The organism is Mucilaginibacter sp. MD40 (assembly GCF_002288635.1).
Lineage (GTDB): Bacteria > Bacteroidota > Bacteroidia > Sphingobacteriales > Sphingobacteriaceae > Mucilaginibacter.
In genome coordinates, this window is record NZ_NRSW01000001.1 from 2,009,014 (window position 1) to 2,108,125 (window position 99,112).

A 99,112-nucleotide genomic window follows, 5' to 3' on the forward strand; every position below is an offset into this window, starting at 1 on the left:
CTGCCGATGACCTGATGATATGCAATGCCGATGAACCGATGTGTATTGCCGGTGTATTTGGTGGTGCAAAGTCGGGCGTTACGGAGAGTACAAAAGTCATCTTCCTGGAGAGTGCTTATTTTAATCCGGTATCGGTACGTAAAACAGCCAAGCGCCACGGTTTAAAAACAGACGCTTCTTTCCGTTTTGAGCGCGGTACTGACCCGGACATGACCGTGTTTGCATTGAAACGAGCTGCTTTGTTAATTCAGCAGGTTGCCGGCGGAGAGGTTTCATCAGAGATATTCGACCATTACCCGGCACCGGTTGCACCGTTTAATGTAGAGGTGACCTATAAAAATATCGACCGTTTAATTGGTAAAGCCATTGGTAACGATACCATCAAGAGTATTTTGACCTCACTTGATATCAAGATCGTTAACGAAACAGCCGAAGGCCTGTCGCTGCAAGTGCCGCCTTACCGTGTAGATGTTACCCGCGAGGTTGACGTGATAGAGGAGATATTGCGCCTGTATGGTTACAACAATATTGAGATACCTACGCAGATACGCGCGTCGTTAAACACATCGCAGCGCCCGGAGAAAGATACTGTGCAAAACGCTATCTCAGATATGCTGAGCGCCAACGGTTTCAACGAGATGCTGGCTAACTCACTTACCAAACTGGCATACTCTGATAAACCGGAAAGTGCCGTTAAGATAGTGAATCCGCTCAGCAGTGATCTGGATGCTATGCGCCAAACCTTGCTGTACTCGGGTCTGGAGGCTATTGCCTATAACCAGAACCGCAGAAGCTCCGATCTTAAATTTTATGAGTTCGGTAAGGTTTATGCTACCAAAGAAGATAAGTATGTAGAGAACCAGCGCTTCTCGGTGTTCATCACCGGTAACGATACTGCCGAGCAGTGGAACCATAAGCAAAAGCAGGTTTCGTTCTACAACCTAAAAGCCGTAGTTGATGGTATTTTGCAGCGCCTTAAAATAACCGATTACGTGGTTGAAGATGCCACCTGCAGTAAACTGGCTTACGGCCTGCAATACATGCTCAACGGCAAGCAACTGGTTAAGTTTGGTGCTGTTGCCAAAACTGCTTTAAAGAAAGTTGATCTGGATAAAGAGGTTTTCTATGCCGATTTTAACTTTGACCTGATATTGAACGCAGTACGTAAAAACGTGATCGTTTACCAGGAAGTATCTAAATTTCCGGCCGTGCGCCGCGATTTGAGTATGCTGGTTGATACTGCTGTAACATTTGGTCAGCTTAAACAAATTGCACAGCGTGCCGATAAAAAACTGCTGAAAGAGATAGGCGTATTTGACGTTTACCAGGGCGATAAGCTGCCTGCCGGAAAAAAATCATATGCGCTTAGCTTTATTTTGCAGGACACCGAAAAAACTTTGACCGATAAGGCTATAGACGCCATCATGCAGAAAATTATTTATAATTTAGGCAAAGAAGCAGGAGCGGAGATTAGGAAATAATTATTGAATTACTGATCGATGAAATTATTGATTGGGTGTCTTCCCTTATCATATTTCTAACGATTACTTTAAATCAATAATTCAGTAACTCCATAATTCAACAATTAATAATGTCAGTTGCCGACCAACTAAATAACGTAGTAGAAAAAACCGAAAGGCTGATAGAGCTTTGTACGGCTTTGCAGGAGGAGAATGACCTGTTAAAGCTGGAGAGTGAGGCGTTAAATGTAGCCCTTAAGGCCAGTACTAATAAGACCAAAGAACTGGAAGAGAAGCTTCGTGTATTGAAGTTGGCAAAGTCGTTTTCAGAAACAAATGAAAAAAGTGTTGACATTAAGCAAAAAATTAACGACTTTGTGCAGGAAATAGATAAGTGTATTGTGTTGCTTAAGAAGTAATACAGAAAGTGAAAAGCTCAAATGGGAGAAATCTCAATAAAAATAAATATTGCTGACAGAGTTTACCCGCTAAAGGTGAACATGGAAGAGGAAGAAATTATAAGAAGGGCAGCAAAGCTGATTAACGACCGTATAAAGGAATATCAGGAAAATTATGCGGTAAGAGATAAACAAGACCTGCTATCAATGTGTGTGCTGCACTACGCAACATCATCATTAAAAGCAGATAAAAAGGTAAGCACGGAAGATACCGAGGTTACCGAAAAGGTTTATCAGTTAGATCATTTGCTAAACGACTTTTTTTCTAAACAATAACGTTCTTTAAATAAGCTCAAAGCACAAAGCGGAAAGCCGAAAGCGAAAACCTTTTAGCTTTTACCTTTTACCTTTCAGCTCAAAAATGAGCCATTAAGATTTAACCGCAGTTAAATTTTAAGTTTTCACTATTAAAAACTTAACGCTTCAATATCTCCGGATCAAAAAGGAGGCATGCGTTGATCGTGTATTTTAACGGTAACCCGTGGTCCGATACATCCGACAAGAAGTTTTAACAATACATGAACACTTAGAAGTTTAGTTGCGGTTTTTTTATTTTATAACCTAAAAAAGAGAATGAACAGTGTATTATATGTAATTATAGGGGTGCTTTGCGGCGTTCCTACGGGAATCGTCATAGGGCGTTTCCTGCTGCGTAAATTATTCAAAGACCAGGAAATAGCAGCCCAAAACAAAGTAAAGAAGATATTAAAAGATGCTGAGAACAACGCGGAGATCCTTAAAAAGAACCGTTTGTTAGAGGCAAAAGAGAAATTTTTACAGCTGAAGGCCGAGCACGAGCAGGAAGTAAATGCTAAGAACAATACGCTAAATCAGCGCGAGAACGGCATCAAACAAAAAGAGCAATCTTTTAATCAGAAACTGGAGAACCTTAACCGCAAGGAAAGCGAGCTCGATAATATTCGTAAGAAGCTGGAGCAACAAACCGAGGTAGTTGCTAAAAAACAGGAAGAGGTTGAACACCTTAAAAATCAGCACGTAGCTCAGTTAGAAAACATAGCAGGCTTAAGTGCGGAAGATGCCAAAAACCAGCTGGTTGATAACCTGCGCGAAGAAGCCCGCAGTAAAGCTATGGCGCAGATAAAGGACATTGTGGATGAGGCTAAGCTTACCGCTAATAAGGAGGCTAAAAAGATCGTTATCCAAACCATACAGCGTACCGCTACAGAGGCCGCTATCGAGAATACGGTATCTATCTTCAACATCGAGAACGATGAGATAAAGGGCCGTATCATTGGTCGTGAGGGGCGTAACATTCGCGCGTTGGAGGCTGCTACCGGTATCGAGATCATTGTTGATGATACGCCGGAGGCGATCATCCTTTCAGGCTTTGACCCGGTTCGCCGCGAGATAGCCCGTTTGGCTATGCACCGCCTGGTTACCGACGGCCGTATACATCCTGCCCGTATTGAGGAAGTGGTTGCCAAAACTAAAAAGCAGATAGAAGAAGAAATTGTAGAGATAGGCGAGCGTACCGTTATCGATTTAGGTATCAACGGCCTTCACCCGGAGCTGATCCGCATGGTTGGCCGTATGCGTTACCGCTCATCATACGGGCAAAACCTGCTGCAGCACTCGCGCGAGGTGGCTAACTTCTGCGCTACCATGGCGGCCGAATTGGGCCTAAACGTAAAACTGGCAAAACGCGCAGGGTTACTGCACGATATTGGTAAAGTGCCTGATGATAACCCTGAACTGCCACACGCAATTTTGGGTATGCAATTGGCCGAAAAATACAAAGAGCATCCGGAAGTTTGCAACGCCATAGGCGCCCACCACGATGAAATAGAGATGACCTCGATGTTATCACCCATCATTCAGGTTTGTGACGCTATTTCGGGCGCAAGGCCGGGCGCGCGCCGCGAGGTGGTAGAAAGTTACATCAAGCGCCTGAAAGAGCTTGAGGACTTAGCTTTATCATATCCTGGCGTCGAAAAAACATTTGCCATACAGGCAGGCCGTGAGTTACGTGTAGTGGTAGAGAGCGAAAAGATATCAGACGCGCAATCAGAAGTTTTAGCGGCGGATATCTCTAACCGTATCCAAACCGAAATGACCTATCCTGGCCAGATAAAGGTGACCGTTATCCGCGAAACACGCTCAGTAGCGTTCGCGAAATAATTTATAGCTTTGCACAAGCCCTCTCTGTAAACGGGGAGGGCTTTTTTGTTTTTAGAGATGGGTAAACAACACCACAAATATTCAAGTCCCGCCAAACCAAAGCATGAAGACCTGCGCCCGGTTGAAGTTTTTTTCGCACGTTTAGATGCCAGTCATCAAAACCCTACCAACCGTGTGTTGCATTACATTTGCGTACCACTAATGGTGCTGGGGATATTAGGTATGGCCTGGGCTGTTCCCTTCCCGGAGATTGGCTTTTTAAAGGCCTACAAAGGCTACTTTAACTGGGCCTCTTTTGTAATTGCCATTGCTATTTACTATTACCTCAAATTATCGCCATTGTTGTCGTATTTTATGCTGTTCCTGATGTTTGGCTTTAGCTACCTCATTATGCAGTTTGAAACATGGGAAAAAGCGGGCGGCCCGCAGCTAAGCGCTGTAAGTGTAGGCATATTGCTACTTGCGTTACTTGGCCAGTATATAGGTGGTAAGATAGAAGGCAAAGAGCAATCTTTTAACGACGATACCAAACTGGCACATGTTACGCCACTTTGGGTAATGTTCAGGCTCACACGTAAGCTCAAATTGCGCTACTAAAGCGCATAAAAAATGCCTCCCGGTAGGGAAGCATCTTTAAAGGTGTGTATTTTGGGTATGCTTACAGGTTCTTCCCCAGTTTTTCCAACATATCCTGCGGTACCTTTTGCAGATCGAGTACCAGGAAACCGTCCAGGCAATCGGCAAATTTAGGGTCAATGTTAAAGCTGATGATCTTGGCGTTGAGGCCTATATACTGCCTCAGCAATACCGGTATCTTCATGCTGTGCGTTTCAACTTCAGATATCAGCGCGTCGAGCCCTTTGAACGAGTCGCCGGCTGCCAGCAGTGCGTCGGTATCAATATTTTCAAAGTTTACCTTAAACTTTTTACGGGGTTTAACCAACTGGGCCATGTCATGGTCAAAGTGGTTACGGTTAATGTAATCAACTATTAGCGACTTACTGAACTTGGAAAAATTATTGCTGATGCTCACCGGGCCTATCAGGTAGCGGTAGCGCGGGTTATCCAGCACATATTTTAATATACCTTTCCAAAGCAGGAAAAGCGGCAACGGCTTCTGTTGATATTCCTTGCGTATCCATGAGCGGCCAAGTTCCAGGCTTTTCTTTAATACGGGTGTAAATTGCTCCTTAAGCTTAAACAGTTCGTTGATATAAAAGCCCTTTTTACCAACGCTGTAAAATATCTCGTCGCCCAGGCCTATGCGGTAAGCGCCAACAATGGCTTTACCTTCGGTATCCCAAATAAACAGGTGGTGGTAATAAATATCGTACTCGTCAAGGTCGGTGGCTTTATTGGTGCCTTCGCCAACCTCACGAAAAGTAATTTCGCGCAAACGCCCAATCTCACGGATGATGCAGGGTATTTCAGACGTAGGTACAATAAAAACTTCATAGTTCTTCTCTACCCAAACGCGGTAATTCTCGCGCAGCGGTTCTACTTCTTTTTCCAGTTTATCAGCGGGAGTTTCCGGTACAATAGCCTCAGGCAGTTTTTTTATCTTAAACAGGTTACGCGGACTAAATATCTTTTTCTCTTCATCCAGCCCGGCACCAAGGGCATAGGTTTTGGCACGCAGGTAGTTAAGTATTTTGCCGCTATTATTATTATCGGGGATATCATTAAACTTAATGGGTTTTCCAATGCGCAGCTTAATGGTATGGCCATGTTTATTAAACAATTCCGAAGGTAGCTTAGCAGTGCGCAGGGCAGGGTGTATCATGCTCAGCAGGTTAAACAGCAGCCCGTTGTTACCGTGGAAATAAATGGGTACTACAGGCACTTTAGCTTTAGCGATGATCTTGCCTACAACAGGGTGCCACAAACGATCGGTCACCTCACGTTTTTCAACCTTAAAGGTAGATACCTCACCCGCCGGGAATATACCTATGGGGGTACCGTTAGCCAATAGCTCCAGCGTTGTTTTTAACCCGCTGATGCTCGACGAATGTTCTACATTCTCAAACGGATTTACGGCAATAAAATAATCGGCCAGGTTAGGGATCTTTTTCAGGATAAAGTTGGCCATCAATTTAGCATCTGGGCGGGCCATGGTGAGTATCTTTAACAATACCATTCCCTCTATGCCACCATACGGATGGTTGGCTATGGCTATAAAAGCGCCATCTTTGGGGATGTGCTTCAGCTCATCTTCATCAAAGTCAACCGTAATACCACAGCCCTCTAATATGGCGTCAACAAAGTCAGGGCCTACTTTGGGTTGTGCCTGGGCAAACAATTCGTTTACCTGGTTAATCTTCATTAATTCCATTAAAAGAGCGGCCAGGCCGGGCATTTTAAGCTTATCCAATTTAGTAGCCCTGGCAAACTCTTCGGTGGTAATTATCTTCATGGGTATAAAACGCTGCTAACTCTATAAAAAATTACTAATTTAACCTCTTGCTAAACCATATGCCAATCCAAAATGAAGCCAAAGCTAAAAGAACAGTTTTCCATTACTAAAGCAGAATGGAACGGCTTGGTGGTTATGCTGCTGCTGATGGCGCTGGTAATTGCGGCGCCATATATTTACAGAGGCTTTCGCAAAGATAATACAATAAATGCAAAGGAGTTTGCCGCGGCGGTTGCCCTGTTAGAAAAGCAAAACGCGGGCAGGCAAAATACACGTACAGGACTGGCCGTTCATTTTGATCCCAATAGTGCTTCCTATGCCGATTGGCAACGGCATGGGCTTACTGATGCGCAGGCCCGCACTATAGAAAACTACCTGGCCAAAGGCGGGCGTTTTCGTAAACCTACAGACCTGAAAAAGATATATGGCATAACCGATTCACTTTATACCCGATTAGCTCCGCAGATGAGGATACGGCAGTCGGTAAGCCACACGGCACAGGTGATAGAATTGAACAGCGCGGATTCGGCCCGGTTGGTAACTGTTGAAGGTATAGGACCCTCTTTTGCCAAACGTATCATTTATTATCGTGAACGCTTGGGCGGTTTTGTTAATAAAGAACAACTGAAAGAGGTTTTTGGTATAGACGAGGTAAAGTATGGCGAGATCAAAGGACAAGTAAGGGTAAACCCAAGCCGCATCCATAAAATAAACATCAACACCATTACCTTCGATAAATTGCGCTTATTGCCGTACCTTAACTATAAACAGGTAAACGCTATCATAGAATATCGCACCCAGCACGGCAACTACACGGGTATAAATGATTTGGCAACAATTGCCATTATGGATGAACAAATTTTGCGTAAAATTGAACCTTATTTAATTTATAAATGATAGAACAGCAAATAAAGGAAGCCATACGCGACATTCACGATTTCCCAAAGCCGGGTATAGTTTTTAAGGATGTTACCCCCATACTTAAAGATCCTGAGCTTTGTACCCAAATTAACAACGCTTTTGTAGCCAGGTTAAAGGATACACATATTGATGCCGTTGCGGGAGTGGAAAGCCGGGGGTTCTTATTCGGCCTTTCATTGGCGGTACAGTTAGGGGTTCCTTTTATACCGGTGCGTAAAGCGGGTAAATTACCTTATTCGGTAAATCAAAAAAAATACGACCTGGAATATGGTAACGCTACCATAGAGATACACACCGACGCTTTTAAACCCGGCGATCGCATACTTATACATGATGACCTGCTGGCCACCGGCGGCACTGTTAACGCTACCAGCGAACTGATAAAGGAAATGGGCGGCCAGGTAGCCGGCTTTAGTTTTGTAGTGGGCCTGGGCTTCCTTAACGGGCATGAAAAAATAGCCCCTATTAGTGATAATATCATTGTTCTGGCCGATTATTAAAGTTTTTAGCTTAAATTATCGCTTATATTTTTATAGCTGCAACAGTTGCAAAACCCGCTTATTGATAAGATAAGCGGGTCTTATGTTTATAAAAAAAGTATACAAAGTTTAAATTGATAGCTTAAACGCATCATCTGTTTTAATTTCATCCGCACAAAACCAATTACCCGGAAACCAAAACCCGGCCTACGATCCAATTTTTACAGATGAAACTCAACAGAATTTTAGCTATCGCGCTACTTTTTATTACACCCCTGCAAAAGATATATGCCCAAAGCGGGGTAAAGCAAACCGGTAACGTCACCGCTGTAACCCTTAGCGGGCAGCAGGTAGATATTACTACAGATAATGCCTTTATAAAACTAACGGTATACAGCCCCACTATCGTACGGGTGCGCATGGATAAGCAAAAGCTCGGCGACGATTTTTCTTACGCGGTTATCGGCACACCTGCCAAAACGCGGGTCAGTGTCGACCAAACGGCTGATGAGATCAACATCAATACTGATTCTTTAAAGGTAAATATTAAGAAACAACCCTTTCTGGTAACATTTCTTACCCCAGGCGGCGAAGTGATCAACCAGGACGAACCGGGTTTAACCACATCATGGGTAAACGAATCGGTTACCACCTATAAACATATGCAGGAAAACGAGCATTTTATAGGTTTGGGCGAAAAGACCGGCCCGCTCGACAGAAAAGGAAATGCTTACACTCATTGGAATAGTGATACCTATGCTTATACCACCAACCAGGACCCTATTTATTCAACCATACCGTTTTATATAGGCGTGCACCATCAGGTGAATTATGGGATATTTTTCGATAACACCTGGCAAAGCGATTTTAATTTTGGTGCCAGTAATAACCGGTTCTCGTCTTTTGGCGCTAAAGGCGGGGAGATGAACTACTATTTTATTTACCATACGCACATTGCCGACATCATCAGGTCATACACTTCATTAACGGGCCTGATGAAAATGCCGCCTTTGTGGAGTTTGGGCTACCAGCAAAACCGTTACAGCTATTACCCCGAAACAGAAGTAATGCGTATAGCCGAGACTTTGAGAGAGAAGAAGATACCAGCCGATGGTATTACGCTTGATATTCATTACATGGATAAATACAAAGTATTTACGTGGGATGAAAGCCGTTTCCCAAACCCTACATCCATGACCAAAAAACTGGGTGATATGGGTTTTAAGGTAACGCTTATTGTTGACCCCGGTGTAAAGGTAGAAAAAGGCTATGGCACCTATGAACGGGGTGTAAAGGACGATATTTTTGCCAAATACCCAGATGGAAGTTACTATACCGGGCAGGTTTGGCCGGGCTGGTGCCATTTCCCGGATTTTACCAACCCTAAGGGACGGGCGTTTTGGGCCAATGAATTAAAAAAATATGCATCGGAAGGGATAAGCGGTATCTGGAACGATATGAACGAATTTAGTACCTGGGGCCAAAAAGCGCCTGATAATATCCTGTTTAATTATGAAGGTAAAGGCGCGGCGCATCCGCAGGTACATAACGTATATGGTTTAGAAATGATCCGCTCGAGCTATGAGGGTTACAAGGCAGCAAGAGAGAACAAGCGGCCATTCATCCTCACACGGTCAGGGTATGCGGGCTTGCAGCGTTACGCGGCTATCTGGACGGGTGATAACCGCGCCGAAAACGACCACATGCTGCTGGGTGTACGCCTGCTAAACAGCCTTGGCCTAAGCGGCGTACCGTTCTCTGGTATGGACGTGGGCGGCTTTACGGGTGGGGCGTCGCCGGCTTTGTATGCACGCTGGATGCAAATAGGCGCGTTTAACCCTTACATGCGTAACCACTCGGGCATTAATTCTAAGGCATCTGAGCCCTGGGCCTACGGCGAAGAGGTGCTCGAGATCACCCGTAATTACATTAACCTCCGTTATCGTTTGCTCCCTTACCTGTACTCAAGCTTTTATGAAGCTACTCAAAACGGGAGCCCCATCATGCGTTCGCTCACCATCGATTATACACACGACGAAAATGTTTACAACAGCCTATACGAAAACCAGTACATGTTTGGTAAAGCTTTTCTGGTATTCCCGTTTGATGGTGTTACCAATTACGGTAAACTTTACTTCCCGCAAGGCAAATGGTACAATCTTTACAATGGTCGGGTACAGCAAGGCAATCAAAAGACCGCTATTGACCTCGGCATCTCAAAACTGCCGGCATATGTAAAGGAAAGCAGCATTATCCCTATGCAGTCGCTCGTGCAAAATACCACTCAAACACCAGCGGATACACTTTACCTTCATGTTTACAAAGGCAGCATCAACAATAAATTTGTTTATTATGAAGATGATGGTGCATCATTCAATTACGAGAAAGGGGAGTACTACAAACGCGACATATCCTACAATCCAACCAAAAAGTCGATCAGCTTTAGCAGAGTAGAGGGTTCTGCGAAATCTAAATTCAATAACATAAAGCTGATATTGCATGGCTTTAAAGAGGACAGTGTGCCTGTTAAAATTAATGGCAGAGCCAGCCGCGCCAACAAAGATTTCCAGTCGTTGATGGTGCCAATTTCACGTTTTGACCCTACGGGCTTTTCCAACCCTGTAGAGGGAGAAAATGTGCAGAGCATTGTATTCCGCAATAGTAGTGAAGAACTAACCGTAACCTACCAGGATTAGCAATTTTTAATACCCCTGCATAATTGGCCCGTAACTTATTTTAAGTTACGGGTTTTTTTATTGCGGTTTTCATAAAAACCGTGCACCTGTAATTTAATTCAAAGGATAATTACTATTATTACGCTTAGTAAAAGCGGCTCTACAGACGTTTTTATGCCAGTTATTCATCCTCTCTTGCCAGTTATATGAAATTGTTGTTACGGGTACTGTTGGTATTACTGTTAATTAGCCCTGTCGCTGCTTTTAGCAAGCAGACAGACAGCCTATTGACAGCTTTAAAAACAGCACTGAGTAAAAAGGACGTTTATGACGGTGCCAAGCAAAGCCGTATACAGAAATTAAGGCAGCAGTATCAAAATACGCCTCCCGGCGATCATACCCGGCAGTATGACCTATGCCTGGAGTTATATGAGGAGTATAAATCGTACCAGTACGATTCTGCTTATGTGTATGTGAACAAGCTGAAAGATATCAGCACGGCCATCAATGATATGTCTCGTGCGTATTACAGCCAGATCAAGCTGGGCTTTATTCTGCTGTCGTCGGGCATGTTTAAGGAAACGTTTGATGTAATGCGGGTGATTAACCCCAGGGTACTTAATGATAGCATGCGTAAGGAGTACTATTTTATTATGTATCGCTGCAACAGCGACCTGGCTAAATATAACAGCGATAAATACTTTACACCGCATTATATAAGTGGAGCCAACGCCTATATTGATTCGGCCATTCAATTAACGGCTCCAGGTTCTATAGAGCGTATTTACTATACCGGCTTAAAACATGTAGGCGAAAATGATAATGTGGCAGGAGCCGCAGAGTTAGGTAAGTTGATTGGCCCCAAAACAGATATATCCATGCACTTGCGGGCCATGGTAGCCTGTTCGCTTGGGCAGATGTTCATTAACAACGGGGAAAAGGACAAAGGGATGGATATGCTCATCCGATCGGCCATTGCCGATGTTAAATCTTCTACCAAAGAAACCGTGGCGCTCTTTAGCCTTGCCGAACAATTGTATAAGACCGGTGAAGTGAAAGATGCCTACGAATTTATACAGCTGGCCAAAGCCGATGCCGATTTTTACGGAGCCCGGCAGCGTAAGATACAGATAGGCGCTATTTTGCCCGTAATTGCCGCGGAGGAGCTGAATAATACCGAACAGCAAAAACGTAAAATTCTCGGTTACCTTGCGGCTATCACTGCACTGGCCTCGCTGGTGATCATTTTCCTGGTGATGATATACAAACAATTAGCCAAACTGAAACATAAAGAGAAAGTGATAGAGGAGAAGAACACACTGCTGAAGGATATTAACTATAAGCTGAGTGAAGACGCGCATATCAAGGAGGAATATATAGGCCAGTTCTTTAAAGTGATTTCAGGCTATATCCTTAAGCTCGAAAAACTAAAGATGTCGGTTGATACCAAGCTTTCCATCAAAAAGTATGATGATATCAGGGGTATCATGAATGACATTAACATTAAAAAGGAACGCGAAGTACTTTACCATAGTTTTGATCATATTTTCCTTAAGATATTTCCCAACTTCATTACCGTGTTTAATTCGCAGTTTGAAGAGAAAGATCAGATATGGCCGCATGAGCACGAAGTATTAAATACCGACTTACGCATCTTCGCCCTCATAAGAATGGGGATAAACGATAATGAAACGATTGCCAAGATACTCGAGTACTCTGTTAATACCATTTATGTGTACAAAATGCGGATAAAGGCCAAGGCAAAAAATCCTGAGCAATTTGAGCAATGCATTATGCAAATTAAAGCGGTTGAACCGGTTGATTAGCAAAATCGTTATAAGCATGCTTTAAAAACTATTTAACGTGTTTTACAGCATCAAATGCAGCTCTTTAGCTTAAAATATCGTTATATTTTTAAAGTGTTTTTAATATATAATTGTTTGATATTCAGAATTATATATTTTATAAATCTTATATTTTTTAATTGCCGGGTCAAAATAGTAGGTAATAACGATAAGTACACACATATTTGTATGAGGAAACAAAACTTTTACAAGTTTAGGCTTGTTAAATAATTGATTTCCGAAGCGCGAAAGCGATTATAAACCAATATAACCAAAAGATAATTTTTTAGCGGCTGCAGGCCATGTTGCTTATTCACGTTGCGGGAACGTTAGTTCGTGCTGTTTGGTGATATGCTTGCTCATGCTACAAGAACTTTATATAACCAATTATTAATTAAACCACAAACTATGCAATTTAAACACTTACTCGCTTTTTGTTTTTTTGCTTTAACCTGCCTGTTTGTTCAGCCTGCACTGGCCCAGAACAAAGTAATTACAGGTAAGGTTATCGATAAAAAAGACAACTCGCCATTAATTGGCGTATCAGTAGGCGCTCCCGGCGGTGCAGGTACATTAACCTCTGTTGATGGTACCTTCAGGCTTTCCGTACCGGCATCTGTAACCAGCCTTAATTTCACCTACATTGGTTACAAACCGCAAACCGTGGCATTAAACGGGCAAACTTCATTGTCTGTTAGCCTAGAATCGGCCAGTACCAACCTTAACGAGGTGGTGGTTATTGGTTACGGTACCCAACGCGTTAAAGACGCTACTGGTTCTGTAGCTTCATTAAGCCCCAAAGACTTCAACAAAGGTGTTATTGCTACTCCCGAGCAGTTATTGCAGGGCCGCGTAGCAGGTGTATCGGTAACGCCGGCAAGTGGTGAGCCGGGTGCAGGTGCAACCATTAACATCCGTGGTGCAAGTTCTATCCGTTCAGGCAGCAGTCCGCTTTACGTAGTTGACGGTGTGCCTTTGGATAACGGTGGTACCGCAGGTGGTTATGACAGTGGCGCGGGTAGCGCTTCGGCACGTAACCCATTAGCCTTCATTAACCCAGCCGATATCGAAAACATTTCAGTGTTAAAAGACGCGTCATCTGCGGCTATTTACGGTTCACGTGGTGCCAATGGTGTAATCCTGATCACTACACGTAAAGGTCGTAAAGGCGCGGGTATACAATTTGGTGCCAGCACCAGTATATCTAATGCTGCTAAAACGTATGATCTTTTGGGTCGCGACCAGTTCCTGAAAAGCGTAGCCGCTGTAGGTGCTGATGCAACAGCTGTTGATTACGGCGGTAACACCGATTGGCAAAAGCAAATATTGCGTACAGCTGTTTCACAAAACTATAACTTAGCTTTTGGCGGTGCCAGCAATACCGGTAACTACCGCGCATCAGTTGGTTATGACGACCAGCAAGGTATCGTAAAAAATACTAACCTTAAGCGTTTTACAGGCCGTATCAACGCGTCGCAGTCTTTCTTTAAGGATGTAGTTAAGTTTGACCTTACCTCATTGTATTCAAACGTAAAAAACCAGTATGCGCCAATTACCAATAACGCGGGTTTCAATGGTTCGTTGATCGGTTCAGCTATCCAGCTTAACCCAACCGCGCCGGTATATGATGCAAACGGCCGTTATTTTAACATTAACGGTTATGATGCTAACGGTTTCCCTGTGGGTAACAGCTTCCGTAACCCGGTTTCAATGCTTAACCAGATTGATGACCGCGATAACATTAACCGTTACCTGAATAACTTAACCGCAACTATTAAATTCTTTGATGGTTTTTATTACAAAGGCAACGTAGGTGTTGATATATCTCGCAGCTTGAGGAAAACCTTCTTTGATCCTTACATTGTAGGTTTTACCGATCAAACTAACATTCGTGATTTCAACGTGCCTTCGGCAACAGGTAATGGCCGTGGTATATTACAGTACAACGAGTTAACTAGCGTTACTACTGAGCATACTTTAAATTACGATAAAAAATTCAGCAATAACAGCCAGTTAACAGCATTGGTAGGTTACTCTTACCAAACCTACAAAAATTTCTATCGCAGCCAGTTTGGCTGGGGCAGCGGTGGTAAGTACCTGAAAAATTACGACCAGTTCCAGAATCACCTGGCTTATCCGGTGGGGGATAGTAGCAAATACCAGTTGCAGTCATACTTTGCACGTTTAAACTATTCTTATAAAGATCGTTACATTGTTACCGCTACGGTAAGACGCGATGGTTCATCTCGTTTCGGTGAAAACCACCAGTATGCCAACTTCCCTGCACTTGCCGGTAAATGGCGTATCTCTAACGAGAGCTTTATGCCTAAGGGTGGTTTCTTTGATGATTTAGCACTGAGAGTTAACTGGGGTAAAACCGGTAACCAGGATTACCCATCATACGCTTCTCTGGCTTTAAAACAGCTTAACTACTATGGTACCTCAACCACACCACTTAACGCGGCCAACCCTGATCTTAAATGGGAAACACAAACCGCATATGGTGCAGGTTTAGACTTCACCTTCCTTAAAGGGCGTGTAACCGGTAGTGTTGATTATTTCAATAAATCGCAAAAAGACCTGCTGTTCCTGCAAGATCTTGCACAGCCTGCAGCGGTTAACCGCTATTGGGTAAACTTACCGGGTAACGTACGTAACACCGGTGTGGAGTTAGGCTTAAACGTATCGGCTATCCAGGGTAAAGATTTTAGCTGGGATATCTCTTACAACATGACATTGATCAAGAACCGTGTAGAAAACTTCGGTAACCGTAACGTAATTACCGGTAACATTGATGGTCAGGGTCTGTCTGGCGCTTACTCACAGTTTATTGGTAACGGCTATCCGTTGTATACCTTTAACGTACCTGTGTACAGTGGCCTTGATGCAAATGGTTTCGGTATCTATCCAAACGGTATTGATGCTGCTACACCACAGGGCAGCCCGCTTCCAAAATTCATTGCAGGTTTAACCAACAACTTCAGCTATAAAAACTGGACCCTGAGCTTCTTCCTGAACGCGCAAACCGGTTTCTATATCTACAACAACACAGCTAACGCTTTCTTCTACAAAGGCAACCTGGTTAGTGGTCGTAACGTAACAAAAGCAGTTGCAGCCACTAATGAAAACCCGCTTAACTCAGGTGAGGTGTCAACACGTTTCCTTGAAAAAGGCGATTTCCTGCGCTTACAAAACGCGAGCTTAGGTTACACTTTCCCTATCAAAGGCGGTGCAATCAAATCGTTACGTGTAAACTTTACAGGCCAAAACATATTCCTGATAACAAAATACAGTGGTCTTGATCCTGAAATTAACACAAACAAAGAAAGAAACGGTGTGCCTTCACGCGGTATCGATTACACCGCTTACCCAAGTGCCCGTACTTTCACTTTAGGTTTAAATGCAGGTTTCTAATAAAATATTTAGTATGAAAAGATTAACAGTGAAATTAGCAATTTGCAGCCTGGCACTTATAGCTACTGCAGGTTGTAAGAAGCTAAATGAGACGGTTTACGGCTCAAAATCAGTAGATGATGGTGGCGCGTCGTCTTCATCAGACCTTAACGGTGTTTATTCTCAGCTTTTCGGGCAAACCGACCAGGCTAACACCTATGCCTTGCAGGAACATTCAACAGACGAAATGATGGGCCCGACCCGCGGTACTGACTGGGGCGACTTTGGTACTTGGCGCAAGCTGCATACCCATACCTGGACACCATCACACAACCAGGTTAATGATACCTGGGACCAGTTGAATATCGGTGTTTATCGTGCAACACAGGTTATTGACCGTGCAACAGATAACAGCATTAAAGCACAGGCCCGTTTTTTACGAGCTTACTTTATGTTCCAGATCGTTGACCTTTACGGCCAGGCTCCTTTCCGCGACCCGGCTGCTCCAAACTCGTCAATACCAAAAGTATATGCACGCCCTGAGGCAACCAATTTCATTATTGCAGACCTGAGATTTGCTGACGCTAACTTAACCAACAGTGTAGCAAACATAGGCGTTGCCAGCAAAGCCGCAGCCGATGCCTTATTAGCCAAAGTTTATTTGAACAAGGCGGTATATACAGCCGGTACCGTTGGTGGTCCGTTCACGTTTGCAAAATCGGATATGGACTCGGTTATATATTATGCCAACGCGGTAACCGCGGCCGGTTATACACTTGAACCTGCAGGTAAATATTTCCAGGATTTCGCATGGGATAACTCAGACCAGTCACGCGGAAATATTTTTGGTATATACAACACGCCTGCAGTGGTTAAAGCTTCAGCTAAAAACCGCTGGAAAATGGGCTTGCACTACAACCAAACACCTGACGGTTGGAACGGCTTTACTACCCTGGCCGATTTTTATGATTCATTCCAGGCAAGTGATGAGCGCCGTGGCGTAGCTTATCCAGGCCTTACCGATAAGGTAGGTTTACGCGCCGGTTTTGCAGTTGGACAGCAGTATGGCCCGGGCGGCAAAGTGTTAAAGCAACGCGGTGGCCAGCCACTGGTATTTACTCGTGAGGTAAACCTTAACTTCTCAACAGAAGCACAGGGTATCCGTGTGTTTAAGTACTTCCCGCACCCTAATGCTGATGGAACTGTAAATGATAGCGGTGAAGATAACGACTACGTTATCCTGCGTTATGCTGACGTATTGCTGATGAAGGCAGAGGCGATATTCCGTGGCGGTACAGATCCGCTTGGCCAAACACCGGCCGCGCTTATGAACCTGATCAGTGTTCCGCGTGGTGGTAAAACTTACGCTACTGTTACCGAGGCTGATATCCTTGCAGAGCGTGGCCGTGAGTTATACTGGGAAGGCTGGAGAAGAAATGACCTTATCCGTTTTGGTAAGTTCAATGATCCGGTTGACCAACGCCCTAACCAAACTGATAAAACACGTACTTTATACCCTATTCCTCAGCGTGCGGTTGATACCAACCCTAACCTGAAACAAAATGCGGGTTATTAATTGTAAACCTGTTTCCAATTAATTATATTTGATTTAAACGTAGCGAAGCAATTCGCTACGTTTGTTTTTTCCGAGCTACAGTGATGCTTAAAAAGAGTAGTTTTTTACCCCTGCTATTTATTCTTTTTGGTTTTACCTCCTGCCATAAGTCGGGCGTGGAAAATCCTTTGTTTACCCTTCAGGACAATAGCGCCGTGGGGATTGATTTTGCCAACATGCTTAACGTGCAGGACCGTACCAACGTGTTCTCGTTCCGTAATTATTACAATGGTGGCGGAGTAGCCATAGGCGATGTAAATAACGACGGGTTGAACGACGTGTATCTTACCTCCAACCAGGGTGGTAACCACCTGTATCTTAACCGCGGCAACTGGAAGTTTGATGATGTTACCGACAAAGCCGGTGTTAAAGGTACCAAATACTGGAGCACAGGTGTAACGATGGTTGATATTAACGCCGACGGCTGGCTGGATATTTACGTGTGCCACAGCGGCAATATAATTGACCGTAAAGGAAATGAGCTTTTTATTAACCAGCACGATGGTACTTTTAAAGAGGAAGCCGCGAAGTACGGACTGGTTGACAATGGCCTTTCAACCCAATCCATCTTTTTTGATATGGACAACGATGGCGACCTGGACTGCTTTATCCTAAACAATTCCTTCAGGCCTATCGGTTCTTTTGATTTCAGCAGAAATCTGCGCGCTGTGGTTGACCCGCTTGGCGGCGCCAGGCTTTACCGTAATGATGGCGGGCATTTCACCAATGTTACCCAGCAGGCAGGCATTTACTCCAGCGATATTGGGTTTGGGCTTGGCGTATCTGTAGCTGATGTGAATAATGACGGCTATCCGGATATCTATGTTTCCAATGATTTCTTTGAGCGCGATTACCTGTACATCAACCAGCATAACGGTACTTTTAAAGAGGATATCCAGAACGAGATGGGGCACCTGAGCCTGGCATCAATGGGGTCAGACATTGCCGACATCAACAACGATGGTAACCTGGATATATTTACCACCGAAATGCTGCCAGAAGGGGATAAGCGGCTCAAAAAAATGACCTCGTTTGAATCATACGATGTGATTAAGCTCAAGCAGCATGATGGTTATTTTAATCAGTTTATGCAAAACTGCCTTCAGCTGAACAATGGCGATGGCACTTTCTCGGAGATCGCTTTTAGCGCGGGAGTACCAGCTACAGACTGGAGCTGGGGAGCCTTATTTTTTGATATGGATAATGACGGCTGGAAAGATATTTTTGTATCTAACGGCATCTATAAAGACCTTACCGACCAGGACTACGTGGAGTTTTTAGGCAACCGCGAAAACATGGACAAAATTGCCGAAAAAAAGAAATTCGACTACAAGGACTTTACCAACAAGATGATATCCACGCCGTTGGTAAGTTACGCGTACCATAACAACAAAAACCTCACTTTTACCAACGAGGTAGTTAATTTTGGCTTGGATAAGCCCTCATTCAGCAATGGCGCGGCCTATGGAGATTTGGATAATGATGGCGATAACGACCTGATCGTTAACAACGTCAACATGCCGGTATCTGTATATAAAAGCAATGCCGAGCGTTTACATAATAACCATATACAGCTAAAATTTACCGGCCCGGGGCAAAACCGGTTTGGCGTAGGTACTACGGTAAAGGTTTTTGCCGGCAACCAGCAATTAACCTGTTACCACCAGCCAACACGGGGTTTCCAAAGCAGCACATCGCCTAATCTCATGACTATCGGTTTGGGTAAGATCGGCAAAATTGATTCCATGCAGGTGATCTGGCCGGGTGGCAAATACCAAACCCTTAAAAACGTAGCTGTAAATAAAGTTTACGCCTACAATTTTACTGATGCCGACAGGCAGTACAATTATATAAAACCGGTAGTTAAGCCCCTGTTCACCGAAACAGAGCAAACCCTGTTTGACTCCGTACCCAAACATACCGAAGACGGATTTATTGACTTTGATAACGAGCGGCTGATGCTCCAGATGCTCTCTACCGAGAACCCATACATGGCTAAAGGTGATATCAATAATGATGGCCTCGACGATTTTTATTTCGGTAGTTCAAAGGATAGCCCTGCCGCTATTTATGTGCAGCAAAAGAACGGGCATTTTAAACAATACATTCCGGCCGATCTGGCGAAGCAAACTTATTTGGAAAATGCCGGAGCTGCATTTGGCGATTTTGATGGCGATGGCGATCAGGACCTTGTTATTGGTGTGGGTGGTAATGCCGAAGAGGCGGGCACTAATATTTACTTCCCAAGGTTTTACGAGAATGATGGTAAGGGTAACCTGCACCGTAACCCGCAAAAGATGATTCCGGCGGCGGTGAACGCTTCGGTTATTGTAGCGGCAGACTATGATAAGGACGGGCACCCCGACCTGTTTATTGGTGGAAGAAGCGTTCCGGGTACGTATGGCGAATCGCCTAATTCATACGTGATGCATAATGATGGCACAGGCCGCTTTACTGATGTTACCAAACAAGTTTTAGGTACAAATAAGCCCGGTATGGTTACATCCGCGGTATGGGCCGATATAGACGGCAATGGTTATCCTGACCTTATCATCGCAGGAAACTGGATGGGTATACAGGTATACCGTAACCAGGGCGGTCGCTTTACTCTTGATAAACAACTGGACCAATACAAAGGCTGGTGGAGCAGCCTGGCCGTAGCCGATGTAAATGGCGATGGCAAACCGGATATTATTGCCGGGAATTTAGGGCTTAATAGTAAGTTCAGAGGATCGGATAAGGAACCTATGCGGCTATACGTAAAAGATTTTGATGGTAACGGTACCAAAGAATGTGTAGCATCAATATACCGCGAGCACCAGCCGTACGTTTTTCATATGAAGCCCGACCTGGTAGGCCAGATGCCCATACTAAAAAAGAAATACCTGAAATATGCCGACTACGCCGGGAAAACATTTAACGAGGTGTTTACTGATGATATGTTGCAGGGCGCCGAGGTACACGAAATAAATTATTTTACTTCATCGGTGTTTATGAACAATGGTAACGGTAAATTTACAGCGCAGGTGTTGCCTTATTATGCGCAATTATCAAGCGTAAATACTATTTTATGCGACGATATTGATGGTAGTGGCATCCCTTCAATAATGCTTGGGGGCAATTTTTACGGTTTTAAACCCGAAGTTGGTCGCCTGGATGCCAGTTATGGTCAGTTGTATAAATACACTAAAAACGGATTTGAATATTATCCGCCGGTAAAAAGCGGTATCAGGCTTAACGGTCAGGTACGCTCGTCGTTACTGGTCAGGAATGCGAAAGGCCGGAAATATTATCTGTTTGGGTTTAATGATGATAAGCTGAGGGCGTATACACTACGATAAGCGATATGCCAAAACAAAAAGCGAAAAAGCCAAAAGCGAAACCGCTCATCTATAAAAAATTGCTGATAGTTTGCTGCATCATAGCGGCAGGCATTGCCGTATATACCTCATGCCGCACTAATAAGCAGGGCGCGGCTATATTTACACTCCTGCCTGCGGAGAAAACTAACGTCAATTTTGTAAACAAGAACGTCGTAACCGATTCGGTGAACATCCTGGATTACCTGTATTTCTACAACGGTGCAGGCATGGCCACTGCCGATTTTAATAACGATGGACTGGAAGACATTTATTTTGTATCCAACCAGCAGGGAAATAAGCTGTATCTTAACAAGGGCAATCTCAAGTTTGAAGATATTACCGCTAAGGCCGGCGTTGCCGGTACGGGTAACTGGAAAACAGGCGTAACCATTGTAGATATCAACGGCGATGGCTTAAAGGATATTTATGTGAGCGTAGTATCCAATTATAAAACCTTTAAAGGTAAAAATCAGCTGTACATCAATAACGGCGACCTCACCTTTACCGAATCAGCGGCCAAATATGGGCTCGATTTCTCAGGCTTTTCCACCCAGGCATCCTTTTTTGATTATGATAAGGATGGCGATCTGGATATGTTCTTGCTTACTTCATCGGTACACAGTAATGATACCTATGGCGACTCTACCCAGCGCTTTAAGGTAAGCCACGACGCCGGCGATCACCTTTTCAGGAATGATAATGGCCATTTTACCGATGTTACCACCGGTTCGGGTATCTATTCGGCACCCATAGGCTACGGCCTTGGCGTGAGCGTGGGCGATCTTAACAACGATGGTTGGGACGATATTTACGTGAGTAACGATTTTTTTGAGCAGGATTATTACTATATCAACCAGCATAACGGCACTTTTAAGGAGGAAATGAAAAGTGCCTTCGGGCACACCAGTTTGTTCTCTATGGGCAACACGCTTGCCGATGTAAATAAGGACGGCCACCTCGATGTGATCAGTACGGACATGCTGCCCGGTGAGATGAAAGCGCTGAAATCGACCATTAACGACGAACCGCTTGATATTTACAACCAGGAAGTAAGCGCCGGTTATTATTACCAGTATTCCAAAAACAGTTTGCAACTCAATGTGGGCAACGGAAAGAAGTTTGTAGATATTTCCCTGTATTCGGGTATGTCTGCAACCGACTGGACATGGTCGCCGCTGGTGCAGGATTTTGATATGGATGGCCGCAAGGACATGTTTTTTTCAAACGGTATAAAAAAGCGTTTGAACGATATGGATTACCTTAAATATCTGGGCGACCCAAACGTGATAAAGGATTTTAAGACCAGCCGTTTCTTTGATAAAGAAAAGATCAATCTCATGCCCGACGGTCAGGTACATAACTATTTGTACCAGGGAGCCAATGACCTGAAATTTACCGATATTTCATCCGGTAATGATATGGTAGATCCGTCTATCTCTTCAGGAGCGGTAGCTGTTGATCTGGACAATGATGGCGACCTTGATCTGGTAACCAATAATATGGACCAGCCGGCTTTCATTTACCAGAACATGACCATGGAACATGCGGGCAAAGCAAAGCCATCATATATAAAAATCAGCGCCAAGTATAACAAAGGCAACCCTGATGCTATTGGTGCTAAGTTTTACCTGCGTTCGGTGCAGCAGGTAGACCATCAGGAAATACAAACCAGCACCGCTTATGCCAGTACCCAAAACAGCAACCTGCTGTTTACCTTTTTGCCCGGCGATAAGCCTGTAGATATGCTGGTGATATGGCCTGATAACTCTTATCAGGTGATCAATAAACTCTCTCTGAACAAGAAGTCCGTCATCAGCTATAAAAAAGAAGATACACGCATAACGGCTGATATAAACGGCCTTATAACCGGTTACATTAATGGAAAAAGGCAATTTACCTATACCGATGTAAAAGCGAGTGTATTAGCCAACATCGCCCCTAATGAAACGCCCGATTTTAATTATTACAACTTATTACCGCATACTTACCTTCCGCATATTCCCGCGGTAGCTGTTGCGGATGTAAATAACGACGGGATAGAGGATATCTATGTAGGCGGCGTTGAGAATGAAGACAAATATTTATTGGCAGGTGCCGGGAACGGCAAATTCAACAAAATAGCCGTAGATGCTTTTGCCGTGGATAAGGCGATGGCCGATGTTGACGCGCATTGGCTCGACGTAAATGGCGATGGCCTACAGGATTTGTTGGTGACCACTGCCAGCCATCCGTTTATTGAGGCCGAGAAACGTAAGCAGCCAAGGCTGTACATTAATAAAGGGAACTTCAAGTTTGAGGCTAAGGCGCTGCCTAAAATTACCATGCAGCCCTCGCAAATATTTGTTTATGATTTTAATGGCGATGGACGGCAGGATGTGATGCTGGTGAGCGCGGTGCCTTTCCGCGATTATACCATGGCGGCAGAGTCGGTGGTTATGCTGAATAATGGAAGCGGTAATTTTAGCTTAGCACCAAAAACCAGCTACCCCGAATTAACGTCTATCAAATATATCAGCAGCATTAGTACTGCCGATGTAAACGGCGATGGCAAGCAGGATGTAATTGTGAGCGCCGAATGGCAGCCAATACAGGTCTTTTTAAACAAGGGAAACAAACTGGTTAAGCAAAATATTCCCGCGCTTGATGAGCAGAAAGGTTGGTGGCAATCTGCTCTGGTAACCGATATTGATGGCGATGGCAAACCCGACCTGCTTGCCGGTAACTGGGGGCTTAACAATAAATACAACGTAGCGCCCGGGCAGCCGTTGTATGCTTACAATAACGATATTGACAATGATGGCAAGAACGACCTGATCCTATCTTACTTCTATGAAGGCAAATATTATCCCTTCAGGCCTAAGAATGATCTGGAACAGGAACTGCCGTTCCTGAAAAAGGAGTTCCTGAGCTTTCAGAAAATGGCCGATAAAACTACCGAAGAGATATTTAAGGATAAGATAAAGGATGAGGGCAGGCTGGAGGCCAATCAATTTAATACAATTTTTGCAAACGATGTGCTGAATACAAAGAATGTTACAGCGCTGCCTTTCCTTTTTCAGCAGGCGCCTGTACGCTCGGTGATCGCTTTAAATAATAAGGATAGGGATATCCTGCTTAACGGTAACTTTTGGGGTGTTGTACCTTACGAAGGTAAGTATGATGCGCTGGGCCTGGTAGCCACACATTATGATAAGGCCAGGAAGCAGTTCTCGCAACCAGAATACTGGATAAACAGCCTGTTCAACTCTCAGGAGTTAACTCATATTTATCCTTACAAAACAGCCACAGGTAAAAGCTTTATAGTTACCACGTATGATGGTAAACTGGTGCTGGTTACCCGTTAACTAAAAAATGGGCCACGATAAAGTGGTGTGCCATTGGCTGGTATCGGGCTGTTCGGAGCGGTTGGTAACCAGCAGTTCATAAGGCATGGCTGGCGATATCAGGTGGTGGTCTTTCTGATAACGCTTTAATTGCCTGAATGCGTTTTTTATGTTACCCGGGCCGCCGTTTACACTGGTTTGTAATAAGTTACCGCCCAACACCATTTTTTCCATCTTAATGCTGTTATTGGCGCTAAATGGCTTGTTTACCGGCAGCGCTACAGTTACCTGGTAAGCGTTTTCATCAGTTTGGTGAACGTTAAGCATGGGCGTTGCCACCTGTTGCAGGTGCTGCTTTCCGGCTTCGTTTTTCAATTGATCAATGAGTTTGTAAACCACATCGCTTGCCGGATAAGCGGTTGTTTGAGTGGCGGTAACCATCATGTACTCATAGTCTATCTTCTTAATACCAAAAGTAAAGCCGTAAACATTGCTATCAGCCTGCATGAATTTTTTAAAAATACGGAGTATGTCCTGTAGTTCGCCGCCCAGCTTTTTTATTTCAAAATACTCCTTAACTCTTTGTATAGGATTAAGGCTGGTTTGCATCTCTACGGTCCAGTAAACCATGCATGAGCCTTCTTCTATGCTGTTATAGGTAAGGCTGCTGCCGGCTTTTGTGTTGCCATAGCTTATCAAAGCGGGCATGCTGCCGTTGGTGTTATCGTGCAGGGTAAAAGCCATATTTTTATAAGTATAACGGGAGCTGTCCTGGGTGTTGAATTTGCCCGGCCACCACTTTTGCCATGCCCGCTTATTCACCAGGAACCTGGCCACATTCATATCGCTCGCGTCGATCTGTATGGCGCTGGTAGTTTTTATTTTTTGAGGAATAATAAAATAGATACTGATAAATACAAGCAGCAGTAAAGCTAAAATTATAAGGGCCGGTTTCTTCATAATCCTACAGCAAATTCAAAAAGTACAACCCCTGATGGTGGCGTAATTAAGGCGGTAAAAATAATTATTTAATAGTGTAAAAATCAACCTAAAAAATGTATTCCCCAGTGCGTTAAAACCATTATATTTAGCCTTTAAACAATTAAACCAATACCAGCCGGCCCAAAGCCCGCCGGGTTTTTTGTAAGCCTTTAATTAAACTATGAACCGTTACCTGTTTTTGTTTGCATTTGCAGCGATATGCCTTGCCTCATGCAAAAAAGCTGATTACCAGAAAGTAACTCATAACCCCGAGCTTTACCGCGCTACAGTAAAAAAACTCAATGATATTGTACTGGAAAATAATTTTCCGCCGGTTATCGCGTCGCGTAACTACGTTTATGCCAACATTGCCGCTTATGAGGTAATAGCCGCCGGCGACCCTTCACATTACCGCTCGCTTGCGGGGCAAATTAAACATATGCCCGTCATGCCTAAGCCTGAAAAAGGTAAGGATATCGATTTTCAGTTTGCTTCCCTGTTATCCTTCTGCTATGTAGGTAACGCGGTTACCTTCCCCGAAGGCAGCATGTTTGTTTATGTGGACGAGTTAAAGAAGAAAGCCAAAGATGCCGGTATGCCTTCTGATGTTTTTGAAAACTCTGTGGCTTATTCTGATACCGTAGCCAAGAGCATCATGAAATGGAGTAAAAAGGACAACTACGCCCAAACGCGTTCGGCAAGCAAGTATACCGTTGTGCGTAAAGATGGCCGATGGATACCTACGCCACCAATGTACGCGCAGGCTCTTGAGCCACACTGGGGCGAGATACGCCCGATGGTGCTTGATTCTGCCGCGCAGATACCCGCACCCGAGCCTCCGGCTTACAATATGACCGATAAGAACAGTGTGTTCTATAAAAATGTGATGGATGTGAAAGGCAAGATAGACGGCCTTACCCCCGAACAAAAGCATATGGCCGATTTCTGGGACGATAATGCCTTCAAGCTAAATGTGATAGGCCATGCGTCGTTCGCTACCAAAAAATTTGGCCCGGCAGGGCATTGGATGAATATTGCCGGCATCGGCTCAAAAATGGCCAATGCTGATTTCAATACTACAGTGGCTGCTTACACCAAGGCTTCAATAGCGTTGTTTGACGCGTTTATTAATTGCTGGTATGTTAAATACCAGGCTAACAGCGTACGCCCCGAAACGGTGATCAATAAGTTGATAGACCCCGACTGGAAGCCCTACATCCAAACACCGCCATTCCCCGAGTATATCAGCGGGCACGCGGTTATATCAGCCGCTGCCGCGGAAGCCTTGACAGATAGTTTTGGTGATAATAAAGCGTATACTGATTCTTCTGAATCTGAGTTTGGCATACCGCCGCGTTCTTTTAAATCATTCAGGCAGGCAGCAAAAGAAGCAGCCATCTCACGTGTTTATGGTGGTATCCACTATAAAATTGCCTGTGATGTGGGCAACCAGACAGGTGTTAAAATAGGCGACCTCGTAAACCAGAAGTTACAATTAAAGATCAAGTGAAGTTTATGAAAAGTGTTATTGCTTTGCTCGCCGGTATGGCCATCAGCATAAGTGCAGCCGCCCAAACCATAAATCCATGGGTAATTAAAGCTGATAAGATAGATCCCAATAACTATTACGGTATTACCGTGGCCAATGGAATGATCGGCATTGTGTCATCGCCGGAGCCGTTCAAAGTAAAAAATGTGGTGCTGGCAGGCGCTTATGACCTATACGGCCGTGGCAGGGTAAGCAACTTTTTGAACAGCTTTAATCTCCTCAATATGTACCTGGAGGTAGATGGCCGACGACTCGACGGTAAAATGGTAAGCAATTACCGCCAGGAACTGGATATGCAGCACGCCGCTATGACCACCACATTTGATTACGGCGATAAGGCAACCATTAAATATACTTATTACTCACTACGCCATTTGCCGTTCACTGTGTTAACAGATGTGAGCATCACGGCAAAAAAAGCCATCAACATTACCGCCGCCAGCGTAATGGAAGCGCCTGATGCTTTAAAAGAAGTACAAAACTATTATAATGAGATAGACAGGCCGCATGTAACCATCAGTCTGCTAACATCTACCGCTAAATCACCAACCGGCAAATTACAGCTGTGTGCATCAACATCGTTTTTATTTAATGAGGAGCATGGCAAAGAGCCGCGTGTTATCCACGAGATGTGGGATAATAACATGCACCTAATGAAATTTAGTAAAGCCTTGAGTGCCGGGCAAACTTATAAGTACGGCGTTACCGGATCTTCCATCACATCAGCCCACCATGCCGACCCTTTAAATGAAGCCGAGCGCCTCACTATCTTCGCCAAGCTGGAAGGCAAGGACAGGCTTATCCAGTTCCATAACAAAGCCTGGGACGAGCTATGGAAAAGTGATATCCAGATAGAGGGCGACGCGCAGGCGCAGCAGGATGTGCATAGCATGTTGTACCACTTGTACTCCTTCTCGCGTGCAGGTACGGCATTGTCGCCGTCACCAATGGGATTATCGGGCTTAGGCTATAACGGTCACGTTTTTTGGGACACCGATCTATGGATGTACCCCGCCATGCTGGTATTGCACCCCGAAATAGCCAAATCAATGGTGGAGTACCGTTTTGAACGTTTGGAGAATGCTCGTAAAAATGCTTTTTCACATGGCTACAAAGGGGCAATGTTCCCCTGGGAGAGCGCGGATAGCGGGGTAGAGGAAACACCGGTTTGGGCTTTGAGCGGTCCGTTTGAGCATCATATCAGCGCTGACGTAGGTAACGCCGCCTGGTTGTACTATTGCGTAACGCAAGACAAGCAATGGCTGCGCGAAAAGGGCTGGCCGTTGTTATCCGCCACTGCAGATTTCTGGGCCAGCCGTGTAGAACGTAATGGGCCGGGCCATTACGATATCAAGAACGTAGTAGCTGCCGATGAATGGGCAGAGAATATTGATAATAACGCGTTTACCAATGCCGCGGCAAAGGCCAACCTGATGAATGCTACTGCCGCTGCACAGGTTTTAGGCATACAGGCCGATACCGATTGGGTGAACGTAGCCAACAACATCCCGATCCTGAAAATGAGCAATGGCGTAACCCAGGAACACGCCCAATATAAAGGCGAAGGGATTAAACAGGCTGATGTGAACTTGCTGGCCTACCCGCTTAAAACCATTACTGATCCGGCACAGATCAGGAAAGACCTGGAATATTATGAAACCCGGGTGCCCAATGAAGGTACACCCGCCATGACGCAAGGTGTATTCGCGTTGCTTTATGCACGTTTGGGTAACGGAAAAAAGGCCTACCACTGGTTTAAGGATGCTTATGAGCCTAATCTCAACCCTCCGTTCCGTGTTATCGCGGAAACAAAAGGTGGTACTAACCCGTACTTCGCTACCGGCGCGGGTGGTATCATACAGGCCATGCTGATGGGTTTCGGTGGATTGGATATCACCCCAACAGGTATCACCCAGATCAGAAGCGCCTTGCCGCCAAACTGGAAATCGCTTAAAATAACAGGTGTAGGGGTAGATAAGAAGACTTACACAGTGAAGCAATAGCAGAAGAGGCGCGATAACTCGCGGCTCTTTTTTATGCTCAACAAATTTTATTTTCAACGGTTAAGCAAGCATGAGTAAATCAGCTATCACAACAGGTCTTTCTATAATTGATATCGACCGTATCATAGAAATGGCATGGGAAGACCGGACGCCTTTTGACGCTATTGAAGCGCAATTTGGCCTAAGCGAGAAAAACGTGATAGACCTGATGAGGCGAAAAATGAAGTTAAGCAGCTTTAAAATGTGGCGGGCAAGAGTGCAAGGCAGGCGTACCAAGCATTCAAAGTTACAAGTGGATGGTACCAACAGGTTTAAATGTAACCTGCAAAGGCAAATAACCCTGAACAGGATTAGCAAGCGTTAACATGTAAATTAATTGTTGATGCTTCTGTTTCAGCAATAGTATTTTTAATTTGCTGTCATGAAATATATCTGCTTTTTCATAGCCTCTTTTTTTGCCATTTCTGCATCTGCACAAACCACCGTAAAGCAGGATGCTAATATTGCCAATATGGTGAACGAGGTTTCAGCAAAGAATATAGAGACCATTGTTCGTAAACTGGTAAGTTTTAAAACGCGCCATACCCTAAGTGATACCACCAGTAAAACAGAGGGTATTGGTGCCGCCCGCAACTGGATCAAAGCCGAATACGAGCGTTACGCTAAAGCATCTGGCGGCCGCATAACGGTGATGTTTGATGAGTTTATACAGCCTGTTGGCAGCCGCATTGATAAGCCTACACCTATGAAAAACGTTTTGGCTATTTTAAAAGGGACTGACACAGCCGATAAACGAGTATACATCGTTTCGGGGCATTACGATTCAAGAGCTACCGATGTAATGGATGCAAAATCATTTGCGCCGGGTGCGGTGGACGATGCATCGGGCACGGCGGTTTCTATGGAGTTGGCCAGGGTAATGGCTAAGCAAAAATTTCCGGCTACCATTATTTTTATGGCCGTGGTGGGCGAGGAGCAGGGCTTGTATGGCTCGGCCAATGTGGCTAAACGCGCCAAAGCTGAGGGCTGGCAAATAGATGCTATGCTGAACAACGACATTGTAGGCAATACCTACGGTATGGAAACAGGCCTGAGGGATAACCGCAGCGTTCGTGTTTTTAGCGAGGGGGTACCTGCCGCAGAAACGGAAAAGGAAGCCACGGTACGCAATTCGGTTGGTGGCGAAAATGATAGCCCCTCGCGGGAGTTGGCGCGTTATATAAAAGAAGTGGCAGAGCGTTACGTGGAGCAATTGGATGTAAAGCTTATCTACCGCCGCGACCGGTACCTGCGTGGCGGCGATCACACGCCGTTCTCGCAGCAAGGCTATACAGCGGTACGTATCACAGAGATGAATGAGGATTTTAACCGCCAGCACCAGGATGTCCGCAAGGAAAAAGGTGTTGATTATGGCGACCTGCCCGATTTTGCCGATTATGATTACACGCAGAAAGTAGCAGGGATGAATCTATCTGTATTAGCTAACCTTGCACTTGCCCCCTGTAGGCCGCAAAATGTGGGCATTGTTACCAGCGGCTTAACCAACAAAACGCAATTGAAATGGGAAGTGCCTAAAGGTAGCAAAGCACCCGCAGGTTACTACGTCTTAATGCGTGAAACCACCAGCCCGTATTGGGAGAAAAAGATCTTTGTAAGCGGTACATCTGCTGAGATAGGCTACTCAAAAGATAACTACCTGTTTGCCGTACAGTCTGTTGATGCAGATGGGCACGAGAGTATTCCCGTGTTTCCCAAGCCGGTGAGGTAAGGTTTTAGATCTTCTCCTTCTTCTCCTGTGCTTCCTCCTTATCATCACTGTCCGCCATTAGCGGCTGCTGCTGTGCATATGCATGTTCATCCAGTTGTATTTGCAGGAAGATGGGAAAATGGTCAGAATTGTAGTTGTTTAACCGTTTAAGCTTTTGTAGCTTAAAATGCCGAGAGATAAAAGCATGATCTAAGGGAAAGCGCAAAAAGAAATAATGCGCGTTAAATGAATTGAAGAACCCACGGCCCCGCCGCGGATCAACTAGCCCGCTCATCTTCAGGAAGAGGTCGGTAGTGTGGCTCCAGGCCACATCGTTAAGGTCGCCGGCTACAATAACAGGTAGCTCACTTGCTTTGGCAAGGTCGGCCACTAAAAGCAACTCTTTATCCCTCTCGGTTGATCTTAAGTTTTCACCCGGTGCTGGCGGCGTAGGGTGCACTGCGTAAAATTGCGCCAATTGGCCATTGCGTAGTTTTATCTTTGTGTGTATAGAGGGAATATCTTGCTCTACCAGGTAGTGAACTGCTGTATCAACCAGCTCCAGTTTTGAGTAAAATAGTAAGCCGTACATGTTTTCCAACGGCACCTTCTTAGCGAAGGGGTATTTTTCTGATAAGCTTTTTGTTTCCGCATCCCACCTGTTATTAGCTTCTAATAAAATCACCACATCAGGGTCGGCTTTAGCTATCTCGTTTAAACAGCCTTGCGTATTGTGATTGGTTTGTAATACATTGGCTATCATCAAACTCAGGCTTTTTTCGTTGTCTTTTACCGTTGCTTTTAGCACCTGTTTTTTACCAAGAGGGGTAAAGGGCAGTATGAGCCATAAAAGATAAATGATATTGATGCTTAATAGTAATACTTGCAGATATTTTGAAGTAGCATTGCCACTATAAAATGTAAGCAGTAAAACCACCGCCAGCCCATTCAGAAACAGTTTCTGCAGGCGCGGATAATCAAATACCCTGAATATCCAAAAATCATGGCGGATAAGCGGCAGCAAGGTGAAAGTGAGTAATAAACAGGTAAATAAGCCGAGGGCAATATCCATATGTCCGGTGTAACGTTAGGCTATATGATAGCAATTGCCGGCCAAAAATGTTTTAACCAACTACACCCTTGTTAATTTTACCGGCGCAGTGTGGTTGGCGTTCCATTGGCAAACGTATACGCTTTTATCCTCATCAATACATACATCATGGCCATGCATAAAGGTGGCGTTTTTGGCCTGTAAGGTTTGCTGCAGCGCGCCATTTTTGTAAACAGGAGCCATACCGCCGGGATTAGAGATTACCTTGTTATCCTTATCCAAAATGGTAACAAAGCCCGATCCGTCAAACTGCTTGCCCTCCGCGTTTTTAGACCAGCACACACCCGCGTAAATATTGTCATCGTTAATTACGGCGCGGCAAACATACATCCCGGGCAGGTCTATCCGTTTAATGAACTTGCCATCCATGCTAAACATTTTAAAGCAATTCTCCTCGCGGGAGGTGCATATCAATGTTGGGTTATTTTTATCGCGGGTGTCAACGGTTATACCGTGTGCATTGCGCAGGTTATGGTCGGGGTTAGCGTTATGGTGCCCACCAAAATGGCGTATGTATTGCCCTTTGGCGTTGTATTGGATAATGTAATCAGAACCATAACCATCTGCCACGTAAATATCTCCGTTAGGTGCGACGGCTGTTTCGGTAGGTTTAAATGGCTCATCATCTTTATAGATGCCAATGGTACGGGGATGGCCTATGGCAAATATCAGCCTGCCGTCCGTGGTAGTTTTTAGTACCTGGCCGGCTTGCCCGTAGGTGCCGCCAGTGCGGTCTAAGGCCCAGCCGCAATCAGTTAGCAAAAGGAAATCTTCACCGCCTTCTTTGCTAATGGTTAAGCCATGCCCGCCCGGTAGCGAGGTGCCCCAGTAATCCAATAACTTGCCCGATTTATCAAAGATAAGCACGTTGTTGTGCGTATGATCGCCCAGCATAATCAGGCGGCCTTTGCTATCCTGTACCATCTCGTGGCAATTGGCAAGCGGCGTATTGTTTACGCTTATTTTAGCCCAGCCTTTGTCAACCTTATAGGTAAAGCCGTTATGGCCGATGATCTGCTCATCAGCAGGTTTTTCTTTATGCAATATGGTAAAACCTTTAGCGGTTGATGCGGTAGTGGCTGCAGCAGTTGCAATAGCGGCCGACTTTAAGAAGCCTCTGCGGGAATGGTTCATAAAACAGGTAAAATTGGTATCAACCAAAAATACGTGTATTGGCTGTTTATGCAAGTTAAACCGTAAATAATTGGGCAATTAGTATTCGCTGGCTTTGAGCTGATCAAGTTTCAGGAAGTGGCGCACCAGCCTGAATATCAGGTAAACAAGGATAGGAGCAGCTACCACATCAATAGTATAATGGATATGCTGTACCAGTAAAAGAAACATTACAACGGCCGCGGCTATTATACCCAGTACTTTATCGGTTCTTTTCTCCAGGCAAAGTACAATAAGCACCAGGGTTGAGGTGTGGCCCGAAAAGAACAGGTCGCGGGTAATAATGGTATTGCCGTAAAATACACCGGTAAGCGGGTCGATCAAATGAATGAGGCCCTTAGGAGGGTCCAATGGGAACGACAGGATGGTAACCATGCGGGCGATATTGACAAATATCAGCGTCCAAACATAATTAATGTAAATAATGGGATTGTACAAAGCTCTTAATAAAATAAGCAGGCCCATGCCCCATATCAGCATGAAAATGTAAACGGAAACATCATGCGCAGGCAGGTGCCCCAACACCCAATCGTTTAGTACAACTCCTTTTCTGCTTTGTATGTAGCTGAAAAAGAAAGGCATCCCCAGCAGCATTATGGCGATAATAAACGAACCGATAAGCAGCTTGTCGCGCTTTTTGGGCGATTGCAGTGCCGCCACCCATATTTCTTTTACCGATTTTTTGCTGTTACCGTTCACCACTTAAATTAAAGGAGCGCAAAGTTAAAAAAAGGCATAATATTAAGTAACAGTTACCTCAACATAAATATCGTTTTAAATACCGGCGAATTGGTTTAAGTATAATAACATAATTTACTATGCCGGGCAACCATAGCGGCATTAACAACCGCAATGTATTACAGAATACAAACTCATTAAAAGCATTTGATATGAAAAAGTACATCTTAGGTATTACATTGGGCCTTGCCGTAGTGGTTACAGGCATTACAGCTTGTTCAAAATCAAGCAGCAGCACGCCCCAGCCAAGCAACCCAACTACGCCCACCAACCCAACAACGCCAACTAACGGCAATGCCTCAGTAAGCATCAAAGGTTTCGCGTTTTCCCCGGCATCAGTAAATATAAAGGTGGGCAACAACGTTACCTGGACCAACGAAGATACTGCACCGCATACCGCTACTGATAATGGTACCGAGTTTGACAGCGGCAGCCTGGCTACGTCGGCAACTTTTACCCATACTTTTACCAAAGCCGGCACTTACACTTATATATGCAAGATACACTCAAGTATGGCGGCTGCTACCGTTGTGGTAAGCAATTAACATAGAAGTTAACCATTGTTGTTATGGCCCTGCTTTGCGGGGCTTTTTTGTTAATTATAAGATAATATTTTACTGAAACAACTTTGAGTTGTTAAAACAGTAAACCAATGATGGGAACAAAGCGTATTTTTGCTATTATAGTAAGCCGAAAAACAGGCGTCTTTATAATCTCTAAAAATGCAACAACAGCCAATTCCTAATAATGAAATGGGGCGGATCATAGAACTCTCAGACTATGACCTTGATTACAGCAGCTTTCAGGATGCTTTTAAAGATCTTGCCAAGCTGGCGGCTAAAGTAGCCGGTACATCCATATCGCTGGTTAACTTAATTGACTCGTTTACCCAGTGGAGCATTACCAACCATGGTATTGATCTGCAACAGATGCCGCGCGAAGACTCTGTGTGCCAGTACACCATTGTTGGTGATATGCCCTTTGAGATAAAGGACCTCACCGCGGATGAGCGATTTAAAGACAAATTTTACGTAACGGGCGGGCCAAAAGCCAAATACTACCTGGGCGTTCCGCTTAGGACGGATGACGGCCATAACATTGGCGCTTTATGTGTGCTTGATGATAGCACCAAGACCCTGCCACCCGAAAAAGTAGAGTTGCTAAAGATCATTGCCGACGAGATCGTAAACCGTTTAAAAGCTTATAAAGTAATTAACGGGCTAAAAAATAAACTGCACGAGGCTGATGAATCACGTAAAAAGGTTGCACATGACATACGCGGCCCGCTTGGTGGTATTATTGGGCTGGCACAGGTTATTAGCGAGCAGGGGCACGAGAACGAGATTGAGGAAGTGCTGGAGTTTATTAACCTGATACAACGCAGTGGACGCTCATTGCTCGACCTGGCCGACGAGATACTGTCAACCGAGTTACCGAAGCGCGAGCTTAGAAATGATGAATTTACATTAGATGTACTTAAGGAAAAGCTGGAACATTTATACATGCCTCAGGCGCGCAATAAAAATATAGGCTTTGTGGTAAATACGTCTGTGAGTTCGGCCGGTATACCATTTTCAAAGAATAAGCTTTTGCAGATCATTGGCAACCTGGTATCAAACGCTATGAAGTTTACCCCCGAAGGCGGAAAGGTTAGTGTTGACCTGAGCTTGAAAATTGAGGGGCAAAGCAACGCGCTGCAGATTAACGTGGCGGATACAGGTGAGGGACTTACCGAGCAAGTTATTGAAAATATACTGGGCGGAAAAGCGGAATCAACTAATGGCACCGGCGGCGAACAGGGGTATGGCTTTGGCCTGGCGCTGGTGAAGCACCTGGTTGAAAGCTTAAAAGGTACCATGCGTATCTATTCACAGCCTGGCAAAGGCGCCAATTTTGAGATCGTACTGCCCCAGGTTATTAAGTAACACTGCTGATACACATTTTTCCCGCTTGCAAATTTTGATAACTTTGGTTTATACCAATACATTAACCTCGTTATCATCATGGAAAATAACAATTTAAGCAGGCGCCGCTTTATTGGCGCAGGCGCTGTAGCGGCTACAGGTTTGTTGCTGGCTTCAAAAGCGTCGTTCGCGTTGTCATTAATGAATCGCTGGGGTAAACCAAATTCGATCATTAACGGCGTGCAAATAGGGGCTATTACCTACTCGTTCAGAAGCATGCCCGGCACTGCAGAAGATCTGCTTAAATACTGTATTGACTGTAATATTAATGCCATTGAGCTGATGGGCGATGCCGCTGAAGCTTATGCCGGTGCGCCTAAACGCGAACCTTCGCAAAGCTGGGCCGATTACGCGCCTGTAATAGCCGCCTGGAGGGCATCGGCTAATATGGATAAGTTTAAAGAGCTGCGTAAAATGTATAACGATGCGGGTGTTACCATCTACGCATGGAAACCCAACGCGCTTGGCCCCAAAAATACCGACGCCGAAATTGATTATGCTTTTAACGTGGGTAAGGTTTTGGGATGTACGCACGTAACAGTTGAGCTGCCTGATGCGGCACAAACCCAACGCCTTGGCGACATAGCCGCCAAACATAAAATGATGGTGGGTTACCACGCCCATACCCAGGCAACCCCAACCTTATGGGATACAGCCCTCGCGCAATCTAAATACAACGGTATTAATTTGGATATTGGCCATTATACGGCAGGCACCAGTAGCAGCCCTGTTCCGTTTATTGAGAAATACCACGGCCGTATTACCAGTATGCACATCAAGGACCGTAAATTTCATGATGGGCCCAATGCTCCATGGGGCGAAGGGGATACCCCGATAAAAGAGGTGCTGCAACTCATGAAAAAGAATAAATATAAGTTTCCGGCTACCATTGAGTTGGAGTATAAGATACCTGAAGGGTCTGATGCCGTTGCCGAAGTTAAAAAATGCAGAGCTTATGCCGCTGAGGCATTGAAATAATCAGCCACCAAAGGTCAGTGTCATTGCGGGCGATAGCCCGGCAATCTCAAAGAACAATAACGCCTTTAAATAAAAGCCATGTTGTGCAAACTAACATGGCCTTTTTATTTATATTAGTCTCCATGAAAAAACTCCTATACCTTTTCCTCGTAGTAATTGCAACAAGCGGTTGCCATAAAGCTATTTATGATATGAACCGCGGTGAGCTTAAGATCGCTAAGAAAGATACTTACCAGGTAGAATATATTACTGAAATACCGCCGGGTGTAAAAGCTAAGATGTACTACATTGGTGCTAAGAATGTGCAATATTACGAAGAGGAATATACCGGCAAATTTGATAAAACTTACACCATTAAATCGGGTAAGGAAATAAAGTTCACCATTGATGCCAAACTGCCTAAGACCAAACCTGAAGGTAGCATACATACCATTGTAAAGGTTGACGGTGAGGTGGTTACAGATCAAACCCAATCGGGTACTGATATCAATTTTCGTTTTCAGTTTAAATTGCCCTGATGATATATCAGCAGCTCATCGCTCATATTAACCGGCATGTAACCCTTTCATCTGCGGAAGAAACCTTGTTGTGCGATAACCTGCAATTATTAACGTTTAAAAAGAAGCAATTAATTCTTGAGCCGGGTAAGCATTGTAAAGGTGAGTATTTTGTTTTGGGCGGGCTGATACGCCAATACTATGTTAACGCCAAACTTAATGAACAAATAGTACAGTTTGCACTTGAGAACTGGTGGATAGCCGACCACGATAGCCTGGTAAATAACGTGCCTGCCACCACCTATATCCAGGCGCTCGAACCAACTCAGGTGTTGCTACTACCCTCTAAAGACAAGGATCGCATTTTATCTGAGATACCCCGTTTGGAAACCTATTTCCGTATCATGATGCAGCGCGCTTTTGTGGCTTCACAGCGTCGCATTGGCTTTATATTTAACCAAACTGATGAAGAACGCTACAGGTATTTCATTAGCCTCTTTCCTGATTTTGTGCAACGGGTTCCGCAATATATGCTGGCATCCTATCTTGGTTTCACACCGCAGTTTTTAAGCCGGATAAGGGGGAAGAGGTAGATATAAGATATTAGAGTCAAGAATTAAGATAAAGAAATTATCTCAATTATAGGTATTGTTTAGTTTAATCTTGATTCTTGCATCTTGATTCTTGCATCTTGATTCTCGGATCTTGCTTCAATACACCGTTTCTTAACCTCAGTTCATTTTTTGAGGGATTGTTTGTTCGCAATTTTGGTTTAACAAATCAAAACAAACAACACCATGAAAAGAGTAGATCTATTTAAGACCCTTCCGGAAGCTTACAAAACATTTCTTGTGCTCGAAAATTACGTAAACAGCACAGAGCTAACCCCCATACACAAAGAATTGATAAAAATACGTGCGTCTCAGCTTAACGGATGTGCTTTTTGCCTGGACATGCATAACCGTGATGCACGCAAATTGGGTGAGACCGAGCAACGCCTTTACACCATCAGTGCCTGGAGAGATACGCCATTTTTTGATGAGAAAGAGCAAGCGATACTTGCCTTTGTGGAAGAGGCTACACTGATAAGCAAAGGCGGTGTATCTGAAGCTACCTATGCCAAAGCCGCAGAAGTATTAGGCGAAAAGTACGTAGCACAAGTACTGGTTGCCGTTATCGCCATTAACTGCTGGAACCGCATTGCCATCAGTACCCACATGCAACCTGCCTTGCAACACTGATCGGTGCTGTAAATAGAAGGCCGCATACTTAACTATGCGGACTTTAAATTTTTGTCAGTTTACTGCAAGGTATCGGTTTGATTTCAAACAAGGTGGCTGTATCATGGTTTAAGGTATTAGTTAATCATCAACCCAAATGAATTTAGCTGAATTAAAAAGTACCGCAAGCCGCCTGATGGCACCTGATAAAGGGCTTATTGCTATGGATGAAAGCCTTTCTACTATTAATAAGCGTTTTGAGCCGCTGGGCATCCCGCTAACCGAAGAGTACAGGCGAAAATATCGTGAGCTGATTGTAACCACCCCAAACCTGGGCGAATGTATAAGCGGAGCCATATTATTTGATGAAACCGTACACCAGTCTACCGCTGATGGTAAACCTTTTTTAGATGTGCTGAAAGAGCAGGGAATAGTTGCCGGTATTAAGGTTGATGAAGGTGCTGTGGATATGGAGGGTTTCCCGGGCGAAAAGATCACAGAGGGGCTTGATGGGCTTGCCAGCCGCCTGGCAGATTATTACAGCAAAGGATTGCGTTTTGCCAAATGGCGCGCGGTAATTACTATAAAAGAAAATACACCTACTGCAGCCGCCATAAAAGCAAACGCCTTTAACCTGGCCCGTTACGCTTCACTATGCCAGCAGGCGGGACTGGTGCCTATTGTAGAGCCTGAAGTATTAATGGATGGTAACCACACGCTGCAGCGCTGCCAGGAAGTAACCACAGAGGTTTTGCATGCGGTTTTTAACGCTTTATACGAGCAGCGTGTTGCTTTTGAAGGGATGATATTGAAACCCAACATGGTGCTGCCCGGGGCGGACGCATCGGTACAGGACGATGTTACGAAGGTTGCCGATGCTACCACACAATGCTTTTTACGTTGCGTACCTGCCGCGGTACCGGGCATAGCGTTTTTATCAGGAGGGCAGGAGGCCGAGCTGGCTACCGAGCGGCTTAACGCCATGCATGTGCAGTATGAGCAGGTGTTGCCATGGGCGCTTACCTTCTCGTTCTCGAGGGCACTGCACCAGCCTGCGCTGGAAAAGTGGGCCGGTGATGATGCCAACGTAAAAGAAGCACAGGATATACTCTACAAAAGGGCTTATCTAAATAACCTGGCTCGCCGCGGCGAGTACACTGCTGATCTGGAAAAACACTAAAAAATTGTTAATGACAAAGGCCTGTATATACAGGCCTTTGTTGTTTCATTTCACGGCAAAATGCTATTTAATTAAATTCACAGTAGCTTCATAAGAAGTATACGAGGCTGGTTGTGCAACTAGTCCCTCCCTTTTGTAAGTTAACTGATTGAATCCAAGCTTAACGTCTGTATAGGTAAAATCAACGACATTGCGCCATTTATAGTTACTGCTGAGTCCGGAATATTGTACATTGGTAAAGTTTAACTTGTTGTCAGCAAATACATAGCTAAATTTTGTATTCTCGTCGCCATCGCTTTTGAAAGTTCCGGTTCCATCTGTATTAAAGGTAACTACGGTATTTGTTTTATCTTTTTCGTTATAACTTGTTATCAGATTACCAGCTGCATACATGTCATAATCTGTGTTATCAATTTTCCAGGTACCTTCAAGTTTGGAGTTTTCTTTAACTGGAGTTGGTGGTGTTGCAGCGTCTTTTTTGCAGGAAAAAGTGCTTAAAAACAGTATAAAAATAGCAAAAATGAGTTGGAATTTTCTCATGATAAGGTATGAACTTTAGGTTTTAATTTCAGTAGTAAAAAGAAAATAGTTAGGTAAAACTTCAAAAAAGTTTACCTAACTATCAAATAATTACCGTGCACCCGACGAGATTCGAACTCATATCATCAGAACCGGAATCTGACATTCTATCCATTGAACTACGGGTGCAATAATGCATGCAAATATATAAAAATAGTAGTATCCGCCCACAGGCATTATTTCATAACGTGCTTGAGTGGGCTTATGTTATGCCGAAAGCAACGGTTCGGCCTCGGCGAAGGAGAGCACACCGGCGTCAACCATAAACTGCTCGGCTTTTCTTACCATATTTTCGGAGCCAATAAAAATGGGCGATCGCTGATGCAGTTCGGTAACATCCAGCTCCAGTATTCTTTGGCTGCCGTTGGTTGCCCTGCCACCGGCCTGTTCAATAATAAAGGCCATAGGGTTGCATTCATATACCAGCCGTAGTTTGCCGTTAGGTGCCGATGCCGTTACCGGGTATATAAATATACCACCCTTGATGAGGTTACGGTGCAGGTCGGCCACCATAGAGCCGATGTAGCGCGAAGTATAGGGCCTTTGCGTAAGCTTATCTTCTACCTGGCAATATTTAATGTATTGTTTTACACCTTTCGGGAAATGGATGTAATTACCTTCGTTTATCGAGTAAATGGTACCATCGGCAGGTGTTTTCATGTCGGGGTGGGAGAGGCAGAACTCGCCAATAGAGGGGTCTAAGGTAAAGCCGTTTACGCCTTTTCCTGTGGTGTACACCAGCATGGTTGATGAGCCGTAGATCACATAGCCCGCGGCAACCTGTTGTGTGCCTTTTTGGTAAACATCAGCCAATGATGCCCGGCGGCTGATATCGGTTTTTCGGTAAATAGAAAAAATGGTGCCGATGGCTACATTCACATCAATGTTTGATGATCCGTCCAGCGGGTCAATCGCTACAATGTATTTGGCATTTTTAGCCACCGGTGTATCAATTAAAATAATATCTTCGTTCTCTTCTGAGGCTACTATGCAGCATTCGCCCCCGCTTTTCAGGGCGTTGATGAATTGCTCATTGGCAAAAATATCCAGCTTTTGCTGGTGCTCGCCCTGTATATTGGTGCTGCCGGCCTGGCCCAGTATATCCATCAGTCCGGCCTTGTTTACCTCGCGATTTACAATTTTAGCGGCTATGCCAATATCACGTAATAGGCGCGAAAGTTCGCCCTTGGCATACGGGAAATCTGCCTGTTTTTCAATAATGAACTGCCCCAGTGTTTTTACTTTGCTCATGTTACTTAGTGTATAAAGTACAATTTATAATTAGGGGTTATGATCAAACATAGGGATAATAACTATCTATAAACAAGGTTAAAATGGCGGTTTGTTTTTAAGATATTTTAAGAAGCTGATTTTACTTAGTGTACTGAAAATTTAATCATTTTATGATTTTTATGCTTGGTTGTGCAGATGATTATTCTGTTTTTAACATTTAAGCATGTCGTTTTTAGAAAAATTTTTCAAAAAACCCCTGTAAACCATTTATTCATCCAAAGTTATGCTTATCTGTAGCATGTGTTTCTGCATATCCTGACATTTGGTTTAAACCAAACTATAAAAAATTAACTATTCAGGCAAGGGAATCACGGTGACGCGCATTGCGCTCACCGGTGTATTCCCCGGAAAGGAGTATTACGTATGAGGAACCTGGAAATTACGCAAAACATAACCGACCGCTCATCGCAGGTGGTTGAAAGCTATTTGAAAGACATAGCAAAGGTTGACCTGGTAAGTGTTGATGAAGAAGTGATGCTGGCCCGTAAAATAAAACAGGGCGATAAGGCTGCTATGGAGCGTTTGGTGAAAGCCAATTTGCGTTTTGTGGTGTCGGTAGCGAAAAAATACCAACACCAGGGCTTGCCTCTGGCAGATCTGATCAGCGAGGGTAATACTGGGCTTATTATGGCTGCGCACCGTTTTGACGAGAGTAAAGGCTTTAAATTTATCTCATTCGCGGTTTGGTATATAAGGCAGGCCATTATGGATGCTATATCCTTATATACACGTACGGTAAGGCTTCCGGATAACCATATCAATATCCTCACCAAAATGAAAAAGCATGAGAGCGCCCTGGAGCAGCAGCTACAGCGCGACCCTTTACCTGATGAGCTGGCCGAATCTATGCAGGTGCAGGCCTATAAAGTAAAAGATTCTATCATGTACAGTGGTCGTACGATGAGCATGGATATGCCTATTGGAGGCGAGGATAGTGATTTTACCCTATCAGACCGCTTGCCTGATGCCGGGCAGGAAGACTTTGGTACCATGGAAACCGAATGCCGCAATTACCATGTAGAAAAACTATTAGCGCAGTTAAGCACTAAAGAGCGCGCGGTTATTGAATTAAGTTTTGGTTTAAAGGGCGATTACAGCCTTACGCCTATTGATATCGCCTCCAACTTTGGCATATCATCAGAAAGAGTGAGGCAGCTTAAAAACTCGGGCTTAAATAAACTGATCGAGCTGGCTTCGCGTAAAATGGCTTTGTTTTATTAAAATATAACAAAAAAGGCTGTCGTGATGAACATGACAGCCTTTTTCCTAACTAACTAAACTATTTACTAAACCAACTTAACAAAAAGCTTGGGGGCTTGTTTGTAAGTTACTTAATCAAAGCTCCCATGGGTTAACTACTCCCTCTTTAACTAAGCACTGCAAATGTCGGTAGTAAAGTAATATCATCTGTAAAAATTTGTTTATTTGGTAAATAAATCTTTAATTTAGCAAAATGGTAGTTAAATAATCTTTTAGATAGCTGCCAAACCGTGCTTTTTAGAAAAAAATCATCCTATGTTAAATTCGCTTGATAGTACTGATATACGCATTTTGCAGCTTTTGCAGGAAAATGCCCGCCTTACCAATAAGGAGATAGGCGAAAAGCTGAATAAAACGCCTACACCTATATACGAGCGGATAAAGAAATTGCAGGAGCAGGGATATATAAAAGGCTATGTGGCTATACTGGACCATAAGAAGATCGACCGCGGGCTAATGGCCTTTACCCAGGTACAACTGCGCGACCATTCGGCATCAAACCTTAACCATTTTGTAGAGGAGGTGGTAAAGTTTGAGGAAGTACTGGAATGTTACCAGATGTCGGGCGGGTTCGACTTTTTTCTGCGCGTAGCCGTAAAGGACCTTGATACCTATCACGATTTCCTGATGAAAAAGCTATTCAATGTAGTACCGCTTGGCTCAGTACAAAGCACTTTTGTGTTAAAAGAGGCTAAGCGCGAAACCAGTTTCCCTATATCACTGCCTAAGCATAAATAGGCAGTATTTCAGCAAAGCCAATTTAAGTTAATGAGTTAAAATGTTTGCGTTACCTGTTTGTCGGGCGCATCCAGCCGGGTGCTTTTACGGGTGCCATTAACGGTCATGTGTACAATGTTCAATTGGTCGGCATAAAGGCTTTGCAGCAGGCTCACTTGTGCATCAATAGTTTTAGGCGTGGCTACCTTTGGCGATTCCAGGTAGGCATTAACGGTAGCGTTACTTATCTCATAGCCCAGGTAGTTGAGCGGCAGCGAAGATGAATTAGCCTTTAGCTGCAAACGGCTGCTGATGTAGTTTTTCACCAGAGCATCCATCGCTTTATGCATATCGGCACGGTTCAGGTCAATCTTCGTATGAAATTCCTTTTGCAGGGCCAACTCAAAATCATCCGTAAAAATGGTGCAAACCACTTCCATTTGTTTATCAGCGTTATTGTAGCTGATATCTGTAGTGCTCACATGCAGGGGATGAAAATTTACCGGGGCAGGTTTCCAGGCAACTAAAGGCCCTAAAAGTATGTAACAATATAATATAGATTTACCTAAAAAAGCAGTCATGTTAGCCTGTGGATAGTTTTATAGCTGAAAGCTGCTAAATTTACGCTTTCATTTAAAAAATATTATGTCTGATATTGGTTTTTATTTCGGGCTGGGATGGAAACACATTATCAGTACCGATGCTTTAGACCATCAGTTGTTCATTTTAGCGCTGGCATCGGTTTATACTTTTAAAAATATTAAGCAGGTACTTATACTTGTAACCGCTTTTACCATAGGGCATTCATTAACACTGGCACTCAGCGTGCTTGATGTGATACGCTTACCGGGTAAATGGGTAGAGTTTTTAATACCCTGTACCATTATTATTACAGCTGTTAACAATCTTTGGCGGGCTGGTAAAAGAAACGGCAGCGTAAATGTAAATTACTGGCTGGCACTTTTCTTTGGTTTGATACACGGTATGGGTTTCGCCAACAGCATCCGCATTATGCTGGCTAAAGACGAAACCATAAGCTGGGGGCTTTTTGGTTTTAACCTGGGGCTGGAGGCGGGGCAGATAGTAGTAGTAGCTGTTATACTGATACTGGCCGCGCTGTTTATTGATAAGTTAAGAGTGGCCCGGCGCGACTGGGTGCTTTTTATATCGGCCGGGGTATTTGCATTATCCATACAAATGGCATTTGAAAGGTTGCCATTTTAATTTAAATTTGTTTACCAATCACATAAAACATATGAAGCGAATTTTTACCAGCTTTTTATTTACAGTAAGCCTGGCAACGGCCGCCTTTGCCCAGGACATACAAAATAACCCTGGCAGCAATCATGGCAATAAATTTGAGCAGTTAGGTACTATCTTAAGTACGCCTAATGAGCAGCGCACGGCAAGCGGTGCGCCGGGTGCTAAATACTGGCAGCAGCGGGCCGATTATAACATTAAGTGCGAGCTTGATGAAAAAAACCTTAAGCTTAACGGCACCGAAACTATTACCTATTACAACAACTCGCCCGATCCGCTAACCTATATTTGGTTACAACTGGATGAGAATGAGCATAGCAGCCTGCGCAACTCGGGTTACCAAAGCAGCTCAAGCATGCCGCGTGCTACTACTACACAAAACATTGATAAGAGTGCCGTACGTAACGGCGAAGATGATAACGGTTTGGGCGATGTAATTACCCGCCTTGTTGATGCTACCGGCAAAAAGCTGAGTTATACCATCAACAAAACCATGATGCGTATTGACCTGCCTGCACCTTTAAGGCCCGGCGCTCAGTTTGTATTTACAGTTGACTGGAACTATAAAATAAGCGACCGAATGACAGTTGGCGGCCGTGGTGGTTACGAGTACTTTCCTGAAGATGGCAACTACCTCTTCACCATGACGCAGTGGTACCCGCGCTTGTGCGTTTACAGCGATTTCCAGGGATGGCAAAACCACCAGTTTACCGGCCGCGGCGAGTTCGCGCTTACCTTCGGTAATTTCCGTGTGCAGATGACTGTTCCGGCAGACCACGTGATTGGCGGCACAGGCGAATGTATCAATTACAGCGCTGTGTTAAGCCCTGCTAAACTGGCCCGTTACAACAAAGCTAAAACGTCATCGGTACCGGTAGAGATTGTTACCCTTGCTGAGGCCAAAGCTGCTGAAAAAGCGCCTTCAACTGCTAAAAAGACCTGGGTTTTCCAGGCCAACAATGTGCGCGACTTTGCCTGGGGTTCATCGCGCAAGTTTGTTTGGGACGCTATGGGCGCCAAAGTTGGCGGCCATAATGTAATGTGCATGAGCTACTATGGTAAAGAGGCTTATAACCTGTACAGCAAATACTCAACCCGTTTAGTTGCGCATACTATTAAAACCTATTCTGATTTTTCTATCCCTTATCCTTACCCTGTAGCGCAATCTGTTGAGGCATCAAACGGTATGGAGTATCCGATGATATGCTTTAACTATGGCCGTACAGAAAAGGATGGTACTTACAGTGAAAGCACCAAGAACGGTATGATCGGTGTAATTATCCATGAGGTAGGCCATAACTTCTTCCCGATGATCGTTAATAGCGACGAGCGCCAGTGGACCTGGATGGACGAAGGCCTTAACTCGTTTGTTGAATATCTGGCCGAAGAACTTTGGGATAACAAGTTCCCTACTAAAAAAGGAGCCGCGTATAACATTATTGATTATATGAAGCTGCCTAAGAATGAGCTGGAACCTATCATGACCAACTCTGAAAACATTGTGCGCTTTGGCCCTAACGCTTACAGCAAGCCCGCAACAGCGCTAAACATTCTGCGTGAAACCATTATGGGCCGTAAGCTATTTGACTTCGCCTTTAAAGAATACGCGCGCCGCTGGGCGTTTAAACACCCTACACCTGCTGATTTGTTCCGTACCATGGAAGATGCCAGCGGTGAAGACCTCGACTGGTTCTGGAGAGGCTGGTTCTACGGTACCGACCCTGTAGATATCTCGCTCGATTCGGTTAAATACGCTAAGGCCGACCTGAACGCCAAGCTGCCTGCTATGCGTCCACGCGGTGCACAAAAAGTTGCGCCTCCGGCCGTTAATGATTTTGATGACCTTTCTAAAGTGCGCAACCGTAATGACAAGAACATCAGGTTCCAGACAGACCTGGACACTGCCACGCACGATTTTTACTGGAAGTACGACAGGGGAATGGTAAAAGTAGATACCGCCAAATTTGAGGCCATGGTTAAAGCGCAGCCTGCTCCACAGCCTTTCGCGACCGAGCCATTAAACGATGCGGAAACTGCCAAGTATAACAGTAAGTATTTTTACGAACTTAACTTCAGCAATAAGGGTGGTTTGGTAATGCCGATCATTGTGGAATTTACCTACAAGGACGGCACCAAATGGGTTGACCGTATCGCGGCACAAATATGGCGCCTGAATGAGAAGAACGCTTCTAAATTTTACATACTGGATAAGGAAGTGGCCTCTATAAAGCTTGATCCAATGCGCGAAACCGCTGATATTGATGAAAGCAATAATTACTGGGGTAAAATGCCTGAGCCGTCAAAGCTGCAGCTGTTTAAACAGAAAAACGGCGGGCCGGTTCGTGGCCAGTCGTCAGGGATTAACCCTATGCAGGTAGCTGCCTCAAAATAACACGCAAAAGCAAACGTAAAAAGCCACGCCCAGAGCGTGGCTTTTTACGTTTGTAACGTTTGCTTAACATTATTAAATGTTTGCTTAACATTGAAATAACATATTTAAATGTTTAAATAACTGAAAATTAGTTCTTTAGGTATTTTTTCTAATCTCTTTCTAATGCCATTCTAATCTTTTGGTAACCAACTCTTAACATTGACAGGGGACTTTTGTGGTTAGAAAAATAACCCCAAGAAATGAAAAAGTTTTACCTTATTATCTTAGCACTGTTTTTTGCCGTTGCAGCCAACGCGCAGATCACAACGGCCACAATTAGTGGTAAGGTTGTAGATCAGAAAGGTGTTGCTATGCCTGGTGTAACCGTATCTGTTGTTAATAACAGCACCGGTACCCGCTACGGCTCGCAAACCAATGCCGATGGCCGCTACACCATCCCTAACATTAACCCGGGTGGCCCTTACACCATTAGCGCCACCTTTGTAGGTTCTAACAAAGACGAGCGTACGGATGTTACCCTTAGCCTGGGTAGCGCTACATTCAATTTCAAGCTTACTGATGCTACCACTAACCTTAAAGAGGTGAGGGTAACCGCCAGCGCGGGCGGCACCAAAACCGGCGCCAGCACACGCATCAGCCAAAGCCAGATCCGCAATATGCCTACTATTAACCGTAGCTTACAAGATCTTACCCGTACAACCCCTCAAAGTAACAATAACTCATTCCAGGGTACTAACTTCCGTTACAATAACGTAACTCTTGATGGTGCCATCAACAATGATGCTATCGGCTTTAGCCCTTCATTGGGTGGTCAAAGCAATGCGTCTGGCCAGGTAGGTAGCAGTACACGTACCAGCCCTATATCATTAGACGCGATACAGGATATACAAGTGTTGGTTGCTCCTTATGATATTAAAATTGGTAACGTACTGGGCGGTAGTATTAATGCGGTAACTCGTAGCGGTACAAACGATGTAAGCGGCGCTATTTATGGTTACGGCCGCGGCGCTTTCCTGGTAGGCCCCAATAACGCTTCAGCAGCTGCAGGTGGCGATGGTTCTAAACTGCCAAGCTCTTTCCACGATTATCAAACCGGTATCCGTTTAGGTTTGCCTATCATCAAAAACAAATTATTCTTCTTCACCAATGAGGAGATAGCTCGTAGACAAGATCCTGTAATTCGCGGTGCAGATGGCACAGGCTCAACCCAGATCTTATCTTTAGCTGACGCTCAAGCTATATCAGCGAAATTTGCTGCTGCCGGTTTTGACGCAGGTACTTACCAAAATACCAGCATCTTCTCAAGGTCAAACAAGTTCTTCAATCGTTTAGATTGGAACATTAATGACAATAACCAGTTAACCCTTCGTAACAATACTATCAGCTCAACTGCCACCAACCTGGAGCGCGATCAGCAAAACTTCCGTTTCGGTGGTATTGATTACACCTCGCATAATAACTCAACATCAACCGTTGCCGAGTTAAAATCGAGATTATCAAATTCTGTAAACAATAGTTTAGTGTTAGGTTACTCAAATGTTCATGATTATCGTGACCCTAATTCAAACCCTGCGTTGCCACAAATAGAGATCACCGGCAGAACTCCTGGTACAACTATCTTCCTGGGTACCGACCGTGAGGCAGCTATTTTTGATATGCGCCAGAAAACCGCTGAGTTTACTGATAACCTTACCTGGACTAAAGGTAAACACAATTTTACCTTTGGTACTCACAATGAGTTTTATAACATTACCTATAACTTTGTTAACTCCTGGAACGGTCGTGATGCATTCAAAAGTGTTGCGGATTTCTTAGCTGATAAACCTTCACGTATACGTGCTAACTATAATTACACAAATAATACCCGTGATTATATTTTAGCTAATCCATCTGCACAATTTAAAGTAAACCTGTTAAGCTTATACGGCCAGGACGAAATACAACTAACAGACAACTTTAAATTAACAGCGGCCCTGCGTGTTGATTACGCTAACGTGCCTGACAAACAGCCATTAAGTACTAAAACTACTAACGCTCCGGTTGACCTTAACTACGGTAATACCTTTACTTATACCAAGCCAAGGGATATTAAACAAAACTACCTTAATAACTACGAATTTAACCCGCGTGTATCATTCAACTATGATATAAACGGCGACCAGAGTGTTATTTTACGTGGTGGTAGCGGCTTATTTACCGGTCGTGTTCCGTTTGCATGGTTTGGTTACGCCTTTTACAATAACGGTGTTACCTATGGTGCTTATGATGGTAACCCGCCTGCAGCAGGCCCAACCATTGTTAAGGCTCCGGCCAACGGTGGTGCACAAGCAGCACAAGACAGAGGTGTTAACATTACCAATGCTGCCGGTGCAACTCAGGTTGACCTTATTGACAATAAATTTAAAATGCCTCAGGTATGGAGAAGTAGTTTAGCCGTTGATTACAATACCCAAGATCAGTGGAAATTTACTTTGGAAGGTATCTACACCAAAGTTATTCATGACTTAAAATTCCAGCAGGTAAATACAAAAGATAGCGTAGCTTATTATCCTTACGATACGCAAAAACAACAGCCTATTTTCGTTAACCAGAAGATTAATCCGCTGTATACGAATGCTTACCTGTTATCAAATACCAGTCAGGGCTATCGTTATAGTGTAACAGCACAGGTATCTAAGAACACGCAATTTAATCCTATGAATGCGTTGAGCTTTATGGTTGCCTATACCTATGGCCACTCAAAAGATGTTACCAACGGTATACGTAACTCAATGGAGTCAAACTGGCAGTTGAACCAGGCGCTTAACCCTAATAACCCTGGCCTGGCTAATTCAAACTTTGATATCCGTAACCGTATTGTTTCAACAGTTAACTTTAGGCACGATTGGGATGCCGCCCACAACCTGGTAGCTAACTTCAGCTTCTTCTTTAGTGCACAATCTGGTAACCCGTATACTTACGGTTTCTACCCAAGCGCAATTGATGGTACCGGCCAGCAAGTTAGCTTGGCTTACATACCCAAAAAAGGCGAAACAGTTAATTTCTTCAGCGATATAGCAGCTACCGCTACAGCACCGGCACAAACTGCCGCACAACAGGCAGCTGCCTTTGATGGCTTTATTGATAACAATAAGTATTTGTCATCACGCCGTGGTAACTTTACACAGCGCAATGCGGCTTTCACTCCGTGGAACAACCAATTGGATTTCCGTTTCGCGCAGGACTTTAAATTTGGTAGCGGTAAACACAAACAGGTAATTACCTTTACCTATGACATTGTTAACCTTACCAACTTGTTGAACAAGAAATGGGGCCAGTACTATTTCTCAGCTAATACTTTCAACTCAACCGCAAGTATTGGTTTAACTAAGGCAGCTACGCCAACATTTGGTAATGTTGCCACAACGTATCCTAAATACACATTTGCCGATCCTGGACTACCATATTCAGTTGATCTGTTTGCTTCACGCTGGCAAATGCAGTTTGGTTTAAGATACGCTTTCTAACGGATTTTTTATCACTCGTTCTTTATACTTAATTTAATCAAAACGCCCGTTACGCAAGTAGCGGGCGCTTTTGTTAGTACTCACCAGGTCATCGCAATTGCTCAACCACCCTTTCTTCGCTTTGCGAAAAGAGGGTAATAAGAAGTAGTAAATATCCTCATCCTCTTTGAGCAGCAGAGAGGGCCGACAAGCCGGAGGCGAAGTCGGGGTGAGCCAATAAATAAAGGTCCTCTCCAATCGGAGAGGACCTTTATTATGTAAAACTCTTTCAGCGCAAAAACGATGGAAAATTATTTACTTCCCTAACCCGTCAGGCTCAAAATCAAGGGCTATAGAGTTCATGCAATAGCGTTTACCGGTAGGCTTTGGGCCATCGTCAAAAATATGCCCCAGGTGCGAGTCGCAACGGGCGCAAAGCACCTCAGTGCGGTCCATACCATAGGTATGGTCTTCTTTATATTTTACCGCGTCCTTACGTACCGTTTCAAAAAAGCTTGGCCATCCGCAGTCGCTCGCGAATTTAGCATCCGAGCGGAAAAGTTTGTTACCGCATACTGCGCAGTAGTATGTGCCTTTAGTAGTTGCGTTCCAAAATTTTCCGGTAAACGGGCGTTCGGTAGCGGCCTCACGCGCAGTAGCATAAAGCGCAGGCGGTAGTATCTTTTTCCATTCGGCATTTGAAACATTCAAATGCCGGGTATCGGTATTAGAATAGTAAGGGTTATTTGCATGCCCCTTGTTGCTCTTAAGGTTTTGTGCCGATGCCACGGTGAAGCCCAGGCAAACGGCCAGTATCATGATGGTGCGTTTCATTTAGCTTTTTAATTTGTTTTTAAACACTTTTTTAAATTTCTCCAGCTCGGGTTGTATCACATATTTACAATAAGGCTGGCTACCGTTAAGGTTATAATAGTTTTGGTGGTAGTTTTCGGCCTTGTAAAAAACAGTGTATGGAGCCACCTGGGTAACAATCTTACTTTTGTACACCTTTTCGGCATTAAGCTTACCAATATAGTAGTCGGCCTTTTGTTTTTGGGCGGCGTTATGGTAAAATATAGCCGAACGATACTGCGTACCCACATCATTACCCTGGCGGTTAAGCTGGGTAGGGTCATGCGCTACAAAAAAAGCTTCGAGCAATTCGTCGTAGCTGATAACCGATGGATCGTAAACAATATTACAAGCCTCGGCGTGCCCGGTATTGCCGGTACAAACCTGCTCGTAACTTGGGTGTGGCGTTTTCCCGCCTGTAAAGCCAGATGTTACGCTTTTAACGCCACGTAATTGCTGAAATTTAGCTTCGGTACACCAAAAGCAACCGGTGGCAAATGTGGCGGTGTCGAGCTTTGCAGCAGGGGCTTTAGCAACAGGCTTATTGCCAGCAAATGCCGACGCAGCAAATAATATGGTAAAAATAAATAGAGCAATTTTTTTTATCATGGTTTAATAATATTATGGGTGTTTTATAACTAACGAGATTTATGACCGATTGAATTTCTAAATTAATGGTTTTATCAGGTTTATGATACCCTGCTGACAAAAACAGCGCTATTATATAAAACCCTTAACAGGCGAGATGGGTTTAAATTATAAATATCATCAACCATGGAAAATAGAAATGCACCTGTGTGGTTTATCACCGGTTGTTCCACCGGCTTTGGCCGCGAGCTTGCCAAATTGTTATTAGATAAAGGTTATCATACCGTAATTACAGCACGTGATCCCGAGAAAATAAAAGACCTTGCCAATGGCCATGAAGATAATGCCCTTGTATTAAAACTCGATGTTACCGACAACGCACAGGTGAATGATGCGGTTAAACAAACACTCGATAGATTCGGGAAGATAGATGTGTTGGTGAATAATGCAGGATACGGCTATTTTACCAGTATTGAGGAAGGGGAGGAGGAGAAAATACGCGACCAGTTTGAAACTAATTTTTTTGGACTGGTTAGCATGACGCAAGCTGTATTGCCCCATATGCGCGAAAGGCGCAAAGGCCACATCGTTAATTTCTCATCCATAGGTGGTTTGCGTGCGTTTACATCAACAGGTTTTTATCATGCCACTAAATTTGCTGTTGAGGGCTTGTCAGAATCACTGTCGCAAGAGGTAGCACCGCTGGGTATAAAAGTTTTACTGGTTGAACCCGGGCCTTTCCGTACGGATTGGGCCGGGCGCTCTACGGCACGAACCGAAACGCAGTTGGATGATTATAAAGATACCGTTGGTAAACGCATGGCTACCAGCCTTGAGGGCAGCGGCAAACAAGTGGGCGACCCTGTACGAGGCTCACAAGCCATTATTGATGCTGTTGAAGATGGCGACACCAAGTTGCGTTTATTGTTGGGTAAAATAGCCCTTGATCTGGCTAACGAAAAGCTCGATATGCTCAAACAAAACTTTGAAGCTTATAAGGATCTTACCCTCGGTGCGGATTTTCCTGAAAATGAAAGGTAAAACTCCCGTCGTTTACATAAATTAAAAGCAGTGCTTCGTTTCGATAAACGTGGTACGGTAATAAAAAGAAAAGCCCCAAACTGGGGCTTTTCTTTTTATACTTTTCTGTCATTTCACCTTGCTTTCGCTCGAAATAACACCTTTCTTTATTAATAGAAAAGCCCCAATGAGGACGTTTCTATTTTATTTTGCATCAGGGTTTGATCGCTTACACGTTAAACCTAAAGTGCATAATGTCGCCATCCTGCACAATGTATGTTTTACCCTCAATGCCCATTTTGCCCGCTTCTTTAATAGCGGCCTCAGAGCCATTATATTTTACAAAATCTTCGTATTTAATTACTTCGGCGCGGATAAAGCCTTTCTCAAAATCGGAGTGGATAACGCCCGCAGCTTGTGGCGCGGTAAAGCCCCGGGTGATGGTCCAGGCGCGTACTTCCTGTACCCCTGCAGTAAAGTAGGTAGCCAGGTTAAGCAACTTGTATGCGGCTTTTATCAGCTTGTTCACGCCAGATTCGGCCAGGCCCAGGTCGTCCAAAAACATCTGGCGCTCCTCAAAAGTTTCCAGCTGCGAGATCTCTGATTCTATCTGCGCGGAGATGATCAATACTTCGGCATTTTCGTCTTTAACAGCCTCACGTACTTTTTCTACGTAGGCGTTGCCTGTGTTTACTGCGCTTTCGTCAACATTACAAACGTATAACACTGGTTTGGCAGTGAGCAGGTGCAGGTCTTCAATGTATTCTTTATCCTCATCAGCAACCGGGGCCGTACGTGCAGATTTACCCGAAAGCAAGTGCTCGCGGTACACCAGCGCCACTTCGTAAGCTTTTTTAGCTTCTTTATCGCCGCCGGTTTTAGCCATCTTCTCTACCTTTTGTATCTTCTTTTCGATAGATTCAAGGTCTTTCAATTGCAGTTCGGTATCAATGATCTCTTTATCGCGGATAGGGTCAACAGAACCATCTACGTGTATCACGTTATCGTTATCAAAACAGCGTAAAACGTGGATGATGGCATTGGTAGCACGTATGTTGCCCAGGAACTGGTTTCCCAGACCTTCGCCCTTGCTGGCACCTTTAACAAGGCCGGCAATGTCCACAATTTCGATAACGTTGGGAACAGTGTTTTTTGGATTTACGATCTCAACCAGCTTGGTAAGGCGCTCATCCGGCACGGTGATTACGCCAACATTTGGCTCAATAGTACAAAACGGAAAGTTAGCCGCCTGCGCCTTAGCATTTGATAAACAGTTAAAAAGTGTAGACTTACCCACGTTTGGCAAACCTACTATACCACATTGTAAACCCATTGTTTATTTTTTGAATCAAGATTTCAAGAGTCAGGAATCAAGAAAAGAATCTTGTCTCCTGATTCTTGTTTTCCTGCCTCTTTTAAAAGCGCAAAGATAACAGAAAAAATGCCTTGAAATTTGAAAAAATAAACGACTTTTGCGGGCGGAAAAACCGTAGGTAAACAGGTATTAACATGTAAAATTGATAAGCGTATGGAAGAGATGGTTGAGCAGGTAGAATTGTTACTGGAACAAAGTGATCATAAACAGTTACAGGAATATTTGAACAACTTAAATATCTCCGACGTTGAAAGCCTTATTGATGAATTACCTGAGCACGGCGCCAAGTTTATTGAAACGCTCAATATAAACCGTGCGGTGAATGTTTTCCGTATTCTTGATTTCCCTACGCAGGAGCGTATTATCAAAAAACTTCCGGGTAATAAAATAAGTGAGCTGATAAACGAACTGCCGCCCGATGATCGTACGGCGCTTTTTGCCGAGCTGCATGGCGATGCCGTTAAAACCCTTATTTTGCACCTGTCTCCGGCCGATAGGAAAGAGGCCCTTGTACTTTTAGGTTACGAGGAGGATAGCGTTGGCCGTTTAATGACGCCCGATTATATTGCCGTTAGAAAGAGCTGGGATGTAAGCCGGGTGTTGGCGCACATACGCCGCTACGGTAAAAATTCTGAAACTATCGACGTGATATATGTGATAGGGGATAACGGCGTGTTACTGGACGATATCCGTATCCGTGAGATATTACTGGTTGACCCGGAAACTAAAGTAAGCGAACTGATGGACGGGCGCTCGATATCCCTGCGCGCCAGCGACCCTCAGGAAGAGGCGATCAACGTGTTCAGAATGAATAACCGCACGGCGTTGCCGGTTGTGGATAGTGAGAACATACTTTTAGGTATAGTAACGGTTGACGATATCCTTTGGATAGCCAACGAAGAATATACCGAAGACATCCAGAAAATTGGTGGTACTGAGGCATTGGATGAACCCTACCTGGATATCAACCTATTCAGGCTGGTAAAGAAAAGGGTAGGCTGGCTCATCATATTATTCTTTAGTGAGATGCTTACCACTACTGCCATGGGTTATTTTGGCGATGAAATAGAGAAAGTAGTAGTGCTGGCCTTCTTTGTACCGCTCATCATATCAAGTGGTGGTAACAGCGGTTCGCAGGCATCAACCCTTATAATACAGGCCATGGCTTTAGGCGAAGTAACCATAGCAGATTGGTGGCGGGTAATGCGGCGCGAAATATTGTCGGGCCTTATGCTGGGCGTAACCCTGGGTACCATAGGTTTTTTACGTGTGGCGGTATGGAGCATGTTTAGCCACGTTTACGGCCCTCACTGGCTTCTGGTAGGCTTTACGGTTGGTTTTTCGCTTATAGGTGTGGTGCTTTGGGGGTCATTATCAGGTTCCATGCTACCGTTGTTGCTAAAGAAACTAAAGTTTGACCCTGCAACTTCTTCCGCTCCATTTGTGGCTACACTGGTTGACGTAACCGGGCTGATCATCTATTTCAGCGTAGCTGTTATGTTTATGAAAGGCGTGCTGTTGTAGAACGTAATGAGCCGTATCATTGCTTTTTTAGCATTTTTTGTTGTTCACATTGGCGTAATTTATATCTTTAAAGAAAATAATTTAACACCTGAACACAATGGAAATCAACGAAAACATTCCACCGGCGGTTGCGCCAACGCCTGAGCCGAACATGATCTTAACGGAAACGGCGCAGTTTTATTTACAAAAGGCCGGTAAATGGGCCAGCTTCCTGGGTATCATGGGCTTTATTGGTACCGGCTTCTTAGCTATTGCGGCTTTATTTATGGGTACCATTTTTACCACCATGGCTACTATGAACCCTATGATGGGTGCCGCGGCTGGTATGGGTAGCCTGGTAACAGTTTTTTACCTGTTGCTGGCAGTAGTAAGTTTCTTCTTTGCGCTGTATTTATACCAGTTTGGCAGCCGCGTAAAGGATGCTATCGCTTACAGTAATACCGAGCAGTTAACCAGCGCGTTAAGTAAGCTTAAAGCATTCTTCCAGATGTGGGGCATTATCACCATTATTTATATTGTGTTAATGGTGCTGATATTTATCTTTTCCATATTTGCTGGCATTGGCGCCGCATCTATGATGAACAAGTAATATCGAAAAAGACATTAAAAATAAAACCCCGTCCTTTTCAGGCGGGGTTTATTGTTATTATAGATTTACAGTTAGTTCTTAAAAAGAAAAGTCTTCATCGGCGCCGGCAGTTTCGGTGTTCTCGCTAAACTCGTAGCGTTTCTCAACCACTTCCTGGTGTTGTTTGATGTAATCAACCGTGTCTTTTAAACCTTCGGCAAATTTTTCAAAGTCCTCTTTGTATAAAAATATCTTATGCTTAATAAACACACCATCCTCCAAACGTTTTTTGCTTTCGGTAATGGTTACATAATAATCATTACCCCTGGTGGCTTTAACGTCAAAAAAATAAGTTCTTTTACCGGCTCTTACCTTTTTTGAGTAAACTTCTTCGCGCTCTCTGTTGTCAAAATCTCCCATAAATTTGCTTAGTGTAATAGTTTTGGTGCCCTAAATATATACAAAAGTGTTTCAATTGCAAGGGTGTAATAGCATTTAGTATATATTTATTAAAACTTTTACGCTAATTTTCTGTATAGGTTACATCTTTTCCTCTTCTTCAAGCAGTTGTTTCTCGTATAATTCGAAATAAGCGCCTTTAAAATCCATCAATTCGGCATGGGTACCGCGCTCAATGATCCGGCCTTCGTCAAGAACCAATATCTGGTCGGCATTTTTAATGGTAGATATGCGGTGCGAGATAATAATACTGGTTTTGCCCTGCATAACCCGCCCCAGGTTACTTAATATTTCTTCCTCCGTACGCGTATCAACCGCCGAAAGGCAATCATCAAATATTAATATCTGCGGTTGTTTTACAATGGCCCTGGCTATGCTCACACGCTGTTTTTGCCCGCCTGAGAGGGTTACCCCACGCTCGCCTATAAGGGTATCGAAACCCTGCTCCAATTCCATAATATTGCTGTATACGGCGGCATCGCGGGCCGCCTGTTCAACGGCAGGCATATCCAGCACATCGGCGCTGAAAGCGATGTTATGCGATATCTTATCAGAAAACAGGAAAACTTCCTGCGGTACAAAACCTAACTGCGAGCGATAGTTGTTAAGGTTAAGGGTATCAATACGCTCATCATCAACAGTAATACTGCCCTCGCTTACATCATACATCCGCATAATAAGGTTGGCGATGGTGGATTTCCCAGAACCTGTGCGACCAATAATAGCCAGCATTTCGCCTGCTTTTACGGTAAATGAAACCTCTTTTAGCGCGGTAATGCCTGTATCCGGATAGTTAAAGGTAACATTATTAAACTCCAGCTTACCTTGTACCTGGTGAGTAGCACGGCTGGGAGAGGTGATCTCTGGTTCCTGGTGCAGGAACTCGTTGATACGTTTTTGCGAAGCGGCTGCTCTTTGTATAAGCGAAGTTACCCACCCCAGTGATATTACCGGGAAGGCCAGCATATTAAGGTAAACAATAAACTCGGCTATGTTACCCGGTGTAATATTGCCTTTCATTACTTCAACACCGCCAATGTACATGGTGATCACATTGCTAAGCCCTATCAACAGCAGCATCGATGGAAAAAATACCGCTTGCACCTTAGCTAAAGCCATGCTTTGTGAGCGATAATCTTCGCTTTCATCGGCAAAGCGTTTCCTTACAAAACCTTCGCGCACATACGAGCGGATCACCCTGATGCCCGAAAAATTTTCCTGTACAAAGCTGGACAGGGCCGAGAGGCGCTGCTGTATCTTTTCGCTGCGGTACTCTATAATCGTATTTACATAAAAAATAATCACCGCCAGCACAGGTAAAGGGAGTACCGAAAATATGGCAAGCCTTACATTTACCATCAGCATGGCATATATCACCAGCACAAATAGTATAACGGTGTTAATGGAGTACATGATGCCGGGGCCAAGGTACATGCGTACGCGACTTACATCTTCGGTAACGCGGTTCATGAGGTCACCGGTATTGTGGCGGCGGTAAAAGGCAAGCGACAGCACCTGGTAGTGCGCGTATATCTCGTTCTTAAGATCAAACTCAATATGCCGCGACATCAGGATAATGGTTTGCCGCATAAAGAACAGAAAAAGCCCCCTTAATAAAGCCAGCACCAATACCAGTACGCCAAAAAGCAGCAAGCTGGAGCCGAAGATATCATAGATCATCTCCTGGCGGTTAAAGCCTGAAAATAATTGATAAACGCCTATATTTTCGGTTACGAGGTCAAACGCCACGCGAATAACCTGGGCCGGTAATACAGCAAATATGTTGGAAATAATAACGAACAGGATGCCCGGAACAAGTCGCCAGCGGTATTTGTAGAAAAATTTATTGAGGTAAGCGAGGTCTTTCATGCGCGTATCAAAAGTACGAAATGAAGCAACAACCGTGTGCTGCCAATTGATTTAATTAATTACGCATGACTCACCCCGGCACCGCTTCGCTGGCCGACCTCTCTGCTGCGCAAAGAGGATAAAAGAAAGACACTTAAAGCAAACTCCCCTCTTTGCGCAGTAGAGAGGGGCAGGGGGGAGTTACAAATAACTTGCTGCAACCAAAAAAACCGCTACTTTTACAAAGATTTATCAACACTTGCAGATACGAATGTCCGCTCAGCAAACAAACGATAGTATTTTTAGTCAGCTCGATGCTTATGGGCATAAAAAAGTGGTGTTCTGCAGCGATACAGATACCGGCTTAAAAGGCATCATTGCTATACATGATACTACTTTAGGCCCTGCTTTTGGCAGTACCCGCATGTGGACTTACCGCTCCGAAGCCGAGGCGTTATATGACGTTTTGCGCTTATCAAAAAGCATGACTTACAAATGCGCTATTGCCGGCCTAAACATGGGCGGGGGGTATTCAGTGATCATTGGCGATTCGCGCCGTGATAAGACTGAGGCCATGATGCGCAAGTTTGGGCGCTATATTAAAAACCTAAACGGCGAATTTATTACTTCAGAAGATGTGGGCACCAGCCCACGCGATATGGAATATATCCGTATGGAAACGGAACACGTTACCGGCATCCCCGAAAGTTTGGGTGGTAGCGGTGACCCGGCTCCTGTAGCTGCAAAAGGTGTATTAATGGGTATTAAGGCGGCTGTAAAGGAAATGTACGGTAATGATACCATCACCGGCCGCTCGGTAATTGTGCAGGGCATAGGCCACGTTGGCGAAACCCTGGTAAAACTGCTGCGCGAGGAGAATGCCAAGGTTTACGTAAGTGATATTAATGACGAGCGCACACGCCAGGTATCAAAAAAATATGGTGCGGAAGCGGTATCAAACAATTCGATATTTGATATCGACGCGGATATCTACTCACCCTGCGCCCTGGGAGCAACCATAAACTCGCAAACCATCAGCAAGCTTAAGGTGGGCATTATCGCGGGTTCGGCCAATAACCAGTTGCAGGACGAAGATGAGCATGGGAAAATGCTTTTAGATAAGGGTATACTATTTGCCCCGGATTACGTTATTAACGCGGGCGGTATCATTAACTGTTATTCGGAGTTGCAGGGCTTTAGTAAGCGCCGTACCATGCAGCTTACCGAAAATATTTATGAGGCCACCCGGAATGTTTTAAAACTTTCAAAGGCAGAAAATATTTCTACCATTGAAGCGGCAAACAAAATTGCTGAAAAACGCATTGCAGATATTAGAAAAGTAAAATCAACCTATTAAATATATCATTACGGCCGCAAGACGCAGGCTATAAATCGTTCTTACAAAAATGCTAAACAGAAGGCACCTTAGGGTAAAAGTGTTACAATCGCTTTACGCGTACCACCAGTCGGACACTAAAGACATCAAATTATTCGAAAAAAACCTGTTAAACAGTATCGATCAGGTTTTTGAAATGTACATCTGGATGCTCTCGCTTATTAACGAGACCATTGAGTATGTATCCCGCGATGCGGAAGAAAGGGCCAACAAACACCGCCCAACAGCCGAAGACCTTAACGTTAACCAAAAAATACTGACTAACCGGTTTTACCTTTCGGTATTAGACAATAAGGATTATCTGAATGGTATCCGTAAATATAAGGTTGACTGGTCTTTTGACCCCGAATTAGCCAAATCGCTCTTCACTACACTAAAAAACTCACCGGAATATGCCGAATACCTGGCTAAAACCGATGATACCATCCAAACGGATAAGGATATTATTAAATTCATCTTCAAGAAAGTGATCCTGAAATCATCACTTGCCGAGCAGGTATTTGAAGATAAATTTATTTACTGGCCTACAGATAAAGAGGTACTGCAGGCGCTGATCGCCAAAACCTTCAAAAATTTCGCTTCGGAAAATTTTGCCGAAAACAAACTGGCAGAGATCAGCAGTAATTGGGTTGAAGACCGCGATTTTGTGGTAAACCTATTTGAGCAAACCATACGCCATGATGCCGAGTATCAGGAACTGATAGCTGAAAAAACACAGAACTGGGAACCTGATCGTATTGCCATGATGGATACCTTGCTAATGAAAATGGCTATTGTAGAGTTTATTAACTTTACATCTATCCCGGTAAAGGTTACTATTAACGAGTACCTGGAGATATCAAAAGAGTTTAGTACGCCTAAAAGTAACTCGTTTATTAACGGTATTTTAGATAAGATACTTTTTGAATTAAAAGCACAGAATAAAGTACGTAAATCTGGCAGGGGATTAATTGAATAATATTAACCAAACACGATGAAGAAATTAGTTGTAGTTGCAGCAGTTGCCGGTATGTTATTTACCGCCTGCAACCAGCAAGGAAACGGTACAGCCCCGGCAAACACCGCTACTGCTGATACCAGTAATGTAAGCGCTACCAACGCGCCGGTAATGAAGTTTGAGAATGATACGCACGATTTTGGTAAGATAAAAGAGGGCGAAAAAGTAACTTATGCCTTTAAGTTCATTAATAAAGGCAAATCGCCGCTTATTGTTAAAGACGCGGTGGCCACCTGCGGCTGTACCAAGCCGGAGTGGCCTGCAACACCCATTGCTCCGGGTGCACCGGGCGAAATAAAGGTAACCTTTAACAGCGCTGCCAAAATGGGACTGCAGGATAAACAGATCACTATTACAGCTAATACTAACCCTGCCCAAACCATGGTGCATTTGATTGGCGAAGTTGTTGCTAAGTAAAAGTCTACAGTAAAAATAGGGGCTTGTTATTTGCTTGCAAGCTGCCTAAACTATTAAATACTCAATAATTAATTTAAATGATAAGTACAATTTTATTACAGGCCGGCGGAATGGGAACCCAAAATCTAATCATGTTTGGTTTGATTGCCGTGGTATTTTATTTCTTTATGATCCGCCCGCAGGTTAAAAAACAAAAAGACCAGAAAAAATACGTAGATGAACTTAAAAAAGGCGATCGGGTAATTACCAGCGCCGGTATACATGGCAGGATATATGAAGTTGCCGAAACTACTTTTTTAATTGAAGTAGAGAACGGCGCGCGCATACGTTTTGATAAATCAGCTATATCGCTGGATGCTTCAAAAGCGTTAAATACCCCTGCTAAATAAGCTGTAGGCTTAAAGCGTAAAGCTAAAAGCTTAAATAGGCTTATAGCTTAATTCACTATATTAGAAGCGAAAAGCTGATGCGTTACTGCTTTCAGCTTTTCGCTTTCTGCTTTTATCTCGTAAAGAAAAAATGGCCATCATCAAACTATCGGCAATGGAAAGGAGGCGGTTATCGGTTTTTATAACCTGCCTGGTATTTGCCGCGTGTGCATGGCTGTTTACAGCTTTATCCAATACCTACAAGTTTACGGTAAAGCAGGCTATCAGTTATAAAAACCTACCGCAAAAAAGGGCGTTTTATCCTTTGCAGTCTGATACCGTGACCACCATTGTGCAGGGAACGGGCTGGCAAATGTTATTTGCTAAAGGCTCCTACAACAACAAGCCCGTTAATATTGATCTTCATACACTGGAGAGTAAGAACTACGTTGTACTTAGTCAGCAGCTTAAGCAAATAAACGCCAAAAAAGATCTTAACCACGAGATCATCGCTATTAACCCCGATACCTTGTATTTTGATTTCAGCAACCGCATTATCAAAAAGGTGCCTGTGGCATTGGTGGCCAATATCAGTTACCAGAAACAGTTCGCGCAATCGGGCAATGTGGCCATAAGGCCGCAATATGTAACCATTAGCGGCCCGGCTGAAACCATTGGCAATATCAAGGTATGGAAGACCGATACCGTTAAACTTACTGATGTTAATGAGGATTTTACCCGCCGGGTGGCGCTGCATGAGGTAAAGGAGGGCAACCTGTCCATTATTCCTAAATCGGTATCGGTACATATACCGGTAGACGAGTATACCGAGAAAACGCTTGAAATACCTGTTAAGGTGATCAACAACCATCACTATTATGATGTGAAAATTTTTCCGCAGAAAATTAAGGTGACGTTTACTACCTCGCTTACCGATTACCCAGATATGAACGAGGATGACTTTGAAGCTGTGGTCGATCTTTCGTTATGGGAGCAGTACGGCTATCATAACCTGCCGGTAAAAATAACCCGTATGCCGTCCTTCAGTAAGGTAACCAAGATAGAGCCTCGGGTAATTGATTTTATCATAAAAAAATAAATGTTTAAAGTAGGGATAACCGGTAATATAGGCAGTGGAAAAACCACCGTTTGCAAGGTATTTGAGGTGTTGGGCATACCGGTATTTTATGCCGACGATGCCGCTAAAAAAGTAATGACCGATGACCAATTACTCATAAGCGGTATAAAAGAGGCTTTTGGGAACGAGGCGTATTTTGCCGACGGCTCGCTTAACCGCAAGTATATAGGCAACATTGTTTTTAACGATGAGGATAAGCTTAAACGGCTTAATGAACTGGTGCACCCTGCTGTTTTCAGGGCGTTTGATGCCTGGGTAGAAAAGCAAGAACATGCGCCGTATGTTTTAAAAGAAGCCGCGATTTTGTTTGAAAGCGGTTCATATAAAAAATGCGACCGCAGCCTGTTGGTAACAGCCCCGTTAGAAACACGTATGGAACGGGTAATACAGCGCGACGGGGTAACCGAGCAGGAAGTTCAAAAACGCGAAAGCCGCCAGTACCCGCAGGAGAAAAAAGAGCAACTCGCTGATGATATCATTGTAAATGATGATACCCAACTGGTAATTCCGCAGGTATTGCAACTGCATCAATTATACTTATCGCTCGCTAAAGCTCAATGATTTTAGACGATTTTATAACTCTTACAGCCAATGGCCTGTATTGCCGTTACGCAGATTTTTACCTCGACCCGCAACAGCCGGTGAGCCAGGCCGTAATTTCCCACGCCCATGCCGACCATGCTGTTAGCGGTAATAAAAATGTGTATGCCACCGCTCCAACCCTGGCTTTTATGCAGCTGCGTTATGGGAAGAATGCTTTTAAAGTAAGTTATACGATACCTTATCACGAGCCATTTACCATTGGCGGCGTGCAGCTCACTTTTATTTCCGCGGGGCATATGCCTGGCTCAGCACAGGTGTTAATGGAATATAAAGGCGTCAGATACCTCTACACCGGTGATTATAAACTACAGGCCGATGATACCTGCGAACCCATTGAATTTACGCAGGCCAATGTGCTGATCACCGAAAGTACCTTTGCTGACCCGGCCACGCAGCACCCCGATCCGGTAACCGAGATCAAAAAACTGGCGGATATTAAGGTAAATATCCTGCTGGGGGCTTACGGGCTGGGGAAAAGCCAGCGGCTTATCAGCCTGATTAATAGATACGTACCTCAAAAAATCATTTTAGTGCACCACCGTATAATGCCAATAAATGCGGTTTACAAAAGCCTGGGTTATGATTTGGGTGCGCACCAACTCTATAACCGTAAGCTGATGAAGGAGCAAAAGGAGTATATTTACCTTGTGCCGCCTTTTACTTTTGATAGCTATTTGCGGGCAACAGGCGTAAAGAGGCTGTTTGCATCGGGCTGGAAAAACCTGCAGGCTAATGAGCAGGACACGCTGTTCATATCAGACCATGTAGACTGGAACGATATATTGCAAATGGTAAACCATGTGCAGCCGCAACAGATATGGACCCTGCACGGCGACGGGCGCCAGCTAAAAAAGCATTTTGAAAACGATATTTTTGTGAAGATAATGGCATAATGCTGCAGGAGAATATAGACTATTACATAAATGCCGATGGCAACTTTGTATTCACTAAAGAATACCATTTAAAGCGAGGATATTGCTGTAAAAATAAGTGCCTGCATTGCCCGTGGCATTACGGAAGGCCTAAGCCACAGAGCGATGTAAAAAATAAATAGATTATATTTGTAATTAATTTCTTATACCATGGGAATAGAGGAAGATATAAAAAGCACCAACTTTGAGGATAATTACCATAAAGCGGTAGTTAACCTGGCCTACACCTCAGGCTGGCTCAACAACTATATGCGGCCCGCTTTTGAAAAGCACAACCTCACCCAGCAGCAATTTAATATCCTGCGCATATTGCGCGGCCAATACCCCAAGCCGGCTACTGTAAACCTCTTAAAAGAGCGCATGGTAGATAAAATGTCTGACGCTTCACGCATTGTCGATCGTTTGGTGCAAAAAGGGTTGGTATCGCGCTGCACCAACTCCCGCGATCGCCGCGCCGTAGATATCCGCATCAGCGAAGAGGGGCTGGCTATCCTCAAAAAAATGGATATTGATTTTAAAACAAAAGACCTTTTTAAACAACACCTTACCGAGGAGGAGGCAGGCCTGCTCAGCGATCTGCTGGATAAGATGAGAGGGTAGGTTTTAAGTCAAAAGTCAAAATTTAAAACTCAAAACTTACTTTTCTTCCTGACACCAACTAAAAATCCATGTTATTGCGAGGATGAGCGACAAAGCAATAACATTAGCTTTGTTCTGAGATTATCGGGCTATCGCTCTTAATTACATAGTGTTATATTTTCCACCCTCTTTGCGCATTAAAGAGGGGCAATGAGCCGAAGGCAAAGCCGGGGCGAGTAAATGTTACAATTGCTCCTGCTGAAAGTACTTAGCTGCGGCCACCCTAAATCCATAAGCAAACAGCCACCCCGCCAAACTCCCGTAGATAGCTCCTGCGGTAACATCAACCGGGAAATGAACCCCAACATATACCTGTGCCACCGAGATCAGGGCAGCCCAAAATATCAGTACAGGGAGCACCCATTTATACCTTTTATAAAATACAATCCCTAAGAAAATAGCGATGGCAAAATGGTCGGTAGCATGCGTAGAGGGGAAACTATACCCCGTTCCGCAAGGTACGCGGCTAATAACGGATGCGCTGGTGTGAGGGTCGCGGCAGGGGCGCAAGCGGTGCACCGAGGGTTTTATTATGCTCGCGCTGGTAAAATCGGCAAAGCCAACGGCAAGCGCCAGGAAAAGGATCAGCACGGCCCCACGTTTCTTGTATCGCCACAGGCTAAAACCAATGATGAAAACATATAGCGGTATCCAGAAACGGGCGTTACGCATCACGGGCAGCACCGCGTCAAAAAACGGGTTAGCCCAATCGTGGTTGATCACGTAGAACAGGTGCCGGTCCAGATGTAGCAGAAAATCGGGCATTTAGCTATGAAATATAGGCTGATACAGCGCGTTATACCTTGCCAAATATATATGAATTTTATACTCGCTTAGCGCAAATATTGCTATTTTTGCGCCAAACATCTATATACTTTGACACTCATAAAATCAATCTCAGGCATTAGGGGTACCATCGGCGGAGCCGCTGGCGACGGCCTCACCCCGTTAGACATTGTTAAATTCACATCTGCATACGGCAGTTGGGCGGTTAAACGTACCGGCATTAAAAAAATAGTGGTAGGCCGCGATGCCCGCTTGTCTGGCAGTATGGTGAATAACCTGGTGATAGGTACTTTACAGGGTTTGGGTATTGATGTGGTTGACCTTGGCCTTTCTACTACACCAACCGTTGAAGTAGCCGTGCCCGATGAGCAGGCAGCAGGAGGTATTATCCTTACCGCCAGCCACAACCCCAAGCAGTGGAACGCCCTTAAGCTCCTTAACGAGAAAGGCGAATTCATTAGTGATACCGATGGCAAGGAAGTACTGGACATAGCCGAAAACAGCGATTTTATTTATGCTGATGTAAACGACCTGGGTAAACATACCCATGATGATAGTTACCTGAAAAAACATATTGACAAGGTTTTAGCCCTTCCGCTGGTTGATGTGGAAGCCGTTAAGAAAGCGAACTTTAAAATAGCTATCGATTGCGTTAATTCAACCGGAGGCATTTTTGTACCGGCCCTGTTAAAGGCGCTTGGTGTAGAAACTATACATGAATTATACTGCGAGCCTGACGGTCATTTTCCGCATAATCCGGAGCCACTACCCGAGAACCTGGTAGCATTGTCAAAAGAAGTGCTGAAAACTAAAGCCGACCTGGGTATTGCCGTTGACCCGGATGTGGATCGCCTTTGCTTTGTTTGCGAGGATGGCAGCATGTTCGGCGAAGAATATACGTTGGTAGCCGTAGCAGATTATGTGCTGGCGAATACCAAAGGTAACACGGTATCAAACCTGTCATCAACCCGTGCCCTGCGCGATGTAACTGAAAAGCACGGCGCAGCGTATCACGCGGCTGCTGTAGGGGAGGTAAACGTGGTAAACAAAATGAAAGAGGTGAACGCCATCATAGGCGGCGAAGGCAACGGCGGGGTAATTTATCCCGAACTGCATTACGGCCGCGACGCCTTGGTTGGTATAGCGCTGTTCCTTACCCACCTGGCCAAATATGGCAAGCCGGTATCGGTTTTAAGAAGCTCTTACCCGGGCTATTTTATTTCTAAAAATAAAATTACGTTAACGCCGGAGATGGATATCGACGCATTGCTGGTAAAGGTGAAAGATAAGTACCAGAAACAGCCGCACAGTACTATTGATGGTTTAAAGATCGAGTTTGATAAGGAGTGGGTACACCTGCGCCGCTCAAACACAGAGCCTATTATCCGTATTTATTCTGAAGGGAACTCAGAAACTATTGCGGATAACCTGGCCAACAAGATCATTACTGATATAAAAGAGATATTAAATTTAAACGAATAGCAGGTATAACCGCAGGACCGGAGACCCTGCGGTTACACCGTTTATTTTTACTGACCCCATAATTATTGATAAAATGCGAGTTTATTTCGACAACGCAGCAACAACCGCGCTCGACCCTGAAGTACTAAAAGAAATGTACAAGGTAATGGAAAGCCAGTTTGGCAATCCATCATCTATCCATGCCCACGGGCGCGAGGTGCGTACGTTGATCGAAAGATCGCGCAAAACCATAGCCAACCTGCTGCATACCTCACCCGCCGAAATATTTTTTACCAGCGGCGGTACCGAGGCTGATAATACCGCCATCCGTTGCGGTATCATTGATCATCAGCTTAAACATGCCATCACTACCAAACTGGAGCACCATGCTGTGCTGCATACCCTGCAGGCCATGGAAAAGGCCGGTGCTATTAAACTGAGCTACGTAGATGTTGATGATAAAGGACTGGTTGATTACAACCACCTGGAGCAACTGCTGCAAAACAACGAGCGCAGCTTTGTATCGCTTATGCACGCCAACAACGAATTGGGTACATTAACAGACATTGTACGTGTGGGCGATATTTGCGAGGCTCACAACGCGCTTTTTCATAGCGATACGGTACAAACCGTTGGGCATTTCGTGCATGACCTCAGCAAGCTTAAATTGCACTTTATGGTTTGCGCCGCGCACAAGTTGCATGGCCCAAAAGGGGTAGGCTTTTTACACATCAACCACAAAGTAAAAATTAACCCGATGATCTACGGAGGTTCGCAGGAGCGCAATATGCGTGGCGGTACCGAAAACGTATATGGTATTGCCGGTCTTGCCAAGGCGCTTGAACTGGCTTATGCCGATATGCAAGGTCATCAGGCCTATATTCAGGACATCAAATCGTACATGATGGCCAGGCTCACGCAGGAAATACCCGGTATAAAATTTAATGGCGAAACTGATCCTGAAGGAAGCCTGTATACGGTACTTAACGTATCATTCCCTGAAATGGAAATGGCCGACATGCTGCTCTTTAACCTGGACATTGCCGGTATTTCGGCATCAGGCGGTAGCGCATGCAGTTCGGGCACAGATATAGGCTCACACGTATTATCAGCCATTGGCGCTAACCCAAACAGGCCTTCAGTGCGTTTCTCATTTTCTAAATATAATACTAAAGAAGAGGTTGATTATACTGTTGCCAAGCTTAAAGAGCTGTGTATGGTAAATGCTTAATTAATTTTTTTTCTTTTTTTGAAAGTTGGCAGGCGTATTGCTATACATAGGTACAATCAAAAACAAAACCTATGATGACTAACCAAGAAAACACCTGGAATCATGATACAGATCAGAACCAGGGCTACGCTACCAATTCTTTTGCCGCAAGCAACCAGAATATTGATGAAAGCCGCCTGGACGGTACCGAAGGCGGTGGTAATATCCCCGGCAGCTATTCATCTAATGAAAGCATGAGCGGTGTAAACAGTGTTGGCGATGAGGATGATGACCTGGCAACAGGTGATGATATCCCCGAAGATGACGAGCTTGAAGATGATGAATTAGAGGATGAGGATTATGAGGATGCCGATATGGAAGAAGATACTGACCTGGATGGCGCCTCTGCAGGCTCATATACCGGGACCATCAATTCTTCATTGGATGACCCTAACGAAATGCCGGAAGAAGGCCAGTCGGATAACAAGGGCATCGGTTACTCACAGCAGGAAGAACAAGACCAACCAGGTGAGGGTGCTGATACCTCATTCAGTGAACAAATAGATGTTACCCCACCTGAAAGGCACGAATTTCCTTCGGAAGGTGTGGCTACTAAAACCGATTTCGCCAGCCGCGACCTGGGCCGTACTACAGGTCGTATGTTAGGCCACGAGCCGGGCACAGAGGGAATATAATGATGGAATAGATCATTGCAAGTGATAAATAACACTTGCGTACATTTAAACAAAAGAGGCGTTTGAATATTCAAACGCCTCTTTTGTTATCTGTTCATCAGCAATGGTTAGCTGTTATCTGCTTCTTTTTCTGCAACCGGTTCCTGTACGCCATATGGGGCGAGCATTTTAAGGAATGAGGCTAATTTTTCTTTCATTTCACGGCGGTCTACAATAAAATCGAGGAAACCATGTTCCTGTACAAACTCTGCAGTCTGGAAGCCTTTAGGCAGGTCTTTTTTAATAGTTTCTTTAATTACACGCGGGCCTGCAAAACCAATTAAAGCGCCTGGTTCGGCAATGTTAATGTCGCCCAGCATAGCGTATGATGCGGTAACACCACCAGTGGTAGGGTCGGTAAGTAAAGATATATATGGAATTCTTGCTTGTGCAAGCAGTGCCAGCTTAGCCGATGTTTTAGCCATCTGCATGAGCGAGAAGGCTGCCTCCATCATACGCGCACCGCCCGATTTTGAGATCATCAGGAAAGGTACTTTATGTTTGATGCTGTAATCAATAGAGCGGGCGATTTTTTCACCTACTACAGATCCCATGGAACCACCAATGAAGTTGAAGTCCATGCAGGCGATCACAATATCCTGTCCGTTTATTTTACCAACACCTGCGCGTATAGCATCAGTTAAACCGGTTTTGGTCTTGGTTTCTGTAAGCCTGTCGCTATATTTTTTGGTATCAGTAAAATGCAGCGGGTCGCCTGAGTGCAGGTCTGCAAAAAGTTCGGTAAACTGGTTATCATCAAACAATACCGAAAAATATTCTTTTGAACCTATACGTAAATGGAAACCGCAATAGTGGCAAACATATTGGTTTTCAACCTGTTCTGAATAATGAAGCGGTTTTTTACAATTTGGGCACTTATTCCATATCCCGTCCGGTGCTTCCTTCTTCTCCTGTGTAGTGGTAATAATGCCTTTGTCTTCGCGCTTAAACCAAGCCATATCTTAAAAAGTGGTTAAAAGTAACTGCAAAGAAACAAAAAAAGCTGGTAATTTGATTGCATAAATTTATCAGCACACTATGTGGTTGTATAGCAACGTGTTTTAGCTTGTGTTTCAGTAGGTAAGATATCATCCTTGTTGTATTAAATACACTATAGTATCGCCACTAATTACTATTAAGCAGGTAGGCATATAGGATTTTAAGCTAAATACGCTTATTATTCAGATGCTTAAATCAAAAATAGGTGATAAATATTAGGCAAAACAGTAAATTTTTATAACTTCGAAGCCCAAACAAATGCTCATGGATTTAAAAAATTATAAAGGCGTACTGCATGGCAATCAGGTGCAGGCGTTATTTGAAGCAGCCAAGCAACACCAGTTTGCTTTACCCGCTGTAAACGTAATTGGCACCAATTCTATCAACGCTGTAATGGAAACCGCCAAAGCGGTTAATTCTCCTGTAATTATTCAGTTATCAAACGGCGGCGCCCAGTTCTACGCAGGTAAATCATTAGATAACTCAAAGCTGCAGGCCTGCATATTGGGCGCTGTATCAGCAGCTAAACACGTGCACTTACTGGCCGAGCACTATGGTGTAGCCGTTATTTTACACACCGACCACGCCGCAAAAAAATTATTACCATGGATTGATGGTTTATTAGACCACGGTGAAAAGTTTTTTGCTGAAACCGGCAAACCGCTTTTTTCATCGCACATGCTTGACCTTTCTGAGGAGCCTATCGAAGAAAACATCGAGATATCTGCCAAATACCTGGCGCGCATGGCCAAAATGAACATGACCGTTGAAATTGAGCTGGGTGTTACCGGTGGCGAAGAAGATGGTGTTGATAACTCTGATGTTGACAGCTCTCGCCTGTATACCCAACCGGAAGAAGTTGCCTACGCTTATGAAGAACTGTCAAAAGTAAGCCATCGCTTTACTGTTGCGGCTGCCTTTGGTAACGTACATGGTGTATACAAACCGGGTAATGTTAAACTGATGCCTGTTATCCTGCACAATTCGCAGGAGTTCCTGAAGCAAAAACATAACCTTACTGCCGAGAAACCTATCAACTTTGTGTTCCACGGTGGTTCAGGCTCAAGCCAGGAAGAGATCCGCGAGGCTATTTCATACGGCGCTATCAAAATGAACATTGATACCGACATGCAATGGGCTTTCTGGGAAGGTATTAAAGATTATTACCAATCTAAAGAAGCTTATTTGCAATCTCAGATCGGAAGCCCGGATGGCGATGATTCTCCAAACAAAAAATATTACGACCCACGTGTATGGTTACGCAAAGGCGAAGAAACTTTTGTTAAACGCTTAACAGAAGCTTTTGCAGACCTAAACTGCCTTGACGTGAATAGCAAGCTGTAACATATATAGCTAAAAAGAGTAAAAAGCGCCCGTGTTAAAAACATTGGCGCTTTTTTTTAGTTGTGGATTTATACCTACAAAGTCTATGGCTAAAAGTACACAACGCAAAAAAAACTTGTTTGAGCGGTTCGCAAACTGGGCAACCATTGCTACCGGCAGTTCTGCGGCGTTTATTGCCGCAACGGTTGTCATCATTGTATGGATTGTGACGGGGCCAATATTTAAATATTCTGATACCTGGCAGTTAGTAATTAATACGGGCACCACTATTATTACTTTCCTCATGGTGTTTCTGATCCAAAAGTCGCAGAATAAAGATTCTAAAGCCGTGCACCTGAAACTTAACGAGCTGTTGGCATCGCACCAGGGGGCAAGTAACCGTATGGTGCATATTGAGGACCTTACAGAAGATGAACTTGATAAGTTGGCCAGATTTTATATTAAGTTGTCTAAATTAGCCGAAGAAGAAGATGATATTACCTGTACGCACTCTATTGACGCGGCAGAAGAGAATCATAACGAGAAATTATCCAGTTTAAAGACCAAGAAGCATTATCAAAATGCCCTCATCAGCAGAAGTAAAAAAAGTAAGTGACCCCAGTGACCTGGAAACCGTGTTCGCCATCAGGCGTGAAGTATTTGTTGACGAACAAAACTGCCCTCCGGAACTTGAATGGGAAAATGAAGACATATCTACCCATTTCCTGGCTACGGTAGAAGGCGAGCCGGCAGGTGCGGCACGCTGGCGTAAAACCGATAAAGGCTATAAGTTAGAAAGATTTGCCGTGTTAGCTAAATTCAGAGGTTATGGGGTAGGAGAGGCTTTAGTTAAAGCTGTTCTAAACGATCTCCCATCCGATGCTTCTTATATATACCTGCATGCCCAAGTGCAGGCTCTTGGCTTTTATGAAAAGCTTGGTTTTAAACCCTCAGGCACTATGTTTGAGGAGGCTGGTATACAACATTTTAAAATGGTTATTAGATAGAATTAAGAAACAAGAGCGAGGAGTTAAGAATCAAGAGCCAAGAGTCCAGAAACAAGATCGGTTAGATGCGGTAAACTATATCTTAACTCTTATATCTTTATTTTTCTATGTAAACACCTTTGCCGAATACTCCATAGCTTCGGCAAGTTTATCCAGATCGAGGCTCAGCTGTACGTTTTGATGCAAAAGGAACGCCACAAGGTTTTCTGTCGCGATGTTGCCGGTGAGGTCGTCCTTTGCCATAGGGCAGCCGCCGTAACCTTTAAGGGCCACGTCAAATTTATTGCAGCCGGCTTCATAGGCGGCGGCTATCTTTTCCTGCCAGGTATCGGGGGTAGAGTGCAGGTGTACGCCAAATTCGGTGATCTCTGATAGTTTTTTAAGCGCTGGATATAAGCTACTGATCTGTTCTGGCTGGGCAATGCCAATAGTATCGGAAAGGGCGATGTAGCCAATACCTTCGTCGATGATTTTCTGTGCCCAGTGCAGTACAATGTCGTTGCTCCACGCATCGCCATAAGGGTTACCGAAGCCCATGGAAAGATAAATAAGTAAAGCCTTGTTATTAACGGCGCATAGTTCGTTTATGCGTTTAACATCATCAAAGGCCTTGTCAATGGTGGTATTCGCATTCCGCATCTGGAAGGTTTCTGAAATAGAGAAGGGATAACCCAGATAAGTGATCTCCTGATGTTTTACGGCGTCCTCAGCACCCCTGTAATTGGCAATAATGGCTAATAATTTTGATGAGCTATGGTCCATATCAAGCATACTCAGCACCTCAGCGGTATCGCGCATTTGCGGTATAGCCTTAGGCGATACAAAGCTGCCAAAATCGATGGTATCAAAACCCACTTGTAAGAGCAGGTTAATATAAGCGGCCTTTACATCGGTCGGCACAAAATCATGCAGGCCCTGCATGGCATCGCGCGGGCATTCAGTAATCTTAATATGGTCGGTCATTTAATCGGGTTGTGATACCTGCTGGTCTTTTTCTACAAGTTCTTCACGCTTAAAGTTACGTATAATTAAGCGGCTGCCACCATTATAGGTAAAGTAGCTGGCCACCCAGTTAATAAACACGATCACTTTGTTGCGGCCGCCCATTAATGATATCAGGTGAACGAACATCCATATGAGCCAGGCAAAAAATCCCTGGAATTTGAGTTTGCCCAAATCAGCTATGGCCTTGTTGCGCCCAATAGTAGCCAGCGACCCTTTATCGTTGTATTTGAATGGTTCGGTAGTTTCGCCTTTTATTATACGGTAGATGTTTTTACCGGTGGTTTGCCCCATTTGTATGGCTACCTGCGCCACCCCCGGGTGGCCCTTAGGTGTTTCAGGCGTTATCATGGCGGCTACGTCGCCAATGGCAAAAATATTTTGTGTACCTACTACGCGGCAAATATTATCCACCTTAATGCGGTTGCCGCGCTCTATGCTATCTTTTGAAATACCATCAGGTACTACACCCATTACACCGGCACTCCATATCACATTTTTTGTTGGTATGCTTTTTCCACCCTCAAATTTTATTTCTTCGCCATTATAGCTTTCTACCTTAACGCCAAGTAAAACTTCCACGCCCATGTCTTTTAAATAGCCTTCCGCCGCTTTAGAACCTTCATCAGAGAATGGGCCTAATACTTTAGGCAGAAAATCTACAAGGTAAACCTTCATCTCATCTTTGGCCAGCTCGGGGTAGTCTTTATCCAGGATGTGGTTGCGCAACTCGGCAAGGGCGCCTGCGAGCTCTACACCGGTAGGGCCAGCGCCTACCAATACGAATGACAGGTATGGCGCTCTTTCTTCCTTAGAGGGCTTTAAAATAGCCTCCTCGAGGTTCTGAAGCACCAGGTAACGAAGATTCATGGCTTCGGGGATAGATTTCATGGGCATGGCATAATGCTCTATCTCTTTGTTACCAAAAAAGTTGGTGGTTGAGCCGGTGGCAATAACCAGGTAATCATAAGCGATATTACCTATGGTAGTGTGCACTGTATTAGCGGCTTGGTCAATACCCAATACTTCTGTGTTCCGGAAACGCAGGTTCTTCTGGTTATCAAAGTTTTTACGCAGTGAGAAAGCAATAGACTCAGCCTCCAAGCTACCCGTGGCCACCTGGTACAACAGGGGCTGAAAGGTGTGGTAATTATGCTTATCTATCAGTATCACTTCTACGGGTTTATCTTTAAGCTGTTTAGCTACCTGTAACCCGCCAAAACCACCGCCAATGATGACAACAGTGGGGAACTTTGATGATCCGTTAACATTCATGCCTGTTATTGTTTAAAGTACACTAATGTATAACAAAAAAGGCTCCAAATGTTCTTTGGAGCCTTTGATATTTTTGAGTTAGCTATCGCTGTTTACTTCAGTTCTTTTTTACCGAAATCGATAATTACCGGTGAAGCCACGCATATTGACGAGTAGGTACCAAACAGAACACCGATCAATAAGGCGAATGAGAAACCGCGGATAACATCACCACCGAACGCGAACAATACAACCAATATCAATACTACGGTTAACGCGGTGATAATGGTACGGCTCAGCGTGCTGTTGATAGCTTTGTTGATCACTTCCTCGTTGTTGCCACTTTTTGAATGGTTAAGGTACTCACGTATACGGTCAAATACTACCACGGTATCGTTAATAGAGTAACCGATAACGGTAAGCAACGCGGCAATGAAAGCCTGGTCGATATCCAGCGAGAATGGCAACAAGCCTTTAAACAGCGAGAAGAATGAAAGTACCAGCAATGAATCGTGCGCGGTAGCGATCATGGCGCCAAGGCTGTACTGCCATTTGCGGAAGCGGATAAGGATATAAGCCGAGATAACGATAATGGCAATAATAATGGTCCATTTTGCCGAAGCCTTCACTTCGTTGGCTACAGTTGCCTCTACTTTTTGGTGGCTTAATATCTGGTCCGGCGTGATTTTAGTTGCCGGGTTGCTTGCTAAGGCTTTTATTAAAGCATCCTCTACTTTGGCGTCAGCGCTTTCGGCGTTGTCGTTAATAAGGTAGTTGGTAGTGATGCTTATTTTATCAGTACCATATGTTTTTACCTCGGTACCACGGCCAAGCGTAGCGTCAATAGCATCATGCACCTGTTCTGTTGTAACTGATGGGCCAAACTTAACCAGGTAAGTACGGCCACCACCGAAGTCAACACCGTAGTTAAAGCCGCGGGTAAACATAGATACTAAACCGGCAATGATGAAAATACCAGAGAAAGCATAGTACTTGTAACGGTTTTTAACAAACGCGAAGTTGGCGTTCTTGAAAGTATGAGAGCTCCATGGGCGTGAGAATTTAATATCCCAGCCTTTTTCAAGCATATATTCAAAGATCAACCTTGAGATAAGTAATGAGCAGAACAGGGTAGTCACAATACCGATCATCAGCGTGGTAGCGAAACCCTGGATTGGGCCAGAGCCGAACACGAACAGGATAACACCTGTAAGGAAGGTACTGATGTTGGCATCAAGGATAGACGGCAAAGCGTGCTTGAAGCCATCGGCAATGGCAATGCGTAGTGATTTGCCCAGGTTCAGCTCTTCGCGAACGCGCTCATAAACCAATACGTTAGCATCAACCGCCACACCCAGGATAAGGATGATACCGGCAATACCAGGCAGGGTTAATACGGCACGGATGCTTACTAAAACACCCATCAGGAAGAACACGTTTACCAATACGGCAACTACCGCAACAGTACCCGCACGATTGTAGTAAGCGATCATGAAGATCAGGATCACAACCAAACCAAGTACACAAGACAATAAGCCCGCGCTGATAGCTTCCTGGCCTAATGAAGGGCCTACTACCGCTTCGCCAACAATACGTGCAGGGGCCAGTAACCGGCCTGCCTTTAACACGTTGGCTAAGTCTTTAGTATCTTCCTGGGTAAAGTTACCACCTGAGATAGATGATACACCACCAGAAATTTCGTTCTGCACGTTAGGGGCAGAGTATACGTTGTCATCCAAAACAATGGCAATCGCTTTTTTGCCTGCTCCTGCAGAAGCCTCGGCAGTAATGTTTTTCCATTTTTGGGCACCTTGCGAGTTCATGTACATGGTTACCTCAAAGCCGCCCTGCAATTGGTTAACATCGCTGCGGGCATCGGTAATTACATCGCCATTTAATACCGGGCCGTTTTCGGCGCCAGCCAGTTTAATGGCATACAACTCAAATATTTTAGTGCCTTTTTCAGGTTTTACACCCCAAAGGAATTTAAGGTTTTGCGGCAATACGGCCTTAACATCGGCACTGTGCAGGTAGCTGTTTACTTTAGCGGTATCTTTTTGCTCGGCACGGCCAACAATTGGGCCAGGTGCTAATTGCGGCGAACCATCCTGGCCCTGGTAAACCATTGGCGACAGAACCGCGAACAATGGATTTTGAGCGGCAAGCTGTGCTTTGTTGTTAACGCCGGCAGAGTCTTTAGCGCCAGCCTTTTTAATTTTACTCAATAATGAGGCAGCCGAATCTTTTTTGGTAGCCGCTACAGCAGTAGCAGTTTTCTTAGCGGTATCAGCCTTTGCAGTGGTATCTTTAACGCCGGTTTTGTTTTTAGCGGCCAGTATACCGTTGATATTACCCAACAGGCCGTATATCTCGCCGTTATCAAAAGTTTGGTAAAACTCCAATTTTGCTGTACCTGATAACAGTTTACGAACACGTTCAGGTTCTTTAACACCCGGCAGCTCGATAAGGATACGGTTGGTGCTTTTTTGCAGCTGAATGTTAGGCTGGGTTACGCCAAACTGGTCAATACGTCTTTGCAATACAGTGTATGACTGTTGTACGGCAGTATTGGCCTGGTCTTTCAGGTAAGCTTCAACCTCGCTGTTGCTTGAATTGAATTTTAATTTGTCCTGATTGCTGTTGTTGGCGAAAATAGTAGCCAGTTTACCGTTAGGGTTTAATTTCTGGTACTCATCAACAAAAAGGGTGATGTAGTCTTTTTGCTCGGTAACGCTTCTTGCCTGCGCATTGGTTAACGCCTGGGTAAAAACTACGTCCTTGTTGTTGTTTGATAACTCGGTCACCAGTTCGCGCAGCGATATTTGCATGGTAACATTCATACCACCCTTCAAGTCCAAACCAAGAGCAAGCGCACGGTCAACACAATACTGGTAAGTATGGCCAAATACCGGGTACACCGGTTGTGTAGAAATAGAATCCAGATACGCCGTTTCTTTCTTGGGATCGCCTTTGGCGTATGCTTTCGCATCACTCTCAACTTTGTGCGTCACCCATGTAAATGATAGCTGGTATATACATACCAAAGCCAGCAGAATGGCGAAAAATTTAATAACCCCTTTACCTTGCATTGCGAATTAAATATGTAATTAATTAGTTTATAAGCTTTTTTAAATAAGACGGCAAATCTAATAAAATTTCACAACCCTGAAATTTTAAATTGAAACAAAATATTCGCCGTTTTTGTTACCGGCGGTTCAGCGTAATGTACGAATAGGGGTATGGATTTTTTTCGTCGGCCTCGTGGCGCTCGCTGCTTACTTCGGTCCACTGGTTGTGGTCAATTGTTGGGAAAAAGGTATCTGCCTCAAACTGGTGGTGAACAATGGTGAGGTATATCCTGTCGGTTTTATCCATTGCCTGCCGGTAGATCTCGGCGCCGCCGCCAATAAATACTTCGTCTTCACCCTGGCAAAGTGCCAGGCCTTCGTCAATAGATTTTACTACTTCGCAGCCGGGTATCTCAATATGCTGCCGGGTAACTACAATGTTGCGGCGCTTTGGCAGGGGTTTACCAACCGAATCAAACGTTTTGCGACCCATGATAATGGTACGACCCGATGTGATATCTTTAAAATGTTTAAGATCATTTGGCATATGCCAAAGTAACTGGTTGTTTTTGCCGATTGCATTGTTCTCAGCTATGGCTACTATGATTGAAATTGTCATTGGGTTTTGATAGAATGCTGGGTAATCCAGGCTTTTATTTGGTCGAAGTTAATATGACCCATACTTGCTGATACTGCCATATCGTATTTCTCTATTTGAGAAGCTAACATAGTGATATGAGCGTCTCTTAACGTGAGACGAAGCAATAGATAGGCAACCCTTTTATTACCATCAACGAATGGATGGTTAATTATTACACTTTCAAATACGGCTGCCGCTTTATCTATGGCAGTAGGATAAAGATCTTGCTGATCAAACGTCATGTACGGACGTGCTAATGCAGCTTCCAAACCAGCAATGTCTCTGACGCCTTTGTTTCCGCCAAATTGATCGATTAAAGCATTGTGATATTCTTCAACAATTTGTAAATCGATCATTGAGCTAACTTCCTAAATACTTCTTCGTCTTCCGCAAGGATCTCTTTAAAGTATTGGTCATATTTTGTTTTTTGGGCAATTTTCGCATTTACATCTTGAATGTAACCCAAAACATCTTGCAGTAAGTTCTCAGGAGCGCTTTCAGGAATTTGCTCAATAGCTTTTTGTATCTCTTCTTTTAACTCTGTAGTGCTCATAATCTCAAATTTACTAAATTTCTGATTACACCGCAACTACCCCTTTGATATGCGGGTGCGGATCATAATTTTCCAAAGTGAAGTCTTCGTACTTAAAGCTGAAAATATCTTTCACTTCGGGGTTGATCTTCATGGTAGGCAGCGGGCGAGGGTCGCGGCTCAATTGCAGTTGCGCCTGCTCCAGGTGATTGTTGTAGATATGGGCATCGCCAAAGGTATGGATGAAATCGCCATAGTCCAGGTCGCAAACCTGGGCCATCATCATGGTGAGCAAAGCGTATGACGCGATGTTGAAAGGTACGCCCAAAAATATATCGGCACTGCGTTGGTATAACTGGCATGATAACTTACCTCTCGTTTCGCCCTTTGATGCATCGGCGGGCTCCACGTAAAACTGGAACAAACTATGGCAGGGTGGAAGTGCCATCTGGTTAACATCCGCCACATTCCATGCCGACACCATGATGCGGCGCGAATCAGGATTGTTTTTGATAGTGTTTACCACTTGGGTGATCTGGTCTATGTGGCCGCCATCCGGCGTAGGCCAGCTGCGCCATTGGTAACCGTACACCGGGCCAAGGTTGCCGTTCTCATCGGCCCACTCGTCCCAAATGCGCACGCCGTTATCTTTCAGGTACTTGATATTGGTGTCGCCGCTCAGGAACCAGATCAACTCATGGATGATGGATTTAAGGTGGAGCTTCTTGGTGGTCACCATCGGGAAGCCATCCTTGAGGTTAAAACGCATTTGGTAGCCAAACACGCTAAGGGTGCCCGTTCCGGTGCGGTCATGCTTTTGCGCTCCGTTATCCATCACATATCGCATCAAGTCGAGGTACTGTTTCATTTCTTGAAATTTGTTGAGTGGTCATCAGTCATCTGTCATTAGTATTTTACCACGATCACCAACGACTGATGACAGCGAAGCTAAATGACCAATGACGATGAAGTACAAAGAAAAATAATCTAATTTTGGTATCCTACGGATGTGCAAAAATACATCCGTTGTTAATCAATCGCTGATGATCGTATTCCCGAACGCAAAAATAAATATTGGCCTAAACATTACCGCCCGCCGCCCCGATGGTTATCATGACCTCGAAACGGTTTTTTATCCCGTCAAAATTTTTGATGTGCTGGAAGTGATCGAAGCTGCGGACCTAAGCTTCCAGTCATCAGGACTCGACATACCGGGCAGGCCCGAGGATAACCTTTGCATCAAAGGATATCATTTGCTCAAAAAAGATTTTCCAAATCTGCCCGCGGTAAAAATCCATCTGCACAAAAATGTTCCGATAGGCGCCGGGCTTGGAGGGGGTTCGGCCAACGCGGCGTTCTTCATCAAATTGATGAATGATAAATTTGGACTCGCGCTGTACGAAGAGGGGATGATGGACTATGCCCGACAGCTCGGTGCCGACTGCGCCTTCTTCATTGGTAACCGTCCGGTGTTTGCTTTTGAGAAGGGCGACGAGTTTGAACCGGTTAATCTGGACCTTTCAGCCTACCACATTGCATTGGTAATGCCTGATGCGCACGTATCCACCGCAGAAGCTTATAGAGGCGTAAAACCCGCTCCGGTTAAGGAAACTGTATACGACCTGGTAAAAATGCCCGTAGCGGCCTGGAAAAAGCATATCCGTAACGACTTTGAAGGTCATATCTTCAATAATCATCCAGTTATCCGTGGCGTAAAAGCAAGCTTGTATGAATGTGGTGCATTATACGCCAGTATGAGCGGCTCAGGCGCTTCCGTTTTTGGGATCTTTGAGAGCAAGCCCGACCTGGGCGAATTGGAAAAAACTTGCCGAGTGTTTTATGGGGTGTGATGGTGAGTAGGTAACAGGGAGTAGTATGCAACGAATTCCCAACGGGGTGCCAACCAAACCAAAGCAAATAGTTTTTCTCAGCGTAAAACCACTCACTATTCACCACTCACCACTAACTAATATAATCCCTGTCTTCGTCACTTAGTGTATCGGGATTTTCTTTTCCGTGGATGTCGTTATAATGCTCGCTAATGTTATACTTCTTATTTTTGGGGCGGCCAACCAGTACGCCCAGGATGAATGCGAACACTGCCACCGCTGTGAGCATGGCCACTTTTGAGAGGTATACCGAGCTAAACAAAATGGTGAATTTTACCTCGTCGGTATTTTGCATGAATACTACCGTTAACAGTGCGACGATGATCAGCGCGATGATATTTTTGATGCTCATAAAATTGGTTCCGGTTATCTTTTAAACAAGTTACGTTATTTAAAACATTAACCCCAATAGGGCAGGGTTGTTGGCGTGTAGTGCCAACAATATTTCCAATCCGCGAGCATGGAAATTTTGATGAAAAATTTGGACGGTTTTTGGTCCGGAATGATTGTGCAGATATTAGCCTGATAGGATAGGGGTATACTTCGCATTTTATTTCTCCGTGTTTTTAAAGCCCCGGACTTTTTGATCCGCTTTTTTATGCCCGTCTACAACGGATCCTCGTTTGAAAATTCTGATAATTTTTTGGCCAGCTCGATTGATTTGTATACCAAAGCCGGTACTCTGCCTTATTTTCAAAATTCTACATTTAACATTTCAATACACTTATTGCCCATCTACTCGTGCATTTCATTGGTGTAATTTATTATTCAATTGTTTATTGTAATAACATTGATTTATAGCTATTTAAACTATTAATTTACGCCATAAAATAGAAGATACTAAAAAATTTAGTTTTTGATGTGCCTATTTTTTTGAGTTATATAATTTATAAATTTATTTAAATTATATAATTAATTGATTTTGTGATTTTTATTTTTTTAAATATTATTTAGAATAAGGTGTTAAATTCAGTTATTGAGCATATTAATAAAGGATTGGTGGAAATTTGAAGGATATTCAAATGATACACTAAGTAGAAGATTAAAAATAGCTGTAAACGATCAAAAGATTTTTGACAAGGAAAAGTGCAGTAAAAAATCAAAGTGGCTTAGAGGGGCTAAAAATGGCTTATAAGCTCATGTTTACTTTGCCCCTACCCTATACTTTTTCGAGTAATATGGCTGAAATAAAGAAGTGAAATCTGTTACCTGGAACGGCGTTTAGCTACCTGTTTCTGTGCTACCGGAAACAAGAAAATAGTAGACAAAATAATAACGGCACCGGCCCAGAAACCGATGCTCATATCACTGGTGTTATTAAAAAAAAGAAAGGCCATAATAATACCATACACAGGCTCAAGGTTGGTAATGAGCGCTACCCTGAAGGCCGAGAGTTCGCGCATTACGGAAACGCCGGCAACGTATGCCAGCGAGGTGCAAACCGTGCCAAGGATAACTAAGTAACCAATATCTGAGGCTTTAGGGATGATAAAACCGGCGGTACCAACCGTAATAAAAAGGTAAATGGTTATCCAAATAAACGCCCCGGAAAGTTCATAAAATGCAATTACAGGAGCCTCTATTTTTTGTACATGCCTGCCGTTAATAATAGAAAACAGGCTGGCTAAAACCGCGCTTATTAACCCTGTGATAATTCCCTTAGTGTATTTTGTCTCAAATTTAAATATCAGGATAATACCAATAATGATGAATAATCCTGCCACAATTTCCAGCTTGGAAATAGCTTTTTTATTAATGAGCGGTTCGAAAATTGCCGTAAAAAGTGTGACCGACGAAAGGCAAACTAACGTGACAGGAACGTTGGAAAACTTTATAGAAGCGAAAAAAAGTACCCAATGCCCGCCCACTAAAGCGCCTGTTAGCGCCAGTTTAAGGATAGTTTGAAGGCTTAATTTCAGCGTGGTTTTGTTGAATTTGAAATACAAAAACAGCGAAAAACTGGCAATAAAAACCCTGTACCAAACCAAATTTATGGCCGAAATAGAAATAAGCTGGCCCAAAATTCCGGTGAATCCCCACACAAAAACGGTGAAATGCAGGATCAAAAGGTTCTTGTTTAAACCTGTTTTTGCTAAGTTTTGAGACATTATTTAGGCGCTTTTACAATGAGTATATAGCCTAAAATACCAAAAAGTACATTAGGAATAAACACCGAAATGAGTGGATCAAAGCCCCCCTTTATTGAAAAAACCAAGGCAAATTTGTTTACAACGATGTATGTGAAACAGATGAAAATACCTATTCCTAGCGGTAAGCCAACACCGCCGCGTACCTTTCTAGACGATATGGCAACGCCTATACAAGTAAGCACAAAGGTAGATAATGGCTCTACAAAACGCCTGTATTTTTCAAATTCCATATCAATAACAGCGCCTGTACTGCGTATTTTTTCTTTAGCTATCGCAGCGTTTAAAACAGGCAAAGGCATGGCGCCATATATGTTACTTACCACGTTATCATGTGCCTGAAAATCTATCGGGCGCATATCTAAAACGGTATCTAATGAGGTGCTGCTTGTGGTCCAGGTTTCCTTTAAACCGTTTACATAACGGCGGGTAGGAGTATTAATAATCCAGTGGTTTTTGAGCGAATCGTACTTAATGCTGGTGGCGGTAAGGCGTTGTTTCATCTCGTCGCCATCAAACTTTTCCATCATAAACTGGTAGCCGGTTTGCATAGCAGGGTCAAAAGACTGCAGGTAAACATAGGTATGTTTATCCAGTTGAATATGTACATCCAGCTTCGATTGATCATCATTTGCAAAGAAGTTTGCGCTTTCAAAGTCTACCTTTAATTTGTTTGTATAAGGTATCACATATACATTCAGCAGCAGCGAGGCGGTAAAAATAATGCTTGCCGATATTACATATGGCCTTAAAAAACGATAGAAACTGGCCCTGCTGGTAAGTATGGGTACAATCTCTGTTTGGTTAGCCATTTTGGCCGTAAAAAATATCACCGCCAGGAAATTAATGAGCGGCGATAACAGCATCAAATAGAATGGAATAAAGCCGGCATAGTATTTAAATATAATATCATGCAGATTGGCATTCTTCCCCAGGAAGTTGTCCAGGTGTTCAGATATATCAAATATTACCGAAATAACCAGGAAAATACCCAGTGTAAACACAAATGTGCCCAGGTATTTGCCCATTATAAAGCGGTCAATAACGGTTAAATATCTGCGAAGTAATCTCTTCATTTACAATCTTGTGCCTAAGCGGGTTACCATTTTGTTCTTCCAGTCGTAAAACTCTCCCGAAATGATTTTATTGCGTGCCTCGCCCACTAACCACAGATAAAAATGCAGGTTATGTAACGTAGCGATCTGGGCGCCCAGCATCTCACCGCTATGGATCAAATGGCGCAGGTAAGCTTTGGTGTAAACCTTATCCGCAAACAAATCACTATCAGCATCAATGGCCGAAAAATCGTTTTTCCACTTTTCGTTCTTGATATTTATGATACCATTGCGGGTAAACAACATACCATTACGGGCATTACGGGTTGGCATTACGCAATCAAACATGTCAATACCCAAAGCAATATTTTCCAGTATGTTAACCGGGGTGCCCACACCCATCAGGTAACGGGGTTTTTCTTTGGGTAATATGTCGCAAACAACCTCCGTCATGGCATACATTTCTTCGGCTGGTTCACCCACGCTAAGGCCTCCAATGGCGTTTCCTTCGCGTTCAAAAGAGGCGATCACCTCAGCCGAACGTACCCTAAGATCCTTGTAAACGGAACCCTGCACAATCGGGAATAAGGTTTGGCTATAACCATATTTGGGCTCCGTGCTATCAAACCTGTCGCAGCAGCGTTTAAGCCACCGGTGGGTCATTTCTATCGAGCGTTTCGCATAATTATAGTCGCACGGATAGGGGGTACATTCATCAAAAGCCATAATAATATCCGCGCCAATAATGCGCTGGATATCCATTACATTTTCAGGCGTGAACAGGTGTTTGGAGCCGTCTACATGTGAGCGAAAGGTAACCCCTTCCTCCTTAATTTTACGTACTTCGGTAAGCGAATACACCTGGTAGCCGCCGCTATCAGTAAGAATAGGGCCATCCCATCCATTAAATTTATGTAATCCGCCAGCCTGTTCAAGAGTGTTTAGCCCGGGCCTCAAATATAAATGGTAGGTATTTCCTAATATGATCTGGGCTTTTATATCGTCTTTTAGTTCGCGCTGGTGTACAGCTTTAACCGTACCAGCGGTACCAACCGGCATAAAAATAGGGGTTTGGATAACGCCATGGTCGGTTACCAGTTCGCCTGCCCGGGCTTTTGAAAGCGGGTCTTGTGCTTGTAAAGTAAATTTCATTATGTCCCGGCAAAATTACAAAAATCAATTTGTAAAGGCATGGCTTTATTGCCACACCATATCGATTGTTAAATTGCTGAATGATCAGATTGTTATTGGTTTAAAATACAACCATATAAACCAACAATCTTAATCGTAATTGTCGTTGATTTTTAACAAATTTGTCGCTTATTTACAGCTAAATTGGAAGCTTATATTCACGAGGCGTTATTCGTACTATTTCAACTTTGTTTAATTGTTCAGTTATATTACCTGTTAACTCATCACAACGGGCTTGGCAGTTATACTCCGCCGCAGGAGATGCCGGAACCAACCGTGCCGGTATCAGTCATTATCAGTGCCCGTAACGAGGCGGATAATCTTACCCAATACCTGCCTTATATATTACAGCAAAACTATCCTGAATATGAAGTAGTGGTGATCAACGATCGTTCTACAGATCAAACGGCCGACGTGTTGATGGATATCCAAAAAGAGTTTGCACACCTTAAGATAGTAACCGTTACCGAACACGACCGTTATAAAACAGGTAAAAAATTCGCGCTTACCATGGGCATTAAAGCGGCCAGATACGAACATTTCTTGTTTACAGATGCCGACTGCAAACCTGCAACCCTGCATTGGATAACACGTATGGCGGCCAATTTTAACGCCACTACACAGATCGTACTCGGATATTCGCCTTACACGCGTACGCGCAATTTCTTAAACCCCTTTATCCGTTTCGAAACGTTAAAAACCGCTATTAATTACCTGTCGAGCGCTTTAAAAGGCGATGCTTATATGGGTATCGGTAGAAACCTGGCTTACACGAGAAGTTTGTTTTTTGGGGCTAAAGGTTTTGCATCGCACATGCATGTAATGAGTGGCGACGACGACCTTTTTGTGAACCAAAACGCCACACCAACCAATGCCGCTATAGAAATACACCCGGATACGTTTACTTACAGTGATGCTAAAACTACTTTGAGCTCGTGGTTCACCCAGAAAAAGCGTCATATGGGCGTTGGTAAACTATACCGGAACAGTCACAGGCGCATGCTTAGCCTCGATGCGGTGAGCGGATTTTTGTTTTACGTACTGTTTATTTTGTTCATTATTTTAAAGTTTGAACCATTGCTGGCGGCAGGTGTTTTATTATTCAGGCTTATATTGCAGTTACTCGTTTACAGGCGTGTATTTAAAAAACTGGATTGCGGCGATTTGTTATGGTGGCTGCCCTTTTTTGACATGATATATTATTTATATTTAAACGTGTTTGGATTGATTGGTACATTTATTAAAACCACGCGATGGAAGTAAATAAAAACTTCACTGAAAATGCCAAAAATGATTTTCATTTGGTGGTAAAAGCACGCGAGGGCAACCAGAAAGCATATGCCGACCTGATGCAGCGCTATAAGGATTCGATATACTTTATGGTGCTGAAAATGGTAAATAATAAGGAAGATGCCATGGACCTCACCGTGGAAACCTTCGCCAAGGCTTTTGAAAAGCTGGATAAATACCAGCCCGAATTTGCCTTTAGTACCTGGTTATTCAGAGTGGCTACCAACAATTGTATCGATTTTATCCGTAAGAAGAAGCTGAATACGCAATCTATACATGGTATGATAGACGATGATGGTGACGAAAAGCCATTACAGATAAAAGCTGATACGTTAAACCCCGAAGAATCGTCGATAAAAAAGCAGCAAACCGCCGAGTTAAAGTTATTGATAGAAAGCTTACCACCCCGTTACCGCAACCTGATAACCCTACGCTACTTTGATGAGTTATCATACGAAGAAATTGCCCAGCAGCTTGACCTGCCTTTGGGAACCGTTAAGGCGCAATTATTCAGGGGCCGGTATTTACTGGGTAACATTATAAACCGATATAAAAAGGATGGAATCTGATATCCTGTTAAAATACTTCCCCGATATTACGATAGAGCAGCAGGAGCAGTTTGCGCAGCTAAAGGAACTGTATACTTATTGGAACAACCAGATCAACGTGATATCACGTAAAGATATAGATCTGCTGTATGAGCGGCATGTATTGCACTCCTTAGGTATAGCCAAAGTAATGGGATTTTTACCCGGCGAAAACGTGTTGGATGTGGGTACAGGCGGCGGTTTTCCCGGCGTTCCACTGGCTATTATGTTCCCTGATACGCGGTTTCACCTGGTGGACAGCATTGGTAAAAAAATAAAAGTAGTAAGTGAGGTTTCTTCGGCAATTGGTTTAAAAAACCTGCGTGCATCGCACTCTCGGGCTGAAGAAGTAAAGGAAAAATTTGATTTTGTGGTATCGCGCGCGGTTACGCAATTGAAGGATTTTTATCCTTGGGTAAAGGACAAATTCAATAAACAGTCTAAGAATAAATTGCCTAATGGTATACTCTATTTAAAAGGAGGGGACCTTACGCAAGAAATTGCCGACGCGGGTTTAGCCGTGCAGCAATTCTACCTCAAAGATTATTTTGATGAGGATTTCTTTGAAACCAAACAGGTTATTTACGTCAAGATTTAGATTTGTAACCCATAATAACCACTTCGCTTAATATGGTTGTCGTTTCTCCTTTAGTAAGCGTATAACCTGTGGCTGGGTATTCTTTTTTAACATCAGGCTCCTTACTATCGTTAGTTATTGCAAACAATACCGGCATACTATATTTGCCGTTTTTTAAATTTAATGGCTTATCAAAGTCATTCATAGCTCTAACTACTTCACCGTCCATTATTGGCATTAGGCCTCTGATAATTCTAATATTACTTATTTTTTTGTCTTCAACATTGAAAGTTAAAATCACTCTACCCTGTTTATCGCTTTCAAAAGCTATTGCTGGATATCTCACTGTTCTGCCTAAGTGAGTATAAAGTGCCTTTAGGCTTTTATCTTGGTCAGCATTATTTACATCGCTAAGTTTTTCAATAGGTGGCGGCGGAGGAATCCCCTTAACTTTTTTTCTCGGCTCTATCGGTGGCGGGGGAGGTGGCGGCATGTTCATCATGCTATCTTGAGCCTTGGTCATTCCAACTATCTGTATCTCACCAATATAATTGGTGCTTTTTGTTACAAAAGGAGGCGGAAAACTTACGCCCTCATGGCCAAGTATAAAATAATGCACATTCATTTTGTAAGTACCTGCATGTGTGTTTATTTTTCCATTAAACTGGTTTACAGTATTTGCAAGCACATCATTAAACGCGCTACCCGGTTTGCCTGCTACTCTGGCATTGCTTACACGGCCTGCGCTGTTCACATCAAAACTTAGCAAAACGTTGGCGTTCTGGTTGTTTTTTACAGCTTCTGCCGGGTATTTTACTTTGTTGATGATGTATTGAGTAAATGCCGTAAATGGAGTTTTTACCGGAAATATCGGCGGTGGGGGTGGGGGAAGTGGATGTTGTTTTTGCTCAGAAAGAACTTTAGTAGAGTCACGTAGCACTTTCTCTATCCTGTACCAATTACCCTTTAAATTAACTTCTTGTGGTTCACCAGAGAAAGTTTTTACAGAATAAAGTTTACTTTTATTTGCAGCTGAGTCTTTTAGTTCTATATCATCTGAAATTACAGTAAGTCCGCTTTTAAGTTCGGTTAATTTAAGCGCATATTTACCACTGTCAATTTGCTGAACAGCCATCTTCTTTTGCTTGATTGGCCCCAGTTCTATCACCCCGTAATTTTTACTGAACAGTAGGGTAGATGTACACAACATCCCCGCGGAAAGCGGTACTGCTGCCAGGTATTTTAGCCTTGCTAACTTGCCTGATCGTTTTTGGTTTAACATAATTATTCTCCTTTTTAATAGGTTATTGTTAAAGAAAGAATGTGTAACCGGTGCACCTGCCAGCCCATAAGCATTGTTGAGTAGAAAAGAGGAATATGAGAGGGCGTCTCTTTCAAGCGCGGCAGTTTGTTCATCGGCAATATACTCATGCAGGGTTTTTAAACTCTGCTGTACCAGGTAAACCACCGGACTAAACCAGTTCACTATTTTTAGTATCTCCAGGAAGAGCACATCAAGTGTGTGTTTTTGACGGATATGCACCAATTCATGCGCTATAATGGTGTCCGGCTGCTTAAGACCTGTGCCTATATACAGATAATTGAAAAATGAAAAAGCGGTTTTTTGATCGGGCAGATCAATCCTTTGATAATTACCATACTTACAAGCTTTTCCTGCTTTGGTTATCTTAAGCAAGCACCACAATCTAACAGCAAAAACTATGGCAGCTATTAAGGTACCGGTTATATAAATGTATGGCAGGATGTTTTTTACAGAAAATTCGAAGCCTTGGTTTTGAACGGGTATATTAAGATTGGCAGCTGGCAGTACGTAGGACACCTTAGTAAAAGTTTGCACCTCCTGTATGTTGGGCCTTAATACGCTTACCTGCATCAGCGGAATGATGAAAGATATGATGCAAGATAATATCAGGTATACCCGGCTAAGCGTATAATGTGTATTGCCGGCAAGCAGCAAGCGGTAGCATAAATAAAATACCAGCAGGTAAATATTTGCCTCGGTGAGATAATGTAACCAGCTCATTTTTTCTCAGATTTAAGTTTTTCAATCAACGCGCTTAATTCATCCAGTTCTTTAACGCCCAGCTTTTTTTCATCAGCAATAAATGATACCAGGCTTTTATAAGAGTTATCAAAATAATTGGTCATCAGCTTATCAATACTGAATTTTTTGTAGTCGGCTTCGCTGATGAGGGGGAAGTAAACATGGGAATTGCCATAAGCTTTATGATCAATAAAGCCCTTTCCTTCCAATACCCGTACTACGGTTGACACGGTGTTGTAAGCAGGTTTAGGTTCTGGCATCTGCTCCAATATATCTTTTACAATACCTTCTTTTAACTGCCACAATATCTGCATGATCTGTTCTTCGGCCTTGGTGAGTTCTTTTAGTTTCATAGCAAACTATTTTTATAGTTAAGTGAAGGTATAAACTATTTTTATAGTTTTCAAACTATTTTTATAGTTTTTTTAAGAGGAGGCATAATTCTAATGCTATCGCTATATTGTAGCACTTATAACTATGTCACTACTTCATCAGATCGCGCTTACTTTTTTAAAAGATATAGGCCACACCAGGGCTAAAAACCTTGTTGCACATTTAGGCAGTGCCGAGGAGATATTTAAAGTTTCTCCATCCAAACTGGTAAAAATACCCGGCATAGGTGAAACCCTTGTAGGTAAGCTGGATATGGCAGAGCCTCTGCACAGGGCCGAAAAGGAGCTGAGATTTGTGGAGGATAATCACATTGATGTACTGTTTTACACCGACTCGCGATATCCACGCCGCTTAAAAAATTGTGCCGACTCGCCGGTTTTGCTTTACAGCAAAGGAAATGCTAACCTTAACCCACTAAAATGTGTGAGTATAGTAGGTACGCGTAATGCTACTGATTATGGCAGGCAGCTATGCCGGCAATTAGTGGAGGAACTTGCAGCTTACAATGTATTGGTAATAAGCGGGCTTGCACATGGTATTGATGTAGCTGCACATAAAGAATGCGTAAAGCATCATTTACCTACTGTAGGGGTTTTGGGGCACGGATTGGATAAGTTGTACCCTCATCAAAACCGTTCTGTTGCGGATAAAATGTTGTTGAATGGCGGCTTGTTGTCCGAATATCCTTCAGGTACACGGCCAGACAGGCAGCATTTTCCTGAGCGTAACCGCATAGTGGCCGGTATGGCCGACGCTACTATCGTGATTGAAGCGGGTTTAAAGGGTGGTGCATTAATTACCGCTGAGATTGCCAACAGCTATAACCGTGATGTATTTGCCTTTCCCGGCAGGTTAGGGGACGAATATTCTGAAGGATGTAACTTTTTGATACGCAATAACAAAGCAGCCCTGCTCACCTGCATGGCCGACCTTGCTTACAGCATGGGCTGGGAAAAAAACAGTGACGTAAAAGGAGCTGAACAACTTGTATTAGCGATTGATCTTACTGCTGAAGAGCGTGCTGTTTATGAAGTGATCCGCTCTAACAGTTCGCCGCTGGCAATTGATGAACTGGCTATAAAAGTGAATATGCCTACCAGCCAACTCGCCATGACTCTCCTTGATATGGAGTTGCAGGGCTTTATACGCTCCCTACCGGGTAAAACTTACGTAGTTAATTAATCTTTAGGGCTATCAAAGTAAGTTAAAGTACCGGTATTTTCACTTAATTCTGCCCAGCTTTCGGTATTAAATTCCATCAGCGCGAGGGCGCAGGTGGTCACCTCGCGGTATTCTCCACTCAGGTAGTACAGCACTTGACTAATGCCCGGGTTATGTCCTACAAGGGCAATAAAATCGTATTGATCATCAAGATGATAAATCACCTTTAATAAGGCGCTTTCGCTGGCGTCATAAATTTCTGGATAATAAGTTGCGGTTGGTAAACCGAGACCTTTGGTAAATACATCAGCTGTAGTAACCGTACGTAGCGCCGGGCTGCTTACCATTTGCTCTGGCTTTATATTGTTTACTATTAAACGGTTAACCATAACATCGCATTGTGCAAGTCCTTTTTTAGTAAGCGGTCGTTCAAAATCAGTAAAGCCCGTATCATGCGTTGCTTTGGCATGGCGTATAAACAGCAGTTTTTTCATATGCCCTAAAAATAACAAAAGCGGGATGTTATGTCCCGCTTTTGTTATAAAGTTTTTAGTGGTTAAAACTTAAAACCTATTGAAATACCAAAAACACGGTTTTTGGTTGACACTTCACTACTGCCATCATTACCAATATCGGTTAAGCCCAGGTCATAGTTGATACCTAATAAAAATCCGCTGTTAAATTCAAGGCCTGCAATGCCGTTAAGGCCTGCATCAACTCGTTTAAAGTCTTCTGGCCCACTGCCAAAAGTGATGTCCTGGCTTGCGGTATTGCTTCCATCAGTACCTTTAACTTTACCATTTAACCCAAATGCAACGTAAGGGCCGGCACCCAAATATACGTGGCCAAAACCGGCAGGTACGTGGTAAACCACGTTTACAGGCATTTGCAGATAATAAGTTTTGATATCAACTTTGGTATTGTCGTCGCCGGTAATATTACCACCTTTGCCCATGTAATTTAAAGCCGGTTGTATGGTAGTATTTGTACCCACTTTAAAATCGGAGAAAAGCCCGGCAGCAAACGTAGTTGTTGAGCCCGTTGATATAGAAATATTACCGTTTGAGGCTGATAAGCTGGCAAAGTTTACACCACCACGAATACCAAAAGAGGGAACTTGCGCGAAGGTGGCAGTAGCCACGAATGCGCAGCAAATAGAAAGTAGAATTTTCTTCATTGTGCTTTAGATTTAGTTTAAGCACGAAGTTAATAAGAATATTCTTTATTGCTATAATTTATTGAGGAAGTCGGTAATAGGCTTTTCGGAAATATCGCGCATGCATTTAAAATGACCCAGCGGGCATTTGGCAAGGCCGAATTTGGAGCAGGGGCGGCAGGAAATATCTATACCGGCTACCAGTGCATCTTTCACCATGTAGGGCTGTACACCCAACAGATCGGGCACTGTACCTCCCCATACCGATACAATGGGCCGGTCAAATGCCTCAGCTATATGCGTAAGGCCGGTATCAAACCCTATGATCCGCATGGCTTTAGATACTAAAAAAACAGATTCATCAAGCGAGGTTCTGCCGCAAGCATTGTAAACTTTTGAGCCAATTGCCGCGGCAATTTCTTCTCCGTTAACGGCTACATCATTACCTCCTAATAATAGTACAGGCAGGTTTATTTGTTTGCAGATGCTGATGATCTTATCGTTAGGCATCCGTTTGGTAAAATGTGTAGCACCAATAACAAAGGCCACATAGCCGGCCTGGTGCGTGGCAGGCAATAAGTTGGCAAGGTTATATGACTTTTTGATAAAATAATCTATCGGTTTGTGATCATTTACCACGCCTAAAGGCTTAACCGCATTCAGATACCTGTCTACCAGATGCAGGGGCGATACCAGATTTTTTTTTAGTTTAAGGCTGAGCCATTTACGTACGGTCTGCTTTTGGTAGGTGTACGCGGGTATACCTGTTCGCCATTTGATTATTGCGGTGCGCAGGTTGTTGTGCAGGTCAACAATGTGATCATAGCCTTCAGATTTTATTTCGGCTATGGTATCGGCAAGTTTAGGTTTTAGCAGCAGCAGTTTATCGGTATATGGGTTGCCCTCGTAGATGTATTTAAACGCCGGTTTGGTTATGAAATGTACTTCGGCATTAGGCAATTGTTTTTTTAAGCATCGCACCACCGGTGTGGTGTAAATGATGTCGCCTATGGAGCTGAAGCGGATAACCAGGATCTTCATCAGGAAGTTTGCGCTTTTATCCTGTTAATAATGGATGTTGATGAATAGCCGTCTACCAAAGTAATGGTTTTCACTTCACCGCCATTAGCCAATACTTCTTTTGCACCTGCTATCTGTTCAACCGTGTAATCAGCACCTTTTACCAATACATCAGGCAGTAATTGGGCGATCAGATCACGAGGCGTATCATCTTCAAACAATACAACCGCATCTACAAAAAATAGTGATGCCAGCAATGCTGCCCGGTTGTTTTGGTCGTTTATGGGCCGGCTTTCGCCCTTAAGGCGTTTAACGGAAGCATCTGTATTAAGGCCGATGATTAGCTTATCGCCCAGTTCTGCTGCTTTTGATAAATAAGTGATATGCCCCAGATGCAGCAAGTCAAAAACACCATTGGTAAACACCACTTTTTCACCAGCTTGTTTCCAGCGGGCTATGTTGGCTTGCAAAGCAGGTAGGGTAGTGATCTTATCTAAGAGTGTTTTTTCCAGCTGATGGCGCATTATACAAAACTATATAAATTAAAAAAGGTCGTCTACCGCTTTGCATAAAATATGCCCGATGAGAATGTGCATCTCCTGTATACGGGCCGTTACTTCTGCCGGTACTACAATATTCAGCTCACAAATTCCATTCATTTTACCACCATCGCGGCCGCTCAGGCCCAGTGTTTTACAGCCGGATTTTGTGGCTGATGCAAATGCGTTAAGTATGCCTTTGCTATTGCCGCTGGTAGATATGCCTATAAAGAGGTCGCCCGGCCGTGCAAGCGCCTCAACCTGGCGCGAGAAAACGTGGTCGTAACCATAATCATTAGCAATGGCGGTTAGGGCAGAGGTATCAACCGTTAAAGCAATGCCTGGTAAAGCCCGGCGTTCCTTTACAAAACGGCCGCTCAATTCGGCCGCTATGTGTTGTGCATCTGCAGCGCTGCCTCCGTTACCAGCTATTAATACCTTGTTGCCTGCTTGTACACAGTCGCATATCATTTTGCACGCATACTCAATATCTCCCGTAAGGGTTTCAATTACCTTTTTTAGGGTTTGCTGGTGCTCGTATAATTCTTCTATTACCATTTGTTCTTTTTGATTAAGACATCGGAGATCTTAAAATATCTTTATCTGCTCTCCATGTCCTGCAATATTTCTTCAACAGTGGTTACCGCACTACCTGCCTGCCGTATTACAATAGCCGCCGCATGGTTAGCCAGTTCGCAGGCTTCATCTATATTTAAGCCTTGTGCCATAAAATATGCCATGGCTGCTATTACGGTATCTCCGGCGCCGGTTACATCAAATACCGACGTTGCTTTAACCGGTAATAGCTGGTAAGCCAGTTCACTGACGATGGCCATACCTTGCTCAGACAAAGTTACCACAATATATTGAGCCCCGGTTTGTTTAAGTATAACCCTTGCCGCTTCCTGCAACTGCTCCACGTTGCTAATGCGTTCCGTCTTGGCAGCCTCTGCAAGTTCCTTACGGTTGGGTTTTATAATGTAGGCACCTTTATATTTATGATAATCAAGGCCTTTGGGGTCAACAATAACTTTTTTATCTCTACGGTTAGCTTCTTCTATCAGATGTTGGGTAAGTTCAGGAGCGAATAAGCCTTTGTTGTAATCAGAAAATACAATAATGTCAGCAGCATCAATAGCGTTTTTAGCGTGAGCTATAAATGCCTTTTGCAGATCGGCAGAAAGCGGATGAGTGGTTTCCCTATCGACCCGTACCAACTGGTGGCTGCCCGCCATAACACGTGTTTTTACGGTGGTAGGCCGGGTAGCATCCTTAAAAATGGCACTTGCATCAATGCCTTCTTTTTTTAGCACGTCTGAAAGCCGATCAGCGTCGGCATCGTTTCCGGTAACGCCGCCAAGGGTAATACCAGCGCCTAACGAAAGCAGGTTTTGCGCTACGTTGGCCGCGCCGCCCGGGGTAATAAACTCGTTGCGAACGTTTACTACCGGTACCGGCGCTTCAGGCGACAGGCGGTTGGCTTCACCTACAATATAATGATCGATCATCAGGTCGCCAATGACCAAGATATTTGGCCGGTTCCCTGCCTGTTGCAGGTCGCGTACTTTTTGTGATAACATAATTTTTTAAGGCAGTTTGTTTAAATTGTTGCTTATACAACTTATGCACTCACCGCACCTTTCTTTTTTTCAAATAGGTCTTTAATTTCTGCTAATGGCAGCGCGTTAAGGCAATGTTCTTTTGCCAGGCCGCCTTTACGGGCCGCTATAACGCCGTATTTCATATCATGGAAGCCGCTGTTGCGGTGCGCATCAGGGTTAATGGAAAGCATAACTCCCTTGCTAATAGCATATTGGTGCCAGCGCCAGTCAAGATCAAGCCTTAGCGGATTGGCGTTTATTTCAATGATCACATTGTTGGCCGCGCAGGCGTCTATTACCTTTTTATAATCAATATCATATCCTTTACGACTGAGTAATAACCTGCCGGTAGGATGGCCTAATATAGTAGTGTAAGGGTTCTCTATCGCTTTTATGAGCCTTGTGGTAGCTTTCTCCTCGGTCATTTTAAGGTTAGCGTGAATAGAGGCTACAACAAAATCAAACCTTGCCAATATCTCATCAGGGTAATCAAGCGAACCATCATTTAAAATGTCCGACTCGATACCTTTAAATATGTGGAAGCCATCAAGTTTTTTATTCAGATGGTCTATCTCTTCATGTTGTTGCAAAACCCTTTCAATACTCAGCCCTTTGGCATAAAACGCGCTTTTACTATGATCTGATATACCTAAATATTCCAGTTTTAGTTCATCGCGACAGTAAACAGCCATTTCTTCAAGGGTATTTACACCATCGCTCCAGGTGCTGTGGTTGTGCAATGCACCTTTAAGATCATTAAGCGTAATTAAGGTAGGCAGCTGGTTATGGATAGCCTTATCTATAAAATCCGTTCCTTCGCGAAGTTCGGGCGGCATCCATTGCAGATTGGCTTTTTCGTAGATGATCTCCTCACTTTCAGGCGCTTCCAGTTCACCTGTAATGCGCTTTAATACCGCTTCAACATGGTCTTCGCTACCAGTATTAAGGAAAAGTTCCTTGTAGTATTGCGAGCGTTGTACGCAAATAATATCTACCAGTAAGCCATTATTCAGCTCGCCCGAAATATGGTTGCCGTTAAGCGTTACGTTATTTAACAGCGTAGATGTTGCCAGTGCATCGAAGGCGATCTGCTGGTCTATGCTGCCAACAACAATTACCAGTTCACTGATGATATCGTTGCGGCGCCTTACTTCGCCGGCAATATGTTTTAAGGCATCCGGGAAAATGCCACGGATCTCATCTAACAGCTCATGCGCTTCGTGGTCTACCTGTGCATACAGGAATTTACCATTGCCTGCCATGCGGAATTCGATCACTTTTTTGATCTCTTCCTGGGTTTTAAAGCCGAAACCTTTAGCCTCAACCAGGCGGTTTTCATTACAGGCATAATACAGTTCGCCTATATTCTCTATGCCTAAATCTTTCCATATGATGGCGATCTTTTTAGGGCCGATGCCCTTGATCCCCATCATTTCTACAATGCCTTCGGGGGTTTTAGCAAGCAGTTCCTGTAACTCGGTAATGGTACCGGTTTGTAATAGCTCCATTACTTTTGCGGCAGTGCTTTTGCCAATGCCATCAACCTTTTCCAGTTCATCCTGCGTTTTACCGGCAACGGCGAAGGGTAATTTATCTATTTTAAAAGCCGCGTTTGCTATTGATTTTGTCTTGAAAGGGTTTTCTTCATGTAACTCCATCAATTGCGACAAAAGGCGAAACGTGCGGGCTATTGGTTTGTTCTCCATAACTTAGCTGAACGGTAAAAATACAAAAAGGCTATTGATGTATAATAACAGTTTAAACCTTAATTGTTGGCTAAAAAGGCTAAGTTTTTACGTTGAAGTTAAATGAGAAGATATTAGGTGATAAATGAAAGGGAGCCTTGTACAATTAGCCTGCTTGTTTTAGCATGCGTGACCGACTCAATGTTTAAGGAACTGATCGCCAATTAAACCTATAGCAAAAACGATTATACTAAATGTAAGCATGCCTAACAGATAGGCAATAAGCGCTTTAACATAACTCATCAACTTTGCCCGGTTAAAAAACTGGCCAATTCCCCATGAGATGTATACCGCGGATAGAGCGCTGGATACTGCCATTAGTTTATAATTGGTTATCCCTTCCACAATGGCGAATACGGAAAACAGGAGCATGCCAACCCCTTCGATAAAGCATAGCAGTATTAATATTTCAAAAAAATTATAACCGCTTTTCCTGAAAAATACCTTGAGCCACAGGGCGATAAATATCCCCATAATGATATTGGCATAGCCATAATGGTTTTGTATCCAATTATTGATAGATGTGGTTATGGGTCCTACCATGCCCTTCATGCTAACGTAGCCCTCCTCGATATGAAAGAAGTGGCTGATGATAGTGTAAAGCAGGGACGATAAGGTAATAAACAGGACGGGTTTTATTAACCGGCTGCGGTTCTCGGCCATAAAAATATGTACGCTCCTGCCCGGCCTTATCAATAATTCCCTTATGGTATAAAAAATACCTTTTTCAAAGTGCAGTACATGCAATACTTCGTGCTGTATGTAATGTGCATCAATCCTTTTGAGCTTTGCCGGCTGGCCGCATTGCGGGCAGTAATTGTAAGCAATTTCTGTATGGCAGTGGCCGCAGTTTATCATATTTACAAGCATAAGGTTATTGATATACTGCAAAAATTAAAAATCGGATAGGCTTGTAAACTACACTTTAGTGTAAATTTGAAGATATATACCTATGAAAACCGACATCAAAACTGGTTTATTAACCCGCAATAAAATAAACAACACAGCAGAGGCCGACCGTTTACAGCAGTTGGATTACCTGGAAGCCATCAGATCGTTTGCTCGCTTAACCTACGAAAGCATTTACGTGATTGATTATGAGAAAATGGGTTTTGAGTATGTGTCGGAAAACCCCTTGTTTTTATGCGGATATACGGCGCAGGAGGTGTTGGCATTGGGTTATGAATTCTATTTTAGGCATGTGCCGGAGGCCGATCTGCAAATGCTGGCTACTATTAACCAGGCAGGGTTTGATTTTTTTGATAAGATACCGCATGGGGAGCGCAAAGAGTACACTATTACCTATGATTTTCATTTGATTAATAAAGATGACAAAGCCTTACTGATCAATCATAAGCTCACCCCGCTGTTGCTGACAGGGGAGGGGAAAATGTGGAAGGCTGTGTGCGTTGTTTCTATTTCTCATCAACGGCAGGCGGGCAATGTTTTTATTAGCAGGCAGGGCAGCGATCAGCTTTGGCAGTTGGATATCGAAACCCTTGCCTGGCGAAAAGTGGTAAAGCCGCAGTTATCACAGCGAGAGATAGAGGTTCTCCAATTGCATGCGCAGGGTTTAACCATTAACCAGATAGCGGAGAAAATATTTGTCTCGCCTGATACGGTTAAATATTACCGCCGCCGCATTTTTGAACGCCTTAACGTAAGCAACATTGCCGAAGCACTGGCTCATGCGGTAAACAGCAAAATGATATAAATGAGAATTAACAAAAAAGGCCGCTTTTAAAAG

Annotated in this window: 89 protein-coding genes and 1 tRNA gene (1 of these 90 cut by a window edge); 53 read left to right on the forward strand and 37 right to left on the reverse strand. The window is 43.9% G+C overall.

Going from position 1 to position 99,112, the window contains the following annotated elements; translation table 11 throughout:
- The 5 genes from pheT to CKK33_RS09120 form a co-directional block, all read left to right on the forward strand.
- Window positions 1-1,481: the 3' portion of a phenylalanine--tRNA ligase subunit beta gene (pheT, locus tag CKK33_RS09100; RefSeq protein ID WP_369803591.1), read on the forward strand. 934 nt of this gene lie to the left of the window's left edge; 1,481 of the gene's 2,415 nt are visible here — the last part of the coding sequence; its start codon lies beyond the left edge, outside the window; the stop codon is at window positions 1,479-1,481.
- A 107-nt stretch (window positions 1,482-1,588) separates the two neighbouring features.
- Window positions 1,589-1,879, forward strand: a complete 291-nt coding sequence (locus tag CKK33_RS09105; protein ID WP_095703806.1) for a hypothetical protein — start codon at window positions 1,589-1,591, stop codon at window positions 1,877-1,879.
- 21 nt (window positions 1,880-1,900) lie between these two features.
- Window positions 1,901-2,194 carry a cell division protein ZapA gene (locus tag CKK33_RS09110; RefSeq protein WP_095703807.1) on the forward strand — a complete coding sequence of 98 codons (294 nt, stop codon included), beginning with the start codon at window positions 1,901-1,903 and terminating at the stop codon, window positions 2,192-2,194.
- Window positions 2,195-2,491: 297 nt separating this feature from the next.
- Window positions 2,492-4,057 carry a ribonuclease Y gene (gene rny, locus CKK33_RS09115; RefSeq protein WP_095703808.1) on the forward strand — a complete coding sequence of 522 codons (1,566 nt, stop codon included), beginning with the start codon at window positions 2,492-2,494 and terminating at the stop codon, window positions 4,055-4,057.
- 57 nt (window positions 4,058-4,114) lie between these two features.
- Window positions 4,115-4,654, forward strand: a complete 540-nt coding sequence (locus CKK33_RS09120; RefSeq protein ID WP_095703809.1) for a DUF962 domain-containing protein — start codon at window positions 4,115-4,117, stop codon at window positions 4,652-4,654.
- 61 nt (window positions 4,655-4,715) lie between these two features.
- On the opposite strand, the gene CKK33_RS09125 is transcribed toward CKK33_RS09120, so the two are convergent.
- Window positions 4,716-6,470 carry a lysophospholipid acyltransferase family protein gene (locus CKK33_RS09125; protein WP_095703810.1) on the reverse strand — a complete coding sequence of 585 codons (1,755 nt, stop codon included), beginning with the start codon at window positions 6,468-6,470 and terminating at the stop codon, window positions 4,716-4,718.
- Between the two features lie 72 nt (window positions 6,471-6,542).
- Here CKK33_RS09125 and CKK33_RS09130 point away from each other — a divergent pair, with 72 nt between their 5' ends.
- The 8 genes from CKK33_RS09130 to CKK33_RS09165 all read left to right on the forward strand — a co-directional run bounded on the left by CKK33_RS09130 (window position 6,543) and on the right by CKK33_RS09165 (window position 24,103).
- A complete protein-coding gene (locus CKK33_RS09130; RefSeq protein ID WP_095703811.1) occupies window positions 6,543-7,367 on the forward strand; it encodes a helix-hairpin-helix domain-containing protein in 825 nt (274 codons plus the stop codon).
- The gene (locus tag CKK33_RS09135; protein WP_095703812.1) at window positions 7,364-7,891 is read left to right on the forward strand and encodes an adenine phosphoribosyltransferase; all 528 of its coding nucleotides are present in this window, start codon (window positions 7,364-7,366) and stop codon (window positions 7,889-7,891) included. The genes CKK33_RS09130 and CKK33_RS09135 overlap by 4 nt, the downstream gene beginning before the upstream one ends.
- 206 nt (window positions 7,892-8,097) lie before the next feature.
- Window positions 8,098-10,566, forward strand: coding sequence for a glycoside hydrolase family 31 protein (locus CKK33_RS09140; protein WP_095703813.1), 2,469 nt, complete (start codon window positions 8,098-8,100; stop codon window positions 10,564-10,566).
- Between the two features lie 185 nt (window positions 10,567-10,751).
- Window positions 10,752-12,371, forward strand: a complete 1,620-nt coding sequence (locus CKK33_RS09145) for a DUF6377 domain-containing protein (RefSeq protein ID WP_095703814.1) — start codon at window positions 10,752-10,754, stop codon at window positions 12,369-12,371.
- 426 nt (window positions 12,372-12,797) lie between these two features.
- Window positions 12,798-15,803, forward strand: a complete 3,006-nt coding sequence (locus tag CKK33_RS09150; protein ID WP_158223416.1) for a TonB-dependent receptor — start codon at window positions 12,798-12,800, stop codon at window positions 15,801-15,803.
- Window positions 15,804-15,816: 13 nt separating this feature from the next.
- On the forward strand, window positions 15,817-17,358 hold the full coding sequence (locus tag CKK33_RS09155; protein WP_095705801.1) for a RagB/SusD family nutrient uptake outer membrane protein: 1,542 nt from the start codon (window positions 15,817-15,819) through the stop codon (window positions 17,356-17,358).
- 83 nt (window positions 17,359-17,441) lie between these two features.
- On the forward strand, window positions 17,442-20,738 hold the full coding sequence (locus CKK33_RS09160) for a VCBS repeat-containing protein (RefSeq protein WP_095703816.1): 3,297 nt from the start codon (window positions 17,442-17,444) through the stop codon (window positions 20,736-20,738).
- Between the two features lie 5 nt (window positions 20,739-20,743).
- Window positions 20,744-24,103 (forward strand): VCBS repeat-containing protein, encoded by a 3,360-nt coding sequence (locus tag CKK33_RS09165; protein ID WP_095703817.1) that lies wholly within the window; start codon window positions 20,744-20,746, stop codon window positions 24,101-24,103.
- Here the strand turns inward: CKK33_RS09165 and CKK33_RS09170 are convergent, their stop codons facing one another.
- Complete coding sequence (locus tag CKK33_RS09170) at window positions 24,104-25,042, reverse strand: hypothetical protein (protein ID WP_095703818.1); 939 nt, start codon at window positions 25,040-25,042, stop codon at window positions 24,104-24,106.
- 202 nt (window positions 25,043-25,244) lie between these two features.
- Here CKK33_RS09170 and CKK33_RS09175 point away from each other — a divergent pair, with 202 nt between their 5' ends.
- The 4 genes from CKK33_RS09175 to CKK33_RS09190 all read left to right on the forward strand — a co-directional run bounded on the left by CKK33_RS09175 (window position 25,245) and on the right by CKK33_RS09190 (window position 30,383).
- Window positions 25,245-26,573, forward strand: coding sequence for a vanadium-dependent haloperoxidase (locus CKK33_RS09175; protein ID WP_095703819.1), 1,329 nt, complete (start codon window positions 25,245-25,247; stop codon window positions 26,571-26,573).
- A gap of 5 nt (window positions 26,574-26,578) precedes the next feature.
- Window positions 26,579-28,615, forward strand: coding sequence for a glycoside hydrolase family 65 protein (locus CKK33_RS09180; RefSeq protein WP_095703820.1), 2,037 nt, complete (start codon window positions 26,579-26,581; stop codon window positions 28,613-28,615).
- Between the two features lie 70 nt (window positions 28,616-28,685).
- Window positions 28,686-28,979 (forward strand): TIGR03643 family protein, encoded by a 294-nt coding sequence (locus CKK33_RS09185; protein WP_095703821.1) that lies wholly within the window; start codon window positions 28,686-28,688, stop codon window positions 28,977-28,979.
- A 57-nt stretch (window positions 28,980-29,036) separates the two neighbouring features.
- Window positions 29,037-30,383: a M20/M25/M40 family metallo-hydrolase gene (locus CKK33_RS09190; protein WP_095703822.1), complete on the forward strand. Its 1,347-nt coding sequence runs from the start codon at window positions 29,037-29,039 to the stop codon at window positions 30,381-30,383.
- 4 nt (window positions 30,384-30,387) lie between these two features.
- Here CKK33_RS09190 and CKK33_RS09195 read toward each other — a convergent pair whose 3' ends face one another.
- The 3 genes from CKK33_RS09195 to CKK33_RS09205 all read right to left on the reverse strand — a co-directional run bounded on the left by CKK33_RS09195 (window position 30,388) and on the right by CKK33_RS09205 (window position 33,345).
- Window positions 30,388-31,434, reverse strand: coding sequence for an endonuclease/exonuclease/phosphatase family protein (locus tag CKK33_RS09195; RefSeq protein ID WP_095703823.1), 1,047 nt, complete (start codon window positions 31,432-31,434; stop codon window positions 30,388-30,390).
- A gap of 60 nt (window positions 31,435-31,494) precedes the next feature.
- Window positions 31,495-32,607, reverse strand: a complete 1,113-nt coding sequence (locus tag CKK33_RS09200; protein WP_095705802.1) for a twin-arginine translocation signal domain-containing protein — start codon at window positions 32,605-32,607, stop codon at window positions 31,495-31,497.
- 78 nt (window positions 32,608-32,685) lie between these two features.
- Window positions 32,686-33,345: a phosphatase PAP2-related protein gene (locus CKK33_RS09205; protein ID WP_095703824.1), complete on the reverse strand. Its 660-nt coding sequence runs from the start codon at window positions 33,343-33,345 to the stop codon at window positions 32,686-32,688.
- Window positions 33,346-33,536: 191 nt separating this feature from the next.
- Here CKK33_RS09205 and CKK33_RS09210 point away from each other — a divergent pair, with 191 nt between their 5' ends.
- The 7 genes from CKK33_RS09210 to CKK33_RS09240 all read left to right on the forward strand — a co-directional run bounded on the left by CKK33_RS09210 (window position 33,537) and on the right by CKK33_RS09240 (window position 39,223).
- Window positions 33,537-33,929 (forward strand): plastocyanin/azurin family copper-binding protein, encoded by a 393-nt coding sequence (locus CKK33_RS09210; protein ID WP_095705803.1) that lies wholly within the window; start codon window positions 33,537-33,539, stop codon window positions 33,927-33,929.
- 177 nt (window positions 33,930-34,106) lie between these two features.
- On the forward strand, window positions 34,107-35,309 hold the full coding sequence (locus CKK33_RS09215; protein ID WP_095703825.1) for a GAF domain-containing sensor histidine kinase: 1,203 nt from the start codon (window positions 34,107-34,109) through the stop codon (window positions 35,307-35,309).
- Window positions 35,310-35,387: 78 nt separating this feature from the next.
- The gene (locus CKK33_RS09220; protein WP_095703826.1) at window positions 35,388-36,326 is read left to right on the forward strand and encodes a sugar phosphate isomerase/epimerase; all 939 of its coding nucleotides are present in this window, start codon (window positions 35,388-35,390) and stop codon (window positions 36,324-36,326) included.
- 122 nt (window positions 36,327-36,448) lie between these two features.
- Window positions 36,449-36,844, forward strand: coding sequence for a hypothetical protein (locus CKK33_RS09225; protein ID WP_095703827.1), 396 nt, complete (start codon window positions 36,449-36,451; stop codon window positions 36,842-36,844).
- Window positions 36,844-37,416 carry a Crp/Fnr family transcriptional regulator gene (locus CKK33_RS09230; protein WP_233138180.1) on the forward strand — a complete coding sequence of 191 codons (573 nt, stop codon included), beginning with the start codon at window positions 36,844-36,846 and terminating at the stop codon, window positions 37,414-37,416. The genes CKK33_RS09225 and CKK33_RS09230 overlap by 1 nt, the downstream gene beginning before the upstream one ends.
- A gap of 204 nt (window positions 37,417-37,620) precedes the next feature.
- Window positions 37,621-38,064, forward strand: a complete 444-nt coding sequence (locus tag CKK33_RS09235) for a carboxymuconolactone decarboxylase family protein (protein ID WP_095703828.1) — start codon at window positions 37,621-37,623, stop codon at window positions 38,062-38,064.
- A 136-nt stretch (window positions 38,065-38,200) separates the two neighbouring features.
- Window positions 38,201-39,223 (forward strand): class I fructose-bisphosphate aldolase, encoded by a 1,023-nt coding sequence (locus CKK33_RS09240; RefSeq protein WP_095703829.1) that lies wholly within the window; start codon window positions 38,201-38,203, stop codon window positions 39,221-39,223.
- Between the two features lie 63 nt (window positions 39,224-39,286).
- Here the strand turns inward: CKK33_RS09240 and CKK33_RS09245 are convergent, their stop codons facing one another.
- From CKK33_RS09245 to fbp, 3 genes are all read right to left on the reverse strand, one after another.
- A complete protein-coding gene (locus CKK33_RS09245) occupies window positions 39,287-39,763 on the reverse strand; it encodes a hypothetical protein (protein ID WP_095703830.1) in 477 nt (158 codons plus the stop codon).
- A gap of 96 nt (window positions 39,764-39,859) precedes the next feature.
- Window positions 39,860-39,931: transfer RNA gene (locus tag CKK33_RS09250), tRNA-Arg, on the reverse strand.
- 78 nt (window positions 39,932-40,009) lie between these two features.
- A complete protein-coding gene (gene fbp / locus CKK33_RS09255) occupies window positions 40,010-41,053 on the reverse strand; it encodes a class 1 fructose-bisphosphatase (protein WP_095703831.1) in 1,044 nt (347 codons plus the stop codon).
- A gap of 405 nt (window positions 41,054-41,458) precedes the next feature.
- On the opposite strand from fbp, the gene CKK33_RS09260 reads away from it, so the two are divergent.
- The gene (locus CKK33_RS09260; protein WP_095703832.1) at window positions 41,459-42,316 is read left to right on the forward strand and encodes an RNA polymerase sigma factor RpoD/SigA; all 858 of its coding nucleotides are present in this window, start codon (window positions 41,459-41,461) and stop codon (window positions 42,314-42,316) included.
- Window positions 42,317-42,610: 294 nt separating this feature from the next.
- Window positions 42,611-43,093, forward strand: a complete 483-nt coding sequence (locus CKK33_RS09265) for an Lrp/AsnC family transcriptional regulator (RefSeq protein ID WP_095703833.1) — start codon at window positions 42,611-42,613, stop codon at window positions 43,091-43,093.
- A 35-nt stretch (window positions 43,094-43,128) separates the two neighbouring features.
- On the opposite strand, the gene CKK33_RS09270 is transcribed toward CKK33_RS09265, so the two are convergent.
- Window positions 43,129-43,653 carry a DUF6702 family protein gene (locus CKK33_RS09270; RefSeq protein ID WP_095703834.1) on the reverse strand — a complete coding sequence of 175 codons (525 nt, stop codon included), beginning with the start codon at window positions 43,651-43,653 and terminating at the stop codon, window positions 43,129-43,131.
- A 64-nt stretch (window positions 43,654-43,717) separates the two neighbouring features.
- Here CKK33_RS09270 and CKK33_RS09275 point away from each other — a divergent pair, with 64 nt between their 5' ends.
- The 3 genes from CKK33_RS09275 (at window position 43,718) to CKK33_RS09285 (ending at window position 50,230) form a co-directional block, all read left to right on the forward strand.
- Entirely contained in the window at window positions 43,718-44,296 is a 579-nt protein-coding gene (locus tag CKK33_RS09275) for a HupE/UreJ family protein (protein WP_095703835.1), read from the forward strand.
- Between the two features lie 31 nt (window positions 44,297-44,327).
- Window positions 44,328-46,724 (forward strand): M1 family metallopeptidase, encoded by a 2,397-nt coding sequence (locus CKK33_RS09280; RefSeq protein ID WP_095705805.1) that lies wholly within the window; start codon window positions 44,328-44,330, stop codon window positions 46,722-46,724.
- 239 nt (window positions 46,725-46,963) lie between these two features.
- Window positions 46,964-50,230: a TonB-dependent receptor gene (locus CKK33_RS09285; RefSeq protein ID WP_095703836.1), complete on the forward strand. Its 3,267-nt coding sequence runs from the start codon at window positions 46,964-46,966 to the stop codon at window positions 50,228-50,230.
- Window positions 50,231-50,524: 294 nt separating this feature from the next.
- Here the strand turns inward: CKK33_RS09285 and msrB are convergent, their stop codons facing one another.
- Both msrB and msrA read right to left on the reverse strand, forming a co-directional pair.
- The gene (gene msrB, locus CKK33_RS09290; RefSeq protein WP_095703837.1) at window positions 50,525-51,043 is read right to left on the reverse strand and encodes a peptide-methionine (R)-S-oxide reductase MsrB; all 519 of its coding nucleotides are present in this window, start codon (window positions 51,041-51,043) and stop codon (window positions 50,525-50,527) included.
- Complete coding sequence (msrA, locus tag CKK33_RS09295) at window positions 51,044-51,670, reverse strand: peptide-methionine (S)-S-oxide reductase MsrA (RefSeq protein ID WP_095703838.1); 627 nt, start codon at window positions 51,668-51,670, stop codon at window positions 51,044-51,046.
- A 165-nt stretch (window positions 51,671-51,835) separates the two neighbouring features.
- Between msrA and CKK33_RS09300 the strand changes: the two genes are divergently transcribed.
- The gene (locus CKK33_RS09300) at window positions 51,836-52,690 is read left to right on the forward strand and encodes an oxidoreductase (RefSeq protein WP_095703839.1); all 855 of its coding nucleotides are present in this window, start codon (window positions 51,836-51,838) and stop codon (window positions 52,688-52,690) included.
- 208 nt (window positions 52,691-52,898) lie between these two features.
- Here the strand turns inward: CKK33_RS09300 and ychF are convergent, their stop codons facing one another.
- Window positions 52,899-54,002, reverse strand: coding sequence for a redox-regulated ATPase YchF (gene ychF, locus CKK33_RS09305; protein ID WP_095703840.1), 1,104 nt, complete (start codon window positions 54,000-54,002; stop codon window positions 52,899-52,901).
- Window positions 54,003-54,197: 195 nt separating this feature from the next.
- Between ychF and mgtE the strand changes: the two genes are divergently transcribed.
- Both mgtE and CKK33_RS09315 read left to right on the forward strand, forming a co-directional pair.
- Window positions 54,198-55,568 (forward strand): magnesium transporter, encoded by a 1,371-nt coding sequence (gene mgtE, locus CKK33_RS09310; RefSeq protein ID WP_095703841.1) that lies wholly within the window; start codon window positions 54,198-54,200, stop codon window positions 55,566-55,568.
- A gap of 97 nt (window positions 55,569-55,665) precedes the next feature.
- Entirely contained in the window at window positions 55,666-56,157 is a 492-nt protein-coding gene (locus tag CKK33_RS09315; RefSeq protein ID WP_095703842.1) for a DUF5362 family protein, read from the forward strand.
- Between the two features lie 78 nt (window positions 56,158-56,235).
- Here the strand turns inward: CKK33_RS09315 and CKK33_RS09320 are convergent, their stop codons facing one another.
- Both CKK33_RS09320 and CKK33_RS09325 read right to left on the reverse strand, forming a co-directional pair.
- The gene (locus CKK33_RS09320; protein WP_095703843.1) at window positions 56,236-56,556 is read right to left on the reverse strand and encodes a DUF3276 family protein; all 321 of its coding nucleotides are present in this window, start codon (window positions 56,554-56,556) and stop codon (window positions 56,236-56,238) included.
- A gap of 120 nt (window positions 56,557-56,676) precedes the next feature.
- On the reverse strand, window positions 56,677-58,464 hold the full coding sequence (locus CKK33_RS09325) for an ABC transporter ATP-binding protein (RefSeq protein ID WP_095703844.1): 1,788 nt from the start codon (window positions 58,462-58,464) through the stop codon (window positions 56,677-56,679).
- Window positions 58,465-58,714: 250 nt separating this feature from the next.
- On the opposite strand from CKK33_RS09325, the gene CKK33_RS09330 reads away from it, so the two are divergent.
- The 9 genes from CKK33_RS09330 to CKK33_RS09365 all read left to right on the forward strand — a co-directional run bounded on the left by CKK33_RS09330 (window position 58,715) and on the right by CKK33_RS09365 (window position 64,894).
- Window positions 58,715-59,800 (forward strand): Glu/Leu/Phe/Val dehydrogenase, encoded by a 1,086-nt coding sequence (locus tag CKK33_RS09330; protein WP_095703845.1) that lies wholly within the window; start codon window positions 58,715-58,717, stop codon window positions 59,798-59,800.
- 49 nt (window positions 59,801-59,849) lie between these two features.
- Window positions 59,850-60,797 carry a transcription antitermination factor NusB gene (gene nusB, locus CKK33_RS09335; protein WP_095703846.1) on the forward strand — a complete coding sequence of 316 codons (948 nt, stop codon included), beginning with the start codon at window positions 59,850-59,852 and terminating at the stop codon, window positions 60,795-60,797.
- A 15-nt stretch (window positions 60,798-60,812) separates the two neighbouring features.
- Window positions 60,813-61,253, forward strand: a complete 441-nt coding sequence (locus tag CKK33_RS09340; RefSeq protein WP_095703847.1) for a DUF1573 domain-containing protein — start codon at window positions 60,813-60,815, stop codon at window positions 61,251-61,253.
- Window positions 61,254-61,330: 77 nt separating this feature from the next.
- A complete protein-coding gene (yajC, locus tag CKK33_RS09345; protein ID WP_095703848.1) occupies window positions 61,331-61,642 on the forward strand; it encodes a preprotein translocase subunit YajC in 312 nt (103 codons plus the stop codon).
- Window positions 61,643-61,772: 130 nt separating this feature from the next.
- Window positions 61,773-62,720, forward strand: a complete 948-nt coding sequence (locus CKK33_RS09350) for a YbbR-like domain-containing protein (RefSeq protein WP_095703849.1) — start codon at window positions 61,773-61,775, stop codon at window positions 62,718-62,720.
- Complete coding sequence (coaE, locus tag CKK33_RS09355) at window positions 62,721-63,320, forward strand: dephospho-CoA kinase (protein ID WP_095703850.1); 600 nt, start codon at window positions 62,721-62,723, stop codon at window positions 63,318-63,320.
- Window positions 63,317-64,255 (forward strand): MBL fold metallo-hydrolase, encoded by a 939-nt coding sequence (locus CKK33_RS09360; RefSeq protein WP_095703851.1) that lies wholly within the window; start codon window positions 63,317-63,319, stop codon window positions 64,253-64,255. The genes coaE and CKK33_RS09360 overlap by 4 nt, the downstream gene beginning before the upstream one ends.
- Window positions 64,255-64,416 carry a DUF5522 domain-containing protein gene (locus CKK33_RS19490; protein WP_158223417.1) on the forward strand — a complete coding sequence of 54 codons (162 nt, stop codon included), beginning with the start codon at window positions 64,255-64,257 and terminating at the stop codon, window positions 64,414-64,416. The genes CKK33_RS09360 and CKK33_RS19490 overlap by 1 nt, the downstream gene beginning before the upstream one ends.
- Before the next feature lie 28 nt (window positions 64,417-64,444).
- On the forward strand, window positions 64,445-64,894 hold the full coding sequence (locus CKK33_RS09365; RefSeq protein WP_095703852.1) for a MarR family winged helix-turn-helix transcriptional regulator: 450 nt from the start codon (window positions 64,445-64,447) through the stop codon (window positions 64,892-64,894).
- A gap of 222 nt (window positions 64,895-65,116) precedes the next feature.
- Here the strand turns inward: CKK33_RS09365 and CKK33_RS09370 are convergent, their stop codons facing one another.
- The gene (locus CKK33_RS09370) at window positions 65,117-65,698 is read right to left on the reverse strand and encodes a phosphatase PAP2 family protein (RefSeq protein ID WP_095703853.1); all 582 of its coding nucleotides are present in this window, start codon (window positions 65,696-65,698) and stop codon (window positions 65,117-65,119) included.
- Window positions 65,699-65,809: 111 nt separating this feature from the next.
- Between CKK33_RS09370 and glmM the strand changes: the two genes are divergently transcribed.
- The 3 genes from glmM (at window position 65,810) to CKK33_RS09385 (ending at window position 69,085) form a co-directional block, all read left to right on the forward strand.
- A complete protein-coding gene (glmM, locus tag CKK33_RS09375; protein WP_095703854.1) occupies window positions 65,810-67,201 on the forward strand; it encodes a phosphoglucosamine mutase in 1,392 nt (463 codons plus the stop codon).
- 73 nt (window positions 67,202-67,274) lie between these two features.
- Window positions 67,275-68,411 (forward strand): cysteine desulfurase family protein, encoded by a 1,137-nt coding sequence (locus CKK33_RS09380; RefSeq protein WP_095703855.1) that lies wholly within the window; start codon window positions 67,275-67,277, stop codon window positions 68,409-68,411.
- Window positions 68,412-68,482: 71 nt separating this feature from the next.
- Window positions 68,483-69,085, forward strand: a complete 603-nt coding sequence (locus tag CKK33_RS09385) for a hypothetical protein (RefSeq protein ID WP_143822937.1) — start codon at window positions 68,483-68,485, stop codon at window positions 69,083-69,085.
- Between the two features lie 107 nt (window positions 69,086-69,192).
- Here CKK33_RS09385 and accD read toward each other — a convergent pair whose 3' ends face one another.
- Window positions 69,193-70,083 (reverse strand): acetyl-CoA carboxylase, carboxyltransferase subunit beta, encoded by an 891-nt coding sequence (gene accD, locus CKK33_RS09390; RefSeq protein WP_095703857.1) that lies wholly within the window; start codon window positions 70,081-70,083, stop codon window positions 69,193-69,195.
- Between the two features lie 304 nt (window positions 70,084-70,387).
- Between accD and fbaA the strand changes: the two genes are divergently transcribed.
- The 3 genes from fbaA to CKK33_RS09405 all read left to right on the forward strand — a co-directional run bounded on the left by fbaA (window position 70,388) and on the right by CKK33_RS09405 (window position 72,453).
- Window positions 70,388-71,467, forward strand: coding sequence for a class II fructose-bisphosphate aldolase (fbaA, locus tag CKK33_RS09395; protein WP_095703858.1), 1,080 nt, complete (start codon window positions 70,388-70,390; stop codon window positions 71,465-71,467).
- An 85-nt stretch (window positions 71,468-71,552) separates the two neighbouring features.
- Window positions 71,553-72,062 (forward strand): low affinity iron permease family protein, encoded by a 510-nt coding sequence (locus CKK33_RS09400; RefSeq protein ID WP_095703859.1) that lies wholly within the window; start codon window positions 71,553-71,555, stop codon window positions 72,060-72,062.
- Entirely contained in the window at window positions 72,028-72,453 is a 426-nt protein-coding gene (locus CKK33_RS09405; RefSeq protein ID WP_095703860.1) for a GNAT family N-acetyltransferase, read from the forward strand. Before CKK33_RS09400 ends, CKK33_RS09405 begins: the two co-directional genes overlap by 35 nt.
- A gap of 105 nt (window positions 72,454-72,558) precedes the next feature.
- Here CKK33_RS09405 and CKK33_RS09410 read toward each other — a convergent pair whose 3' ends face one another.
- The 7 genes from CKK33_RS09410 to CKK33_RS09440 form a co-directional block, all read right to left on the reverse strand.
- Entirely contained in the window at window positions 72,559-73,416 is an 858-nt protein-coding gene (locus CKK33_RS09410) for a hydroxymethylglutaryl-CoA lyase (protein ID WP_095703861.1), read from the reverse strand.
- Complete coding sequence (locus tag CKK33_RS09415; RefSeq protein ID WP_095703862.1) at window positions 73,417-74,730, reverse strand: NAD(P)/FAD-dependent oxidoreductase; 1,314 nt, start codon at window positions 74,728-74,730, stop codon at window positions 73,417-73,419.
- A gap of 92 nt (window positions 74,731-74,822) precedes the next feature.
- On the reverse strand, window positions 74,823-77,798 hold the full coding sequence (gene secDF, locus CKK33_RS09420) for a protein translocase subunit SecDF (RefSeq protein ID WP_095703863.1): 2,976 nt from the start codon (window positions 77,796-77,798) through the stop codon (window positions 74,823-74,825).
- A gap of 115 nt (window positions 77,799-77,913) precedes the next feature.
- Window positions 77,914-78,396: a dihydrofolate reductase gene (locus CKK33_RS09425; RefSeq protein ID WP_095703864.1), complete on the reverse strand. Its 483-nt coding sequence runs from the start codon at window positions 78,394-78,396 to the stop codon at window positions 77,914-77,916.
- The gene (locus tag CKK33_RS09430) at window positions 78,393-78,773 is read right to left on the reverse strand and encodes a type II toxin-antitoxin system death-on-curing family toxin (RefSeq protein ID WP_095703865.1); all 381 of its coding nucleotides are present in this window, start codon (window positions 78,771-78,773) and stop codon (window positions 78,393-78,395) included. Before CKK33_RS09430 ends, CKK33_RS09425 begins: the two co-directional genes overlap by 4 nt.
- Window positions 78,770-78,970, reverse strand: coding sequence for a hypothetical protein (locus CKK33_RS09435; protein WP_095703866.1), 201 nt, complete (start codon window positions 78,968-78,970; stop codon window positions 78,770-78,772). The genes CKK33_RS09430 and CKK33_RS09435 overlap by 4 nt, the downstream gene beginning before the upstream one ends.
- A 25-nt stretch (window positions 78,971-78,995) precedes the next feature.
- The gene (locus CKK33_RS09440) at window positions 78,996-79,817 is read right to left on the reverse strand and encodes a thymidylate synthase (RefSeq protein ID WP_095703867.1); all 822 of its coding nucleotides are present in this window, start codon (window positions 79,815-79,817) and stop codon (window positions 78,996-78,998) included.
- 139 nt (window positions 79,818-79,956) lie between these two features.
- On the opposite strand from CKK33_RS09440, the gene ispE reads away from it, so the two are divergent.
- Window positions 79,957-80,799 carry a 4-(cytidine 5'-diphospho)-2-C-methyl-D-erythritol kinase gene (ispE, locus tag CKK33_RS09445; protein ID WP_369803548.1) on the forward strand — a complete coding sequence of 281 codons (843 nt, stop codon included), beginning with the start codon at window positions 79,957-79,959 and terminating at the stop codon, window positions 80,797-80,799.
- Between the two features lie 112 nt (window positions 80,800-80,911).
- Here ispE and CKK33_RS09450 read toward each other — a convergent pair whose 3' ends face one another.
- The 4 genes from CKK33_RS09450 to tgt all read right to left on the reverse strand — a co-directional run bounded on the left by CKK33_RS09450 (window position 80,912) and on the right by tgt (window position 85,192).
- Window positions 80,912-81,190, reverse strand: a complete 279-nt coding sequence (locus CKK33_RS09450) for a hypothetical protein (protein WP_095703868.1) — start codon at window positions 81,188-81,190, stop codon at window positions 80,912-80,914.
- 853 nt (window positions 81,191-82,043) lie between these two features.
- Window positions 82,044-82,946, reverse strand: coding sequence for a DMT family transporter (locus CKK33_RS09455; RefSeq protein WP_095703869.1), 903 nt, complete (start codon window positions 82,944-82,946; stop codon window positions 82,044-82,046).
- A complete protein-coding gene (locus tag CKK33_RS09460) occupies window positions 82,946-84,061 on the reverse strand; it encodes an LptF/LptG family permease (protein WP_095703870.1) in 1,116 nt (371 codons plus the stop codon). Before CKK33_RS09460 ends, CKK33_RS09455 begins: the two co-directional genes overlap by 1 nt.
- Window positions 84,062-85,192, reverse strand: coding sequence for a tRNA guanosine(34) transglycosylase Tgt (gene tgt / locus CKK33_RS09465; RefSeq protein WP_095703871.1), 1,131 nt, complete (start codon window positions 85,190-85,192; stop codon window positions 84,062-84,064). It abuts the gene before it with no gap.
- 183 nt (window positions 85,193-85,375) lie between these two features.
- On the opposite strand from tgt, the gene CKK33_RS09470 reads away from it, so the two are divergent.
- Genes CKK33_RS09470 through rsmG form a run of 3 tightly spaced genes read left to right on the forward strand, consistent with a single transcriptional unit; the run spans window position 85,376 to window position 87,706 of the window.
- Complete coding sequence (locus CKK33_RS09470; RefSeq protein WP_095703872.1) at window positions 85,376-86,494, forward strand: glycosyltransferase; 1,119 nt, start codon at window positions 85,376-85,378, stop codon at window positions 86,492-86,494.
- Window positions 86,485-87,090: an RNA polymerase sigma factor gene (locus tag CKK33_RS09475; protein WP_095703873.1), complete on the forward strand. Its 606-nt coding sequence runs from the start codon at window positions 86,485-86,487 to the stop codon at window positions 87,088-87,090. The genes CKK33_RS09470 and CKK33_RS09475 overlap by 10 nt, the downstream gene beginning before the upstream one ends.
- Complete coding sequence (rsmG, locus tag CKK33_RS09480) at window positions 87,080-87,706, forward strand: 16S rRNA (guanine(527)-N(7))-methyltransferase RsmG (RefSeq protein WP_095703874.1); 627 nt, start codon at window positions 87,080-87,082, stop codon at window positions 87,704-87,706. Before CKK33_RS09475 ends, rsmG begins: the two co-directional genes overlap by 11 nt.
- On the opposite strand, the gene CKK33_RS09485 is transcribed toward rsmG, so the two are convergent.
- Together CKK33_RS09485 and CKK33_RS09490 are read right to left on the reverse strand one after the other, a co-directional pair.
- Window positions 87,696-89,729: a M56 family metallopeptidase gene (locus CKK33_RS09485; RefSeq protein ID WP_095703875.1), complete on the reverse strand. Its 2,034-nt coding sequence runs from the start codon at window positions 89,727-89,729 to the stop codon at window positions 87,696-87,698. The two genes, rsmG and CKK33_RS09485, sit on opposite strands and share 11 nt — an antisense overlap.
- Window positions 89,726-90,103 (reverse strand): BlaI/MecI/CopY family transcriptional regulator, encoded by a 378-nt coding sequence (locus tag CKK33_RS09490; protein ID WP_095703876.1) that lies wholly within the window; start codon window positions 90,101-90,103, stop codon window positions 89,726-89,728. Before CKK33_RS09490 ends, CKK33_RS09485 begins: the two co-directional genes overlap by 4 nt.
- A gap of 124 nt (window positions 90,104-90,227) precedes the next feature.
- On the opposite strand from CKK33_RS09490, the gene dprA reads away from it, so the two are divergent.
- Window positions 90,228-91,325: a DNA-processing protein DprA gene (dprA, locus tag CKK33_RS09495; RefSeq protein WP_095703877.1), complete on the forward strand. Its 1,098-nt coding sequence runs from the start codon at window positions 90,228-90,230 to the stop codon at window positions 91,323-91,325.
- Here the strand turns inward: dprA and CKK33_RS09500 are convergent.
- The 8 genes from CKK33_RS09500 to CKK33_RS09535 form a co-directional block, all read right to left on the reverse strand.
- Window positions 91,322-91,798, reverse strand: a complete 477-nt coding sequence (locus CKK33_RS09500) for a histidine phosphatase family protein (RefSeq protein WP_095703878.1) — start codon at window positions 91,796-91,798, stop codon at window positions 91,322-91,324. The two genes, dprA and CKK33_RS09500, sit on opposite strands and share 4 nt — an antisense overlap.
- Window positions 91,799-91,860: 62 nt before the next feature.
- Entirely contained in the window at window positions 91,861-92,481 is a 621-nt protein-coding gene (locus CKK33_RS09505) for a porin family protein (protein WP_095703879.1), read from the reverse strand.
- 51 nt (window positions 92,482-92,532) lie between these two features.
- Window positions 92,533-93,501, reverse strand: coding sequence for a glycosyltransferase family 9 protein (locus CKK33_RS09510; protein WP_095703880.1), 969 nt, complete (start codon window positions 93,499-93,501; stop codon window positions 92,533-92,535).
- Complete coding sequence (rfaE2, locus tag CKK33_RS09515) at window positions 93,501-94,004, reverse strand: D-glycero-beta-D-manno-heptose 1-phosphate adenylyltransferase (protein ID WP_095703881.1); 504 nt, start codon at window positions 94,002-94,004, stop codon at window positions 93,501-93,503. Before rfaE2 ends, CKK33_RS09510 begins: the two co-directional genes overlap by 1 nt.
- 18 nt (window positions 94,005-94,022) lie before the next feature.
- The gene (gene gmhA, locus CKK33_RS09520) at window positions 94,023-94,577 is read right to left on the reverse strand and encodes a D-sedoheptulose 7-phosphate isomerase (protein WP_095703882.1); all 555 of its coding nucleotides are present in this window, start codon (window positions 94,575-94,577) and stop codon (window positions 94,023-94,025) included.
- A gap of 41 nt (window positions 94,578-94,618) precedes the next feature.
- Window positions 94,619-95,599, reverse strand: coding sequence for a D-glycero-beta-D-manno-heptose-7-phosphate kinase (rfaE1, locus tag CKK33_RS09525; protein ID WP_095703883.1), 981 nt, complete (start codon window positions 95,597-95,599; stop codon window positions 94,619-94,621).
- Window positions 95,600-95,640: 41 nt separating this feature from the next.
- Window positions 95,641-97,326 carry a DNA polymerase/3'-5' exonuclease PolX gene (locus CKK33_RS09530; RefSeq protein WP_095703884.1) on the reverse strand — a complete coding sequence of 562 codons (1,686 nt, stop codon included), beginning with the start codon at window positions 97,324-97,326 and terminating at the stop codon, window positions 95,641-95,643.
- Between the two features lie 177 nt (window positions 97,327-97,503).
- Window positions 97,504-98,223 (reverse strand): DUF3667 domain-containing protein, encoded by a 720-nt coding sequence (locus CKK33_RS09535; RefSeq protein ID WP_233138181.1) that lies wholly within the window; start codon window positions 98,221-98,223, stop codon window positions 97,504-97,506.
- A gap of 94 nt (window positions 98,224-98,317) precedes the next feature.
- Between CKK33_RS09535 and CKK33_RS09540 the strand changes: the two genes are divergently transcribed.
- Window positions 98,318-99,079 carry a helix-turn-helix transcriptional regulator gene (locus tag CKK33_RS09540; RefSeq protein WP_095703885.1) on the forward strand — a complete coding sequence of 254 codons (762 nt, stop codon included), beginning with the start codon at window positions 98,318-98,320 and terminating at the stop codon, window positions 99,077-99,079.
- Window positions 99,080-99,112: the final 33 nt, after the last annotated feature.

Bases quoted from the DNA above. Each gene is read 5' to 3' on its own strand.
- CKK33_RS09270 (WP_095703834.1), bottom strand. From the start codon at position 43,653: ATGACTGCTTTTTTAGGTAAATCTATATTATATTGTTACATACTTTTA.
- CKK33_RS09265 (WP_095703833.1), top strand. From the start codon at position 42,611: ATGTTAAATTCGCTTGATAGTACTGATATACGCATTTTGCAGCTTTTG.
- CKK33_RS09210 (WP_095705803.1), top strand. From the start codon at position 33,537: ATGAAAAAGTACATCTTAGGTATTACATTGGGCCTTGCCGTAGTGGTT.
- CKK33_RS09400 (WP_095703859.1), top strand. From the start codon at position 71,553: ATGGCTAAAAGTACACAACGCAAAAAAAACTTGTTTGAGCGGTTCGCA.
- CKK33_RS09285 (WP_095703836.1), top strand. From the start codon at position 46,964: ATGAAAAAGTTTTACCTTATTATCTTAGCACTGTTTTTTGCCGTTGCA.
- ychF (WP_095703840.1), bottom strand. From the start codon at position 54,002: ATGGGTTTACAATGTGGTATAGTAGGTTTGCCAAACGTGGGTAAGTCT.
- CKK33_RS09370 (WP_095703853.1), bottom strand. From the start codon at position 65,698: ATGCCCGATTTTCTGCTACATCTGGACCGGCACCTGTTCTACGTGATC.
- dprA (WP_095703877.1), top strand. From the start codon at position 90,228: ATGTCACTACTTCATCAGATCGCGCTTACTTTTTTAAAAGATATAGGC.
- CKK33_RS09410 (WP_095703861.1), bottom strand. From the start codon at position 73,416: ATGACCGACCATATTAAGATTACTGAATGCCCGCGCGATGCCATGCAG.
- CKK33_RS09120 (WP_095703809.1), top strand. From the start codon at position 4,115: ATGGGTAAACAACACCACAAATATTCAAGTCCCGCCAAACCAAAGCAT.
- CKK33_RS09425 (WP_095703864.1), bottom strand. From the start codon at position 78,396: ATGACAATTTCAATCATAGTAGCCATAGCTGAGAACAATGCAATCGGC.
- CKK33_RS09440 (WP_095703867.1), bottom strand. From the start codon at position 79,817: ATGAAACAGTACCTCGACTTGATGCGATATGTGATGGATAACGGAGCG.
- gmhA (WP_095703882.1), bottom strand. From the start codon at position 94,577: ATGGTAATAGAAGAATTATACGAGCACCAGCAAACCCTAAAAAAGGTA.
- CKK33_RS09510 (WP_095703880.1), bottom strand. From the start codon at position 93,501: ATGAAGATCCTGGTTATCCGCTTCAGCTCCATAGGCGACATCATTTAC.
- rny (WP_095703808.1), top strand. From the start codon at position 2,492: ATGAACAGTGTATTATATGTAATTATAGGGGTGCTTTGCGGCGTTCCT.
- CKK33_RS09490 (WP_095703876.1), bottom strand. From the start codon at position 90,103: ATGAAACTAAAAGAACTCACCAAGGCCGAAGAACAGATCATGCAGATA.
- CKK33_RS09225 (WP_095703827.1), top strand. From the start codon at position 36,449: ATGAAAAAACTCCTATACCTTTTCCTCGTAGTAATTGCAACAAGCGGT.
- CKK33_RS09180 (WP_095703820.1), top strand. From the start codon at position 26,579: ATGAAAAGTGTTATTGCTTTGCTCGCCGGTATGGCCATCAGCATAAGT.
- secDF (WP_095703863.1), bottom strand. From the start codon at position 77,798: ATGCAAGGTAAAGGGGTTATTAAATTTTTCGCCATTCTGCTGGCTTTG.
- CKK33_RS09215 (WP_095703825.1), top strand. From the start codon at position 34,107: ATGCAACAACAGCCAATTCCTAATAATGAAATGGGGCGGATCATAGAA.
- CKK33_RS09275 (WP_095703835.1), top strand. From the start codon at position 43,718: ATGTCTGATATTGGTTTTTATTTCGGGCTGGGATGGAAACACATTATC.
- rfaE1 (WP_095703883.1), bottom strand. From the start codon at position 95,599: ATGTTATCACAAAAAGTACGCGACCTGCAACAGGCAGGGAACCGGCCA.
- fbp (WP_095703831.1), bottom strand. From the start codon at position 41,053: ATGAGCAAAGTAAAAACACTGGGGCAGTTCATTATTGAAAAACAGGCA.
- CKK33_RS09385 (WP_143822937.1), top strand. From the start codon at position 68,483: ATGATGACTAACCAAGAAAACACCTGGAATCATGATACAGATCAGAAC.
- CKK33_RS09220 (WP_095703826.1), top strand. From the start codon at position 35,388: ATGGAAAATAACAATTTAAGCAGGCGCCGCTTTATTGGCGCAGGCGCT.
- CKK33_RS09135 (WP_095703812.1), top strand. From the start codon at position 7,364: ATGATAGAACAGCAAATAAAGGAAGCCATACGCGACATTCACGATTTC.
- CKK33_RS09160 (WP_095703816.1), top strand. From the start codon at position 17,442: ATGCTTAAAAAGAGTAGTTTTTTACCCCTGCTATTTATTCTTTTTGGT.
- CKK33_RS09380 (WP_095703855.1), top strand. From the start codon at position 67,275: ATGCGAGTTTATTTCGACAACGCAGCAACAACCGCGCTCGACCCTGAA.
- CKK33_RS09455 (WP_095703869.1), bottom strand. From the start codon at position 82,946: ATGTCTCAAAACTTAGCAAAAACAGGTTTAAACAAGAACCTTTTGATC.
- msrB (WP_095703837.1), bottom strand. From the start codon at position 51,043: ATGAAACGCACCATCATGATACTGGCCGTTTGCCTGGGCTTCACCGTG.
- CKK33_RS09365 (WP_095703852.1), top strand. From the start codon at position 64,445: ATGGGAATAGAGGAAGATATAAAAAGCACCAACTTTGAGGATAATTAC.
- CKK33_RS09505 (WP_095703879.1), bottom strand. From the start codon at position 92,481: ATGAAGAAAATTCTACTTTCTATTTGCTGCGCATTCGTGGCTACTGCC.
- accD (WP_095703857.1), bottom strand. From the start codon at position 70,083: ATGGCTTGGTTTAAGCGCGAAGACAAAGGCATTATTACCACTACACAG.
- CKK33_RS09165 (WP_095703817.1), top strand. From the start codon at position 20,744: ATGCCAAAACAAAAAGCGAAAAAGCCAAAAGCGAAACCGCTCATCTAT.
- CKK33_RS09405 (WP_095703860.1), top strand. From the start codon at position 72,028: ATGCCCTCATCAGCAGAAGTAAAAAAAGTAAGTGACCCCAGTGACCTG.
- mgtE (WP_095703841.1), top strand. From the start codon at position 54,198: ATGGAAGAGATGGTTGAGCAGGTAGAATTGTTACTGGAACAAAGTGAT.
- coaE (WP_095703850.1), top strand. From the start codon at position 62,721: ATGTTTAAAGTAGGGATAACCGGTAATATAGGCAGTGGAAAAACCACC.
- CKK33_RS09235 (WP_095703828.1), top strand. From the start codon at position 37,621: ATGAAAAGAGTAGATCTATTTAAGACCCTTCCGGAAGCTTACAAAACA.
- nusB (WP_095703846.1), top strand. From the start codon at position 59,850: ATGCTAAACAGAAGGCACCTTAGGGTAAAAGTGTTACAATCGCTTTAC.
- CKK33_RS09240 (WP_095703829.1), top strand. From the start codon at position 38,201: ATGAATTTAGCTGAATTAAAAAGTACCGCAAGCCGCCTGATGGCACCT.
- CKK33_RS09155 (WP_095705801.1), top strand. From the start codon at position 15,817: ATGAAAAGATTAACAGTGAAATTAGCAATTTGCAGCCTGGCACTTATA.
- CKK33_RS09540 (WP_095703885.1), top strand. From the start codon at position 98,318: ATGAAAACCGACATCAAAACTGGTTTATTAACCCGCAATAAAATAAAC.
- CKK33_RS09535 (WP_233138181.1), bottom strand. From the start codon at position 98,223: ATGATAAACTGCGGCCACTGCCATACAGAAATTGCTTACAATTACTGC.
- CKK33_RS19490 (WP_158223417.1), top strand. From the start codon at position 64,255: ATGCTGCAGGAGAATATAGACTATTACATAAATGCCGATGGCAACTTT.
- ispE (WP_369803548.1), top strand. From the start codon at position 79,957: ATGTGCAAAAATACATCCGTTGTTAATCAATCGCTGATGATCGTATTC.
- CKK33_RS09430 (WP_095703865.1), bottom strand. From the start codon at position 78,773: ATGATCGATTTACAAATTGTTGAAGAATATCACAATGCTTTAATCGAT.
- CKK33_RS09145 (WP_095703814.1), top strand. From the start codon at position 10,752: ATGAAATTGTTGTTACGGGTACTGTTGGTATTACTGTTAATTAGCCCT.
- CKK33_RS09185 (WP_095703821.1), top strand. From the start codon at position 28,686: ATGAGTAAATCAGCTATCACAACAGGTCTTTCTATAATTGATATCGAC.
- CKK33_RS09500 (WP_095703878.1), bottom strand. From the start codon at position 91,798: ATGAAAAAACTGCTGTTTATACGCCATGCCAAAGCAACGCATGATACG.
- rsmG (WP_095703874.1), top strand. From the start codon at position 87,080: ATGGAATCTGATATCCTGTTAAAATACTTCCCCGATATTACGATAGAG.
- rfaE2 (WP_095703881.1), bottom strand. From the start codon at position 94,004: ATGCGCCATCAGCTGGAAAAAACACTCTTAGATAAGATCACTACCCTA.
- CKK33_RS09350 (WP_095703849.1), top strand. From the start codon at position 61,773: ATGGCCATCATCAAACTATCGGCAATGGAAAGGAGGCGGTTATCGGTT.
- CKK33_RS09435 (WP_095703866.1), bottom strand. From the start codon at position 78,970: ATGAGCACTACAGAGTTAAAAGAAGAGATACAAAAAGCTATTGAGCAA.
- msrA (WP_095703838.1), bottom strand. From the start codon at position 51,670: ATGATAAAAAAAATTGCTCTATTTATTTTTACCATATTATTTGCTGCG.
- CKK33_RS09530 (WP_095703884.1), bottom strand. From the start codon at position 97,326: ATGGAGAACAAACCAATAGCCCGCACGTTTCGCCTTTTGTCGCAATTG.
- CKK33_RS09330 (WP_095703845.1), top strand. From the start codon at position 58,715: ATGTCCGCTCAGCAAACAAACGATAGTATTTTTAGTCAGCTCGATGCT.
- CKK33_RS09200 (WP_095705802.1), bottom strand. From the start codon at position 32,607: ATGAACCATTCCCGCAGAGGCTTCTTAAAGTCGGCCGCTATTGCAACT.
- CKK33_RS09325 (WP_095703844.1), bottom strand. From the start codon at position 58,464: ATGAAAGACCTCGCTTACCTCAATAAATTTTTCTACAAATACCGCTGG.
- CKK33_RS09315 (WP_095703842.1), top strand. From the start codon at position 55,666: ATGGAAATCAACGAAAACATTCCACCGGCGGTTGCGCCAACGCCTGAG.
- CKK33_RS09260 (WP_095703832.1), top strand. From the start codon at position 41,459: ATGAGGAACCTGGAAATTACGCAAAACATAACCGACCGCTCATCGCAG.
- CKK33_RS09140 (WP_095703813.1), top strand. From the start codon at position 8,098: ATGAAACTCAACAGAATTTTAGCTATCGCGCTACTTTTTATTACACCC.
- CKK33_RS09175 (WP_095703819.1), top strand. From the start codon at position 25,245: ATGAACCGTTACCTGTTTTTGTTTGCATTTGCAGCGATATGCCTTGCC.
- CKK33_RS09450 (WP_095703868.1), bottom strand. From the start codon at position 81,190: ATGAGCATCAAAAATATCATCGCGCTGATCATCGTCGCACTGTTAACG.
- CKK33_RS09485 (WP_095703875.1), bottom strand. From the start codon at position 89,729: ATGAGCTGGTTACATTATCTCACCGAGGCAAATATTTACCTGCTGGTA.
- CKK33_RS09475 (WP_095703873.1), top strand. From the start codon at position 86,485: ATGGAAGTAAATAAAAACTTCACTGAAAATGCCAAAAATGATTTTCAT.
- CKK33_RS09415 (WP_095703862.1), bottom strand. From the start codon at position 74,730: ATGAATGTTAACGGATCATCAAAGTTCCCCACTGTTGTCATCATTGGC.
- CKK33_RS09300 (WP_095703839.1), top strand. From the start codon at position 51,836: ATGGAAAATAGAAATGCACCTGTGTGGTTTATCACCGGTTGTTCCACC.
- fbaA (WP_095703858.1), top strand. From the start codon at position 70,388: ATGGATTTAAAAAATTATAAAGGCGTACTGCATGGCAATCAGGTGCAG.
- CKK33_RS09170 (WP_095703818.1), bottom strand. From the start codon at position 25,042: ATGAAGAAACCGGCCCTTATAATTTTAGCTTTACTGCTGCTTGTATTT.
- CKK33_RS09280 (WP_095705805.1), top strand. From the start codon at position 44,328: ATGAAGCGAATTTTTACCAGCTTTTTATTTACAGTAAGCCTGGCAACG.
- CKK33_RS09125 (WP_095703810.1), bottom strand. From the start codon at position 6,470: ATGAAGATAATTACCACCGAAGAGTTTGCCAGGGCTACTAAATTGGAT.
- tgt (WP_095703871.1), bottom strand. From the start codon at position 85,192: ATGAAATTTACTTTACAAGCACAAGACCCGCTTTCAAAAGCCCGGGCA.
- CKK33_RS09150 (WP_158223416.1), top strand. From the start codon at position 12,798: ATGCAATTTAAACACTTACTCGCTTTTTGTTTTTTTGCTTTAACCTGC.
- yajC (WP_095703848.1), top strand. From the start codon at position 61,331: ATGATAAGTACAATTTTATTACAGGCCGGCGGAATGGGAACCCAAAAT.
- CKK33_RS09320 (WP_095703843.1), bottom strand. From the start codon at position 56,556: ATGGGAGATTTTGACAACAGAGAGCGCGAAGAAGTTTACTCAAAAAAG.
- CKK33_RS09230 (WP_233138180.1), top strand. From the start codon at position 36,844: ATGATATATCAGCAGCTCATCGCTCATATTAACCGGCATGTAACCCTT.
- CKK33_RS09195 (WP_095703823.1), bottom strand. From the start codon at position 31,434: ATGGATATTGCCCTCGGCTTATTTACCTGTTTATTACTCACTTTCACC.
- CKK33_RS09110 (WP_095703807.1), top strand. From the start codon at position 1,901: ATGGGAGAAATCTCAATAAAAATAAATATTGCTGACAGAGTTTACCCG.
- CKK33_RS09190 (WP_095703822.1), top strand. From the start codon at position 29,037: ATGAAATATATCTGCTTTTTCATAGCCTCTTTTTTTGCCATTTCTGCA.
- CKK33_RS09245 (WP_095703830.1), bottom strand. From the start codon at position 39,763: ATGAGAAAATTCCAACTCATTTTTGCTATTTTTATACTGTTTTTAAGC.
- CKK33_RS09460 (WP_095703870.1), bottom strand. From the start codon at position 84,061: ATGAAGAGATTACTTCGCAGATATTTAACCGTTATTGACCGCTTTATA.
- CKK33_RS09340 (WP_095703847.1), top strand. From the start codon at position 60,813: ATGAAGAAATTAGTTGTAGTTGCAGCAGTTGCCGGTATGTTATTTACC.
- CKK33_RS09360 (WP_095703851.1), top strand. From the start codon at position 63,317: ATGATTTTAGACGATTTTATAACTCTTACAGCCAATGGCCTGTATTGC.
- CKK33_RS09130 (WP_095703811.1), top strand. From the start codon at position 6,543: ATGAAGCCAAAGCTAAAAGAACAGTTTTCCATTACTAAAGCAGAATGG.